Here is a 115343-nt window from a genome sequence, read left to right as displayed (position 1 = left end):
TGTGCGCATGGCTGAGATCGGCCATCTTCTGCGTGCTTATCTAAAATAACACCATCACCTTGCAATAATGGGAAGAGACAAATGAAATCACGTGCAGCAGTTGCATTTGGCCCCGGCCAACCGTTAAAAATTGTTGAAATCGACGTCGCACCACCAAAGAAAGGTGAAGTGCTGGTTAAAATTACCCACACCGGCGTGTGCCATACTGACGCTTTTACGCTCTCAGGCGACGATCCGGAAGGCGTGTTCCCGGCGGTACTGGGCCATGAAGGCGGCGGCATTGTGGTTGAAGTGGGGGAAGGCGTCACCAGCCTGAAACCGGGCGATCATGTGATCCCGCTGTACACCGCAGAGTGCGGCGAGTGCAAGTTCTGTAAATCGGGTAAAACTAACTTGTGCCAGGCCGTGCGGGCGACACAGGGCAAAGGTCTGATGCCTGATGGCACAACGCGCTTCTCGTATAACGGCGAGCCGATTTATCACTATATGGGCACCAGTACCTTCAGCGAATATACCGTTTGCGCAGAGATCTCGCTGGCGAAGGTTAACCCGCAGGCTCCGCTGGATAAAGTGTGTCTGCTGGGATGTGGCGTGACCACCGGTATCGGAGCGGTCCATAACACCGCGAAAGTGAAGGAAGGCGATACCGTAGCCGTATTTGGTCTGGGCGGTATTGGCCTGGCGGTGATTCAGGGCGCAGTGCAGGCAAAAGCCGGGCGTATTCTGGCTGTTGATACCAATCCGGAGAAATTCAAATTGGCTGGTGAAATGGGCGCGACCGATTTCATCAACCCAAACGATTACGATAAGCCGGTGCAGGACGTGATTGTTGAGCTCACCGACGGTGGCGTGGACTTTAGCTTTGAGTGTATCGGCAACGTTAACGTGATGCGTGCGGCGCTGGAGTGTTGCCATAAAGGGTGGGGCGAAAGCATCATCATTGGGGTGGCGGGTGCCGGTCAGGAGATCAAAACACGTCCGTTCCAGTTAGTAACCGGTCGCGTGTGGCGCGGTTCCGCGTTTGGCGGCGTAAAAGGGCGCACTCAGTTGCCGGGTATGGTCGAAGAAGCAATGAGCGGAAAAATTCAGTTAGATCCGTTTATTACGCATCGCCTGCCACTGGAGCAGATTAACGAAGCGTTCGATTTAATGCATCAGGGTAAATCCATCCGTACTGTTATCCATTTTGGTGATAACTGATTCATTGGCCAGCGGATTTCACCGCTGGCACTTTCCTGAATTTTTTAGAATTATGTTGTGAAAGTGTGACGAATCCGGCGCTTTTCACGGTAAGTAAACTTCCCGGATTGCCGATGACTATCTAACGGGCGTGTTTTCACGCATAAACCCTACAAGAGAGTCGACGGTCATGGACAACACTACATCGATGCAAGCCCTGCATAAACTGGGCTTTCTGCATCAAATCCGGCTGGTTCCGCTGTTTTCCTCCATTCTCGGTGGCATCCTTCTGCTATTCGCCTTAAGTTCCGGGCTGGCAGGTTATTTTCTTATGCAGGCCGATCGCGATCAGCGCGATGTAACCGATGAGATTCAGGTCCGGATGGGGTTATCTAACAGCTCTAACCACTTACGCACCGCGCGTATCAACATGATCCATGCTGGTGCGGCGAGCCGTATTGCTGAAATGGATGACATGAAGGCCAATATTGCCGAGGCAGAAAAACGTATTAAGCAATCGCAGGACGGTTTCAATACTTATATGGCTCGTGCGGTGAAAACTACTGCCGGAGAGGCGTTAGACGCTGAACTGAGCGCCAATTTCAAAGCCTATATCGATGGCTTACAGCCTATGCTCAAGTACGCTAAAAACGGCATGTTCGAGGCGATCATCAACCATGAAAATGAACAGGCCAGACCGCTGGACTCTGCTTACAACAAGGTATTGTTAAAGGCGATCGATATTCGTACCGCCAGGGCGAATCAGTTAAGCGAACAGGCGCACCAACGTACACAGCTTGGCATGGCCTTTATGCTGGGGGCATTCGTTCTTGCGCTGGCACTGACCGTGATGACGTTTATTGTTCTGCGCCGTACCGTTATTCATCCTCTGTTACGTGCGGCCCAGCGCATTGAGCAAATTTCAGAAGGGGACCTGACAATGCCAGAGGAACCAACCGGGCGCAGCGAAATTGGGCGCCTGAGCCGTCATCTGCAGACAATGCAACGGTCGCTGGCGAAAACAGTGGGCACGGTACGTCAGGGCGCGGAAGAAATCTACCGCGGTACCAGTGAGATTTCGGCGGGTAATACCGATCTGTCTTCACGTACCGAACAACAGGCCGCGGCGATTGAACAAACGGCGGCCAGCATGGAAGAGCTGACGGCTACGGTGAAGCAAAACGCCGACAACGCGCATCATGCGAGTACGCTGGCGGAAGATGCATCCGGCAAGGCCAGCCGGGGCGGTCAGATGGTCTCTGGTGTGGTGAAAACCATGGGCAATATCTCAACCAGCTCGAAGAAAATCTCCGAAATCACCGCCGTTATTAATAGCATTGCTTTCCAGACCAATATCCTGGCGCTGAACGCGGCGGTTGAGGCGGCGCGGGCAGGAGAGCAGGGGCGTGGGTTTGCAGTGGTGGCTAGTGAGGTCCGTACGCTGGCAAGCCGCAGCGCTCAGGCGGCAAAAGAGATTGAAGGATTGATCAGCGAATCTGTCCGACTGATTGACCAGGGTTCCGGAGAAGTCGTCGCAGCGGGCAATACGATGACGGATATTGTCGATGCGGTAAAACGCGTGACCGACATTATGTTGGAAATTGCGGCGGCCTCTGATGAACAAAGCCGGGGCATCGTCCAGGTAAGCCAGGCGATTTCAGAGATGGATAAGGTCACACAGCAAAACGCCTCATTGGTTGAAGAAGCATCGGCTGCTGCGGCCTCTCTTGAAGAGCAGGCCGCACGCTTAACGGAAGCCGTCGGCACATTCCGTTTAACCGGGACAAGCGCAATTAGACGCGTTACACCTGCCGTTCATCCATCGGTTTCACTGCCAAAATCAAACACGGTAAATACGGATAACTGGGAAACATTCTGACAGGCCAGCCATCCGGTAATACGATCCTTTGTATTACCGGATTTACTATCTATTTGTACGTGGCACTAATAGTTCCCGCTGCGGTGAACGCGCCAGGGGTGTAGTCATCGCAGGTACTGTTATTGCTGGCGGAGGTGCAGGTGAGTAACCCGGCCATGGTGATATCTTTCGCCGTTACGATGGAACCAAAGTCGATGGACACTGAAGAATTTGTGTCATTCGCCGACAGATATTGCCGGGACGATCCCTCGTAAGAAACCGCCACTCCCCGTCCGCCCGCTGCTGAGGTGCCAGTTGTGGTATTGGCGAGAATAGACAACCCGCTATTATCATAAGCCGCTTTGGTCGACGTCAGTTTAAGGGTAACCCCTGAAGCATTAACGCAGTTGCTATTTTTCAAGGTGAAGGTTTTTCGTGGTTTGTCATTACCCACATCGCCAAAGTCGATGGTGGTGGGGGATACGGATAAATTACAGGTTGGCGTGGCGAATTTTACGGTGAATGAAGATGCGTTTACTGTAGCGACAACCTGTTGACTACTTACATCTTCATTCCCTGCTTTAAACCTGCCTACTTCACCATTTATAACAGGATGCGCTTCACCATTACCTATTGAGGAAACCACCCCACGCTGCCAAACTTCGATGTATAATCCAACAGGAAAACCTCCTTCTGCGGCATTATCGATCTCACGTGTCCAACTCGTATTAGACGGAATGTAAGCTGTATAAGTAGCATTAATAGAATTAGCTATGTAAATGTTATAATATATTCCAGGTATGCTCGTTGGAAAAAAAACTCTGTTGTAGCTATATTTTGTACTACCACTGGTGCTGGTATAACTATCGTATTGCGTACCGCTTGTTGCTGTGGATCTTCCATAAAAATCAGAACCATCATTACCTGTATTACAAGTTATGTGACCATATTCTCCCGCACTGAGCGTCCCCAATAGCACGGGTGTTGTACTGGATGGGTTATAATTATTCACGACTAACGTTCCCGCGCTTACCGTGCTGGTATTAATTTTGTCAAAATAACACTCCTTAGCCTGCACCTGATATGAATAAATTCCGTTCAACAGCAATGCCACAAAAGAAATTGATCGTGAAATCATCGTGCTCATATTAACCTGCCGTTTATCCATTATTTGTAGCTCACGCTGATTTGCACCTGACTTAATACGCCACCTGGAGTGACCGTTTTTGCTGAATCCACTTTTTGAAAACGAGCCGAAAGGGTAATATCAGAATAGGTAGTGGTTGAACCTTTATAGTTAACAATATTGACGGCAGAGGTATTGTCTTTATTAAGCACATTAATAGCAACTGGACTTGTTCTCCCCTCAAAGACCACAACGCCCACGTTTCCCGCTGCAGTCATCGGACCGGTATATTCATTCGGGAATATCTGATTACCGGTGAGTTGCGCTTTTTGCGGCTTAAAGCTCAACACCAGCGTTTTGGCGAGAGAGCCTGAATCACAGCGGAAGCTAATCTTCAGGGGCTGTGTGGGGACGTTACCCTTCGTTGTTGCTGATAAATTCGCCCATGCGCCGCCAGCGGCGAACTCGCTCGCGTCTAAGTCGCCCAAATCAACATCGGAGGCGGTGATGTCACAGCTACCAGTAACCAACTCCGCCTTAACCGTTAATACATTTGTATTGGTACTGTTCGCGGCCCATAGCGGCGTGGATATCAGCAATAAGGCTATTGGTATAAATTTCATGGTGGCTCCTACTGATAGGTGGTGGTGAACGTCAACGAACCGTTGAAGGTGCCACTTGTCGCGGTGGTTGAGTAAGACGTTGGACGCAGAGATAAAACCAGGTTCAGGGCCTTATTGGTGCGCTCAGTTGAGGTCCAGTCAAACGGCGTACTGCTATTGAGAACTAACAGAGAATTTGGGGAGCCAGAACGATACAAAACTGCTGCGGCCCCGTTATTCCCACCATAGAGTTCGGTTGGATAGCCGTTGTACCACGAAGAGGCTTTAATACCCGTTTTCATCCAGGTAACCGTCTGGTTTGTACTGGATCCGATCGTGCAGTTGCTGTACTGCAACGAAAAATCTTTCAGCGTATTAGCGCCCTGAGCTTCCAGTTCTGCGCGGGTTAATACACCAAAATCAATGGTCTGGTTCACCGCTTTGCTTGAACCAACAACAATATTGACGGTGCAGGTCATAGCAAGCAAATTGGCTTTAAAGTTAACCACGACATCTGCCGCAAAGAGATGTGGGCTGCATAATAGAAAAGAAACAAGCATTACCTGGCGCATAAGCTATTTCCCGGCTCCTGGCATCTGGCAAATTAACGTCTCCAGACGAATTGATTTTCCGATCATCGCGGGCGCGTCAGGGATCTGGTAGCTCACATCGCAGTAGCTTGCGGCGTCGCTCCCCCAAATAACCTTCAGGCTGCCACGTTGTTCGATCCCGCGTAAAAAGGCGCGGCCCGCCTGACCCATTGCGCCAACGGATTCTCCCTGTTCATTGAGAATGTTCGCGCCCAATGGAATGAAACTGTTATCGCTACGTCTGAGCGTGACAAACACCGATTGACCTTGCTGGGTGGCGAAGGTGACTTTCACCACGGCGCCATCGCGCGGAACCACGGCGGCGGAGGTGTTTTTCACTTCGACGTCTGCCTTGATGGTGCTGAGATCCAGCCCGACGGTATTCTCGGCATAAGGCGAAAGACTGGTGGCAACTGCATATCCGGCACTGTCAATCTCACCATACCCATTGGTGGTGGTCGCGCCATCTGCACCTTGCGCTTCAATAAGGGCTATGGCGCTTTGTGCGTTGACATTACCCGGTAACAGCGTCAATCCACCGCTGTGTAACAGCACACCGCCGTTATTGTTTAGGGAATACTGCTGGTTATGATTTTTATCGACTGTAGCGGAAACGCTGGTCGCTCCATGCGCGCCGTTATAGGTGGAATATCCGCTGACGGAATAGGTGTCTTCTCCCTGGCTGGCCTGGTTAGCGGTAGTACTGAGGCTGTAGTTCCATTTATTGTTGCTACTGTTACCACTGGCCGTACTGGTGAAACCATTGTTGCCGCTAAAGTCGCTATTGGCGCTGAGGTTCAGACTGGAGAATGCTGGTTGATCGTTTTGAGCGTTGCTACCAAAAGGAATACTCAACCCAACGTACAGGCTGTCATCTTCATCACCCCATTCGTTATAACTACGCTGCAGCGAGATATTCCACGAGATGGTGCGGAAAGTATTGCTGTAGCCCAGCGAATACTGAGACGTTTTGTCTGAGCTACCCCAATAACTCGTCCAGGTGCCGCTGAGATAGAATGAGCCGTAATCCTCTCCGTTGAGGACAATAGGTTGATTGACGTTAGCCTGAAGCTCATTTTTGGAATGACTGTAGCTGTTGCGATACGCATCGTTACGGTTAGTATCGTGATCGTCGCTATAACTATCGATGCTATTTTGCAAAGAGATGACGTCATTAAGCGAGAGGTAATCTTTGGTGCTGTATCGATAGGCGCTAAAGCTGAAATTGGTCTGTGTTGCGTCCAGCACATTACTGTAGCTTACACGGTAACTCTGCCCCTGCAGAGCGCCAATATCTTCAAGTGAAGCACGAGAGTGGATAACATCGACTGCGATAGCACCAAGACGCGTATTCATCGCCAGACCCAGCATCCCCGCCAGATAGTCTTCTTCCATTGACTGTATGCCGCCATACAGCGTGAAAATATCGCTCAGTCCATAATTACCGTTCGTGGTGAGCACCCAGGGGGAGTCGCTGTTGTCATTGTTGTCTAATGTCCCAACGGCAAAATCCCAGTCAACTTCACCCTTGGTCATTAACTGAGCAACAGAGGCATACGGTACGGTGAATAACCGTTTTGACCCATCAGCTTCTTCCACGGTAACGTCGAGGTCAGCGCCGTTGATTGCCACATAATAATCCTTCAGAGCAAAAGGACCTGGGGGAACGGTGGTTTCATAGATGATGCGCGACTGCTGTCGTACGGTAATTTTGGCATTACTGTTGGCCACGCCGTTGATGACGGGAACGTAGCGACCATCATGCGGATCCATGCGTTTGTCGTTATACAGATGTATGCCTTTAATGCCGATACTATCCAGTACTTCGCTGCGAGAGGTGACCTGGCCCAGTTCCATTTGTGCCCGCATAGGGGGTAAATCCCGTGCTAAATAGAGATCGTAGTTGTCCCAGGTTGCACTATCGTCTTTTGTCCAGTTCAGCGCGCCGCTGGAGCGTAACCGCCATGCTCCAAGGTTGAGACCATAGCCGAGCCCCAGATAACCACTGTCAGAGGCGCTACCGTCATTTTCACTGTGATAACCGCTGAAGCTCCAGTTCAGTATTGCAGCAGGAATACCGGCATCCCAGCGTGCGGGGTTGACATAACCCGCAGGGTGGCTGACGAGAAACAGTTGCGGAATTGTGAGCATCAGGATCTGTGAATTAGGATCGTAACTCACGCTGGATGAGGGGTAATAATCCGCCAGGATATAGCATTGCGATTCACCTTCGTCCGCATCTGCCGTGGGGAGTTTGCTTACATCAACGTTTGCTTCATCGAGCACCTCACGAGTCAGGCAGGGAGACGCGTTCGGGGTGTGGTTGTCAATAAACTGGATCTTTGCAGTTTGCTGTTGCTCACCGTTAATCCAAACTGAGACGGTATATATACCGGGTTTCACCGGGTTGCCGCGTGCATATTGTGACACGTCGATTGCCGATTTTTTACCTGCATTGCTGAAGATAAAGTCATCGTTGAATTCAATGTAATTATCGTCAGCAAAACCTGTCTGACAAATAGCCAATAATACCCATACTGAGGTCGCTAACCGGTGTTTTGACATTGACATAGAGCAATCCTTGCACGCGTTTTTTTATTTATCCGTTACGTCAACGTTAGCCCCGTAATCATTGACTGCTGTCCATGAAACGGATTCTAGCCGGGGAGTGGTGAGCGTTTTCACTTCATAGCTGGCGCTGGAAAAAGGGGCGACCATGTCGGGCTCAATTTTGTATTTTTTCCCCCCGGAAGTGATGTTAGCGCCAACAAGCGAAACAAAATAAGGAGAGTCATTTTTCGCCGTCGCCCAAATTTGTTTACCTTGGTTTGCAAGGCTCCATTTCAGATGTTGGATTGCGTCATCCGCCGAACCAGGAAGGGATGCGGGGCGATAAAAAACCTTGATGCGGGTTTTCAGCGCGATCTGCAGCTGATTTGATTTAGCGGCATCTTTATTTTTTCCGGGGATTTCAAGTGCATTAAACCAATACACGCTTTCACGATCGGTGGGTAACGGTTGCCCGTCCCAGTTTAAGCGTACGGTCAGTCCCTGTTTAGGATCGACCCGACTGACTGGGGGGGAGGCGATAAAAGGAACGTTTAAGGTTTGCGGATCAACATCTTCATGACCATCGTCTAACCAGGACTGGACTAATAAAGGTTGTTGCCCCTGATTAACCATTTTTATTAGTGCCTCCTTCGCGTCGGAAGGGTAAATAACACGGGTAGCGTTAATCACTATGCTGGCGACTGACGAATAGCTAAAAGAGATAGCGGCAGAAAATATAATTAATCTGAATGTATTTTGTGGAATCATATCATTTGTGTCTTGGTTAAATAGCTGCAACCTTGAATTAAAGTTGCAGCAGAGTTATTAACTAATGTTGATCTTATACAGCTTGTTAGGGGTAGGTTGTTACAAAGGTGGTATTCGCTTTCACTACACCAACAGTCGGCGTACCAGAACCTGAGTAGATATAACCGACGGTATAATTAAATACTGCACCGTTGGTGGTATCGTAAGTGGCTTCAGATTGCGGTGTGGCTGATGTAAAATCGATAATGGTACTGGTTGCGGTATCTTCTACCTGGAAACCCGCATCTTTATCTCCTGCGGCAGCGTTTAACAATGCTTTGCTGGTGCTATTGTAATTACCGGTTGTTGAAAATTGCCCTTTTACTTTACCACCCGCTGGTTCAGTGGCGCAGTTTTTAACGGTGATCTGAAATTTGGTTTTCATCGCAGGACTACTGACAGCCGCTTGCATCGCAGGAACAGTGATATCTGGCAGTTTGACCTCTTTGGAAGCAGAAATACCATCAATACTGACATCACAGGTTGATGATGTAATATTTCCTGAAAAATCAATGTTTGCAGAATCAGAACCAGCCGCTTGGGCCTGAAAAGTAGCACCTGCGACCAGAAGCGCTACTGCGCTTAAACAATTAACAAATTTCACGTTATTTTCCTTAATAACAAATTAAATGGCGAAAACATTATATGTCGTGAGATTCTGACTGAATAGCGGGTGAAGCTGAGGTTAGTGTTTTTTAAGAATTTGTTTAGAGGTAATAGCTAATTATTTAATGTAATATGAAATTAACTTAATTGGATTGATTTTTTATTCTTCATTGAATTCCAAGAAGAAATTTTTAGATGTAAGTTTGTGTCGGGGATTTCGTCCGCCATTATTCGACAGAGATATCATCAATAATAAGTGTTGCTTAAATTGCTTTTAAGAAAAAATACGCTTTTAGCTGTGTTTTATGACGGTTTCACCGTCCATATATTGAACATTTACATGAATTGGGCCTGTAGGTACTAACAGGCCCAATCATCAATACGATTAAACAGGTACGGTTTTGCGTATTGCGGCGATAAGGATCTGCGCGGCCTGAGAGAGTTGCACATCGACACGAGTAAGAATCCCGATGGGTTCACCCGCCCCGTGGGTAGGTATCGGCAACGATACCAGCGTCGCCTGGCGTAAATCCTCTCTAACCGCACCTGAAGGGACAAACCATACATAGTCGTAATCAACCGTCAGTTGGCGGGAGAGCGATGCTGAAAGTGTTTCAATGCAGCCTGGCGGCATTTTACAACCCTGACTTTGCAACAATGCTTCTGCGTGCTGGCGAGGCGCGGTTCCTTTTGGCGAAACCACCACCGGCCACTCCATTACCCGACTTAATGTGATGGTTTCCTGCAACAACGGGTGGTTAGGGCGCACGACCAGTTTAAGTGATTCCAGAAACAACAATTCATAATTCAGACCGACCATCAATTCCGGATCGGCCATGCGACCAATGCCAAGGTCGATTTCCCCGGATTTTAAACCTGCCAGAATCATCGGATTGCTCATGGTGGCGACTTGTAGCGTGGTCTCCATTTGCTGTTTGTGGAAAGGACCAATTACCGCAGGCAGAATGCCCAGTGCCGCGGTGGGTAAGGCCCCAATCCGTACGACATCAGTCTGCGATTCTTCGCGCTGATTTAACGCTTGCCCGGCAGTGTTGAGCGCATCCAGCACTCTTACCGCGTGGGTAAGAAACTGCTCTCCTGGCAGCGTTAACTGCGCGCCAAGGCGGCCACGCTCAAAGAGCCGGGTCCCGGTCAGTTGCTCCAGTTCATTTAGCGTTTTGGAGAGAGCCGGTTGACTCAGGTTAAGGGTCTCAGCCGCGCGCCCCAACGTTCCCTGCTGTGCAACGGCGACAAAAGTATGAAGATGGCGCAAGCGAATGCGCTGATTGAACAGAACATTTTTTTCCATAAGCGATGTTAAAAACAGAGCCGTATCGGTGACAAGTAAAGTTGTTTGTTTTTGATAACCTGATAGCAAAATATTATTAACATTTATCATGTTTTACTTACAACTGATTTATTTTGCTTATGTTTTGTACAGCGTTGCTGGGTGGTGGGATCATGGAAGGGAGTATGTTCAGTCGTTATACTTTGGTTATTGTTTACTTTTGAACGATTTCTCTTCACAAGGCACTGATGAATGATACATGTAATAGGGCACCTTAATCCCGATAGCGATGCCATCTGCACCGCCGCAATGACGGCTCGTTGGCTTAGTTTACGTGGCCAGCAGGCGACGGCATGGCGTTTGGGCGAGCCTAACCGCGAAACGCAGTTTATCTTTGAGCATGCGGGGCTGACGATGCCTGAACGGTTGACGTTTGAACTGACCGATCGTGATGTCTGGCTGGTCGATTTCACCGAGCCTGCCCAGGGGCCGGAATCGTTGACAGAAAGTAACGTGGTGGGAATTATCGATCATCACCGACTTGGTGGGTTAGTCACCCGTCTGCCACCGGAAGTGTGGGTGAAGCCCGTCGGCAGTAGCGCAACCCTGCTGTGGCAACTGATGACGGAAGATGAACGCAACCAGTTATCTTCCGCTGAGGCTATTTTACTGCTCGGCGCCGTATTGAGTGACACTGTCACGCTTCGTTCACCAACGACCACCACTGACGATCGCCTGGCGGTTGATGCGCTGGCCCAAAAAACCGGAGTGGGTCTTGACGCTTTCAGTCGCGACCTGCTGTCAGCCAAAACAAGCGTGGAAGGGATGAGCGCCCGCGAACTTTTGCAGAAAGACATTAAAACCTTCACCATCCATGGACATTCAGTATGTGTAGCGCAGCTTGAACTGTATGCGCTGCAACAGGTGGATGCGGTGCTGGACGATCTCCGTCAGGAAATGGCGCGCTATGCAGAGGAAAAGAATGCTGCGTTGGTCGTGCTGATGCTTACCGACATCAATCTGGGTGACACCAGCCTGTGGTTTGCTGGAGCAGAACTTTCAGACATCCCGCAACCCTGCAAGGTAGAAGGTATGCTTAGCCGTAAAAAACAGATGCTCCCCTGGCTGGAAAGTCATTTGAAACCCCGTCAGTAGGTACTGTTCATCGTTTATATGGGTGGGAAGTTTACGCGGGGTCACACTTTGTAAATTCTTCCCACCGGAGTCAGCGGTGTTTTCTACACTCCAGGTAATATTCACTGGAGGCATGACATTATGGCGAACACCATCACGGCAGATGAGATTCGGGAACAATTTTCGCAGGCAATGTCAGCAATGTACCAGCAGGAAGTCCCGCAATACGGCACGTTGCTGGAACTTGTCGCTGATGTGAATCTGGCGGTACTGGAAAATAATCCGACGCTGCATGAAAAACTGGCGAATGCGGATGAACTGGCCCGGCTAAACGTTGAGCGCCATGGCGCTATTCGAGTGGGTACCGCGCAGGAGCTTTCTACGCTGCGCCGAATGTTTGCCGTTATGGGCATGTATCCGGTGAGTTATTACGATCTCTCCCAGGCAGGCGTCCCCGTACATTCCACAGCCTTTCGTCCCATCGACGATGCCTCGCTATCGCGCAACCCGTTTCGGGTATTCACCTCGTTATTACGGCTCGAACTAATCGAAAACGCCGCGCTGCGGCAAAAAGCCGCTGAGATCCTCGCGAAACGCGATATTTTCACTCGCCGTTGTCACGAGCTGCTGGATGAATTTGATGCGCAGGGCAGTTTTACATCTGAACAGGCGCAAGAGTTTGTGCATGAAGCGCTGGAAACATTCCGCTGGCATCAGCACGCCACGGTCGATGAAGAGACCTATCACGCATTGCATAACGAACACAGGCTGATTGCTGATGTAGTGTGTTTCCCCGGTTGCCATATCAACCACCTGACGCCGCGTACGCTGGATATCGACCGGGTGCAGTCGATGATGCCGGAATGCGGCATTGAACCGAAAATACTGATTGAAGGGCCGCCACGCCGCGAGGTGCCCATTTTATTACGTCAGACGAGTTTCAAAGCGCTGGAAGAACCGGTGTTGTTTGCCGGTGAAATGCGCGGCACTCACACGGCACGTTTCGGTGAAATCGAACAGCGCGGTGTGGCCCTGACGCCGAAAGGCAGAGCGTTATACGACGAATTGCTGAATAAAGCGGGAACGGGGAAAGACAATCTGACGCACCAGTTACATCTTCAGGAGGTGTTCAAGGCGTTCCCGGACAGTGAGTTTCTGCTGCGCCAGCAGGGACTCGCCTGGTTTCGTTATCGACTGACGCCATCAGGCGAAGCGCATCGCCAGGCAATCCGTCCGGATGACGATCCGCAACCGCTCATTGAGCGAGGGTGGCTGGTTGCGCAACCCATCACCTACGAAGATTTTTTACCGGTGAGCGCCGCAGGGATTTTCCAGTCCAATCTGGGGAATGAAACGCAGGCTCGCAGCCACGGGAATTCCAGCCGCGACGCGTTTGAACAGGCGCTGGGTTGCGCGGTTTATGATGAGTTTGCGCTGTATCAGGAGGCGCAAGAGCGAAGTAAACGTCGATGTGGTTTACTTTAATGGAATTTACATGGGATTCGGTCTGTTCCCATCGACATAAAATATTTTCGATTTTGTACAGATAATCGGCGACCAACAATTGGATTATTAATGAATTTTGTCTAGAGTGAGCGGTCAGAAATGTGCACTCTCTTGCCGCTGATTTTGACCGGCGCGGGACCATTTACACGACCAGAAGGACTCACTTTCAGGCATGAATCGCAGACGATTTATTAAAGGTTCAATGGCAATGGCCGCCGTGTGCGGAACCAGTGGTATTGCATCACTCTTTTCCCGCGCCGCCTTTGCGGCAGAGTCTGACATTGCAGACGGAAAAACCGTACGTTTTGATTTTTCCGTTCTGCAATCGATGGCCCATGACTTAGCACAGAAACCCTGGGGCGGCGCACCGCGCGCGTTACCGGACACGCTGGCGAAACTGACGCCGCAGGCCTACAACAGCATTCAATATGACGCAGAGCAGTCTCTGTGGAACAACGTTGAAAATCGTCAGCTTGATGCGCAGTTCTTCCACGTGGGAATGGGTTTTCGTCGCCGTGTACGCATGTTCTCGGTTGATGGCAGTACGCATATGGCGCGTGAAATTCACTTCCGTCCGGAACTGTTTAAATATAACGATGCGGGCGTGGATACCAAACAGTTGGAAGGGCAGACTGACCTCGGATTCGCCGGGTTCCGTGTTTTTAAAGCGCCAGAACTGGCCCGCCGCGATGTCGTTTCTTTCCTGGGGGCCAGCTATTTCCGCGCCGTGGATGACACCTATCAGTACGGTTTATCGGCCCGCGGTCTGGCGGTAGATACCTACACCGACAGCAAAGAAGAATTTCCTGATTTCACCTCTTTCTGGTTCGAGACGGTTAAACCGGGCGCAACCTCCTTTACCGTGTATGCACTTCTCGACAGCCCAAGCGTAACCGGTGCATTCAAGTTCGTGATCCACTGCGAGAAAACGCAGGTGATTATGGATGTACAAAACCACATCTATGCGCGCAAAGACATCAAACAGCTCGGCATTGCGCCGATGACCAGCATGTTCAGCTGCGGCAACAATGAGCGTCGGATGTGCGACACTATTCACCCGCAAATTCATGACTCCGATCGTCTGGCGATGTGGCGGGGCAATGGCGAGTGGATCTGCCGCCCGCTGAATAACCCGCAAAAGCTGCAGTTCAACGCCTATACCGATAACAACCCGAAAGGGTTTGGCTTGCTGCAACTCGATCGCGACTTCTCCCATTACCAGGACATCATGGGCTGGTATAACAAGCGTCCAAGCCTGTGGGTCGAACCGCGCAACCAGTGGGGCAAGGGGACCATCGGCCTGATGGAGATCCCGACGACCGGCGAAACGCTGGATAACGTTGTCTGCTTCTGGCAGCCTGAGAAGAAGATCAAAGCCGGCGATGAGCTGGAATTCAAATATCGCCTGTACTGGAGCGCTCAGCCACCGGTGCGTTCACCGCTGGCTCGTGTGATGGCGACCCGGACAGGCATGGGCGGTTTTCCGGAAGGATGGGCGCCGGGCGAGCACTACCCGGAAAAATGGGCGCGCCGTTTTGCCGTTGATTTTGTTGGTGGCGATCTAAAAGCTGCTGCGCCGAAAGGCATTGAACCGGTGATTACGCTCTCAAGCGGTGAAGCGAAACAGATTGAGATCCTCTACGTGGAGCCAATCGACGGTTATCGCATACAGTTTGACTGGTATCCGACCTCTGACTCAACCGATCCGGTAGATATGCGTATGTTCCTGCGTTGTCAGGGTGACGCCATCAGCGAAACCTGGCTGTATCAGTACTTCCCACCAGCGCCGGATAAACGTCAGTACGTTGACGACCGCGAGATGCGTTAATCACTCTCTTTACGGCTCTCCTGATGGGGAGCCGTATCTGCATTCATCCTCATAACGATTCTGTACACTATTTACTCGATCCTGTTCGCATTTTTCTGTATGGCAAATGGGTACTCTGTGAGTGTGTATTTCTTATACACGTTCTTGTCCACTAACAGGGAGAAAGTATGTTTCCAGAATATAGAGACCTTATTTCCCGACTGAAATCCGAGAACCCTCGCTTTCTGTCCTTATTCGAAAAACACAACAGCCTTGATCATGAGATCTCCAGACTGGAAGGTTCGGATGGTCGGGGGTATAGCTTGGACATTGTTCGTCTTAAGAAACAGAAACTCCACCTGAAGGAAGATTTGCTCAAAATTTTGCAAAGAGAGAGTGTCAGTGAGAGCTAAGTAGAATGGCGCTTGCTGTGTAAAAGGGCTTCCAGCGAGAAAAGGAAGCCCTTCCTGTTTTAGGTGTTAATCGACCATCACGCGTTTGTTCGTCGCCCCCCAGAGGATCGACATTTCAGTGAACAGCGCGCCGCTAATTTCTTCGACTTCTTCTGCGCTAACCTGCGCATTTCCCTGTTTACCGAACAGCACCACTTCATCGCCAGATGCAACCTGCGGTAAATCGGTCACATCGACGATCACGGTATTCATGGATGTTTTACCCAGTACCGGAACCCGCTGGCCGCGGATCAGCACGTGTCCCGCGTTACTGAATACACGGCGATAACCATCGGCATAACCTGTCGGGATATTGGCCAGAACGGAATCACGTTTAAGGGTATAGGTTCTGTCATATCCGACGGTGTTTCCTTTGGGGTAATGGTTTACCGACGCGATGGCGGATTTAAATGTCATGACGCGTTTGTATTCGGTGCTGGCGATGGTATCGCCATAAAAAATACCGCCAACACGGACCATGTCGAGCCAGGATTCAGGAACGGTCAGGGTGGCGAACGTATTCGCAACATGCAGGGTGACATCTTCGCGTTTAAGCCCGGTAATTTTCAGTACCTGGGCCGATTGTGTATTGAAACGGGCCAGATCGCGTCTAACCACCGCAGCATCTTCTTCCGGGAAATGCGACATGATGCCAACAATTTTCAGGCCGGGTAATGCGGAAATAGCGTGGGCTTCTTCCAGACCTGCGGCGGTACTGACTTCCAGACCGTTACGCGACATACCGCCGGAGTTCAGCGCCAGATGAATACGAATAGTTTTACCTTTCTCCTGAGCAATGGCACTCAGACGCTTAGCCATATCCAGATTACCGATCAGCTCTTCGGTATCGAAGTCCGCTGCCTGGCGCATCTCTTTTTCCGTCGCGTTGCGAACGCGCATGAGCTGTGATGTATAGCCTGACTGGCGAACGGTTCTAATCTCCTCATTGCTGGCGATGCCAATACATTGCACGCCGTTTTGCATCATCACCGGTGTTACCAGTGAGAGATCGTGGCCATACGCGTCTCCTTTAAGAATGGCGCACATCCGGGTTTTATCTGCCAGCAGTTGCTGAACTTTATGAATGTTATATTCCAGTGCGCTACGGGAAATTTCCAGCGTGGTATTATCCACGACCTGTTGCTGATTGACTGCAAAGGGAACGGGGCCTGCTTGAGTGGAGGAAACGGGTTGGTGACAGGCGGTAATCAGTAAAAGCGGAATAAGTGCTAAACGACCCAAAGGTGCTGCCATGCTTGCTCCTTAGCAATAAAGTGAAAGTGTTATTGTCATCATTACGGTCTATCCATGAAGGGATACCCGGATCACCAGAGTAACGGGTTCCACGCCAGAGATTCTTTCTAAGTGATTGCTGTTACAGCATAAAAATAAGACTTCCCCGACTCTAAACAGAGTAATATCGGCTACTGCCAGTCAGAAATGCCCCGTTTACGATTGCAAAGGAGATAAACATGTCAGAAATAATAATCGTTAGTGACGCGCTGGAACTGCGTGCCGTCGAAGAACAACACGTCACCCCTCTGCATCAATTGGTGCTTAAAAATAAAGTCTGGCTCCAGCAGTCGCTGAACTGGCCGCAGTTTGTGACTTCTGTGGAGGACACCCGCAAGAATGTGCAGGGCAATATGATGTTGCACCAGCGCGGCTACGCCAAAATGTTCCTTATTTTCGAACAAGGGGAGGTGGCTGGCGTTATCTCGTTTAACCAGATAGAACCGCTGAACAGAGCCGCTTATATTGGTTATTGGCTGGACGAAGATCACCAGGGCAAAGGTATTCTGTCTCAGGCGCTACAGGCATTGATTCAGCATTATGCGCAGCGCCAGGAGATTCGCCGCTTCGTGATTAAATGTCGTGTAGATAACGTCAAGAGCAACCAGGTGGCGTTGCGTAATGGCTTTCAACTGGAAGGATGCTTACGACAAGCGGAGTTCCTCAATGGCGATTACTATGATGTGAATCTCTATGCCCGCATCATTGATGACTCTTCAGAATAAACCGGCGATAGGGGTGCGCGTAATACGTTGTTCGCCGTTGATCACTTTTGGCCCGCGCAGATGGATCGCATCGCCATCAAAGGCTTCAACTTGGGCCTGACCGGTTATCTCAATATGATGCTCGATCAGCACTTCACCCAGAATACAGGCGTGGCCTTCAATCAGGATGTGCCCATCCAGCAGAATTGGGCCGCCGCGTAATTTTGCATGCCCCCCGACCAGCACATGGTGCTTCAGCACACAGTTACCTTCAACCTCCGCGTGTTCCGCCACCTGCGAGCTATAGCGCAGGGTAGGAATGGCGTCTTCATCAGTTCCGGCGATGACACGCGCATGTCCATAGACTTTAGCGCAATCGCAGATCCAGACATTATTCTCTTCGTTACCTTCTACCCGTGCAAAATCAAAAACTTCAGCCCGATGTTCTATAAAGGCATAGTTGATAATTGCATCACCATAGATCTGCACCTGATGCACCACGCGTGAATTGCTGACTGTCGCCCGATCGTAAATTTGCAGGAGCTGGTCGTTTTCACGAGTAAGTCCTTTGGCGGCGATAATTTCAGAGTCACACACAACGCGCGCATCACCGCAGAGAAGGCACTCACCGCGAACAACAGAATCCCGAATGGTGACGTTGTCACGTATTTGCGCGTTATGGCTGATTTCTGCTCGGTCAATCCAGGCGGCATCACCAATCTGCGCGCCATCTCTGACCACGCTTGCCTGTGTAATACGGGCATTTCCGGATATCGTCGCGCCGGAAAACGCGAGCGCATTCTCATCGTAAATCCAGCAATCGCCACTTTGCGAAAGCACGCTTTCATCATCAATCCAGCCACCGAGCGTACCGGCTTTAACATCATTAAAATCAATGAGCGCAATTATCTGGCGTAGTAATACGCTCTTTTTATTGCCATTATCCTGGTAACTAAAGGCGCGAGGTTCATCGCCCAGACGATATTTGGTCATAGCTCATTTCCATGTTGCGCACCTTAGTTAAACGTAGCAAAGTTTTCCGTACTGGCTAAATTCGTGGAAATTCCATAAAATGCATTTCAAATATACTTTAAAAAATAAACAAAATGAGTAAGAGCAAGCAAAGTGAGCGAGTCCTCAATCTTCCGGCCGGTTATTTTGGCATGGTACTGGGCATCATCGGGATGGGGTTCGCGTGGCGATATGCCAGCCAGGTATGGCCTGTAAGCCACTGGATTGGCGACGGTTTAGTGATCCTTGCGATGGTCATCTGGGGATTGTTGACGCTGGCCTTTATTAGTCGTTTACTGCGTTTTCCTCATAGCGTACTGGCGGAAATTCGTCATCCGGTGATGAGCAGTTTTGTCAGTCTGTTTCCGGCTACAACGATGCTGGTCGCGATTGGTTTTGTCCCGTGGTATCGACCGCTGGCGATTGTGTTGTTCAGCATCGGCGTGGTGATACAGCTGGCGTATGCGGCCTGGCAAACGGCTGGATTATGGCGTGGCGAGCACCCGGAAGAGGCCACCACACCGGGTCTGTATCTGCCAACCGTTGCCAATAACTTTATCAGCGCCATGGCCTGTGGTGCGCTTGGCTTCAACGATGCCGGATTGGTGTTTTTGGGCGCAGGGGTATTTTCCTGGCTCAGTCTCGAGCCGGTTATTCTGCAGCGTTTACGAAGCTGCGGCGAGCTGCCGACGGTTTTACGGACTTCACTTGGTATACAACTGGCGCCTGCGCTGGTCGCCTGTAGCGCGTGGCTTAGTGTGAACGGTGGCGAGGGAGATACGTTAGCCAAAATGCTGTTCGGCTATGGTCTGCTGCAACTTCTGTTTATGCTACGCCTGATGCCGTGGTATTTGTCACAGCCGTTTAATGCGTCTTTCTGGAGCTTCTCGTTCGGCGTGTCGGCACTGGCGACTACGGGGCTGCATTTAGGGCACGGCAGCGAGTCAGGCTTTTTTCATACGCTGGCGATCCCGCTGTTTATTTTTACCAATTTTATCATTGCGCTATTACTGATACGTACGTTTGCATTGCTGATGCAGGGAAAACTGCTTATTCGCACCGAACGTGCTGCATTACTGAAATCTGAGGATAAATAATGATCCGTTGTGACGAAAACTACTTTACTGAGAAATATGATTTGACCCGCACGCATTCCGATGTCGTCGACGCGGCGAAAATTGTTGCCCCGGGCAAAACGTTAGATCTGGGCTGCGGGAATGGCCGTAACAGTCTGTACCTGGCGGCCAACGGTTATGACGTTACCGCATGGGACAAGAATCCGATGAGCATCGCCAATCTGGAACGCATTAAAAACGCGGAAGGGCTGACTAATCTGCACGCTGAGGTGGCGGATCTCAATGCGCTAAACTTTGACGGTGAATATGATTTTATTCTTTCTACCGTGGTGATGATGTTCCTGGACGCGAAAACCATCCCGGGCCTGATTGAAAATATGCAGCGCTGCACCAATCCTGGTGGGTATAACCTGATCGTCGCGGCAATGGATACCGATGATTTTCCGTGCACCGTTGGGTTCCCGTTTGCGTTTAAAACAGGGGAGTTACGCCGTTACTACACAGGTTGGGATCTGCTGAAATATAACGAAGACGTAGGTGAGCTTCATCGTACGGATGAGCACGGCAACCGAATTAAACTACGCTTTGCAACAATGCTGGCGCGTAAAACGGTCTGACCTGCCCATTTGTGATAACTCTTTCTACGTACAGCATTTTTTTGTGCTGAATATTAAGAAAACGTTAAGATAAAATTGTGCGGGCCTTACCATTTTTAGTTCATCCAAAATGATTTCCTTTTGCTATTATTTCAGATGCATATCTGCAAATACTAAGGGATCGTTCCATGCGTGCTCAAACTTTATTTAAAGTTGCAGTGCTTACGGGTTTACTGGCGTTATCAGGCTGTGCTTCAAAAATAACGCAGCCTGATAAATATTCAGGTTTTTTAAAAGATTACTCCGGCCTGAAGGAAACAAAATCTGCAACCGGACAGCCGGTGCTGCGTTGGGTTGATCCCAACTTTAATGAGTCTAAATACGATAACATCGTTTATAACCCGATCACGTATTATCCGGTTCCTAAACCAACCACCCAGGTCGGTCAGCAGGTTCTTGATAAGCTGTTGAGCTATACCAATACCCAAATGAAAACTGCCCTGGCAAAACGTAAACCGCTGGTTACGACGCCAGGCTCGCGCAGTCTGATTTTCCGCGGGGCAATCACCGGTGTTGCTACCAGCAAAGAAGGGCTGCAGTTCTATGAAGTGGTCCCGGTTGCACTGCTCGTTGCGGGTACGCAAATGGCGACGGGGCACCGTACCATGGATACGCACCTCTTTTTCGAAGGTGAGTTGATTGATGCGGCAACCAATAAACCTGTCATTAAAGTTGTACGTCAGGGTGAAGGCAAAGACCTGAACAACGAAAGTACGCCGATGGCGTTCGAAACGTTGAAGAAAGTTGTTGATGACATGGCGACTGATGCTTCCATGTTTGACGTAAACAAAAAACAATAATAACGAAGAACGCACCATCCCTGGATGGTGCGTTTTTTTATGCCGCCCGGCGACGATATACGAGTTTACCCATCAGCGTTTCTGGTCGGGCAAACATCACCAGATTCCCCAGCAAAATCAATACTAATCCCACAATCGCATTAACCTGCCAGACATACCCTTCATACAACGTAGACAGCGTTAGCGCCACCAGTGGAAAAAGCAGTGTACTGTATGCCGCTTTACTGGGACCAATGCGTCCGACCAGCGTGAAATAGGCGCCGAAGGCGATTACCGAACCAAAAATAGCCAGATACAACAGCGCACTGAGATAACTGAAGGTCCACTGTGGCGTGAAGCTGTCGCCGCGCACCAGCGCAATGGTAGCAATCAACACGGTGCCGTACAGCATCGCCCAACTGTTGGTGGTCATCACCTCGAGACCTTTTTTCTGATGACGCAGACTTATCATATTGCCCAGTGAGAAACCAAAAGTGCCGAGGGCGCTTAAACCAATCCCCAGCAGCAGCGAGTGATTCAACCCGCTGTTGACCAAATCCTGCCAGAACAAGGTGACGATACCTGTCAGCCCCAGCCCGGCGGCAACATAAAAGCGTCCTGGTGGTTTTTGACCAAAAAACAGGTAGCTATTAACCGCATTGAACAGGACCGCCATCGAGAAAATGACGGATTCGAGACCGGTATTGATCCACGCAGCGGCAGTGTAAAAACACCAGAAGTTAAAGCAAAAAACGCATCCACCTTGTAACAGACAAAACAGATGGTCGCGTCCGGAAAGCTTACGCAATTTCCCGCTGATCAGCAGGATGGCTATCATCACGGTGCTGGCGATGGCAAAGCGCCAGAAGATGGAAACTGGCGCCGCAACCGGGCCTTGTTGCAGGTAAATCGCAATCCATGTCGTTCCCCAAATCACCACCACCAGGCAGTACAACAGTCCGTTCATACAACTCTCTCTTATTGGTCTTCAGGCGCACACTGTGCCACGTCGGGTAGCAGGGGGCTTTCATCGGCTTGCGCTGGACTTGCAAAATCTTGCGCTTTTTTTAGTGTAAAGGTGAAAAGGAAGCTGTTAACGATATGTAGCTGATATAGACTGAAAGCCTGCTAACTTATTTTGAATGTGATGGTATGTCTCAGCCCTATGGTGCCTTTGAAAACTTACGCAAACACAATGCCGTGCTGCACGAGTCGGTTGCGTTACATTCGGGGATCCAACTGGCTGCCTGGTCAAACAAGCGCGACACCATTACCCAGTATTGCGATCACCACACGCTCAGTTTATACATCGCGGATGGCTACGAGAGTTATCACAAAACGGCGGGAGGCTGGAAGAATGGCGGCGGACCGGATCGTTTTTGCCTGATGCCAAAAGAGAGTGAGTCCAGTTGGGATATTCGTGACGATCTTTCCTTTGTTCATCTCTATTGTACCGACGCTCACCTGCGCGAAGTGGGTGAAAAAGTCTGGGACAAAAGCCCTTATAGCTTCACGCTGGACGAGCATACTTTTGGTAGTGACCCGGGGATCACGGCGGTTTACCGTCAGTTTTTGCTTGGTAACGACTGGCTGCAACCCGCTAATCACCTCACGCTTAGCGCGGCATCTTCACTACTGTTAACGCATCTGATCCAGCATTACAGCAACGTTCAATGGCGGCTTCCCGTTGTCACCGGAGGGCTTGCACCTGCCACCTTGCGTAACGTGCTGGCCTATATTGAAGCACATCTGGCGTATCCCATAACGTTGAGCGATCTGGCTGGTGAAGCAGCGCTAAGCGAATTCCATTTTGCCAGAATGTTTCGCCAGTCGATGAATATGGCGCCGCATCAGTACGTCATGCAACGCCGTATGGCACTGGCGCAGCAACTGGTCTGTTATTCATCACGCAGCCTGTCGGATATTGCAATGGCCTGCGGATTTAGCTCGGCGAGTCATTTCAGTAACCGGTTTAAACAAGTGACAGGTAAAACACCAACGCAGCTACGCGCGGCGAAATAACGTCAACACTGCGTAGCAAATACCGCCGACAACCAGCCCCCAGAATGCAGACCCAATGCCAAATACCGTCAGACCACTGGCCGTAACCAGAAAAGTTACGATGGCCGCATCGCGTTCAGCTTCATTATGTAAGGCTTGATATAAACTACCGCTAATCGTGCCGAGTAATGCAAGACCAGCAAGCATCTGGATCCAGCTTACGGGCAGGGCTGCCATCAGTCCTGTAACCGAACCGCCAAACACCCCAGCCAGAAGATAGAAGACGCCTGCTGCCGCTGCGGCGAGCCAGCGCCGATTTGCATCCGGATGCGCTTCAGGACTTTGGCAAATTGCGGCGGTTATGGCGGCGATGCAGATGGAATAGACGCCAAAAGGTGAAAATAGCAGCGCCAGTAGACCCGTAAAAACAATCAGAGGGGAAACGGGTAACGAATATCCTGATGCTTTCATGGTCGCAATACCGGGGGCATTTTGCGAAGCCATAGTGACCAGAAATAACGGTAGTGCAATGCTGATACTGTGGGGTAATGAAAAGTGCGGGGTAATAAACGCTGGGATAACCGGTGACAGATTAACATCATTAGTGACAATGTCACCTTTCATCAAGGCGATGGCAATACCCACTAACATCGCAGCGATAACGGCATATCTTGGGGCAATAACTTTTAGCACCAGCCATGCCACCAGCATACTACCGCACAAAATAAGCTCACTGTTCAGGCTATCAAATGCCTGCAAACCAAAACGCAGTAAGATCCCAGCCAACATGGCTGATGCCAGCGAGTGGGGAATGATTTTCATCAGGCGGGCAAACAGTCCGGTTACGCCGCACAGCACAATCAGCGCGTTAGCCACGATAAAAACGCCGATGGCATCCTGAATAGATACCCCGTGCAGGCCCGTCACCAGCAGCGCGGCACCGGGCGTTGACCATGCGGTAAGTACAGGAGCGCGATACCACAATGTCAGCACCAGCGTACTGACCCCCATTGCTAACCCCAGTGCGGTCATCCAGCCTGCAATTTGCCCGGTAGTCGCACCTGCGGCGAGTGCCGCTTGCCAGATAATGGCCGCCGAACTGGCATAGCCAACCAGGACCGCCACAAAACCCGATAATACAGTGGGCAGGGGGATGGAGAATGCACGCATATTCACTCCGTGTGCGTTATAACGGTCAATCACTGTAGCACTGTGCGTTATAGCGTACAAGTGCTAAACTGTAGCCCCGAGTAAGGAGAGCGACGAAGGAGAAAATGGACAACTTAACCCACTATCTGGCCACAACGCTCAGGACATTACGTCACCAGCGGGAATGGAGTCTTTCGCGTCTGGCGGAGGAAACTGGCGTCTCAAAAGCGATGCTGGGGCAGATTGAACGTAATGAATCCAGTCCAACGGTGGCGACATTGTGGAAAATTGCCACTGGGCTGAACGTCCCGTTTTCAACGTTTATTTCACCACCAGAGTCAGACGGCACGCTAACATTCGATCCCCAGCAGCAGGCAATGGTCGTCACGCCGTTGTTCCCGTGGGATCCTCAACTGTGCTTCGATCATTTTTCGATACTATTGGCGCCCGGCGCGCTCAGTGAATCTACTCCGCATGAGACCGGCGTAATAGAGCACGTGGTGGTGATTAATGGTCTGCTGGATATGTGTATTGAGGGGCAGTGGCGCACCCTTAAATCTGGTGAGGGTGTCCGTTTCGCCGGAGATATGGCACACAGTTACCGTAACAGCAGCGAACAAACGGTGCACTTTCATTCGCTGATCCATTACCCGCGCAGTTAATCGGGAAAACTATTCCGAAAAGCTGCGCTTGTGACTACAATAGCCGCCATTTTTACCGCTTGTGGATGGTAACAACTGTATGCGCCAGCAGCCTCATCACCTTGAATTGTTAAGCCCGGCTCGGGATACCGCCATTGCGCGCGAAGCCATTTTGCACGGCGCAGACGCCGTTTACATTGGTGGACCGGGTTTTGGCGCGCGCCATAACGCCAGTAATAGCCTGAAAGATATCGCCGAACTGGTGCCTTTCGCCCATCGCTATGGGGCGAAAATCTTTGTGACGCTAAATACTATCTTGCACGATGATGAACTGGAACCCGCGCAGCGGTTAATTACCGATTTGTATCAGACCGGTGTTGATGCTCTGATCGTACAGGATATGGGGATTCTGGAACTGGATATTCCCCCGATTGAACTGCATGCCAGCACCCAATGTGATATTCGCAGCGTTGAGAAGGCGAAATTTCTTGCTGATGTCGGATTCACCCAGATTGTCCTTGCGCGCGAACTGAGCCTTGAGCAAATTAACGCCATCCATCAGGCTACCGATGCGACCATTGAGTTTTTCATTCACGGCGCGCTGTGTGTTGCCTATTCAGGTCAGTGTTATATTTCACATGCGCAAACCGGACGCAGTGCTAACCGTGGCGACTGTTCCCAGGCTTGCCGTCTGCCGTATACCCTGAAAGACGATCAGGGACGCGTGGTGTCCTATGAAAAACACCTGCTGTCGATGAAAGACAACGATCAGACCGCCAACCTCGGCGCATTGATTGACGCAGGTGTGCGTTCCTTCAAAATTGAAGGGCGCTATAAGGACATGAGTTATGTAAAGAATATTACCGCGCATTATCGCCAGATGCTCGATGCCATCATTGAAGAGCGCAGCGACCTGGCCCGTTCATCAGCGGGACGTACCGAACATTTCTTTACCCCATCCACGGAGAAAACCTTCCATCGTGGCAGCACCGATTATTTTGTGAATGCCCGTAAAGGGGATATCGGCGCATTCGACTCACCAAAGTTTATCGGTTTGCCGGTCGGCGAAGTCCTGAAGGTGGCGAAAGATCATCTCGATGTTGAGGTGACAGAACCGCTGGCTAACGGGGATGGCCTGAACGTGTTAATCAAACGTGAGGTTGTTGGATTCCGCGCCAACACCGTGGAAAAAACGGGGAACAATCGTTATCGGGTATGGCCGAATGAAATGCCTGCCGATCTGCACAAAGTGCGTCCGCATCATCCGCTGAATCGCAACCTCGATCATAACTGGCAGCAAGCGTTAACCAAAACCTCCAGCGAACGCCGTGTTGCGATCGATATTGAGCTCGGCGGCTGGCAGGAGCAGTTGATTCTGACGCTCACCAGTGAAGAGGGCGTGAGCATTACCCATACGCTGGATGGCCAGTTTGAGGAAGCGAACAATGCGGAAAAAGCGTTGAGTAACCTACAGGACGGACTGGCAAAACTTGGGCAGACGATGTACTACGCCCGCAATATTCAGGTGAATCTGCCGGGCGCGCTGTTCGTGCCAAACGGTCAACTAAATCAGTTACGACGTGAAGCCGTTGATATGCTGGATGCAGCGCGCCTGCAAAGCTATAAGCGCGGTAGCCGCAAACCAGTATCCCAGCCTGCGCCGGTTTATCCGCAAACGCACTTGAGTTTCCTGGCTAACGTCTACAACCAAAAAGCGCGTGAGTTTTATCACCGTTATGGCGTTCAGTTGATTGATGCAGCCTATGAAGCGCATGAAGAAAAGGGCGAAGTACCGGTGATGATCACCAAACATTGCCTGCGTTTCGCCTTTAACCTCTGTCCGAAACAGGCGAAAGGGAACATCAAGAGCTGGAAAGCGACACCGATGCAACTGGTTAACGGCGATGAAATCCTAACGCTGAAATTTGATTGCCGACCGTGCGAAATGCACGTGCTCGGCAAGATGAAACATCACATTCTGAAGATGCCGTTGCCGGGTAGCGTCGTGGCTTCGGTCAGTCCGGAAGAACTGATGAAGACACTGCCGAAGCGTAAGGTTAATCGTTAGCTCAGATGCGTATCGGGTTTGCGTGATTTTTGCCAGTGATGGTGTTCACGAAGATCGGCGGCGGATTCTTCCGCCGTCACTCGCAGCTCATCACTGTCGGCCGTGTGTCGTAGTAAATGATCGGCATCCTGCACCTGAAGATATTCATGTCCCTGATTAGTAGCGAAAAGTTGACCGGAAAAAAGCGCGCTGGCCAGCAATAACACTGTTAACCCTTTCTTAAACATCATGCACCCTCTGGTACGTTAGCTGCGGAATTGGCGATAATTTCGCCTGGTGACTATTCAATATTTTAATCGGGATAATGACAATCTCTGTTTTGTCATTTAGATGTTTTTTACATTTTTGTTTAGTCGATGTTGGGATTTGTAACACCCGGGCAGTGCAGCGCTGCCCGGGTGTTACCAGGGAGAGATTCAGGACTTAAATCCGGCGGCCGTCATCAGGAGACGAAAGAACATGCCAACAGCGGCGAGGGCCAGCACGCTGCCGCCCCAGAGGATCACCAGCCACATCAGGCGTTTCCAGATTGTTTGTTGCATCAATGATACCCCTCACCATGTTGAACTTTGCCGCGGAAAACGTAGTAGCTCCAGAAGGTGTACACCAGGATTATCGGGATAATCAGCAGTGCGCCAACCAACATAAAGCCCTGACTTTGCGCCGGAGCCGCCGCTTGCCAGAGCGTAATGGACGGCGGAATGATGTGTGGCCAGATACTGATCCCCAGCCCGCTAAACCCGAGGAAAATCAGCCCCAGTGTCAATACAAAAGGCAGCGTATGGCAGTTATGTTGCCCCAGCGAACGCCACAGCCAGATGCTGATAAGCGCAACCAGCAGCGGAACCGGCATCAGGAACCACAGGTTGGGCAGACTAAACCAACGCTCGGCAATCGCGCTATGCGCCAGTGGTGTCCACAGGCTGATAATGGCAATCACAATCAACATTGCCAGCAGCAGTTTTTTGACCACGCGACGCATTTTATCCTGCAACGGATTTTCACTTTTCATCACCAGCCATGTCGCCCCCAGCAGGGCATAGGCTACAACCAGACCAACGCCGCAGAACAACGTGAACGGAGTCAACCAGTCGAAAGGACCGCCGCTGTAGCTGCGTCCGGTAACGGAAAATCCGTTGAGTACGGCACCCACCACCACGCCCTGGGTGAATGTCGCCAGAATTGAACCGCTGAGAAAGGCTTTATCCCAGAATGGTCGATGCGCCGGCGTGGCCTTGAAGCGAAACTCAAACGCGACGCCGCGAAAAATCAGGCCGATTAGCATCAGGGTCAATGGGATCGTCAGCGCATCGACAATCACCGCATAGGCCAGCGGGAACGCGCCAAATAACCCGGCCCCGCCCAGCACCAGCCAGGTTTCATTCCCATCCCATACGGGAGCGACGCTGTTAACCATCACATCGCGGTCATCAGCGTCCTGAATCGCGGGGAATAAAATGCCAATCCCGAGATCAAAACCGTCCATCACGATATACATCAGCGTGGCGAATACGATAATCACAAACCAGCTAACTGATAAATCGATACCCATTAGCGATGAGCCTCCGGTTGAGAATCAAGGACGGCAGCCGAAAGCGGCCGGGCAGGCGTGCCGGTTGGCGGAATTGTTGAGTCATCTTCATGTGGCCCCTTGCGGATCAGGCGTATCATGTAGCTGTAACCCACACCAAACACTGAGCTGTACACCACAAAGAAGGACAGCAGGCTGATGCTCATATGTAAATCACCATGTGCGGAAACCGCATCCGCCGTACGTTGCAGACCGTAAACCACCCACGGTTGACGGCCAACTTCAGTGGTCACCCAACCGGCAAGGATGGCAATCAGACCTGAGGGGCCCATCCACAAGGCAAAGCGCAGGAAAGGGCGCGAGGTGTATAAACGCTGCTTATAGCGCAGCCACAGGGCAAAAGCGCCCAGCAGGATCATCAGCATGCCTAGCCCGGCCATTATGCGAAACGACCAGAACACCATCGTTGAGTTAGGCCTGTCTTCTTTAGGAAACTCTTTTAGTGCCGGGACCTGTTTGTCCAGGCTATGGGTCAGGATCAGACTGCCCAGGGCAGGAATTTCCAGCCCATAGCGGGTGCGTTCCTGCTCCATATCCGGCCAGCCGAAGAGTAGTAGCGGGGTTGGTTCGCCGGGCGGATTTTCCCAGTGCCCTTCAATCGCAGCAATTTTTGCCGGCTGATGCTTCAGCGTATTCAAACCGTGCATATCGCCAATCAAAGCCTGCAGCGGGGCGACGATTAACGTCATCCATAGCGCCATTGAGAACATCGCGCGAATAGCCGGGGTGTTATTCCCGCGCAATAAATGCCATGCACCTGACGCTGCAACAAACAACGCGCTGCTGAGGAAAGCGGCAACGGACATATGCAGTAAACGATAAGGGAATGAAGGATTGAAAATAACGGCGAACCAGTCAACGGGAACGACCTGGCCGTTAACTATTTCATAGCCTTGCGGTGTCTGCATCCAGCTGTTAGAGGCGAGGATCCAGAAGGTTGAAATAATGGTACCCAGTGCGACCATGCAAGTGGCAAAGAAGTGAAGCCCTGGGCCAACCCGGTTCCAGCCAAACAGCATTACCCCAAGGAAGCCCGCTTCGAGGAAGAAGGCGGTGAGCACTTCATAGGTCAGAAGCGGCCCGGTGATGCTACCGGCGAACTCGGAAAAACCACTCCAGTTGGTACCGAACTGATAAGCCATCACCAGCCCGGAAACTACACCCATACCAAAGTTTACGGCGAATATTTTCGACCAGAAATGGTATAGCGAACGCCAGGTGGGATTTTTCGTCTTTAGCCATAACCCCTCAAGTACTGCCAGATAACTGGCGAGGCCGATGGTAATGGCCGGAAAGATGATGTGAAAGGATACCGTAAACGCGAACTGGATCCTCGCCAGGTGAAACGCGTCAAGACCGAACATGCTTAACTCCGCAGACAAAATTGATTTGGCGCAATTCTAAGCCTGAGAAGCATTGCGGGGCAGAAACAGAACAGTTCTTTTTAACCATAACAGTTGCAGTGCTGTTATAGGTTGTACACGCTGATATGAAATCTGGAAGCTGGATTCCTGTTATTAAATAGCGTCCTCCCCACGTTAGTGATTTTGCGATATTAATAGCAAGGTAATTAAAAGGTAATCATAAATGTTTACTTTGTGTGTATAATAGACGACAGGGAGGCGCAGTGAAGCAAAGTAAGTTTAGACGCTGGCTTGAATCTCAGGGAGTTGCTGTTACAAACGGCTCAAATCATCTGAAACTGAGATATCAGGGAAGGCGTAGCGTTATGCCCAGACATCCAGGTGATGAAATAAAAGAAGCCTTGCGAAAAGCGATTATTAAGCAGCTTGACTTACAGTAATCATCATCACTACAAGGTTGATTATATGAGAGATTTTGAAAATCCTATGCGTTATCCTGTTACTCTAACACCGGCAGTGGAAGGTGGGTTTGTGGTTTCTTTCCCGGATATTCCGGAAGCATTAACTCAGGGAAATACTCGCCATGACGCTTTGCAGGCCGCGCAGGCGGCATTGATTACCGCTTTTGAATTCTATTTCGACGACAACGAGGCGATTCCACTCCCTTCAGCGGTTAGCGCTGAAGATGACTACGTAGAAATACCGCTGAGCGTTGCGTCTAAGGTTCTTCTGCTGAATGCCTTCCTTGAATCAAAAATCACCCAGCAGGAGCTGGCGAACAGGATCGGCAGACCTAAGCAGGAGATCACCCGTTTATTTGATTTAAAGCACACGACAAAAATTGATGCCGTGCAGATTGCTGCGCGCGCCTTAGGCAAAGAGCTGGCGTTAACGATGTTGTAAAATTGTTAACTATAACAGTTATAAAAAACACCCTGATTATGTAAACTGATATACACAGTGATTGTCACCGACACCGGTAATCAGGATCAAAAATGAAAAAGTACCAGCGACTGGCAGAGCAAATTCGCGATCAAATTGCGTCTGGCGTATGGCAGCCAGGCGATCGCTTGCCTTCCTTGCGTGAGCAAGTGGTCAGCAGCGGAATGAGTTTTATGACCGTCGGACACGCATACCAGTTGCTGGAAAGCCAGGGGCGGATTATCGCCCGGCCGCAGTCTGGTTATTATGTCGCCGCGCGCCCCGAACGTGAACTGGCAGCGCCGCAGGTGCAGGTCATGCGCGACGAAGCGGTGGATATCAATACCTATATTTTTGATATGTTGCAGGCCAGCCGGGATGCGTCAGTGATGCCCTTTGCCTCAGCATTCCCCGACCCGCGTCTGTTTCCACTTCAACAGTTGAACCGTTCGTTGGCGCAGGTGAGTAAAACCGCCACCGCCATGAGTGTGATTGAAAACCTGCCGCCGGGGAATGCTGAGCTGCGTCATGCCATTGCCCGTCGCTATGCTCAACAGGGGATGACCATTTCACCGGACGAAATCGTCATCACCACCGGCGCGCTGGAAGCCCTCAACCTGAGCCTGCAAGCTGTCACTGAACCGGGTGACTGGGTGATTGTCGAAAACCCCTGTTTTTACGGAGCGTTGCAGGCCCTGGAGCGATTACGTCTGAAGGCGCTGTCGGTAGCCACCGACGTTAACGAGGGGATCGATCTTGCCGCGTTGGAGCAGGCGTTACAGGAGTACCCGGTAAAAGCCTGCTGGCTAATGACCAGCAGCCAAAATCCGCTGGGTTTTACGCTCAGCGCAGAGAAAAAGGCGCATCTGGTTGCCTTGTTGGAAAAATACCACGTAATGCTGATTGAAGATGATGTTTACAGCGAGCTGTACTTTGGCCGCGAAAAACCGCTACCTGCCAAAGCCTGGGATCGCGCCGACAGCGTTCTGCATTGTTCGTCTTTCTCGAAGTGTCTGGTGCCAGGATTTCGTATTGGCTGGGTGGCAGCAGGGAAACATGCCCGGCGTATTCAGCGACTCCAGCTAATGAGTACTTTATCTACCAGTTCGCCCATGCAGCTTGCACTTGTTGATTATCTTTCAACCCGGCGCTATGACGCGCATTTGCGACGCTTGCGTCGGCAGTTGGCGGAACGTAAACAACAGGCCTGGCAAACGCTGCTGCGTCATCTTCCGGCGGAAGTCAAAATTCACCACAACGACAGCGGTTATTTTCTGTGGCTGGAGCTGCCGGAACCGCTTGATGCTGGTGTGCTCAGTACCCATGCGCTGGCACACCACATTAGCATTGCGCCGGGGAAAATGTTCTCGACCTCGGGAAGCTGGACACGTTTTTTTCGTTTTAATACTGCATGGCACTGGGGAGAGCGCGAAGAGCTGGCCGTAAAACAGCTTGGCAAATTAATTCGTGAAATGATGAAATAAACCATAACGCGCTATTCAATATAAATGAATAGCGCATTCTTATTTTCGAAATAGTGAATGCTGAACCACAGTATTATTTATATCGGGTGCGGCCATACAAAATATCAATAGTTAATACTATTGCCACCTCTGCGTCTAACTCATTGTCTATACTCCAGAAGATTACCCCCAGGTCAGAGTCTGTAGCGTAATGAGCGTTAGCTCACAACCTGATTAAATTTCCTTGCACCAGCAGGAACGCTTACAACACCCCGACTATTTTTAGAAAAGGACATATATTTACGGCAAGGCTGCCGCTCAATATTTTTTCGACAGGAGTAAGACGTTATGAGCAAGCAACTTGCCCTCAGTAGCCTGTGTGCCTTCAGCATGACGCTGATGACTGCGCAGGCAGCCGAACCCCCCACATCATTAGATAAACCGGAAGGCCGCCTGGATATTATTGCCTGGCCGGGTTATATCGAACGTGGGCAAACCGATAAACAATATGACTGGGTCTCGCAGTTTGAGAAAGATACCGGCTGTGCGGTCAATGTAAAAACGGCGGCCACCTCTGATGAGATGGTCAGCCTGATGGCTAAAGGCGGTTACGACCTGGTAACCGCTTCTGGTGATGCCTCACTGCGCCTGATAATGGGAAAACGCGTTCAGCCGATTAATACTGCGCTTATCCCTAACTGGAAAACCCTTGATCCGCGAGTGGTAAAAGGGGAGTGGTTTAACGTTGGCGGTAAAGTTTACGGTACGCCATACCAGTGGGGACCAAACCTGCTGATGTATAACACCAAAACCTTCCCAACGCCGCCGGACAGCTGGAACGTGGTATTCGTTGAACAAAATCTGCCTGACGGGAAAAGCAATAAAGGTCGCGTTCAGGCTTACGATGGCCCGATCTATATTGCCGACGCCGCATTATTCGTTAAAGCCACTCAGCCGCAGTTGGGTATTACCGACCCCTATCAGCTCACTGAAAAACAGTATCAGGCGGTGATCAAAGTCCTGAGCGATCAGCACGCGTTGATCCATCGCTATTGGCACGATACCACCGTGCAAATGAGCGATTTCAAAAACGAAGGCGTAGTGGCGTCAAGCGCCTGGCCTTATCAGGCTAACGCCTTGAAAGGCGAAGGTCAGCCAATTGCCACGGTCTTCCCAAAAGAGGGGGTTACCGGATGGGCTGATACCACCATGCTGCACAGTGAAGCGAAACACCCGGTTTGCGCTTACAAATGGATGAACTGGTCATTAACCCCGAAAGTACAGGGCGACGTAGCCGCCTGGTTTGGTTCTCTGCCAGTGGTGCCTGAAGGTTGTAAAGCCAGCCCGTTACTGGGTGAAAAAGGCTGTGAAACCAACGGCTATAGCTATTTTGACAAAATTGCCTTCTGGAAAACGCCAATTGCCGAAGGTGGAAAATTCGTTCCTTACAGTCGCTGGACGCAGGATTACATCGCCATTATGGGTGGTCGTTAATTCCGCTGGGGGTTTTATGACGTACGCAGTGGAGTTTCATAACGTCTCGCGTTTGTATGGGGATGTTCGTGCAGTGGATGGGGTGAGTATTGCGATTAACGACGGTGAGTTTTTCTCTATGCTGGGGCCATCCGGCTCCGGCAAGACCACCTGTCTGCGCCTGATTGCCGGGTTTGAGCAACTGTCAGGCGGCGCGATCACTATTTTTGGTAAACAGGCCAGCGAATTGCCGCCCTGGGAACGGGACGTCAATACGGTATTTCAGGATTACGCGTTATTCCCGCACATGTCGATCCTCGACAACGTCGCCTATGGGCTGATGGTTAAAGGCATTGATAAAAAACAACGCCACGCGAAAGCACGTGAAGCACTGGATAAGGTCGCACTCGGTTTTGTTTATGAACGTAAACCGTCGCAGCTTTCCGGTGGGCAACGTCAGCGTGTGGCTATTGCCCGGGCGCTGGTCAATGAACCGCGCGTCCTGCTGTTGGATGAACCGCTCGGGGCATTGGATCTCAAACTGCGTGAGCAGATGCAACTGGAGCTGAAAAAATTACAGCAATCCCTTGGCATCACCTTCATCTTTGTCACCCACGATCAGGGTGAAGCCCTGTCGATGTCCGATCGGGTGGCGGTGTTTAATAACGGTCGCATCGAACAGGTGGATTCTCCGCGTGAACTTTACATGCGTCCGCGGACGCCGTTTGTGGCAAGTTTCGTCGGAACGTCAAATGTCTTTGATGCGACGATGTCGGCGAACGTTTGTGGGCTACAGGGTATGTTCTCCCTACGTCCCGAACACATTCGCTTGAATGATGCCGGAGGAGAAGTCCAGGCCCGGGGTGTTATTCAGGCGGTGCAGTATCAGGGGGCGGCGACGCGGTTTGAGCTGAAACTTGCCGGAGGGGAAAAACTGCTGGTTAGCCAGGCGAACCTGACGGGAGAAATGCTACCGTCAACGTTGTCGCCGGGTCAGCAGGTGATGGCATCATGGTCCCGCGACGTGATGGTACCGCTGGTTGAGGAGAGGTGAATGGCTATGAACGTCTTACATTCGCCTCCACAGTCAACAAGCCTGAACCGGATCTCAGGTTACTTCTGGCGTAATCCGGGGATGGGGCTGTTTTTGCTGCTCCTTGGACCACTGATGTGGTTTGGCATTGTCTACTTCGGCTCATTACTGACGCTGTTGTGGCAAGGTTTTTATACCTTCGACGATTTCACTATGTCGGTCACGCCGGACCTGACGCTGGCGAATTTGCAGGCGCTGTTTAATCCTGCTAACTACGACATCATTTTGCGTACCCTGACGATGGCGGTGGCGGTCACCATTGCCAGCGCGATTCTGGCGTTTCCGATGGCGTGGTATATGGCGCGCTATACCAGCGGCAAAATGAAAGCCTTTTTTTACATTGCCGTAATGTTGCCAATGTGGGCCAGCTACATCGTTAAAGCCTATGCGTGGACGCTGCTGTTAGCTAAAGACGGTGTGGCGCAGTGGTTTTTAACCCATCTTGGGCTGGAGCCGCTACTGCTTTCGTTCCTGACGCTGCCTGCGGTAGGTGGCAATACGTTGTCAACTTCAGGCTTAGGGCGCTTTCTGGTGTTCGTCTACATCTGGCTGCCGTTTATGATCCTGCCGGTACAGGCCGCACTGGAGAGACTTCCGCCGTCACTGTTACAGGCCTCCGCTGATTTGGGCGCGCGTCCGCGTCAAACCTTCCGCTATGTGGTCCTTCCGCTGGCAATACCCGGTATCGCTGCAGGATCTATCTTTACCTTCTCTCTGACGTTGGGCGACTTTATCGTGCCACAGTTGGTGGGACCACCAGGCTATTTCATCGGCAACATGGTGTATTCGCAACAAGGGGCGATCGGCAATATGCCGATGGCGGCGGCATTTACTCTGGTGCCGATTGTGTTAATCGCACTGTATCTGGCGTTCGTGAAGCGTCTGGGAGCTTTCGATGCACTCTGAACGCGCGCCCTGGTTACTCAAACTGGCGGCATGGGGCGGGGTTATTTTCCTGCACTTTCCCATCCTCATCATCGCCACCTATGCTTTTAATACTGAGGAGGCTGCTTTTAGTTTTCCACCGCAGGGATTAACGCTGAAGTGGTTTAGCGTTGCGGCGCAGCGTAGCGATATCCTGGAATCTGTGACGTTGTCACTTAAGATCGCTGCGTTGTCGACCGCTATTGCCCTTGTTCTGGGGACGCTGGCCGCGGCCGCGCTGTGGCGTAGGGACTTTTTTGGCAAAAGTGCAATATCGCTGTTGCTACTGTTGCCGATCGCGCTGCCGGGCATTATTACCGGCCTTGCGCTGTTGACAGCGTTTAAAACCATCAACCTGGAACCGGGTTTTCTCACGATCGTAGTGGGCCATGCGACGTTTTGCGTGGTGGTGGTGTTTAACAACGTTGTGGCGCGTTTTCGCCGTACCTCATGGAGTCTGGTTGAAGCGTCTATGGATCTTGGCGCCAACGGCTGGCAAACCTTTCGTTACGTCGTGCTGCCCAATCTGGCATCGGCACTACTGGCGGGCGGGATGCTGGCGTTTGCCTTGTCGTTTGATGAAATCATCGTGACAACGTTCACCGCCGGACATGAAAGAACACTTCCTCTGTGGCTGCTCAATCAATTGGGCCGTCCACGGGATGTGCCGGTCACCAACGTTGTGGCATTGCTGGTAATGCTGGTGACAACACTGCCAATTTTAGGGGCCTGGTGGCTAACGCGTGAAGGCGACACTCTCGCCGGAAACGGTAAATAAACGACGATATGGGAAATTGCTATGCAACATCAATTACTGATTAATGGCGAGCTGGTCAACGGTGAAGGTGAAAAGCAGCCAGTCTATAACCCTGCCACTGGTGAACTCATTCTGGAGATTGCTGAGGCGTCAGCCATGCAGGTTGATGCCGCGGTGCATGCGGCAGACACCGCGTTTGCCACCTGGGGGCAAACCACGCCGAAAGTCCGCTCTGAACTGCTGCTGAAACTGGCGGACGCTATTGCCGATAACGCGCAAACCTTCGCTGAGCTGGAGTCACTTAACTGCGGTAAGCCACTGCACTGTGTCCTCAACGATGAAATTCCAGCTATTGTCGACGTTTTTCGCTTCTTTGCCGGGGCTGCACGAACTCTGCAAGGACAGGCGGCTGGAGAGTATCTGGAAGGACATACGTCGATGATTCGCCGTGATCCGCTCGGCGTGGTGGCCTCTATTGCACCGTGGAACTATCCGCTGATGATGGCGGCGTGGAAGCTGGCTCCGGCGTTGGCAGCGGGAAACTGTGTGGTAATTAAACCATCAGAAATTACCCCGCTGACGGCGCTTAAATTGGCCGAATTTGCCAAAGATATTTACCCGGCTGGCGTTATCAACGTCCTGTTTGGTCGCGGTAAAACGGTGGGCGATCCGCTGACCGGCCATGAAAAAGTCCGCATGGTTTCTCTGACTGGCTCCATTGCAACCGGTGAACACATTATTCAGCACACCGCGCCGTCAATTAAGCGCACACATATGGAACTGGGCGGCAAAGCTCCGGTGATCATTTTTGATGATGCCGATCTGGATGCGGTAGTGAGCGGCGTGCGGACCTTTGGTTATTACAATGCCGGGCAAGACTGTACCGCCGCTTGTCGAATCTATGCCCAAAAAGGCATTTATGACGCGTTGGTTGAGAAACTCGGCGCCGCGGTTGCCAGCCTGAAAATTGGTGCGCCGAACGACGAATCGACGGAACTGGGACCGGTAAGTTCGCAGGCACATCTTGATCGCGTGACTAAAGCTGTCGATGAGGCCAAAGCCCTGGGGCATATCAAAGTTATCACCGGCGGCAAGAAAGTGGATGGCGCAGGCTACTACTTTGCCCCAACGCTGCTGGCCGGGGCGAAGCAAGAAGATGCCATCGTGCAGCGGGAAGTTTTCGGCCCGGTGGTCAGCGTGACCGTATTTGATGATGAAGACCAGGTGCTGGCGTGGGCAAATGATTCGAAATACGGACTGGCATCTTCCGTCTGGACCCGGGATGTTGGGCGTGCGCATCGCTTTAGCGCTCGCCTGCAATATGGTTGCACTTGGGTCAACACCCATTTCACGCTGGTTAGCGAGATGCCGCACGGTGGGCAAAAACAGTCTGGGTATGGCAAGGATATGTCGGTTTATGGGCTGGAAGATTACACTATTGTTCGCCATGTCATGATCAAGCATGAGTAATCTTTTAAGCGCGAGCGGTAAATGGGGCACGGATAGCTAAATATCGGCAAACGTGTGTCTATACTATTCGCGCCACTGGCCTCGTCGCCATCGGACGGCGGTAAGTTGGAAATATCCGCGAGGTCAGGCTAATTGATAAAATAAAGCCCCAGCATATTGCCGGGGCTTTGTGCTTTCAGGAGCGCCATCGGGTTTATCTGCGGCCCAGGCTGCAAAGCCAGGCGAGTAGGGCACAGACGCTCAGAACTAGCCCCAGTTGTTGCACCATGCCTGCAAATCCCAGCATCATTCCCAGCAACAGGTAATAGCTTAATCCAAACAATGCCCCCGCGGCTCCGGCCTGTTCACGATAATGACGCAGCGCCTGACTCAGCACATTGGGAATGGCGATACCATAGGCAATCACCACGCCGAACACCGGAATCAGGATCCACGCAGAGTGCTGTAAGCACCACGCTACGAGACCTGACAACGCTGCCAGCGCACAGGCATAACGTACCAGTTGTTCCGGCGTCAGACCTGTCGTTAACAGTCTTTGGTTCAGCAGGCTACCCGACAGAGAAGCAAACGCAAGTAGCAACCCCGTCAAGCCAAAGGCTCTGGAGCTCCATCCCAATTGCCCAAAAAGAAACGGCGCCAGGCTGTAATAGCTAAACAGCATGGTGTTCAGTAGAGCAACCAGTATGGCGTTTTTCCACAGCTCATAGTCACGCGCCATGCGGGAGAGTAGCGCAGCAAGCCTTGGTCTGAGCGTATGTTCGGGCCGGGTTTCTGGCAGCATGGTCACGGTCAGCATCAGCAGTAGCAGCGCCAGCAGCACAAGGGCAATAAATACCCCGGTATGACCATACAAACTGACCAACCATCCTCCGCTTAGCAGACCGAAAACCGGACTCAATGCCAACGCGGCACCCATCACAGAAAAGACGCGGGATAGCGCAGTTGATTCATAGCTGTCCCTTAGCATGGTCTGTACCACTACAGATCCGGCAGCAGCTCCAATGGCCGAGACCATCCGTGCCAGCAGCAGAACGCTGAAATCAGTGGCAACAACGGCCATGAGGGAACCCGTGGCGTAGCACAGGAGTCCAGCCATCATCGCCCGGCGTCGCCCGATGCAGTCGCTCAGCCATCCCCACATCGCCACGCCGACGGCGAAGGCAACAAAATAAACGGAGAGTGTTTGAGCCGCGCGCTCACTGCTGACGTGATAAGACGTCGCAATACCTGGCAATGCCGGGCTGTAAATGGTTTCCACCAGTTGTGGAAACATAATCAGGAATGTGAGAAGCCACAGCGGCGGTCGATGAAATGTGTTCATAGCAATATCCAGAGAAACAGAAAACAGGTGGGCATTATTGCTGAAAGGAAAATGTCGCGTTACCATTATCAGGACTATAAATGTCAGATATCGGACAGAAGATGAAAATTGCCCCAGATGATGCTTTTGATGCGGACAGCTTTGATAAACCGGTAATCGGGATTGCTTCCGAGATGGGCGTACACGATTCAGGACGGCACAGCCATCTTCGTCATCAGCTACTTTATTCGGCAGCGGGAAGCATTACGATTGAGCTGGAACAGGCGTTGTGTCTGCTACCGCCACGTCGTGCGGTCTGGATCCCAGCCGGTACGGTACATCGCGCCATAATGCGCGGCGTGATGGCTTATCGTTCTTTGTACTTCTCAACCACGTTGCCGTTATCTGATTTACCGCTGCAGATAGTCGACGTTAACCCTCTCTTTTTTGAGGTGATAGAACGTATGTCTTTCTGGCCATGGGAGATGCCAGCCGCGAAGCAGGCCAGCCTCATCACCGTTTTTTGTGAGGAAATACGCGCCGCCCGCAGTGAAAACTGGACGTTGCAGTTTCCCTCAGATCCGCGGTTGAACGTGTGGCTAGAGGGATTACGTATGGGCGAACTCCCACCGCGACTGAATCAATTGTCCCGACGGGTTGGGGCATGTGAGAGAACAATCGGTCGAATATTTACCCGGGATACCGGGATGAATTATCAGAACTGGCAGCAGCAATTCAGGTTGCTAAAAGCCATGGAGATGCTGGCGGATGGATGCCCTATTAGCCAGGTGGCGCAATATCTGGAGTTTGTCAGCGACAGCGCTTTTATCGCGTTCTTCCATCAACATACCGGCACAACGCCGAGCCGTTATTCGGGCAATATAATGCCGCAGAAGGATTAGGGACATTACATACTAAGGATAATTTACCCGGCGGCGGGAGAGTGGGAAGATCGTGCACTAATGGCAGAGAGAAGTCCCTCTCTGCCAACGGACGCTGCAATTAATCAAACAAGAACCACATCAAGCAAACCAGCCGAACCTTGCGGAAATCAGACTGAAAAGTCCTACAGCAGCAAATATATTTATCAGCACCACCGTTTTACTGGAAACATTCATTTGTGCCACCTTTCGTTTTAACCCATATGGGTATAGTACGGGTTATAACTATCCGCAATAGTACGAATTCTGAACATAATGAAAATGGGTTGTTTTACAGCCGCTTTTCTTAAATTAATTAATAAAACTTGATGTGGGTCATGAAAAAGAGCATATTGCGCGCGATTTCACCTTTCGGCCCGGATGCCTTACATGTCTCTGTACCAAAAAATGTTGGTTTTTTATGCGGTGATGGCCGTTATCACGGCAATCATCACCTGGTTTCTTTCCCGCGATAAAAAGCGAATTCGCTTTCTCAGTGCGGTATTAGTCGGTGCGACCTGGCCGATGAGTTTTCCCGTCGCGTTAATGTTCTCTCTCTTCTGATGACGGCGTAAACGCCGCTTCAGGCGGAAAGCAGGGCATCTAATCGCTTTTTGTCGACTTCGCTGACATCCTGTGGATGCTGATACCCCACGTTCTCATTCGCACGGGTATACAAAGCGACCAGCCAGTCGTATACGTAGCGGCTTGCGCCGTGCGAAGGTTGTTCATCCAGCTTCGTCAGGCGTAACATCGGCTGTTGCTTCGGCGCGCTAAAAATAGCCGTTCCTTTCTGGATCCTGCTGGCAGGGCGTTGCTCCTCTGCAACGTCGGCAAATCCAAGCCAAGTAATAAAATCACCGATATCGGCGTATAGCTGCGCGGCACAGACGCTTTCGCGCTGCATAATGCGCTGTAAGCGTTGCGGCATCTCCAGGCGATAGCTGGTGGTGACGAGGATGTCAGCAACCTGCCTTAACGTACGGGGATCGAGTCGTAAACGGCGGGCATTATTTTCATCGCGACACCACTGGCGCACGTGGTTAATCCACATTTTGTGTGCCTGATATCCGGTCTCCTGGCTTTCCGGTGAGTGCATTGTGTCACGCACTTCGGCAAACAGGTCAATCTCTTCATTAAATAAACCACTTACCTGCTCCTCGCGCGGTTGCTGAATACGCAGCAGCGACTCAAAAATGCGCATCGGGGGGAGCAAACCATCCAGCAGTTCGCCATGCTTTGCCGCCTGAGCCTGTAGCTGGCGGATCACTGACTCATTGCTTGCTGATTCGGTCTCAACGGGATTAATCCAGCCGATTAGGGTTTCGCGTACGCGCTGTTGGTGCTGTTCACGCAGGGAGGTCAGCCTGGCCTGGCGCTGCTGTGGTGAGGTTGCCTGAGTCAACCATTCGACGAGGCGTTGTAAGCTGTGTTTATCCAGCGCCTGCAGCGTGCCCCAGTGCAGTCCGGGTTTGCCCATTAATTGCTGCACGGATTCGTCAAGATTTTGCTGGGTACTAAAACGCGCATCCTGCGGGGTAATGGCCCAGACCACGCCTGGCAATGCGGCGTCGTGGACGGGTTGAGTATCGTTAACCCAGCCCAATAGCTTGCGGGTGATGGCGGGCGTCTGGGCGCGGGTAGAGACAGCGTTGCAGATTAAGAGCACATCCGGTTGCAGGTGCTGGCGATAATGTTCCAGCATCCAGCCTAATTTTGCCTGCCACAGTGGATGCGGATGAGTATCCGGGGCGAGGGGAATATCGAGCAGATCGACATTCTCCAGCACTGCGTCTTCAACCGTCAGGATCAGTTCGCGCGTGAGCAGCGCCAGTGACGACAAAGAAAGGCTAACTGCATTGAGCAACTGATGATTTTCAATCGGATGAACCACCACATCGCTTTGCGCCTCATTATTGCCGGTCAATGCCACCTGGGTCAGGAAACTTTCGGCAGGTAAACCAAAATGATCAACCAGCAGACTCAGCGGGGCCGCTAATTCTTGCGCGTGTCCGGTTTGTTGCAACGTGTGCGCCAGCGTCAGCCACTGCTGCGTCAGCTCTGGTTGTTCTCCCCACAGTAGTGCCCAAGCGTTTGCCCGGGTAGTCAGATCCAGTGCGGGCAGCAACGTGGCAAACTGGTGCCATAGCGCATCGTCAATTTGCTGCTGGTTTGCCGGTACGCAGGAGCGCCAGAAACGACCGATTGCCGCAACATCATGTGCGGTAATGCCCGGCACAGGGTGACGCTGACGCAGCGTTTGCCATTTTTCCAGGCGCGCCTCAATAATCGATTTCTCGACCTGCCGGTTATCCGGGATCGCGCTGAACTGGGCGATAAATAGCTGTACCAGTTCCGCTTCACTGAGTAACCGCAGACGCAACGGCCATTCGCTATCATGCGGATTTTCATCGCGCGTAAAGCGGATCGCCATATTGGTTGGCGCATGGCCAGGATTAATATGCGAGAAATAATCAAAGCTGCGATCCGGGGTAACAATATTCACTTTGCCAGTGGCATTGCTGCACAATGCCGCAAGCAGATGTGCTTTTGCCGATTGTGAATGTCCGTATAACCCTATACATCCTTGCGATGAAAAGGTTGTCTCCAGCGCAGATTCACTCACTGCGGCTAGCGTAAGCTGTGCCAGCAGGGCATCCGCTTCATCATCAAGACGAGCCGCACGTTGACGGGTATCTACCACCCACTCGATGGCGGCCTGCGCGGTATTTAACATCTTACTCATTTCAGGTACACGCTCCCGCTATCGATCCAGTAATGGCTTCCGCTATGGCGACGGTCTGCCAGCGTATTCAGTTTTAACGTTAAGGCATTGGCGGCAACGGGGGTGCCATCCTGTAACCAGGCATCGCTCAGGACGAAGAATTCTGGGCCACTTTCTTTGCTGCCGCCGCGTAGCTGCAGCCGTACATTCAACACGCCATCTCCGGCGATGGTTTTTGCCAGTTCGGCAGAATTTATGCTGAGCGTATACAGCGGCGTGGCAGGCCAGCGGCTGTTTGCCAGTTGCCGGAATCCTAACGTCACGTTGCCACGTAACGGGAAGTGCAACCGGGCATCCAGCTTCGCACCGGGTTTATCCAGATCAATATCGTGATACCAGATGTTCTCATCGCGCAGGGTATTGACCGTGTTATCCAGTACGCCAAGATAACGTACGGTCGAGTAAGCGCCGATATCGGCAGCTTTAAAGTTAAAACGCGGCAAACGCAAATCCAGCGCCAGGCTACACAGCATGGCGCCGACTGCCGCGGTGGATTTGGGATTACCAATCCGCCCTTGTTGGCTGAACGGATACCACTCATGCACGCGGTAGTTATCCATCCAGATCATACGGTTAACCGGAACAGGTTGTAGATGGCGGATCAACGCCTGCACGCCCGGTAAACAGGCGGGCCTGCCGGTCACTAATAAAATATCGCAGCGATAATGTGAAATAGCCTCACAAACCGCGTGCAGCGGGGAAGTCAGGGTAAATTGCCCCGCTAACAGAGCTTCTTGTAACTGCCTGAACTGTACCTGCAACGGCACGCTCAGAATATCAAATGCTGGCGAACCTGCTGGCAACGCATGGTCGATAGCCTGCTGGATGTAGTTCATCACGTTGCGCGTTGGTCGTTGGCTCAGGAGTTCTCCGAATGTGGCATGCAGACCAGCGACCGGATCGTTAATATCGCTTTGTTCCCAGGCACTGAGTACCGCATGACCGAGTGGCATAAAGAGCTGCAATGCCGTTTGTTGACGCAAAATCGCTTGGGTATCGATACGACCGGAATCGCCAAACAGCGTGGCCAGCAATGCAGCGGCATCGGTCACGCCAGCTTGTTGTAAGCGGGTTTGCAGCGCAGGCAACACGCAACGCTGAATCACGTCCAGAAGCATGTCATCGCCTGCCACCTTAAAACCCTCACGGAACAGCAAATGCGGGGTAATTTTAACGTTCGCGCCGACGCCGTCATCAAGCTGATAATGGACGACGGCCATATCCGTTGTCCCGCCGCCAATGTCGATCGATGCCACGCGCAGCGCCCGGCCTTTAGTCTCACCGGGTTCCGGCAAACGGTCCGGGCGGGCAAGGGCGTTAAAGAATGATTCGGTGTGGCCATCGTAGTGAGAGATAGCCTCGTTATACAGCCACACCAGTTGCCCGCAGCTGGCTTCATCCCATTCCATCTGAATTTCAGGTACGGGAACCACACTCTTTTCCTGCTGTTTACGGGTAGTGAAGTCTTCATCCTGCGGGTGCCAGCCCATTGCTTTCCAGACCAGGGCAATAGCTTCAAACATGCGCAGGCGGAAAATCTCGCGCTCCTGTTTGGGCATCGCCGACGGTAGGGTCAGGATCAGCGTCCGTAACTGACGAGGAGATGCCGGGAATCCGAGGCGCAACCGCGTCGCTACGCTGTTAATTTGCCCCAGCGCTTGGGCCAGTATTTCGCATAACATATGCGTCATCAGCGTGCTGCGGCTGTATTGCGGTGAGAATACCGGCAGACGATCGTCCTGCGGCAGGCTGAACAGCGGTTGCCCGTCATCGTTCATCAGGTTCATCAGCGGGAAGGCGGTAGCCAGCGGCTCGCGCTGGGTTTTGCCATTCATCTGGCTAAAGCGCCAGTCATGTAACACCGGCGTTTCATCCCACAGATAACGGCGCGGGCTGGAGATCCCACTATTGCCCTCGGTGCCCATACGCTGCATCGCCAGCTTACGGGCTTCATCACCCACACGCACAATCGACGGCCAGATAAAGGCGTCATCACGTCCGCTCTCAACGGAAAAATGCTGCTTACCAAAGCGCGCTTCGGAAAACTCCAGCCGGCTGGTGAACAGCGGATCGTTGAGGAACTGCGGCTCGCTTAACGAACGGACCTGCAATTCAGCGGTCTGACGCAGCCCGTCATTGGCATCCCCGTGATCTTCAATCAGGACGCCACAGGTATGGGTATTACCGATATCTAAAATAAGATCGACGGGAATAGCGGGTGTGCTAAGGGTATGCGTAACCAGTTTCACTTCCGGGACAGAAAGCTGCTCGCCTAACAGAGTCAGCACATTCAGCCAGTGCGCCTGGTATTCAAAGTTACGCAGCGCCAGATGGATCTCTTGTTCTGAGCGATTCTCATGTTGGGTGACATGGTGCATAAAAGATTCGCGCAACCAGCCGTCAATCCAGGTCTGGTCAAGGAAATCAGCAATTTCATTGTCATGCCAGGCCAGCGCGAATCGTGTCCCGTTGAGCAGGTCGTTCTCATTAGGCGTTAACGCTGCAGGGGCATTTTCAGTGAGCTGGCTATCCAGCGCCACGGTAACGCGGTGGGTGTTGCCCGCGCTGTCGGGTTGCGCCAGTTTTCGTACCTGCACGCGCGCCCAGTTATCCGGGCCTTCAACAAACGTGCGCGGTGGGTTAAAGCGCAGAAACGGCAGCGGCAGCCAGACACCGTCGAGGACATCCAGCGAATAATGCAGCGTCTGGGTACTTTCCGGCTTCACCACTTCGGGCTGACCGCCAGTGCTGCCAGGCAAGGTATAGCGACCCGTTGCCAGATCGAAATCCAGCCGTAGCAGGGGACCGTTTGCCGTTTTGCGCACAAAGCGGCCATGGTGTGCAGATTCCTGCGGCGTCAGGCCAAAATCCAGGAATTGAACACCGCTATTGGCGATGAGCGTCACGCTCTGCTTGTAATCACACAGATTCACCAACATAGAATCAGGCACCTATCTTTTTGATTGTCAGAGGGATTTCCGCGTGATCGTCATAACGCGCGGTACAGGCGGCGACGTCGTTGGTTCCCGCTTTGCAGGTAATTTCAGGCATCGGATAACGTGACCCGTCTGTACAACGAGCATTGCCGCGACTCTTAATCATTAATTCACCCGACTGGTGCAAACCGGAGAAAATCTCGGCACGACAAACAATATTGTCACCATGAACCACGCGAGCAGTGCCTTTATTGGCCTGGATCTGATAGCGCAGCGACGGCGCTTTGCCGCTCACCGGATCTTTAACATCGACCAGGACGCGCCAGTTACCATTGAGGAAACGCGTCGTTCCTGCCTTCATCTGATTGGCATCCATCACCAGCGCATCTTTTGGAATCGCGGCGATCACCACCGGTCCTTCTACAGGTTTCTCTTTCTTCGCAGCTGGAGTCACTTCAGCACGATGCAAAGGCAGAGCAGATGCCAGTGCTGGCAGTGGTGCCATATCAATCTTAGCGACTTCAACAGCGGCGGCTTCGGGTACGGGCTGGGTGGTCTGTTGCTTCCACAGCAGCGGCCCAACGATGGCGGCAATGATGACTGCGGCAACGGGCAGGCTCCACAGCGGCAGGCGGCGCGCAGGTTTCTCTTGTGCCAGCGGCGGTGTAACCTCCGGTTCGTTAACTATAACCGGTGGCTGTGGCTCAGGTTCAGCCGGTTTAGCCAGCTCGACGACTGGCGTCAATAAAGGCGCATCAGCCTCGGCGAAGGTGATTTCCGGGGGGATTTCTTCTTCCTGTTCCGGCTCTGCTACGGTAACGACAGGAGGAATATCAGCAAGTCGCAGGCAATCGAGCACATCGTCGCGGGGATTTTCATTCAGATTGACGAAGCCCCAGAACGTAATAACGGGTTTGCCATCAACCAGAAACACGTGGTTTTCACCGGGAAACTGGATGGCTTTTTCGAGCAGAGAGCCAAACAGCTGTAGGGAGGTTTTTCCCGACTGCAGGCTTTTACGGCTCAGAGCCGCAGCATTTTCCAGCGTGCTTCCCAGATAGCGCAGCGCACGAAAACGTGCTTCTTCATCAGCGGCTTTCCACGCCACGGCTTTCCCTTCTATCGGGGAATACCAGTCAACCCGATCGCCGTTGTCGTTAATTTGTGGGATCGCCAAACAATCCACCATCGCCTGCTGTTTACGCAGACGAAGCGTTTCACGAATTTGCAATGCTGAATCAAACACGGCCTGACCACCGCCGCCCACGGCCTGATAGTCATCCAAATTGCCGCTGCGCAAGAGAGTTTTTGCCACGTTGTTACCCCTTAGACTTCTTCACGTATCTACTTTACGTTTTATAAAAACGAGCAAACGGAGAAAGAGAGGCAAAAAGGGGCTAATTTTCATGGCATAGAGTGCCGGGAAAAATCTTGACGTTTTGAAAAAGACTTAAGGGAAATTAATTCGCTTAGGGTGATGAATTATTCAGCGAAATACACCGGATTAGAATAACCTGATAGTGATTTGTTATTGGTCAGTTTTTGTCAGCTATGCTCTGATATCTCGGTTAATAATAAAATAAGAAGGCTTATAACCATGATTGCAAGGAAAACGTTACTCGCGCTGGCTCTCAGCACCGTCATACCGTCAGGCGTTGCGTTCGCGGCCAATACTGACACCATCATCTATTGCTCGGAAGCATCGCCGGAGTCATTTAACCCGCAAATTGCCAGTTCCGGTCCCTCATTTGTGGCCAGTTCACAAGTGCTCTACAACCGACTCATCAACTTTGATCCGGTAAAGAATACCCCGGTACCATCTCTGGCAACGGACTGGACGATTTCTCCCGACGGTAAGACTTACACCTTTACCCTGCGTCAAGGCGTGAAATTCAACAGTAATAAATTCTTTAAACCGACCCGCGACTTCAACGCTGACGACGTGATTTTCTCGGTATTACGGCAGAAGGATGCCGATCATCCGTATCACAAGGTTTCTCAGGGAAGCTATGAATACTTTAACGATGTCGGTCTGGATAAACTGATTAAAGAAGTTAAGAAGCTCGATGATTATCACGTTCAGTTTGTCCTGAATGAACCTAACGCTGCGTTTCTTGCCGACTGGGGAATGGATTTTGCCTCGATTCTCTCTGCGGAATATGCCGACGCGATGCTGAAAAAAGGTACACCGGAAAACGTCGACAACTGGCCTATTGGCACCGGGCCTTACGTGCTGCAGCAGTACAAGCAGGACTCGCAAATCCGCTATCTTGCCAACCCTAACTACTGGGATGGCGCCGTTCCAACGAAACACCTGATCTTCTCAATCACGCCAAACGTCCAGACGCGGCTGGCAAAACTGCAAACCAATGAATGCCAAATAATCCCAGCACCTGCGCCTGTACAGTTTGACGAGATTAAAAAGAATAAAGATTTGACGCTGTATTCGGTTGACGCGCTGAACGTTGGATATCTGGCGTTTAATACCGAGAAAAAACCGTTTGATAACGTACTGGTGCGTCAGGCTTTGAACTACGCAACGGACAAAAAGGCCATTATTAACGCTGTCTTTTTAGGTTCTGGTACGGTGGCAAAATCACCGATTCCGCCGAATATGCTGGGGTTCAATAAAGATCTGCAGGATTACGCTTACGACCCGCAAAAAGCGAAAGACCTTCTGAAGCAGGCAGGGCTGGAAAATGGCTTTGAAGCGACGTTGTGGTCAATGCCGGTCCAGCGCCCATACAACCCGAACTCCCGACGGATTGCCGAGATGATCCAGAGCGACTGGGCAAAGGTGGGCGTGAAGGCGAAAATTGTATCGTATGAGTGGGGTGAATATCTCTCCGGAATGCGTAAAGGTGAGCATGACACCGCGTTGTTTGGTTGGATGTCAGACAACGGCGATCCGGATAACTTCGCGGATGTGCTGCTGGGCTGCGACAGCATAAAAACCGGATCTAACGCCGCGCGCTGGTGCGATAAAGAGTATAATTCGCTGGTTGAAAAGGCGAAACTGGTGAGCAAACCGGAAGAGCGCGCCGCGCTTTACCAGCAGTCACAAGAGATTTTCTACCAGCAGGCTCCTTGGATAGCCCTGGCAAACGGTAAAACGTTCTACGCTACGCGTAGCAATGTCAGCGGATACAGCGTTAGCCTGATGGGCAGTGATTTTTCAAAAGCAAAATTAAATTAATGAGTTAAGGAGAGGTTATGTCGCATCTGGATGAGGTCAGCGCACGTGTTGATGCCGCCATTGAGGAGAGCGTCATTACGCATATGAATGAATTGCTGATTGAGCTCAGCGATGATGTCGCGTTGAGCCGGGAAGACCGCTATACCCAGCAACAGCGTTTGCGTACGGCTATCGCCCATCATGGCCGTCAGCATAAAGAAGATATGGAAGCCCGTCGCGAACAGTTGACCAAAGGCGGCACTATTCTTTGATATTTCCTCGCCGGATCTTATCCGGCCTACAGGCGCGTTCTGTAGGTCGGATAAGCGCAATTAAAACGAACGTCTCGCCACCAGCCATGCCCCGATCACCAACATTACCGCGCCACAGATTGGGCCCATCAGCGCCCGTAGAGGCACGCCGTGACTACGTAGAATATCCAGTATCAGTCCCCCGATAAGCTGGCTGGCAACCAGTACCGCAATCGTCGTGGCAGCGCCTACATTTTGATATCCACTAATGCTGGCGAAAACAAAGAACGATCCCAACAAGCCGGGGATGAGTGTCCACCAGCGTATGCTGGAAACCAATTCACCAAACCCTGCTAAACCTTGCTTAAACCACAATATGCTGACAAACAGCACGATCCCGACCAGCGAGTTAAGTAACATGGCGATAAGGATCGTCGAGGACGTCTGCGTGATGCGTACCATCAAGGTATTTTGCACCACCAGACCAATACCAGCGGCAATCAGAAAGGAGAGGGTCAGCGTCTGGTTCATCTAAGGTCATCCGGTTCACGACGATCGTCTAACTGCAACTGCATGAAAGTCAGATCCAGCCACCGCCCAAATTTGGTTCCAACCTGTGGCATTTGCGCGGTGGTTTTAAAGCCCAGCAAGCTGTGCAGATGCAGTGATGCCTGATTCTGAGACTCAATCCCTGCCACCATTACATGCTTGCCGCATGCGCGGGCTTCGTCTATCAGTCTGCTGAGTAGTGCTCGTCCGAGTCCTTTTCCCTGATGTTCTGGATGGACATACACCGAATGTTCAACGGTATGACGGAAGCCATCAAAGTTACGCCAGTCGCCAAAGGAGGCGTATCCCGTAACCACGCCATTCTCTTCACTCACCAGCACCGGATACCCCATCAATTGTCGGGCTTCATACCAGGAAATACGGTTTTCGGCATCGACCGTTTGATCATTCCAGATAGCCGCCGTATGCAGTACCGCATGGTTGTAGATTTCTGCAATGGCGGCGCAGTCTTCTTTGCTGGCAAATCGAATTGACATGTTGAACCTCAGGGCTTGTTCACTATAGTATTACAATATGAATACTATTGAAGACAGCATAAATCAACGGATCAGTGCAAGAATTCGCATTGAGCGGGAATCTCGCGGTTGGTCGCTCACGGAACTTGCCGAGAGAGCGGGCGTGTCACGGGCCATGATCCATAAAATAGAACGCGGCGAGAGTAGTCCAACGGCGACGCTGCTGGGTAGACTTTCCGGTGCGTTTGGCATCAGCATGTCTACCCTGATTGCGCGGGCTGAAATGCAGGAGGGCAAGCTGCTGCGCTTCGCTGACCAGCCCGTCTGGCACGACCCGCAAAGCCACTATCTGCGCCGCCATGTTTCACCGCGCAGCGATCTACCTATCGATCTGGTGCAGATTGAATTACCCGCTGGAAGTGATATCCCGATGCCAGCTTCTTCCTATGTGCAGGCCAGACAACTTATCTGGTTACAGCAGGGGGAATTAGTTTTTGTGGAAGGGGACATACGCCATGAAATGCAGGCAGGTGATTGCCTGGAACTTGGCCCGCCGAATGACTGTCGGTTTATCAATGAAACCGCGAAACCCTGCGTTTACCTGGTTGTGCGGTTAAACCACGTCGTCAGCTAAATAGCAGGCGCAGACTGCTACTATTGATGGATTCATGCCAAAAGCAGAGGAGCACATCATGGGTCAACAGACTAATCGTAACCGTCGCTGGGTACTGGCTTCCCGTCCACATGGCGCGCCAGTCCCAGAGAACTTCCGTCTTGAAGAAGATGAGGTGGCATCCCCGGGCGAAGGCCAGGTTTTGCTGCGCACTGTTTATCTTTCCCTCGATCCCTACATGCGTGGCCGCATGAGCGATGAGCCATCTTACTCACCACCAGTAGAGATTGGTGGTGTTATGGTGGGTGGTACCGTAAGTCGCGTGGTGTCATCCCGCCATCCGGACTACCAGCCAGGCGAATGGGTATTGAGCTACAGCGGTTGGCAGGACTATGACATCTCCGACGGTAACGGACTGGTGAAGCTTGGCGCTCATCCCGAACATCCCTCCTGGGCGCTGGGTGTTATGGGTATGCCGGGGTTTACCGCTTATATGGGCCTGCTGGATATCGGTCAGCCGAAAGCGGGAGAAACGCTGGTGGTAGCCGCCGCAACCGGGCCGGTTGGCGCAACGGTTGGACAGATCGGTAAGCTTAAAGGCTGTCGGGTAATAGGTGTGGCTGGTGGGGCAGAGAAATGCCGACATGCCACAGAGGTGCTGGGCTTTGATGTTTGCCTCGATCACCACGCACAAGATTTTGCGCAACAACTGGCAAAAGCCTGCCCGCAAGGAATTGATATTTATTATGAAAACGTCGGCGGAAAAGTATTTGATGCCGTTCTGCCATTGCTCAATACTTCTGCGCGGATTCCGCTTTGTGGCCTGGTCAGTGGTTATAACGCAACGTCGCTTCCGACCGGACCTGACAGATTACCGCTGTTAATGGCAACCCTGCTGAAAAAGCGTATCCGGATGCAGGGTTTTATCATTGGTCAGGATTATGGTCACCGCATTCAGGAGTTTCAGCGGGAGATGGGGCGCTGGCTTAAAGAGGACAAAATCCACTACCGCGAGCAGGTGACCGACGGTCTGGAAAATGCGCCACAAACCTTTATCGGTCTGCTGACCGGCAAAAACTTCGGCAAGGTAGTTATTCGTCTTGCTGAGGATTGATGCGTAAGGGTGGAAGACGGTGAATGTCTGTAACCAGGCCTGCTTCGTACGAAATGTAGGTCTGGTAAAATGCCAATGACGTTATCTGGATGAAAAGCGATTATTCATGGAGAAAATGAGAAGGTTACAACCCGAAAGCAAATAAATACTCCACATTGAGATAAATAATGATTACTATTCTCATTCTTAAAAGGGCAAAACCATGATTTTGCTCATTGAAGCTATGTGAAGCAGTAACAAACGAATTTATCAAAGGGAGTCGTCATGTCTTTACGTCATCTGTTTTCACCGCGTCTGCGTGGTTCTTTACTGTTAGGTTCACTGCTCGTTGCATCATCTTTTACTACGCAGGCTGCAGAAGAACTGCTGCGCAAAGCCGTCGGTAAAGGCGCTTATGAAATGGCGTACAGCCAACAAGAGAACGCGCTGTGGCTGGCGACCTCACAGAGCCGCAAACTGGATACCGGCGGGGTGGTTTACCGCCTTGACCCGGTCACCCTCGAAGTGACTCAGGTGATTCATAACGATCTCAAACCGTTTGGTGCCACCATCAATAACGCCACGCAAACGCTGTGGTTCGGCAACACGGTAAATAGCGCGGTAACGGCGATGGATGCTAAAACGGGCGCGGTGAAAGGACGTCTGGTGCTGGATGCGCGTAAGCGTTCTGAAGATGTTCGCCCGCTGCAGCCGCGTGAGCTGGCCGCAGATGACGCCACTAACACGGTATACATTAGCGGTATTGGTAAAGAGAGCGTGATTTGGGTGGTGGACGGCGACGCCATTAAACTGAAGGACACCATCCAAAATACCGGCAAAATGAGCACCGCTCTGGCTGTCGACAGCAAGGCTAAGCGCCTGTACACCGCCAATGCGGACGGTGAATTCATTACCATCGATACCACCACCAACAAAATTATCAGCCGCAAAAAACTGCTGGATGATGGGAAAGAGCATTTCTTTATCAACCTGAGCCTGGACACAGCGGGCAACCGTGCATTTGTCACCGACTCTAAAGCGGCGGAAGTGTTGGTAATCGACACCCGTAACGGCAACGTACTGGCAAAAGTCGCCGCGCCGGAATCCCTTGCCGTGCTGTTCAACCCGACGCGTAATGAAGCCTACGTGACTCATCGCCAGGCCGGTAAAGTGAGTGTGATCGACGCGAAAAGCTATAAAGTCGTCAAAACATTCGAGACCCCAACATTCCCGAATAGCCTGGCGCTCTCTGCCGATGGTAAAACCCTGTACGTCAGTGTGAAACAGAAATCTACCCGCGAGCAGGAAGCTACCCAGCCGGACGATGTTATTCGTATTGCGTTGTAAAAAATCAGGAGGGGGAAACCCCTCCTGTCATTTCTCTAAACCCCACGATACGCCTCGTTACACCCCGCCAGTAGCCCGACCCACTTCAGGGACTTACACTACGCCTTCAACGGCTAACTGAATAACACGGGAATACCATGAAAAAGCCATTTATCTGTCTTTGTGCAGGCGTAATGCTGTTTGCCCTGGCAGGATGCACCACTGATTACGTCATGACAACCAAAAGCGGGCAAACCATTACCACCCAGGGTAAGCCAAAACTGGATAAAGATACGGGAATGACCAGCTATACCGATCAGGATGGGAACGCGCGGGAAATTAACAGCAACGATGTAGCGCAGTTGATTGAAGCGAACTAAAAAAGAAGGCCTGAAGGGTTAACCTGTCAGGCCTTCAGCCATTACGGCGCGGTGCGGTGGATTTCCGCGACGCGCTTACGCACGCCGAACCAGCCTGCAACCAGCAGGATGGCAATCAACGGTAATGACGCGATAGTGTAGGTGCCGTTTGGATAGTCAAACGCCATCAACACCAGCACGCTCAACAGGAACACCAGGGTTAGCCACGAGGTAAACGGAGCGCCCGGCAGTTTAAAGCTAACGTCTGCCGTTTTACCTTCTTTTATGGCCCGGCGCAGACGCATCTGACAGACCATGATAAAGCCCCACGACGCAATAATGCCCAACGACGCGAAGTTCAACACGATCTCAAACACCTGCGACGGCACCAGATAGTTCAGAAATACCCCGACGACATAGACGACCAGCGTGGCGAGGATCCCAGCCCAGGGTACCTGTTGGCGGCTCATTTTAGCCATGAATTTCGGCGCCGATCCGCCCATCGACATTGAACGTAAAATACGTCCGGTGCAGTACAGCCCAGAGTTAAGGCTGGAAAGTGCCGCGGTGAGCACCACAATATTCATGATACTGCCGATGTACGGCACGCCCAGTTTGGAGAAGAAGGTAACAAACGGGCTTTGCCCTGCCTGATAGGCATTCCACGGCAGTAACAGAACCAGCAGCACGACAGAACCCACATAGAACAGACCAATACGCCAGATAACGCTATTGATCGCTTTCGGCACCATGGTTTGTGGATCTTTGCATTCTCCAGCAGCGGTGCCCACCAGTTCAATGGAGGCAAACGCGAAAACCACCCCCTGAACCAGTACCAGCGCTGGCAGCAGGCCATGTGGGAAGAATCCACCGTTGTCGGTGATCAGGTGAAAACCCGTGGCGTTACCATCCAATGGTTTTCCAGTGCCTAAAAAGACGGTACCCACCACCAGGAAAATCACAATCGCCAACACTTTGACCAGTGCAAACCAAAACTCCATCTCCGCGAACCACTTCACGCCGATCATGTTCATGGTGCCGACAATGGCCAGCGCACCGAGGGCGAATACCCACTGCGGTACATCACCAAATGCGCCCCAGTAATGCATATACAACGCCACCGCGGTGATATCGACAATGCCGGTCATCGCCCAGTTGATAAAGTACATCCAGCCAGCCACATAGGCGGCTTTCTCACCTAAAAATTCACGGGCATAGGAGACAAAGCTGCCGCTGGAAGGGCGATGTAAAACCAGTTCGCCAAGCGCGCGCAGTATAAAGAACGAAAAAATACCGCACACCAGATAAACCAGCGCCAAAGCAGGACCAGCCATCTGCAAGCGCGCGCCAGCCCCTAAAAACAACCCGGTACCAATTGCGCCGCCAATGGCGATCATCTGTACCTGTCGATTTCCCATCGCTTTGTGATACCCCTCTTCGTGGGCATTCAACCAGCGTCGTTTCGCCGCATGTTGTTCCGCGGCTTGCGTGTTGTTTGTGTTCATTACTTTTCCTGTTGACCTGACAAAAATACAAATCCTTTTTGCCGCACCTGCTGCGGCGAAAACAGCCTTACCCTTCATTGTGTTACGGGGGAAAACTGCCGGCCGAGCATCCTACATTCAATTGTTCTGTTCCGCAAAGCCTCGATAACAAGAATTCAGCATTTTTGTACAGCCTGCACTGGCGCGGTGTGGCCTCGATTCAGCCAATAAAAGAGAAGGGCGTAAATACCTGGAGAGGAGTGCGCTTATCGAGACAATCACCCGATAAGCGCCGTAAGGTTATGCTGATACGCCAAAGACCTGAACGGCCTGCTGTAAGCGCGATGAACGTTGAGTCAGATCGGCGGTAGCATCGGTGACACGCTCTACCATCTCGGCATTATTGTGTGTCATGGTGCCTACGCGTGAAATCGAATCGTTAATCAGATCCAGCGCCAGGGTTTGCTCACGTGTCGCCAGACTAATATCTTTGATCATCATCGACATCTGCAGGACATCGCCAATCATCCCGGTAAGATGCGTCTCCGTTTGTTCTACCATTTTGACGCCGCTATTCACGTTGGCGACGTTCTTCTCAATCAACTGTTTGATCTCTTTTGCTGCAGACGCTGAGTGCTGTGCCAGATTACGGACCTCTGCCGCCACAACGGCGAAACCGCGTCCTGACTCTCCGGCTCGCGCGGCCTCGACCGCGGCATTGAGCGCCAGAATATTGGTCTGAAAGGCGATACTATCAATGACGCCGATGATGTCGACGATCTGCCCGTTGTCACGCGATATCGCCTGCATCATGGCGATAGTTTGTTTCATGATATCGCCGCCTTCTGCCGCATTGGCGCTGGTTTTATCGGCCATGGTCATAGTATGTGCCGCAGTCTCAGCAGTTTGCTGTACCGCGCTACCAATTTCTTCAATGGCGGCAGCGGTTTGTTGCAGGTCGGCGGAAGTTTCTTCGGAACGCTTATGCAGCGCCGTACCTTCTTTTGATACTCGCTGACTGATAGCGCGAATACCGGATATTTGCGTACTGACATCATCGACCAGTGAATTCAGATTAAGCCCGGACTGATTAACCAGACGCATCAGCATTCCGATCTCATCCACCCGATTTAAATGACAGTTATCAGGTTTTCTCCCGGATACCACTTTCTTCATTTGCGTCAGTAGCGTATTAACTGGCTGACAAATTTGATACTTAAGGTAAATAGCAAACATCAGAAATAAGAACAGCAACCCTCCCGCCTGAATAAATGGATTAACAGGAGCAAAAAGAAATAGCACAGCGAGCAGGGCGATTACCCCTAAAGAATAATTGACGCGCTGGCTAATGCTCAGCCATTTAAACATTGATGCCCATGACAATATGCCGCGGCGAATGATAATGCCTTTAAAAAGTCGAAACCCTTTAAACTGCTGGTTATTAATTTTTTGATATAAACTTTCGCTTTGAGTTATTTCATCGCGCGAAGGAACGGTACGCACTGAAATGTAGCCAGTGAGCTTTTCATTGTGCCAGACCGGTGTAACGTTGGCGCGAACCCAGTAATGGTCGCCATTCTGCCGACGGTTTTTCACCATTCCCGTCCAGCTGTCTCCCTGCTGTAGCGTGTACCACATATCGGCGAACGCCGCGGGAGGCATATCAGGATGGCGAATAATATTATGCGGTTCGCCCATTAATTGCTGTTCGTTAAATCCGCTGGCATCAATAAATGCGGAGTTGGCGTAGGTAATATGACTTTCTTTATCCGTCGTAGAAAGCAGCGTCGCTTTATCGTTAAGTGCGTGCTCAATTTGTGTAACGGGCATGTTACTTTTCATAGAGGTCCCATGATGCTATGTATAATCCATACAAAAATCCCCGCAATAAAATCGGGGGATATTAGAAATCTGTTTTCAAACGTTTTAATAAGAAACGTTGCATTCTCTACTAATCATCATTTCTGTGGAAGTAGTTAAAATAAAAATTTCCATGTAAATCATTCATCCCGCGTCATAAAAGTGAAACAATTAATACAAGCGCATAACGTTACAAGTCGTTTAAACTGACTTAACGTAAATTGCGCTAAAAAACCATTTCGAAAAAAGAAAACTGGCATGAAAAGATTTTGATGTTATTACCGTGATATCAACGACCCTATTATATTTTGTAGGCTATTAATTGCGGGTGTTTTTCAGTTTAGCGGTACAGGGCGATCCAAATTTTAACCCTGGCTGCTGCAGGGTTTGTTATCTACTTTTTAGCTGAGTAAATGTGAATTAAATGTTTCAGTATGGCTATTTGATAAATTAATAATAAAGACATGTTAACAAACATAGGCTCGTAACATGTCATATCGCCTGAGTATTCTGGATAAAAGCCCCATCGGGGAAGGTGAAACTGCCGCGACTGCGCTTTCCCGGACGTTGCGCCTGGCGCAACTGGCGGAAGAGTGGGGGTACCATCGTTTCTGGATCGCGGAACACCATAATACGCCACAGCTGGCCAGTCCATCGCCGGAGCTGGTGATCGCCTGGATCCTCGGGCAAACCCAGCGTATCCGCGTTGGTTCCGGCGGCGTGATGCTGCAACATTACAGCCCGTACAAAGTGGCGGAAAACTTCAATCTTCTGGCATCACTGGCTCCTGGACGTGTCGATCTCGGCGTAGGGAAGGCCCCTGGCGGGTTACCGTTGTCGACTCAGGCGTTACAGCATGGACTGCATCAGGAAGAAAAAGGCAGTTTTGCCGATCAGCTTTCTCAGCTTAACGGCTGGCTGGCGCTGAACGGAACGGAAAGCGGGGAAACGGTATTCCCGACGCCAATCCCACCAATACCGCCAGAAGGATTTGTACTCGGAGCCAGTGTGCAAAGCGCACAGTTAGCAGCGCAATCCGACTGGAATTTTATCTTCGCTGCGCACCTCAACGGTGACAAAGCGTTATTACGTGAGGTTTTGTCCTTCTGGCAGACCCACAGCGACCGCCCGACGATAGTCGCCGTTCAGGTTATTGTGGCTGACAGTCACGATGCCGCTGCGCAACTGGCGGAAAACGTGCAAATCTGGGGCGTTGAGCTGGAAAATGGTCAGCGCGTTACAGTCGCCAGCGAAGAGCAAGCCCTGGCATTCGCCCTACAGGCGGGTAGTTCGCCACGCAAAATCGCGCGTCGTGAACTGGCGTTGTTACACGGCACCGCTCAAGAGGTGATGGTAAAGCTGAATGCTTTGCATAGGCAATTTGGTATTGATGAGTTTATTATCGACACGCCAGTGGCGGAGGGCCACGCGCGTCTGACATCGCTGCGTTTGTTGGCACAAGTCCATAATGCCGTGGAGGTGCTCTGATGACCCTCAGCTCAACGCTTATCAACTGGCGTCGTGAATTACATCAGCACCCGGAGCTTTCCCTGCAGGAGGAAGCAACCACCGGGCGCATTCAGGCCTGGTTGCACGCTGCGGATGTCGACATTCTGCCGTTCGAGCTGAAAACCGGTCTGGTCGCGGAAATCGGCAAGGGAGAAGATGTCATCGCGCTACGAGCGGATATCGATGCGCTACCGATAGAAGAAAGTGCCGACGTTCCGTTTCGTTCCCTCACACCGGGCGTGATGCATGCCTGCGGGCATGACGTCCATACCAGCGTGATGCTTGGTGCAGCACTGCTGCTTAAACAACAGGAAACAACCTTACCGGGGCGAGTACGTATTTTGTTTCAACCAGCTGAAGAGAGTTTCGGCGGCGCAAAAACGTTGATCCGCGCCGGTGCGCTGCAAAACGTAGCGGCTATTTTTGGTATGCACAATGAGCCCGGTTTGCCGGTGGGCGAATTTGCCACACGCGGCGGTGCGTTCTATGCCAATGTCGATCGCTTCGTGCTGCGCATAAATGGCAAGGGCGCACATGCGGCGCGTCCGCATGAAGGCAAAGATGCCATCCTGCTTGCCAGCCAGTTGGTAACCGTGTTGCAAAGCGTTGCCAGTCGCGACGTTAACACGTTGGATTCGGTGGTACTCAGCGTGACCCGTATTCAGGGAGGAAATACATGGAACGTACTGCCAGAGTCCGTTGAGCTGGAAGGGACGCTCAGAACGCACCGGACTCAGGTACAGCAGCAGGTTAAAGCACGGGTTAATGACATCGCTGCCGGATTTGCCCATGCCTTTGGCGCACAAATAGACGTTATCTGGCATGCAGGGCCGACCGCGTTGGTGAACGATGCGCGTTGGGCCGATATCGCCACCACGGTGGCGAAACAGTCAGGCTACACAACTCACCATGCTGACCTGCATATGGGCGGGGAGGATTTTGCCGTCTACCTGCAAAATACGCCAGGCGCATTTGTCAGTATTGGCAGCGCCAGTGAATACGGATTACATCACCCGGGATTTAATCCAGACGAACGTTTAATTGAACCTGCCGCACATTACTTTGCGCAGTTAGCAAAAACGGCATTCGCACACCTTTAAGTTTACCTGTTGGGTAGGGGTTATTATGGCTGAAAATCGGCAACTACGGCTCGGAACTATTCTGCATGGCGCATCGGGAAATATGTCCGCATGGCGCCACCCGGCGGCTCAGGCCGATGCCAGTATTAATTTTGAGTTTGTCAAAGAGACGGCGCTTATTGCGGAAAAAGGGAAGCTGGATTTTATTTTTGTCGCCGATGGTCTGTATATTAATGAAAAATCAATCCCGCACTTTTTAAATCGTTTTGAGCCGCTAACAGTATTATCCGCTTTGGCCAGCATCACCCAGAATCTGGGACTGGTTGGCACAGTGTCCACATCATACAGCGAGCCGTTTACGACCGCACGACAGTTCGCCAGCCTGGACCATCTCAGCAACGGGCGTGCGGGCTGGAACGTGGTTACGTCGCCTCTGGAAGGATCGGCAAAAAACTATTCTCGCGCTCAGCATCCGGAGCATGCCCAGCGTTATCGTATTGCCGATGAATATTTACAGGTAGTGAAAGGACTGTGGGATTCCTGGGAAGACGATGCTTTTACCCGTAATAAAACAAGCGGGGAATTTTTTAATCCGCATAAACTGCACACGCTAAACCATCATGGAGATTATTTCCAGGTCGCCGGGCCGTTAAATATTGGGCGTACGCCACAAGGTCGTCCGATTATATTTCAGGCGGGAGCTTCAGCAGATGGCAAGAAATTAGCGGCGCAGCATGCTGATGCCATTTTTACCCATCAGGAGTCGCTGGCAGAGGCTAAGGCGTTCTATCAGGATGTAAAAAGTCAGCTGGAAATCGCCGGACGACATCCCGATCAACTGCATATATTCCAGGGCGTCAGCGTTATTGTTGGCGACAGCGAAGAGGACGTTGAGCAGCAGTATCAGACTACCGCTGCGCTGGTCTCCGTTACCGACGCGCTGAACTATCTTGGCCGCTACTTTGAACATCATGATTTTGCCCAATATCCGCTGGACGCACCGTTCCCGGATCTTGGCTCTCTCGGACAAAACAGCTTTCGCAGTACGACTGATGAGATCAAACGCAACGCGCGCGAGCGTGGCTTAACACTCCGTCAGGTTGCTCTGGAAGCGGCCAGCCCACGTCCGCGTTTCAGCGGCACGCCGGAACAGGTCGCCGACGGCCTGCAGCAGTGGTTCGACGAGAAAGCCGCAGATGGTTTTATTATCCAGGGCGGAACGCCGGATACCTTCCCGCGTTTTGTCGAACAGGTTGTCCCTGTGCTTCAGGCGCGGGGCCTGTTCCGCCATGAATATCCCGGTACGACCCTGCGCGCAAGCCTGGGATTAACGACACCTGCAAATCAATTCGCACAATAAGAGAAAAACGCTATGCAGAAAAAATCAGTATTCCTCGCGCTGTCGCTGGCTTTCAGCGCGACTGTCTGGGCAAATGATGTGACGATTAACGGCACGGGCGTAAGTCTGGAAGCCAATAAAACGCCGATCAATACGGCAAAGAATCCGCAGGCGATTGCGCAATTGCCTGCAAATCTGCACCTGGCCGTACCGGGCAAATTCACCGTGGCGATTGCCGGGCTCAGTCAACCGCCGCTGACCGTCTTTGCCGATGACAATAAGACGCTGATCGGCAGCGAGGCGGACATCGCGCGTCTGGTGGCTGACAGTTTGGGGCTGGAACTCAACGTCGTACCTACGTCATGGGAAGACTGGCCGCTGGGCGTCACTTCCGGCAAATACGATGCCGCGATCAGCAATATTACCGTCACCAAAGCACGCAAAGAAAAATTCGATTTCGCGACGTATCGGAAGGACTCTCTTGGCTTTTATGTCAAAACCGGTAGCAAGCTGAAGAAAATCGAGCAGGCGGAAGATATCGCTGGACTGCGCATTATCGTCGGTTCAGGGACGAACCAGGAAGCCATCCTGCTGGCCTGGAACGATGAGAACGTGAAGAAAGGGTTACAGCCGTTTACGCCGGTGTATACCAAAGATGATGCCGCGCAAACCCTGGCCCTACAGTCAGGCCGCGCCGATGCCTACTTCGGTCCTAATGTAATCGGCGCATGGAAAGCTGCACTCAACGGTAAAACGCAATTGGTGGGTAGTGTTGATGGCGGTTGGCCAAAAGCGGCACACATTGCTGTGACGCTGAAAAAGGACAGCGGTCTGGTTCTGCCGGTACAAACCGCCCTCAACGGCGTGATTGGCAACGGCGATTATGACAAGGTGCTGAATCGCTGGGGAGAAGGGGTGGAACGCATTCCGCAATCTGAAATCAACCCGGCCGGTTTAGGCGATTAAGGAGGTCATCGTGAGCGATCAATTTCGCGTGGTCTCACCTGAAGCCAGCGAGCTACAGCCCATTTTGAACGGTCTGTTCGGTGAGTATGCTGCCCGCTATGGCGATTATTTTTCTCGTGACGCTGAAGTGGAACTGACCGAATGGTATCTGGCACCGCAGGGACTTTTTGTGATCCTGGAGCGTGGCGGCGAAATTATCGCCACCGGGGCTTACAAACCTTACGACAAGGACACTGCCGAGATTAAGCGTATCTGGACAAAAAGCAGCCTGCGTCAGCAGGGACTGGCGGCGCGTGTAGTGCAGGAACTGGAACGTCGGGCGCTACTCGCGGGCTACAGCCGGATATATCTGACCACAGGATTTCGCCAGCCGGAGGCCGTCAGACTTTATTTAAGCCAGGGCTACGATCCGCAATTTGATACGACGCGCAATCCCGAAGAGTACAGCCAGCCACCGTTTGATGGACGGCTGCGCTTTACCAAACTGCTGACTATTGCCGGTCAGGCCAGAATCGCCTGAGGAGAGAAGATGAAAACGACAGATAGCATTAAAGTCGTACCGGCGCGTTACCCCATGCGCACCGTTGGCGCGATCATTGCTTTGTTTGCCCTGGCGGTGATTCTCCAGTCTGTGGCGTTTAATCCGCGCTGGGAATGGAGTGTGTTTGCCCGCTGGTTCTTCGATCCGGTGATTTTGTCTGGTCTTGGACAAACGCTGTTACTGACACTTATCGGGACGCTGTTGAGTATTCTCATCGGCGGTCTGCTGGCGCTGGCGCGGCTTTCATCTTCCTGGCTGTTGAACTGTCTGGCCTGGGGGTACATCTGGCTGTTTCGTTCGTTACCACTGATTGTGGTGCTAATCGTTCTGTACAACTTCTCCTATCTATACGACACGCTGACGATTGGTATTCCGTTTACTCCCATTCAGTGGGGAAGTTTTGAGACCATCAATGTACTCGGTCAGTTTTCCACTGCGGTGGTTGGCCTGACGCTGGTGCAAAGCGCCTATACCGCTGAGATTATACGTGGTGGATTTTTGGGGGTTGATCACGGTCAGTACGAGGCAGCGGCAGCACTGGGCTTACCGGCAGGGCGACGTACGCTGCGGATTATTCTGCCGCAGGCGCTGCGCACCATTTTGCCTGCTGGCTTCAATGAAATCATCAGCCTGGCGAAAGGGACGGCGATGGTATACGTGCTGGCAATGCCGGAGCTGTTCTACACCATCCAGATGATATACAACCGCACGCAGGAAGTGATCCCGCTGCTGATGGTGGGTGCGGTGTGGTATCTGGTGATCACCAGCATCCTGTCGCTTATTCAGCATCTGGTCGAACGTGCGCTGGCACGCAGCGAACGACGTTCAGCGATCAACACCGTCCGGGTGAGCCGTGCAGAAAAACGCAGTCGTCAACGTCCACAGCAGGAGGCCGTCCATGTCCCACTCGCCTGAAGGTCATATTTCTATTACCGGCGTCAGCAAATACTTTGGTCGCCACAAAGCATTGGATAATGTGTCGCTGGAGATCCCTCCCGGAACGGTTACGGTCATTCTCGGGCCGTCCGGTTCAGGGAAATCCACACTCCTGCGTACCATCAACCATCTGGAACGCGTCGATGAGGGTTTTATTCAAATCGATGGCGATTACATTGGCTATCGTCGGCAGGGAGACAAGCTGTATGAGCTGAAAGAGGCGGAAATTTTGCGCCAGCGGGTTAACGTCGGCTATGTGTTCCAGAACTTTAATCTGTTCCCGCACTTAACGGTGCTGGAGAACCTTATTGAAGCACCCATTGCGCACGGACTGGCATCGCGTAAAGCCGCCACCGAGCGGGCATTAACGCTGCTTGATGCGGTAGGGTTGCGCAATAAAGCCGATGCCTGGTCGCGTCACTTATCTGGCGGTCAGCAGCAGCGTATCGCTATTGCCCGTGCACTGGCGCTAAATCCGCGCGTCATGCTGTTTGATGAGCCTACATCTGCACTGGATCCTGAACTGGTGGGCGAAGTCCTGGATGTCATCAAAGCGCTGGCGAAGTCGGGAACCACGCTGGTGGTGGTGACACACGAGATTGGCTTCGCTCGGGAAGTGGCGGATCAGGTGGTGTTTATGGTCGATGGCAAAATCGTCGAGCAGGGCAGCAGCGAGCAGGTGTTGAATCATCCACGCCACACACGCACCCAGCAGTTTTTGTCGAAAGTGCTTTGAGACCGCGTCCAAAGAGTGAAATTAACAAGAAAATATGAATGTCCGTTAATCCTAAATTAGTCTTCCTTTTGAGCAAGGTTCTTCAGTGACTAATTATCGAAAAATCACTTTATTATCAGGTGACTAATGACTGGGGTCTGGAATATACCACCCTTAGTGAAGTTGTGAGAAAGCATAGTAAAACTTTGCTTAAATCATGTGTTATGTATCATGCCATTGAGTATTACCACTTTTTAACTAAGGAATTGAAAATGGTAAGAGCACTGGCTTGTCTCGGCGATAAAACAAGTTATGGAGAAATTATTACTGCTTCTGGACTGGACTGGACTGGACTGGATGGAAAATGGTAAAGCATATGTAGCTACTGGCGACAGGGTGTTGTGTGGCTGCCCTAATCACTATGTTTTTGGTACAGCCACACAATATACCAGCAGTGGAGCGGGCACTTTAACCACCCTCGACACCAGTCAATTATCGATAATGATGCAGAGCTCACAGGATGTCAGCAGCAGAAAGTGTATTCGTTTTAAGTGTGCAGATGATGACGGCAGACTGATGGTGGATTGCCGGTATGTTCTCATACTCCCGGACGGCCATACAGAAACGAGGAATACAGATAGCCAAGGAATGACAGAGTGGCATTATGCTGAATCCGCTGAAAATATTAACCTGCACATATTAATGGATTAATTATGGCTGTTTACCCGCTTAGCACCAGCATTCGCTCTAATGTTCCTGCAGACTCCTTATTATATGATCTATGTGTTTATCGTATGGATGCCGACAGAAATAAATATTATTTGATAGATGTGAGACAGCAGAAATTTAAGGATAACCACCAAACTCAGATACATATGTCTGAAGATATAATCGAGCCTCTATCAACTATCTACATTATGGAAATGACACTTTATCGTAAGACGATGCTGCATACCCACAGTGTTACTCCAAAACCTTTCACAAAGATGTATACGCTTGCAGAATTTAGTACAGGTAAGGCGTGTTCTGAGGCTAAACGTGAAAATCTCTGTTATTTTGAATCGACAGGTACACCTAAACCTGAAAGTCAGGGGGGCAAAACGAAACTAGTTACTATAACCCGCGAGGAGCGGCCATTTATAGCGAAAGAATATCCTATTGGTAATTCCAGGGATCCTTTTGATAAAAAATTAGTAGAACGTCAAATAGAAGAAAGATTTAACGGATTTTATTTCCCTAATCAAATAGCTGCAAGTGTATGTGGACCTGCTGCATTTTTTTACTGCCTGCAAAAGGATCGCCCTGATGTGTATGCGCAAGCTGCCCGTGAACTCTGGCGATACGGAAAAACTAAAATAGGTAATTTAATAATTTCGCCAGGTAAAGGCTGTCGGCATCCTACAGGTGTATTTTACTATGATGACGGCAGACCGAAGATAGTCGGTACAGACTGGATGACGCTTGCTGGACTCAGGGATTCAGAGAATACAATGCTGAGCTTTGATACTCTTGATTCTCCAGTTGCTGGTATCACAATTTGGCAAATTTTGGCAGAATGGTTTGAAAAGGTCGGCTATAAAATGGTCTTTAGTAATGTCGGTATTACTCAGGCGGGTGTTCAGGGAATCAGAGATTTAAATAAATATATTGAGCAAGATTATAAAGTCGTAACATTGATAAATGATGGACTTCTTGTAAATAGTACAAATAAAACAACATTACCTACACACTGGGTTGTTTGGAATGGTTCAGTCATGCAAGATCCTAATGGATATATTAGTTTGGAATTGTTTTCTTGGGGAAAGGAAAAAAACTGGATAAAACCAAAAAAAGATTTGCAATTTTTTATCAACAGGTTTTTTGGAGGAATGGCTTTCAAGTCATTGAAATAAAATGGGAAAATTTTTTTTGGTTCTGCCTTTATTATTACTATCTGCCTGTTCGTTGCAGGCAGAATTCACTCCAGAAAGGGAGGTACTTAATGATGCAACTGTTGGCATTCCCTATTATAACCAAATTAATATATTTGGTGGGGTAGTTCTTTCTTATGATCTTTATGGTAAACAAGCTATTGCTGGAGATATTCATCCAGATAATTTAGGGCTTCACCTACAGTATTGTGATGATAATGAATTCAATAATTGTATCCAGATTAGAGGGACACCAACAAAAGCAGGCATAGCTAAAGTGCGAGTACATGGGGGCTTAGGTGGCGGAATGTTTTCAAAATCAGGAGAGTTCGATAAAACCTATACTATTACGGTCAAAGATTCAGAAGGATCTTCTTAAGATCGTTTGAGAGGCGCTCTCAGCATCGCCCATCAAGATACGAGAACCCGCTCAGAGAGCGGTTTTCTCACATCTGAGTGGTTAAAAAACAACCTTAACAATAATTTCCGATATCCAAACTGACCCCGTATAGATGCGATAGGGTGCAACCCCTTCCAGATATGCCGCATTCAGACACTTTACCGGCAATCAGAAACGGTAATTTTACTCATTTCTTGATGGTCATAAAATAGCATTAACGTACAATATTAGGTGCTGAATCATCCACATCACACGCGCACCCGAAAGTGCTTTGAGTTACATTGCGGCACAAGACTGTGCCGCACAGGGGTTACAGGGTGACGACGATTTTGCCCACCTGACCGTTGGCTTCCATGTATTGATGTGCTTCAACGATATCATCAAAGGCAAAGGTTTTATCAATCAGCGGTTTGAGCTTGCCGGATTGCAGTCCTTCAAAGATAAACCGTTTTGCACGTGACAGTTTTTCCGGGTTCGTGGTGATTTCGAAAATCTCATAGCCGCGGAAGGTCAGATGGCGACCGAGTATCTCAATTACCGGAATCGACAAATCACGCGCATCAAGAGAGCCATACTGGAAAAAGAGTCCACCGGCTGGCATCACCTGGGCAATTTTTGCCACGCCAGGGCCACCGACCGGATCGAACACCACGCGGGTGCCTTTGCCGTCAGTGATACGGTTAATCTCCGCCACCAGATCCTGCTCCTGGCTGGCGATAACCTCTGCCGCACCAAGTTGCAGAAGCTGGGCACGTTTCTCACTGGTGCGCGTCATCGCAATCGGTTTTGCTCCCCGCATGTTAGCAATCTGAATTGCCGCCAGTCCGACGCTGCTGGAAGCAGCATTGATCAGTACGTTATCACCAGGCTTAATATCCGCATATTCAACCAGCGCACCGAAAGCGGTCACATACATCATCCAGCTCGCCGCGGCTTCCTCGAAGCTAAGATTCTCAGGATGTTTGACGACAGCATGGGCTGGAGCATTGACGACTTCACCGTACATACCATACTCATGGAAGCTGAAAGCCGGGATGACGCTGACGCTATCGCCGGGCGCAAACTCACGCACGTTGTCTCCCACGGATTCAACAACGCCAGAAGCCTCATAGCCCAGACGTGCCGGGAATTTGGGTTGGTAAATATACTGGCCGGTACGATACATAATTTCCGCACGGTTAATGCCGATTGCGCGTACGCGTATCTGAACTTCATCCGCACGTGGAGCCGAAACTGGCATATCCTGGATTGTCAGGACGTCAGCGTCGCCTGGTTGATTAAAAACCACGACCTTAGACATAGCAAACCTCTGTAAATTGTTCTGTATTGGGTCTGCACAATTTAACGGCTCAGATGAGGGTGAAAAACCGCCGTTGCGGAACTTCACTATTACTCAGATTATAATAATCCCTGTAGGCGCGATTTTTGCTCGGTAAAAAGCGCATACAGCCAGTCAATAAACACCCGAACACGGGGGGCAAGATGACGCCTGTCCGGGTAGAGTACGGAAACGGGTTTTGATTCCCCGGCATAATCGGCCAGCACCTCTACGAGCTGGCCCGACTGGATCCAGGGGGCCAGTACCGCGTGCACACCGTGGATGATACCGAGTCCGGATAAACAGCCTGTCAAAAGAATGTCGGAGTTATCAACGCAGATGTGACCTGTAGGGATAAACGACACGGTTTCACCCTCACGGACGAAGGACCATTCCAGTGCTTCACGATGACGTTCACTGAAAAAGTTAATTGCCTGATGTCGGGATAAATCCTCTGGCGTCTGCGGTACGCCGTGTTTTTGCAAATAATCCGGGGACGCGCATGTCACCATTTTTACCTCACCAAGCCGCCGTGAAATCAGAGAAGAGTCTTGTAACTCGCCAATGCGAATCATGCAGTCGATACCTTCGGCAAGCAGATCGATTCTTCGGTCGGTGGAGGTGAGGACAATCTCAATATCCGGGTAGCGCGACTGGAAATCGTTCAGGGCCGGGACTAATACCGAGTGAGCCAGCGACAGGGGGGCATTCACCCTGAGTTTTCCGCGCGGAGGGCGAGTGGGTGAGAAAGAAGCCATGATGTCATCAACGTCACTGAGCAGGATTTTTGTGCGTTGGTAAAAAGCGTCACCTTCTTCTGTCAGACTCACTTTACGAGTCGTGCGGTTAAGCAACTTTGCTCCCAGATCGTCTTCAAGATGTTGGATAGCTTTGGTCACTGCAGGGCGGTGCAGGTGTAGCACGTCTGCTGCTCTGGCAAATCCACCTTGCTCAACAACCTGTACAAAAATATTCATATATTCAAACATACTGGAACGCATGGCTTATTCTCCCCCGGTATTCGACCATTGTTATTATGAAAGTAATAATCATGCCTGCATAGGTTGCCGAATGCTGCTCTACACTTAGGGTTTTAACTTTGGGGATTGCAGCATGATTAAGGTCTATGGGGTACCGGGCTGGGGATCGGCCATCAGTGAAGTGATGCTCACACTGGCGGAGATCCCTTATCATTTTATTAATGTCGACGGTTTTGACAGTGACGGCCCCCAGCGGGAGTTGCTTAAGACGATGAATCCACTATGCCAGGTGCCCACGCTGGTACTGGAAAATGGCAGTGTGATGACAGAAACGGCGGCGATCGCGCTGATGATTCTCGATCGTCGCCCTGAACTTTCACCACCCGTTGGACACGCCGAACGCCAGCAGTTTCAGCGTCTGTTGATATGGCTGGTAGCAAATGTCTATCCCACGTTTACCTATGCCGACTATCCAGAACGCTGGGTACCGGACGCCCCGGCGCAGTTGAAAAAGAACTGCATTGAGTACCGTAAATCCCTCTATATGTGGCTGAACGATCAGCTAAACGCCGAGCCGTACGCATTCGGGGATCAGCTAACACTACTGGACGTATATATTGCCGTTATGCGCAGCTGGGGACCTGGGCATGACTGGTTTCAGGACAACACGCCGAATATTAGCGCTATCGCTGATGCAGTTTGTCAGCATCCGAGGCTACGTACTGTACTGAAAAACAATAAGATTATTTGAATAAAAAAACGCTGTTCCGCAGATGTGCAAATCCCGGAACAGCGGGCGAACTATCGCCATAAGGTTAAATTACGCGACAGAAGGGGTCTGCGTAATACGATCCAATGGACTCACGATAAACAGATAAGAAATCAGGCCAATCAGCCTCATCGAACCGACGTACAGAATGGCGAAATCAAAAGACTGGGGATTGTCACCCATGAGGGTGAGCAGGGCGCTAAATAGCCCGCAGTTGGTGCGCCCGAAGACCGCGGAAAAAGTGATGCAGGCGGTGGCAGACTATTTGCTGAAAAAAGGTTATCGTCGTCATGGTATTGCGGCTGACGCACATCACCACAGTTAGCGTCGACCGACGGGCCATTGGACAACGCGTCGCCTCGATAGTATCGAACAAATTCCACGTGAAGACGATATTATTGATGTCGGATTTCACCTGGTTGAAGAGAGTCCGCATAAGTTACCTGCATCCCAAAACAATAAGGAACCTGTCATGCCGCACGTTGATATCAAATGTTTTCCTCGCGATTTGAACGAAGAAGAGAAGGCCGCACTGGCGACGGATATTACCGAAGTCATTATTCGTCATTTACAAAGCAAAGAGAGTTCAGTGAGCGTGGCGCTGAATGAAATTGAGCCAGGGGAGTGGCAGAGCGTGTGGGATGCGGAAATTGCGCCACAGATGACGAGGCTGATTAAAAAACCCGGCTACAGCATGTGAAAGAGAACGGGCGATTATTGCGCCCGTATTATTCAGCCGCTGTTATGCGTTTCCCGCTGGTGACAAACGTTCCGGCGCCAAGATGATGCAGGGTATTGAGTTGGCCATCATCAAACTGCCAGCGTCCTTCCACGAAAGCTCGTTCATCAGCGGCAGCCGAGACCACTTCCCCAAACAGGGTGTCATATTTTTCCTGTGCCGCCGTTGCAGGCAACAGGCGACACTCCATCCAGGCCAGACATTTCGCTTCTATTAACGGTAATCCCAGCACCGGACCTTTTACCACCGGAATACCGTAGCAGTTAAATTTATCTTCCACGCGACCGGAAACGCTGCCCACCGCGTAAGTCCAGTTGGTGGCGGCCACGCCCGGAATAACAATACCGAACTTGCCGCTACGCTCAATCAGTTCACGCGACCAGGCGGTCTTATCAACAACAATTGCAATCCGCGGCGGTTCAAATTCCACCGGCATTGACCATGCCGCCGCCATCACATTGCGCCGCTCGGTATGCTCATCACGGCTGGTGATCAGTATCGTAGGGCCGTGGTTAAGCAGCCGACTGGCATGTTTTAATTCGATTGAACGGAAATGGCTCATGGATGCTCCTGGGCTGAGAGATAACACACCACAATAGATATAGATATTAACGGTATTAGCGATTTTGTCGCCTCGTCTGGAGGAACAACGCACAAAATCGACGGCGTAAAATTAAAAATGCGTTATAAGTACTGCATTAATCGAACAGGAACTCCCTATGACGCCTTTTTTAACCACTTATTTTGCCCGTATTGGCTGGTCAGATTCGGCCAGCGTCGACATTGAAACTTTAAAAGCGCTGCATTTACTGCACAACGGCGCGATTCCGTTTGAAAACCTGGATGTATTACTGCCAAGAGAGATGCAGCTTGACGATTTGTCGCTGGAAGAGAAGCTGGTGACGGCGCGTCGTGGCGGTTATTGCTTTGAACAGAATGGAGTGTTTGAGCGCGCGTTACGCGAAATCGGTTTTAACGTACGCAGCCTTCTCGGTCGTGTGGTACTGGCAAATCCGTCAAGTCTGCCGCCGCGCACGCATCGTCTGTTGCTGGTTGAATTACAGGGAGAGCAGTGGATCGCCGACGTTGGCTTCGGCGGGCAAACGCTGACGGCGCCGATTCGTCTGCAGGCCGACATTGAGCAGCAAACGCCACACGGCGAATATCGTCTGGTTCAGGAGGGGGACGATTGGATCCTGCAGTTCCGCCATCACGATCACTGGCAATCAATGTACCGTTTTGACCTGGTCGTGCAGCACCAGAGCGATTATCTGATGGGCAATTTCTGGTCGGCGCACTGGCCACAATCGCATTTTCGTCATCATTTGCTGATGTGTCGTCATCTTCCGGACGGCGGTAAGCTGACGTTGACCAATTTTCATTTCACCCGTTATCAGGATGGTCGGGCGATAGAGCAGATTAATCTGCCCGATGTCGCCAGCCTGTATGCCTTGCTGCAGGAACAGTTTGGACTGGGCGTGGATGACGCGAAGCATGGGTTTACCGAAGATGAGCTGGCGACGGTCATGGCGGCGTTTGATACGCATCCAGAGGCGGGGAAATAGGGGTATCGGAAGTCATGCCGGATGCGGCGTTATCGCCTTATCCGGCAGACCCTAAAGTAAATCCGAATGTATTTGTAAGCGGGTTACTACCTGTTGCTACATATGGCTGGATTGTTGATCAAATTTATGGGGCATTGAAATAAAAAATAACAAGCACTCCAATGGAGTCCCTTTGAATTATCATTCAAATAATGCGTGTAAAATAAATCCTATTAACATTGGTGGAATCGATATAATCCAAAGAAAACCCTCAATTCTAAATCCAATAGTTAATTTCATTGGTAAGGAATTAATGTAATTATATTGCTCTATTGTCATATCATGATTAGAGAACTTGTTATACGGCAATATTAATGAATCCATAATAAAACCAACTTTTGCATGGTATGACCCTGGTGTTAATATCAGGCTAGCTTCTTTTGCTAATCCTGCCATAATAGGCAATCTATTATACTTTTTAATATATAAATCAACAACCATAGCATAATATTTTTTATTTACCAATGAAATAATAACAATAAGTAACATTCCAATCATGGAGAATGTTATTAAATATAAAATAAAGTTTGGATTATTTTTTAAATAATTGCTCATAAATTATATGTTCTCCGAATAATTCACCATAATGTTCAGCACTATCCTCGACAACTTTTGCGGTTCCTATACTTACGCCAACCCCCGTTACAAAGCATAAACTAGCACCTACGGCGCCCACTTCCGTAGTTACTAGCCCAAGAACCCACATGCAGGCACCTCGCGCAGCTAAACCACTGGCCCAACCAACCCCCATACTCGTCCCCTGTTTAAAACCAAACTTACTATATTCAGTAATTGCAGTCTTTTTGCAAGCATCTTCACGGCCTCTGGAACAAGCGTCATATACATTTGCTGAATAACCAGCAAAATCTAAGCCAACACCAATGTATCCTACATTTTTTATTATTTTTATCAATTTGGAAGAATGTTCAATATAATTCGCATATCCTTCAATATTATCGACTCCAGATTGGTTCCACTTATGCATAACAGAAGATGTTGAGAGGCCCAGCGCTTTCTTTATACTGTTATATTCTTCTAAATTTAATTGTGATTTAGAGAACTTATTTAATACAATATCCAATCTTTTAAAAAGCCTCGATCTTTGTCCAAAAAACTCCTCTCCAGATATTTTTCCATTATTATGCGTGTAAGTTTTTTTGTATAGATCTTCAATTTCTTTTAATATGTCATTTATCTCTTCATAGTATCCTTTGCCTATTTCACTTATATATCCAAAACCATCCCCGGCCTTACCTAAATAATCTCCATAAAGCTGATATGAAAATGTATCTACGACGGCTCTGTTATCGTGTAAAAGTTTTGCTTCCTCTATAGTAAGAGGTTCAAGTGCTTTATCAATTTTATCTCGTGCTTTTTGCAGAGTCTGAATCTGCTTTTGATCTTGCTTTTCAGGATCAACAACAATCAATATAGAGTCTGGTTTTTTTTCCATTTCTGGATTTAGCTTGCGGTATAACTCTTTTACTCCTGATGGCGGATTGACTATTAACTCACACTCATATTTCTTAGGTGATGTTTGATCTGGTACTACACAAAAACCAGGTTCTACCGTTTGTCTTGCTTCTGGGGGGCGCTGCTGCCGTACAGGTGGTGTATCAGGTATTGAATTACTGGTACTATTTACTGACTGAAAACTGGACAAAAGGTATTCATCATATCTGTATGTTATATTAAAATGCGGTGTAAACCTGCAATGACATTTGCATGAACCTCTGCTGTGTGCGGAACCTGCAAGGAGACATATTATTTCGGTTTCATAATCTGATAAATCTCGCCCCATCCTTGAGTAAATATCAAATAAATGTTTGGGAATCCTTGTTCGAAAACCTGTGCTAAAATTTGAAGTTAAGAATTTATTTTTCTTTTCTCCAGTAATGATTTTTTTCCGTCCAAGTATTATCCTTCCAGCCGTACCAATAAAATCATCGTGTTCAAATCTTTCATCGAAGTCTCTAAGTGAATCATGCGAGCGTCTATGTAAACCGGTTTCCTCTTGCATTTGTCTGAATATTTCTGAAGAAGGTGTTATTTTTCGACCTTCATGATCAATGTCGTTATCAAATGCACTTTTGAAGGTGTCTCTATATAAAATCCTGCTTGCTTCTATATGTGAGCCATTTGGTACGCCACCCTCAATTTGGTATCGTTGACCATCAAAACCACATATATACTCATCCCCCTCACATGCTATTTTTACTCCTCTAATACGAGGAAGGTCGGAATTTTCTAAAATATAACCACCACAACTTGTTCCATCTCCCGGAGATAATAAAAATCCTTTCTTAGCATCCCAGAAACTCATATGGCAAATCCTTATTTTAAATATCAAGGCTAAAGAAAGTATGATATCAAACTATTTGTAATTTAATTATTGTGACTGCCATCGCAAATTATAAAAAAAGCCTGAATCTTTTTTAAAATAATTCAGGCCTTTTATAACCAGTTTAATTGAAATTCATTAGATAAATGCCTCGTAAACTCTTTTTCTTTTCTATGATGAGATTAATCTCATTAAGCCCGTCATTTGACAGTGGAACCTGTAATGCCTTCTCCCATTTTAACGTGGTTTCACGTTTCTCAATAATATAATCATATCTGTCATAATGTTTTTTCCGATGATTTTATTAGCATGTTGATTAACAATGTCTTTTTCATTCTCTGTGAAGTGGAGCGTTCCAGACAAGGTTTTAAATGTTCTCCTTATGTCGCGCATTGAGAATACAGATTCTAAATTCTTTTTCGCAAAAATATTTACTGGCTCTGCCCAATAAGAAGAACTTAAGCCTATGGTCGATTTTAAAGTTCGCTTTAGTTTGTCTGTTTTGATTGTAGGCCTTATCCGGCCTACGGGAACAATTAAAAATCTATCGCCCATTCGGCGTGAAACAGGATCACTGCCGAACCGGTAATGGTTACTTTTTCCGGCAGGTTTTCACAGATAGCCACCGTCACATCAACAATACCGTCACGCCCGAGCGCGCGGCCCTGATGTCCCTGAACACGTAGCGTTTTCCCGTCATGCGGCATCAACCCATGTTGAACCAGCCACGCGCCCATTGGACCGTTGGCATTGCCGGTAACCGGATCTTCCACAATACCAATAGCAGGCGAGAACATGCGGCCATCGGTGGCGTTTTCGCCCTTGCGAATTTGAAAAGGGAAGAAACCGTTACAGCCAATTTGCTTGCTGATAGCGGTCAGGGCAGGCAAATCCGGGGAAAGGGCGTCGAGGTCCACCTCAGGCTTCAGCGCAATCATTACTTTAGAGTGTCCGGTAGTGGCTACCTGAATGGGTAATCCGGGCAGCATATCGTCTTCGCTCAGGTGCAGTGCATCGATTATCGCGGCACGTACAGCACCTTCCAGCGGAGCTTCGAATCCAGGTACGCCTTGTTCAAGGCTGATGCGATAGTCATTGTCACTTGCTTCAATATCGACCCGATGACGACCGGCGAGCGAGGTTTGCCAGACGGTGCTGTTGCCCAGACCCAGCACCTTGGCGCGCACATAATGTGCGGCGACGGTAGCGTGTCCACAGATAGGAACTTCGACCGTCGGCGTGAAATAACGAATGCGAACATCGCTGTCGTCACTGGTCAGCAGGAATGCGGTTTCCGAATGACGCAGCTCGCGAGCAATAAGTTGCATCTGTGCTTCGCTCAATCCGTCAGCATGCAACACCACTCCCGCTGAATTGCCGCGAAAGGGTACTGAAGTAAAGGCATCGACGTGATAAACCTGTGGTTTCATTAGCGTTCTCCCTGGGATGGAGAAGCATCATAACGTACAAAAAGCGGGATAGCGATCCAGGCCCGGTAAGCGCTAGCGCTACCGGGCAGCAGAGGAAATTAGCGGCGCGAACGCACTATCTGATAACGGCGGGTAAAGTACTCAAATGGCGCACTCCACACGTGGACCAGTCGGGTGAACGGGAACAGCAGGAAAATGGTCATCCCCAGAACCAGATGCACACGGAAAATCCACGCCACGCCATCCAGATGCGCAGACGCACCGCCCTGGAAGGTCACCACCGACTGCGCCCAACCGACCAGTTTTAGCATTTCACTGCCGTCAGGATGCTGTGCAGAGAACGGGATAGTGGTTAAACCGAGAATACATTGAATCAGCAGAACGCAGAGGATCAGAATATCGGCGGTCGAGGAGGTTGCGCGAATGCGCGGGTTAGTCAACCGGCGCACCAGCAGGCCAGCGCCACCCACCAGTGTGAGCACACCACAAAGTCCGCCGGCAATCATCGCCATCTGCTGCTTTACCGCAATCGGCAGGAACCAGGCATACATCCAGTGCGGCGTTAACATGCCAAACAGGTGCCCGAAAAAGATCCCCAGAATACCGATGTGGAACAGGTTTGACCACAACACCATGCCGCGTTTGTCCAGCATCTGGCTGGAAGACGCGCGCCAGGTGTATTGCCCGTAGTCGTAGCGGAGCCAACTGCCGAGGATAAACACCGTACCGCACAGGTACGGATAGATATCGTAAAAAAAGACGTTCAGGTACTGTATCATTTCGGGCCTCCCGCGCTGACGTCGACATACTGAGGTGCCACGTCCTGGCTAAAGCGTCGTTGATAGTTTTGTAACGGTGAACTGTCACAGGCGGTGGCATTATCTTCGATAAACTTCACCTGTTCCTCTTCCCAGACTGCATCCAGCGCCTGTCGGGTATCGTCGCGCGTTTCCGCGCCAACCTGCTTAGTGACACTGTCACTCGATAGAGGACTTCCGGCAAGCTGCAACAGGGCATCAAACAGTTGATACCACGGCGTATCGCGCTGTTTTAAGCGCCCGCCAAGCAACGCCAGAATCGGTGCGACGTTCTGCAGTCCTTCTTTGGCCTCCGCTTCCGGTAACACGCTTAAGTACTCAAGATATAAAGGCAGGTGATCCGGCAGTTCGCGACAGTTTAGCTGCAGCCCGACCTTTTCATACTGCGCTAACAGATCGACCATTGCCTGACCACGGTCACGGGACTCGGCGTGCACATGCTCAAACAGCAGCAGAGAGGTGGCCCGACCCCGGTCAAAGATTTCGCACCATTCGGCTTGTTTATCCAGTAACGGCGCATTGAGCAGCTCCTGGCTAAAATCACTAAGCATGGGGGCATCGCTGGCCACAAGCGCCAGCGCGTCGTCTTTACACTCCCATAGCAGCTCGTCGGGGTACTCCATCAGCAGGCCGATAACCTTCAGGATTTGCATTATTCACCCTCCGCTTTATCGCGCACTTCGGTGATGTCGATGGCATCAATACGGCTGCTGTTGAACAGGTTGAATTTGGTGTCGGAACCATGACAACCGTCGCCGAAGGTAAATCCGCAGCCGTTTTTCTCCGGGAAGGCATCACGCGCCATTTCGCGGTGACTGGTCGGGATCACAAAGCGGTCTTCATAGTTGGCGATGGCCAGATAACGATACATCTCCTCGACCTGCTCAACGCTCAGACCCACTTCCTCAATCGCGCGGGTGTCCGTGACGCCTTCTACGGTTTGCGCACGCATATAGTGGCGCATGGCCATCATCCGTTTGAGCGCCCTCAGCACCGGACCGGTATCACCCGCACTGAGCATATTGGCGAGGTACTGAACCGGAATTCGCAGCGACTCAACCGCAGGCAAAATGTTGCCATTGTGCGGCAGTCCGCCCGCGTCGGCGACCGACTGAATCGGTGACAATGGCGGCACATACCAGACCATCGGCAGGGTGCGATACTCCGGGTGCAGCGGTAGCGCCAGCTTCCAGTCCATCGCCATTTTGTAAACCGGCGAGCGCTGGGCTGCTTCAATGACGTTGTGTGGAATACCTTGTTTTAGCGCCTCTTCAATCACCGCCGGATCGTTCGGGTTGAGGAACACATCGCACTGACGCTCGTAGAGATCGGTTTCATGCTCAGTGCTCGCTGCTTCCTCGATACGGTCGGCGTCGTACAGCAATACCCCGAGATAACGGATACGCCCAACGCAGGTTTCTGAACACACCGTCGGCTGGCCGGACTCAATACGCGGGTAGCAGAAAATGCACTTCTCTGACTTACCGCTCTTCCAGTTAAAGTAGATTTTTTTGTACGGACAGCCGCTGATGCACAAGCGCCAACCGCGACATTTGTCCTGGTCGATCAGCACAATGCCGTCTTCTTCACGCTTATAGATAGCACCGCTCGGGCAGGTGGCGACACAGCTTGGATTCAGACAGTGCTCGCACAGGCGCGGTAAATACATCATAAAGGTGTTTTCGAACTGACCGTACATCTCCTTTTGCATCTTCTCGAAGTTACGGTCGCGGGCACGTTTTGAAAATTCGCCGCCAAGCAGTTCTTCCCAGTTTGGACCCCAGATAATCTTGTCCATCCGTTTACCATCTATCAGCGAACGCGGACGCGCGGTGGGCTGATTCTTGCTCTCCGGCGCGCTATGCAGATGCTGATAATCGTAGGTAAACGGTTCATAGTAATCATCGATTTGCGGGATCACCGGGTTGGCGAAAATTTTGGTGATCACGCCCATCTTACCGCCCAGACGCGGTCTTATCTTGCCGTTGACATCGCGAACCCAGCCGCCTTGCCACTCTTCCTGATCTTCCCAGTTTTTCGGATAACCAATCCCCGGTTTAGTCTCGACGTTGTTAAACCACGCATATTCCATCCCTTCACGCCCGGTCCAGACGTTTTTACAGGTGACGGAGCAGGTGTGGCAGCCGATGCACTTATCCAGATTAAGAACCATGCCTACCTGTGAGCGTATTTTCATTTTTTCGCCTCCTGTACCTGATCGCGACCTTCATCATCCAGCCAGTTAATGTTTTTCATTTTTCTAATCATGATGAACTCATCGCGGTTAGAGCCGACCGTCCCGTAATAGTTGAAGCTGTATGCCAGTTGCGCATAGCCGCCAATCATGTGCGTGGGTTTCGGGCAGACGCGGGTGACCGAGTTATGGATCCCGCCACGCATCCCGGTGACTTCCGAGCCAGGGATATTCATGATTCGCTCCTGAGCGTGATACATCATGGTCATTCCCGGCGGCACGCGTTGACTCACCACTGCACGCGCGGTGAGCGCACCGTTGGCGTTGAAGGCTTCAATCCAGTCGTTATCCTCAATGCCCAGCTCTTTGGCATCGGTCTCGCTGATCCAGACAATGGGGCCGCCGCGCGAAAGCGTCAGCATCAGTAGGTTTTCGCTGTAGGTAGAGTGGATCCCCCATTTCTGGTGCGGCGTCAGGAAGTTGAGGGCTTTTTCCGGGAAGCCGTTAGGCGGAACTTCGCGCATTTCACTGACGCTGCGGGTATCGATAGGCGGACGATACGCCACCAGACTTTCACCGAACGCTCGCATCCACGCGTGATCCTGGTACAGCTGCTGGCGACCGGACAGGGTACGCCATGGGATCAACTCGTGGACGTTGGTATAGCCTGCGTTATAGGAGACATGTTCGCTTTCAAGGCCGGACCAGGTAGGACTGGAGATGATTTTGCGCGGCTGCGCCTGGATATCGCGAAAACGAATCTTTTCGTCTTCTTTGTTCAACGCCAGATGCGTATGGTCGCGTCCGGTCATCGCCCCCAGCGCTTCCCAGGCTTTCACCGCCACCTGACCGTTGGTTTCCGGCGCCAGGGCGAGGATCACCTCAGAGGCATCCAGTGCGGTGTCAATCAGCGGTCGGCCTTTTGCCGGGCCTTCGCGTTTGGTGTAGTTCAGCTTGCCGAGGAAATCGACTTCCGCCTGGGTATTCCACGCAATGCCTTTCCCTCCATTTCCAAGCTTGTCCATAAGCGGACCGAGTGAAGTAAAGCGTTCGTAGGTAGCGGGGTAGTCACGTTCCACAACGGCGATATTTGGTGCCGTTTTCCCCGGAAGGAGATCGCATTCGCCTTTGCGCCAGTCCAGAATGTCAAACGGCTGCGCCAGCTCTGCCGGAGAGTCGTGTTGCAGTGGTTGCAACACCACATCCGTTTCTTGTCCAAGGTGTCCCACACATACCTCGGAGAACACTTTGGCGATGCCTTTATAAATTTCCCAGTCACTCTTCGATTCCCATGCCGGGTCGACCGCCGCGGACAACGGGTGAATAAACGGATGCATATCCGAAGTGTTCATATCGTCTTTTTCATACCAGGTAGCGGTTGGCAAAACGATATCGGAGAACAAACAGGTGCTGGACATACGGAAATCGAGCGTGACCAGCAGATCGAGCTTGCCCTCTATCGCCGCGGACTGCCATTCAACCTCTTCAGGTTTAATACCCTCACTTGAACCGAGCGCTTCCCCCTGGATCCCGCTTTCGGTACCCAGTAAATACTTGAGCATGTATTCATGCCCTTTACCGGAGGAACCGAGCAGGTTAGAGCGCCAGACGAAGAGGTTGCGTGGGTGGTTTTTGCCGCTATCCGGCTGCTCACAGGCAAAACGAATATCACCCGACTTCAGCGCTTGAGCAGTGTATTGCGCAGGAGATAACCCAGCTTGTTCTGCCTTCGCTTTGACGGTCAATGGGTTAAGGTTAAGCTGCGGCGCAGAGGGCAGCCAGCCCATTCGTTCAGCACGTACGTTAAAGTCAATCAAATGTCCGCTAAACTTCGACGCATCGGCCAGCGGAGAGAGGAGTTCTTGCGCGGTGAGTTTTTCATAACGCCACTGACTGGAATGATTGTAGAAAAACGAAGTGCTGTTCATCTGACGAGGTGGGCGGTTCCAGTCCAGGGCAAAGGCCAGCGGCAACCAACCGGTTTGCGGACGCAGTTTCTCCTGACCCACATAGTGCGCCCAGCCGCCGCCGCTTTGTCCCACGCAACCACAGAACACCAGGATGTTAATCATCCCGCGGTAGTTCATGTCCATGTGATACCAGTGGTTAACGCCAGCCCCGAGGATGATCATCGAACGGCCATGCGTTTTGTGCGCGGTATCGGCAAACTCACGGGCGATTTGTTCGATATGACGGCGTGGCACGCCGGTAATTTGCTCACCCCAGGCCGGGGTGTAGGCTTTTACTTCGCTGTAATCTTGTGCGCTATGAACATCATCCAGACCACGGTCGAGGCCGTAATTCGCCAGCACCAGATCATAGACGCTCACCACCGGGCAACGTCTACCGTCAGCGAGGGTAAGATGTTTTACCGGTAGTTGACGAACCAACACAGGTTCTTGTTTTACACTGCGAAAATGTGGGTTTTCGTTGCCGCCAAAATAGGGGAATGCCACGCCGGTCACGTCATCATGCTGACCAAGCAGCGAGAGGGAAAGTTCAGTTTCAGCGCCAGCCGCCAGGGGTTCCAGGTTCCATTTGCCTTTCTCGCCCCAGCGAAAACCGATGGATCCATTCGGGACAACCAGTTCACCTTCGCGGTTGAAAGCCACCGTTTTCCACTCTGGATTGTTGCTTTCGCCGAGACCATCAACAAGGTCTGAGGCGCGCATCATGCGTCCAGGCACGTAGCTACCATCTTCGCGGGCATCCAGCAACACCAGCATCGGCATATCGGTATAGCGACGACAGTAATTGAGGAAATAATCGCTGGGATTGTCGAGATGGAACTCTTTCAGGATGACGTGGCCCATCGCCATTGCCAGCGCGCTGTCTGTCCCTTGTTTCGGTGCCAGCCACTGGTCGCACAGTTTGGCGACTTCCGAGTAGTCTGGCGTAATGGCAATTGTCTTGGTGCCTTTGTAGCGAACTTCAGTAAAAAAGTGCGCGTCCGGGGTACGGGTCTGCGGCACGTTAGAGCCCCAGGCGATGATATAGCTGGAGTTATACCAGTCGGCGGATTCAGGAACGTCGGTCTGCTCGCCCCAGGTCATCGGTGACGCGGGCGGTAAGTCGCAGTACCAGTCATAGAAGCTCAGACAGGTTCCACCCAGTAGCGAGAGATAGCGCGTACCTGCGGCATAGGAGACCATCGACATTGCGGGGATGGGAGAGAATCCGGCCACACGATCCGGGCCGTAGGTTTTCACCGTCCAGACGTTGGCAGCAGCAATCAGTTGATTAAGTTCTTTCCAGTTGGAACGGATAAACCCACCGCGCCCGCGTACCTGCTTGTAGCTCTGGCATTTTTGCGGGTCGTTCATAATGGATTCCCAGGCCAGCACCGGATCGGGCTGGCGGGACAGGGCGTCGCGCCACAATTCGATTAAGCGTTTACGCACCAGTGGATATTTCAGGCGGTTAGCGCTGTAGAGATACCACGAGTAACTTGCGCCGCGTGGGCAGCCACGGGGCTCATGATTTGGCAGGTCAGGGCGGGTACGCGGGTAGTCGGTTTGCTGAGTTTCCCAGGTTACCAGCCCGTTTTTGACGTAGATTTTCCAGCTGCATGAGCCGGTACAGTTAACGCCGTGGGTAGAACGCACAATTTTATCGAACTGCCAGCGCTGACGATAGCTGTCTTCCCAGTCCCGGTTGGTGTGCATTACTTGCCCATGCCCCTCGGCAAACGTATCGCCCTTTTGTTTAAAGTAGCGAAAGCGGTCTAACAGTTTACTCATGACATAACTCCTGCTTCGAATAACGTTGCCTACACAGGCCAAAAGATGACTATTTTTTTTGTGATTTACGGCCGTAAACCAGCCAGGTCACCAGCACGCAGACGATGTAGAACACAAGGAATATTTTCATGGCACCTACCGGAGATCCGGTCAGCGCCAGCGATGAACCAAACGCTTTCGGGATAAAGAAGCCCCCGACAGCACCAATTGCGGAGATAAATCCCAGGGCGGCGGCGGTATCGGTTACCGCCTCACGCTGGGCCTGTTCTTCAGTACCACCGTGCAGCTTCACCCGGTAAATGGTGATTTTGCGAAAGATCACCGCAATCATCTGGAAGGTCGAACCGCTGCCCAGACCCGCGGTCAGGAACAAGCCCATAAACACCAGGTAAAACGCGATAAAGCTTCCTTCGCCCGAGCCGGGCAAAGTGAGAAACAGCAGGGCGCTGAACAGTGCCATAAAGATGAAGTTAATTAAGGTGACCCGCACACCACCAAACTTGTCAGAGATAACACCGCCCGCCGATCGCGCCAGCGCACCGATGAAGGGCCCGAAGAACGCCAGTTGCAGAATATTCACGTCAGGGAACTGTGTTTTCGCCAGCATGGCAAAGCCTGCTGAAAAACCGATAAATGAACCGAAGGTGGCGAGATACAGCAGACTTAATAACCACAAATGAAAACGCTTGAGGACCGGTAGCTGGGAGGCAATTGAGGCCTTCGAACTGGCAATGTCGTTCATTCCTATGCCCGCTGCCACGGTCGCTATCAGCAGTAGCGGCACCCAAATCCATGCGGCATTGGCCAGTGACAGTAACGATCCGTCAGCTTGTGGTACGCCCTGCACGCCCAGGAAGGTAAAAATGGGGAGAAAGATCACCAGCGGCGCGATCAACTGCATCACGCTGACACCGAGGTTGCCGAGGCCACCGTTAATGCCTAGTGCGCTGCCTTGCTTCGCTTTGGGGAAGAAAAAACTGATATTGCCCATGCTGGAGGCAAAGTTAGCGCCAGCAAACCCACACATTAGCGCAATGATAATAAATACGCCAAACGGAGTAGCGGTATTTTGCACGGCAAAACCGAGCCAGACGCAGGGAATAACCAGAATGACGGTGCTAAAAATGGTCCAACGGCGCCCCCCAAATATAGGTACCATAAAGGAGTAGGGAACGCGCAATATTGCACCAGAAAGAGAAGGTAATGCCGTTAATAAAAACAGTTGATCGGTGGTAAAATTAAAACCAATTTTATTCAGATTGACAGCAACAGCGCTGAACAACATCCAGACGCAAAACGCAAGCAGCAAGCAACTCACTGATATCCAGAGGTTTCTTCGGGCAATGTGCTTACCTTTGTTTCCCCAAAAGGCAGGATTTTCGGGTTTCCAGTCAGTTAAAAGATAACGATTATTTTTCTCATTTGATGCTGACATATTATTCTCCATGCACATGCCGTTCATGAAAAAGAAATAAACGCATACAGCGCCGCGCGAGTTCTTTTAGAAACTATTGAAAAGTTTTGGGAATATTGACTGAAAGAATAGATAAAAAAGCGCAATAACGCGGCGTGATGAGGGAATTACACGTTGCTTAAGTGTTACCAATTGTAAATATAAAAGATGTATTATTAATTCATCTATAACATCAATTAACTAACTCTAACGTAATCATACGATCCAGGTGGCGTTCGAATGCAGGATCGGCCATTTCTTCAATGCCTAATACATAGATGCCATCCAGACCGCATACCAACGCAATTAAACGCCACGCCACATCGGCAGCATCCGGGCCTGGAGAAAACTCACCGGCATTCTGTCCCTGAGAGATGATAGCGGCGGTTTCTTCGTGCCACATCCGCATGGTCAGCAGGTAAGCGCTTTTGATTTCCGGATCTTTATCCGCCAGAACCTGCGCTTCACGCCATAGTTTTATATAGGGTTCGAACCCGCCATCTTCGCTGCCCAGCATGGCATGCAGCCGTTCACGGAAGCTGGCGTTTGCGCTGACCAGTTCGGCATCCAGAAGAGTACGGATCAGTTGCACAAAAGCGAGGGATTTTAACTCGCCGGCAGACGTAAAGTGATGATGCACCTGGCCGGTTGACACCTGAGCTTCCGTGGCAATACGCCGCACCGTCATGGCGGCAAATCCTTCCTCAAGCGCGACGCGCATTGCCGCCTGCAGAATCAATTCCCGACGTTCATCCCGATTTAGATAGCTCATCGTTACTCCCATACCCGTTTAGCACGCAGTCTAACAAAAAGTTGGACATACGTTCAAATTTCCGTAGGATCGCCGAACCTGGACGTGTGTCCAGTTTCAGTTTTGAAGGGAGTTTTATGTTTCGTCAGTGGTTAACGTTAGTGATTATTGTGCTGGTCTACATCCCTGTTGCGATTGATGCAACGGTGCTGCACGTTGCCGCGCCCACGCTGAGTATGACGCTGGGTGCCAGTGGTAACGAGCTGCTGTGGATCATTGATATTTATTCTCTGGTAATGGCCGGTATGGTGTTGCCCATGGGGGCGCTGGGCGATCGCATTGGCTTTAAACGCTTGCTGCTGTTAGGTGGAGGCTTGTTTGGTCTGGCATCGCTGGCGGCCGCTTTTGCTCATAGCGCCAGTTGGCTGATTGTCACCCGGGCCGTGTTGGCGATTGGCGCGGCGATGATTGTGCCGGCAACGCTTGCGGGGATTCGCGCCACTTTCGCTGAGCAACGGCATCGTAATATGGCGCTCGGCGTCTGGGCCGCGGTTGGTTCCGGCGGTGCGGCGTTTGGCCCACTGGTTGGCGGGATGCTACTGGAGCACTTCTACTGGGGATCAGTATTCTTAATTAATGTACCGATTGTCCTGGTGGTAATGGCCTTAACCGCACGCTTAGTGCCGCGCCAGGCTGGACGTCGCGATCAATCGTTAAATTTTGGTCATGCGATAATGCTGATTGTCGCCATTCTGCTGCTGGTATACAGCGCCAAAACCGCGCTGAAAGGGCATACGGCGACCGTTGCTATCGCTCTGACGCTGTTAACCGGCGCTTTGCTGTTGTGGCAGTTTGTCCGCATCCAGCTTGCGGCAGCCCGCCCGATGATTGATATGCGGTTGTTCACGCATCGCATCATTTTAAGTGGTGTCGTGATGGCGATGACCGCGATGATAACGCTGGTGGGTTTCGAGTTACTGATGGCTCAGGAGCTACAGTTTGTCCACGGCTTAACACCGTATCAGGCAGGGTTGTTCATGCTGCCGGTGATGCTGGCAAGTGGTTTCAGCGGACCGATTGCCGGTATGTTGGTTTCACGTCTGGGGTTACGTTGTGTGGCAACGGCGGGCATGGCGCTGAGCGCTGTTAGCTTTTACGGCCTTGCGATGACGGATTTCAGTAGTCAACAGGTACAAGCCTGGATTTTGATGGCTTTGCTCGGCTTCAGCGCCGCCAGTGCGCTTCTGGCTTCAACAGCGGCTATCATGGCAGCAGCACCTGCGGAAAAAGCCGCGGCCGCGGGTGCCATCGAGACAATGGCTTATGAACTGGGAGCCGGACTTGGGATCGCTATCTTTGGTTTGCTGTTGAGCCGTAGCTTTTCTGCATCGATTCTGCCGCCAGCCGGACTTAATCCGCAGGAAATGGAACGTGCCTCATCGTCAATGGGGGAGGCGGTACAACTGGCGCACTCGCTCCCGTCGTCACTGAGTGAGGCATTGCTGACGGCTGCCAGAGAAGCGTTCACCTGGTCACATAGCGTGGCCTTAAGCAGCGCCGGCAGCATGCTTATCGTATTAGCGATAGGAATGTGGTTCAGTCTGGCAAAGGTACAACGTTAATAACTAGTGAGCTAAATGACAGGGGTAATCCATCTCTTCGACTTCTTTCCCACTCAGTCGAGCGTATTGCCCCGTCAATCTCCAGAACGCAGGCTGTGTTTCCGTATAGATTTCTGCTGCTAATATCAGGCGGCGGCGATCTACCTCATTAAGCTCCAGAAGTGTCCACGGAATAAAGTAGCGATCGCTGTCCGTCAACGTAAACCACAGTGGGCATCCGCAGCCGGAACAGAAGAACCGTTCACCACGATTTGAGGAAGGAAAGTGCGAAGGTTCTACCGATTCTGGTGACATCAGCGGGTGAGCGCTGGCTTCCAGATACATGGCGATGCCGCCAGACCATTTCTGACACAGCGTACAATGGCAGGCATAGACATCCAGCATTTCGACGTCGACGGTAAAATGACTCTGTCCGCAAAGACAACGACCAGTGAATGTCTGCACGGCATACTCCTTATGACCGAGTCTACATCAAGAGAAAAAGCCAGCCCTTGAAGGACTGGCTTTGTATTCTGACTACAACAAAATTAGAACTGGTAGTTCAGACCAACAGCCACGATGTTGTCAGTTGACACTTTCGCTGCATTGGTGAAGTTGTTGTCATCCAGCAGGTTGATTTTGTAATCAACGAAGGTGGACATGTTTTTGTTGAAGTAGTAAGTAGCACCCAGGTCTACGTATTCAACCAGATCCTGGTCGCCGTAACCGTTGATGTCTTTACCTTTGGATTTCAGGTAAGCAACGGACGGACGCAGACCGAAGTCGAACTGGTACTGAGCAACTACTTCAAAGTTTTGTGCTTTATCTGCAATACCAGTAACACCGGAGCCACCATAGGTGGTCATGTTGCGGGTTTCAGAGTAGGTGGTTGCCAGGTAGATGTTGTTCGCATCATATTTCAGACCAGCGGCCCATACTTCAGCGTTTTTACCGGAAGCCATGAAATCGCCGTTACCGACAGACTGTTTGTCGGTACGGTCAGATTTCGCATAGGTAGCACCTACGCCAAAGCCTTCATACTCATAAGTGGTAGACAGACCGAAGCCGTCACCGTTAGCTTCTTTCAGGTTGTCACGGTCATTTTTGCCCTGGTACTGAGCAGCAAAGTTCAGACCTTCAACCAGACCGAAGAAGTCGGTGTTACGGTAGGTTGCAACGCCAGTAGTACGGCCAGTCATGAATACGTCAGTCTGGGTCCAGGTATCACCACCGAACTCAGGCAGGACGTCGGTCCATGCGCCGATGTCGTAGGCCACGCCGTAGTTACGACCGTAGTCGAAAGAACCGTATTCAGCGAATTTCAGACCAGCGAATGCCAGACGAGTTTTGTCTGCTTCAGAGCCCTGGGATTCAGAACGGTTGCCTTTGAATTCATATTCCCACTGACCAAAACCAACCAGCTGGTCATTGATCTGAGTTTCACCTTTGAAGCCCAGACGCGCGTAGGTTTTGTCGCCATCGCTGCCGTTGTCGTCAGAGAAGTAGTGCTGAGCGTGAACTTTTCCGTAGATATCCAGTTTGTTTGCGTCTTTGTTATATACCTCAGCTGCGTTTACCGCACCTGCCGCCAACAGGCTAGTCACTGCCACTGCAACTAATTTAAGTTTCATTCTAAATAATCCTTATAATTTTTTCTTGGTGTGTTTCCTAAACCATTGCTAAACGAAGGGGTTCGTCAATGGCAAACTATTTTTAAATGACGCAGTGGTATAAGTTCAATAATAAGTTTCATAATATTGCGAAATATTTGAAGTTGTGTGATCCAGATCTACATAATATGGTTGATTGTATTAATCTTTATATGTGACAAATCTGAATGGGTATATTTACGTAGGGGACTATTGTCAGGGCTATGATTTAAATGGCGTTAGTTCCGCATGTGTAATATATGCATATGAATGGATATAGATAACCGCATAATATTTTCGTGTGTTAACTAATTACCATATATTTAACATTTAATTAAACAAATGAAAACATAAATCGCAAGTGGAATGAACAATTATTATTCATCAATTTGTCTAAAGTATAGCCGGGTTTTATTTGTTTGTGATAAAACCCGGTTTTTTTTTCAGGCGCGGCGCGTTGCCAGCCAACAAAGTAGTGAACCCGCGCAGACCATCAGTGCGCCCTGCCAGAAAGATAGCGAAAGCGGTGCACTGAGTAACACAGCAGCCAGTGCAGAAGAGAGCACAGGGGTAAAATAGGATCCTACGGCCATGATGGTCACGTTGCCATGCAAAATGCCAATATTCCACGCCGCATAGGCAAATCCTAACGTTAATGCCGCTGAGAACATTTTAATAGTCACCGAAGTGCTGAAAATCATTTCTGGTTGCGGAGTCATAAAATAGTAAATCCACAAACTTGCGGCTGTTAGTAAAACGAACACGGTGATGCCGTTAAAGCCTTTTGCATATTTATTGGTCACCGTGCAATACGTTGCCCAGATAAAAGCGCCGAGAAAGGCGAGAAAATAGCTCAGCGGACTGCTGGCAACATTGCTGATAATTTCATCAAGGTTAAGACCGTTTTCACCACCCAATACCCAACAAACCCCGGTCAATGCGATACTTAATCCAGGGATTACCAACCAGGTTGTTTTTTGACCATTAAATAAAATAGCAAACAATATTGTCAAACTTGGCCAGAGATAATTGACCATACCGACTTCAATAGCCTGGTGACGAGTAGCCGCATAACCGAGAGCCAGCGCTAAACATATTTCATAGGTAACAAAAAGCACGCTACCAGCGATTAAATAACGCACAGGAATTTTTCTGATATTCGGAAAGCCGACGGTAAATATCAGCAACAGACCACTTAAGGAAAAAATCATTGCTGCGCCGCCCGCAGGACCCAGTCCTTCACTTACCCCACGCATGAGTCCGACCATCGTGCTCCAGAGCACGATGGCAATGAGCCCAATTAACGTTGCCTTTTGTTTTGTCATTCTGATTGTCTGTCCATGGTACTGGCAAAAATTTAAGCTGAAATTTATAGCACTTTTATACCGTAGCGCGCTAATTAATTGCCTTTCCCATACTCCCTTATGGGTACAAGAGTTAAACAAAGTGCACTATTTAGTAGCGGAACCGTTTCGTTATTGATTTGACGCAAAAAAAATATGGATATAGCTGATAGTTTCGTCGCGAAGTTGTACATGGCATCTTTCAGACTGCCGCGCTGGCGCAATTTGAGAGATTTCCTGTACGAACCCCTGCAAAAAAGAGGAAAGCAATGGACGTCAGCCGCAGACAATTTTTTAAAATCTGCGCGGGCGGTATGGCGGGAACTACAGTGGCCGCTTTGGGTTTTGCACCCAAAATGGCACTGGCTCAGGCGCGAAACTATAAGCTGTTACGCGCCAAAGAGATCCGAAACACCTGCACATACTGTTCCGTAGGTTGCGGGCTATTAATGTATAGCCTGGGAGATGGAGCAAAAAACGCCAAAGAGTCGATTTACCATATTGAAGGGGATCCGGATCATCCGGTGAGCCGCGGGGCATTATGTCCTAAGGGCGCAGGATTACTGGATTACGTGCACAGTGAAAACCGTCTGCGTTACCCGGAATATCGCGCCCCTGGTTCCGACAAATGGCAGCGTATCAGCTGGGATGAAGCATTCACCCGTATCGCGAAGCTGATGAAAACTGACCGTGACGCCAACTTTATCGAGAAGAATGAGCAGGGCGTAACGGTAAACCGCTGGCTTTCAACCGGGATGCTGTGTGCATCTGCGGCAAGTAATGAAACCGGTATGCTGACGCAAAAATTTGTGCGCTCACTCGGCATGCTGGCAGTAGACAACCAGGCGCGCGTCTGACACGGACCAACGGTAGCAAGTCTTGCTCCAACATTTGGTCGCGGTGCGATGACCAACCACTGGGTTGATATTAAAAATGCTAACGTCGTGATGGTGATGGGCGGTAACGCCGCTGAAGCACATCCGGTGGGATTCCGCTGGGCGATGGAAGCAAAAAACAACAATGATGCCACGCTGATTGTTGTTGACCCTCGTTTTACACGTACAGCTTCGGTGGCGGATATCTATGCGCCAATTCGTTCCGGCACGGACATTACGTTCCTGTCCGGCGTCTTGCTGTACCTGATTGAAAACAACAAAATCAACGCTGAATACGTTAAGCATTACACCAACGCCAGCCTGCTGGTGCGGGATGACTTTGCTTTTGAAGACGGTCTGTTCAGCGGTTATGACGCAAACAAACGCCAATATGATAAATCGTCCTGGAACTACCAGTTCGATGAAAACGGCTACGCTAAACGCGATGAAACGTTAAGCCATCCTCGCTGTGTCTGGAACCTGCTAAAACAGCACGTTTCCCGCTACACGCCGGATGTGGTGGAAAACATTTGTGGTACGCCGAAAGAAGACTTCCTGAAAGTCTGCGAAGTGCTGGCTTCCACCAGCGCAGCCGATCGCACCACCACGTTCCTGTATGCGTTGGGTTGGACTCAGCATACCGTCGGGGCACAGAACATCCGCACCATGGCGATGATCCAGTTGCTGCTCGGCAACATGGGGATGGCAGGTGGCGGTGTCAACGCCTTGCGCGGTCACTCCAACATTCAAGGGTTAACCGACTTAGGTCTGCTCTCTACCAGCCTGCCGGGCTACCTGACGCTGCCGTCAGAGAAACAGACAGATCTGCAAACCTATCTGGCCGCGAACACGCCAAAAGCGACATTGGCCGATCAGGTTAACTACTGGGGCAACTATCCGAAGTTCTTCGTCAGCTTGATGAAATCTTTCTACGGCAATGCTGCACAGAAAGAAAACGACTGGGGCTTTGAGTGGCTGCCGAAGTGGGATCAGTCCTACGACGTCATCAAATACTTCAACATGATGGATAGCGGAAAAGTCACCGGCTACATCTGTCAGGGCTTTAACCCTGTTGCGTCCTTCCCAGACAAAAACAAAGTGGTGCAGAGCCTCAGCAAACTGAAGTATCTGGTGGTTATCGATCCGCTGGTGACCGAAACCTCAACGTTCTGGCAGAACCACGGCGAGTCAAACGACGTTGATCCTGCGTCGATTCAGACCGAAGTCTTCCGTTTGCCTTCTACCTGCTTTGCGGAAGAGGACGGCTCCATCTCCAACTCCGGCCGTTGGCTGCAGTGGCACTGGAAAGGTCAGGACGCACCGGGCGAAGCTCGCAACGACGGCGAAATTCTGGCCGGTATTTACCACCGCCTGCGAGAAATGTATCGCACTGAAGGCGGTAAAGCTGTAGAACCCGTTCTGAAAATGAGCTGGAACTATAAGCAGCCGGACGAACCGCACTCAGAGGAAGTGGCGAAAGAGAACAACGGCTATGCGCTGGAAGATCTCTATGATGCCAACGGTGTACTGATTGCGAAGAAAGGTCAGTTGCTCAACAGCTTTGCGTTGCTGCGCGATGATGGTTCTACGTCATCATCCTGCTGGATTTATACCGGTAGCTGGACCGAGCAGGGCAACCAGATGGCCAATCGCGATAACGCCGATCCGTCAGGTCTGGGTAATACGCTGGGCTGGGCCTGGGCATGGCCGCTGAACCGTCGCGTGCTGTATAACCGCGCTTCGGCGGATCCACAGGGTAAACCGTGGGATCCAAAACGCATGCTTATCCAGTGGAACGGTACGAAGTGGACGGGTAACGATATCCCGGACTTCAATACCGCGGCACCGGGCAGTGGCACCAATCCATTTATCATGCAGCCGGAAGGGCTGGGGCGTCTGTTTGCTATCGATAAGATGGCGGAAGGTCCGTTCCCGGAACACTACGAGCCGATGGAAACGCCGCTGGGTACTAACCCGCTGCACCCGAATGTGATCTCCAACCCGGCAGCGCGTCTGTACGAGGCGGATAAACTCCGTATGGGCACGAAACAGGACTTCCCGTACGTCGGGACGACCTATCGTCTGACCGAACATTTCCATACCTGGACCAAGCACGCATTGCTGAATGCGATTGCCCAGCCAGAGCAGTTTGTGGAAATCAGCGAAACGCTGGCGGCAGCGAAAGGGATCAACAACGGCGATCACGTGAAAGTTAGCAGTAAACGTGGATTTATTCGCGCAGTTGCCGTGGTGACCCGTCGTCTGCGTACCCTGAACGTCAACGGTCAGCAGGTTGAAACGGTTGGGATCCCAATCCACTGGGGCTTTGAAGGAGTCGCGCGTAAAGGCTTTATCGCCAACACCCTGACGCCGAATGTCGGTGATGCAAACTCGCAAACGCCGGAATACAAAGCGTTTTTAGTTAACATCGAGAAGGCGTAAGGGAGGCGAACATATGTCTATGGAAACGCAGGACATCATCAAACGGTCCGCAACAAACTCCATCACGCCGCCACCTCAGGCCCGTGATTACAAAGCCGAGGTCGCGAAGCTGATCGACGTTTCCACCTGTATAGGCTGTAAGGCCTGTCAGGTGGCATGCTCAGAGTGGAACGATATCCGTGATGAAGTTGGCCACTGCGTCGGGGTGTATGACAACCCCGCCGATCTCAGCGCCAAGTCCTGGACGGTGATGCGGTTTACCGAAACCGAACAGAACGGCAAGCTGGAATGGCTGATTCGTAAAGACGGCTGTATGCACTGTGAAGATCCGGGCTGCCTGAAGGCATGCCCGTCTGCCGGGGCAATCATCCAGTACGCCAACGGGATTGTCGATTTCCAGTCAGAACACTGTATTGGCTGCGGCTACTGTATTGCCGGGTGTCCATTTAATATTCCGCGCCTCAATAAAGAGGATAACCGCGTGTATAAATGTACGCTGTGTGTCGACCGGGTCAGCGTCGGGCAGGAACCTGCCTGCGTGAAGACCTGTCCGACCGGGGCAATACATTTCGGCACCAAGCAGGAAATGCTGGAAATGGGCGAACAGCGTGTGGCAAAACTGAAAGCACGCGGTTTCGAACACGCCGGTCTCTACAACCCGGAAGGTGTGGGTGGTACGCACGTTATGTACGTTCTGCATCATGCCAACCAGCCGGAGCTGTATCACGGCCTGCCGAAAGATCCGCAGATCGATACCTCTATCAATCTGTGGAAAGGGGCGCTGAAACCGCTGGCCGCTGCCGGATTTATCGCCACCTTCGCCGGGCTGATTTACCACTACATTGGTATCGGTCCGAATAAGGAAGTGGACGACGACGAGGAGGAACATCATGAGTAAGTCGAAAATGATTGTGCGCACGAAGTTTATCGACCGCGCCTGTCACTGGACGGTGGTGATCTGCTTCTTCCTGGTGGCGCTGTCGGGGATTTCGTTCTTCTTCCCGACTCTGCAATGGCTGACGCAAACCTTCGGTACGCCGCAGATGGGACGCATTTTGCACCCGTTCTTCGGCATACTGATCTTCGTCGCGCTAATGTTCATGTTTGTGCGCTTTGTGCACCACAACATCCCGGATAAAAAAGATATTCCGTGGCTGAAAAACATTGTGGAAGTGCTGAAAGGCAATGAACACAAAGTAGCGGATGTGGGCAAGTACAACGCCGGGCAGAAAATGATGTTCTGGTCGATCATGAGCATGATTTTCGTGCTGCTGATTACCGGTATTATTATCTGGCGTCCATACTTTGCGCAGTTCTTCCCGATGCAGGTTGTGCGCTATAGCCTGCTGATCCATGCGGCGGCGGGGATTATCCTGATGCACGCCATCCTCATTCATATGTATATGGCATTCTGGGTGAAAGGATCGATTAAAGGCATGGTCGAAGGGAAAGTGAGCCGTCGCTGGGCGAAGAAACATCACCCACGTTGGTATCGCGAAGTTGAAAGACAAGAGGCGAAAAAAGAGAGCGAGGAAGGGGTTAACTAATCCCTGATGTTCCCTCTACGCAATGGCGCTACATCGGTAGCGCCATTTTTTTGCCAAAAAAACGTCATGTTTCTGTCATCTGCTGAACGTAAGGTGTTGTCTTTCCGATAATAGAAGAGTTAAAAGACAATGCATCTGGTGAAAAAACTACTCGCAGTCAGCGTGTTTCTTTGTGCTTCAGCTCAGGCGCAGAACATCCTCGAATTTCCTCAGCCGGAGAATAACCCGGAAGAGTTTTATGCCGTAACCGAAATCCCGGCAGGTGGAATGATTAAATATGAAACCGACGCCAAAACCGGGTTTATCGTTGCCGATCGCTTCCAGTCAATGCCTGTTGCCTATCCCGCCAACTACGGTTCACTAACCCAGTCTTTAGCCGGTGACGGCGACCCGCTGGATGTTATCTTTTATACTCGTGCGCCGCTGGCTCCAGGGACGTTAATTAAGCTGCGCGCAATAGGCGTCCTGAAGATGATCGACGGCGGTGAAAAGGACGACAAAATTGTCGCCGTGCCGGCCAGTAAAATTGACCCCACTTATGACAACATCAAAGAATTGAGCGATCTGCCCAAGATTGAAGTTCAACGTCTGGAATCTTTCTTCCGCGTGTACAAAGATCTGCCGGAAGGGCGCAAGAAGGTCGAATTAAACGGTTTCAACGACGCCGCTACGGCAAAGCAAGAGATCAAACAGGCCTGGGATGCCTGGAAAGAGAAAAAATCACAGCAATAAATGGTATGCCGGATGGCAGGCCTACACGCGCATTTTGCTGGTGTAGGCCGGATAAGCTTGCGCCATCCGGCAATAAAGATTACTTCAGTTGTGAGTTCAGACGCTCAATCTCTTTACGCCATTGCGCCTGTAACAGCGGTTTTTGATGTTTCGGCTTGCGGGCGAGATCGTCGGCCAGACGCTGTTCCAGATCGAGGAGTTGTTCCAGCAATCCATCGCTGTCACAGCTTATTTCAACTTTCGCTTCGACCACCGTTTTGGGAACGGTTATCTCCGCGGACGTTTCCCTAATACGCGCATTGACCGCCTCCAGATCGTGCCATTCACTGAGTTCGCCATTGTCGATTAACCAGAACCGGTTACAGCTTTGGCTGATAAGCTGCCGGTCGTGACTGACCAGCAACACGCCGCCGTTATAGCTTTGTAGCGTTTCTGCCAGCGCCTCTTTACCTTCCATATCCAGATGGTTGGTCGGTTCATCGAGCATCAGCAGACTGTAACGTGCAAGCGTCAGCCCCACAAACAGCAGCCGGGAGCGCTCACCACCGCTTAATGTACTGACCCTCTGCGTATGACGAATCCACGGAAAACCCGCGCTAATCAGCGCCATCTTGCGAATCTCTGGCTGCGGGGCAAACGCTTCCAGCGCGTCAAACAATGAATCGTTATCGGCAAGCTGATGCAGCGTCTGATCGTAATAGCCCAGCGTAACGCGCGGGTGCAACACCAGTGAAGTCGATGCCAGCGGTGACTGAAACTGTTGCCAGATAAGCCTTAACAGCGATGATTTACCGCAACCATTACGCCCGACAATTGCCACGCGATCGCCGCTTTTTAACCGGATACCGGCAATGGAAAACAGTGTATCTGCGTCGGGAGCAGGGGCTACAGACAGATTGGTCATCTCCAGCAAACGATCTGCACGCAGGGAATCACCCCGCAATGTTAGTGTCCACTGACTTCCTGCCGTCACTTCTGTCTGCACCTCTTTCAGGCGCTGCACCTGTTTTTCCATCTGCTTGGCCTTGCGGGAGAGATCTTCGTTGTCGTAGACCCGCCCCCAGGTTGCCAGCCGTTTGCTGCTGGCGGTAACCCGGTCTATCTCTTTTTGCTCAGCCTTGTGGCGCAGAGCATCGCTGACGTCTCTTTCTGCCAGCGCCTGACGTGCCGCGCTACAGGGCAGATCAAAGGCATGGAGAGTGCGATCGCGCAGGATCCACGTTCCGTGAGTCACCGCGTCCAGCAACTGCGGGTCGTGGGAAACCACCACAAAACTGCCAGACCAGTTCTGTAAGAACTGCTCCAGCCACAGTAATGTTGGCAAATCCAAATGGTTACCCGGTTCATCCAGCAGCAGCAGGTCAGGATTACGCATCAATGCCCGCGCTAATAGCAAGCGTGTGTGCTGGCCACCGCTCAACGTTTGCGCTGTCAGAGATAAATTCTCTGGCGTGAAACCCATTTCGGCAAGCAGCGCTTCAACTCGCCATTGTTGAGCCGCACGCTCATGCTCAGGAAGTTGAGCGAGAACGGCTTCCTGCAGCGTAAGAGGCAATATATCGTCAGGTAGATGTTGTTCTACACGCGCGAGATGGCAGTGATTCGCTTGCGCGATTGCTCCACTGGTGGGCGAAATCGTGCCATCGAGCAGTTTTAACAGCGTGCTTTTTCCGCAGCCGTTGTAACCGATAAGCCCGATGCGGTCGCCTTTTTTCAGGGTAAAGGAAAGATCGTCGAATAGCGTGCCGAATGCCGTATCAACGTGTAAGGATTGTGCGGTTAGTAATGTGCTCATTGTTGCTTACTCAAGAGTTACAGGCGTGAAAACGCCTCGTCAAACATCGCTGACGATAACCCGGTAAGCCCGAGAGAAGGGGATTTAGAAGTTAGCTTCGCTCAAGCAAAGTTATCGCAGCACGATACCGATAACGCTTGAGCACTGGCGATCGCCAAAAGCATGTGAAACGATAAAACGTTCACAGTACAGCATAAGTATCCTCCTTTTGTTTTTCAGAGTGTTGATCGGTAGCGAAAGTGTAATCGCAAATTACGCTTTCGCGCAAACTTTGCACGCCCGGCAGCAATGTGCCGCCGGGCAAACCGTCAGATAGAAGTACGACGGTAGTCGCGATATTCCGCCTGCCAGAAATTATCGTCAATAGCCTGTTGCAGCGCTTCGGCGGAGGTTTTCACCGCCACACCTTGCTGCTGGGCCATTTTACCCACGGCAAAGGCAATCGCGCGGGAAACGATCTGAATATCTTTCAGTTCTGGTAACACCAGTCCTTCGCCGTTCAACACCAGCGGAGAATACTGCGCCAGTGTTTCACTGGCTGACATCAGCATTTCATCGGTAATGCGCGATGCGCCAGAAGCAATAACACCCAGCCCGATACCCGGGAAAATATAGGCGTTGTTACACTGGGCAATCGGGAAGACTTTTTCCTTCCACACTACCGGCGCGAACGGACTACCGGTCGCAACCAGTGCGTTACCTTCGGTCCAGGCGATAATATCCTGTGGCGTAGCTTCCACGCGTGAAGTCGGGTTAGACAGCGGCATGACGATCGGACGCGGACAATGCTTGTGCATTTCGCGGATGATCTCTTCGGTAAACAGACCAACCTGTCCGGAAACCCCGATCAGGATGTCAGGTTTAACGTTGCGGACCACATCGAGCAACGACAGGACATCTTCTTGTGTATCCCAGTGCTGCAGATTTTCGCGTTTTTGCACCAGTTTGGTCTGGAAGGAGAGCAGGTTCGGCATTTTGTCGGTTAAGAGGCCGAAGCGATCGACCATGAATACGCGTTGACGCGCCGCTTCTTCGCTTAAACCTTCTCGCTGGATTTGCGCAATGATCTGCTCGGCGATCCCGCATCCGGCGGAACCCGCGCCGAGGAAGACGATGTTTTGTTCGCTCAGCTGGCTTCCGGCCGCGCGGCTAGCCGCAATCAGCGTACCGACGGTAACCGCCGCGGTGCCCTGAATATCGTCGTTAAATGAGCAAATTTCATCGCGATAACGGGTCAGCAGTGGCATAGCGTTTTTCTGGGCGAAATCTTCAAACTGCAACAGCACGTCCGGCCAGCGATGCTTCACGGCCTGGATGAATTCATCAACGAATTCGTAGTATTCATCATCAGTGATACGCGGATTGCGCCAGCCCATATACAGCGGATCGTTCAGCAGTTGCTGGTTGTTGGTCCCCACGTCCAGTACCACCGGAAGTGTATAGGCCGGGCTAATTCCGCCACATGCGGTATACAGCGACAGTTTACCGATTGGAATGCCCATCCCGCCGATCCCCTGATCGCCAAGACCTAAAATACGTTCGCCATCGGTGACAACGATGACCTTGATATTGTGGTTAGGCACGTTTTGCAGGATATCGTCCATATTGTGGCGGTTCTGATAAGAGATAAACACGCCGCGCGCACGACGATAAATCTCAGAGAAACGCTCACAGGCTGCGCCGACCGTTGGGGTATAGATAACTGGCATCATCTCATCCAGGTGATTATGCACCAATCGGTAAAACAGGGTTTCGTTGGTGTCCTGGATGTTGCGCAGGTAAATATGCTTGTCGATTTCGGTTTTGAAGCCCTGATATTGGATCCAGGCGCGTTCAGCCTGTTCTTCAATCGTTTCGACGACTTCCGGCAGTAACCCCAGCAGGTTGAAGTTACGGCGTTCTTCCACACTGAAGGCGCTCCCTTTATTCAGTAAAGGGAATTCCAGCAGTACCGGGCCAGCGTAAGGGATGTAAAGGGAACGCAGTTTTTTAGTTTCGTTTTCCATGTCACTCACTCTTTTTTGAATAACCGTCCCTGGCGCTCTTTATGATCGTATGTGGCCTGTCCGCCAGGGAAACGGGCGAAGTATAAAGCATTGTGAATGGGTTAAGGGGTTTTATAAGCAAAAACACCACTGCGGTTGCAATGGTGTTTATCTCGTTACTCAGTCAGACGTGCGAAAGGCTACTTGCCGTCAGCGCGGCGCTTTCTTCCAGTAGGATTGTTGACCACGTTGGTTTTGTCACCTTCGGTCACGATTTTACGTTGATTTGAGATTTTGTGGTCCAGTCCGAGAATATGACGGGCCTGACGGTTCGATTTCATTCTAACTCCTTAATCCTGTTACTGGTTTCAAGGGCGAGCCCGTATGAGAACGGACGAAATACAACCTGATATAAAGCCGATGTTCAACATAACGGCTTTCTGGATGGTCGGTCATTTTATCTGAAAGGTCAATGCTTAAGCGGCAAATGAGAACTATCCCGTATGTAACATGCTTTTTCCCGGGCGTCCTATACTAGTAACTCCGACGACAACACAGGAGAGCGGTAATGACTATCCATAAGAAAGGTCAGGCACACTGGGAAGGCGACATTAAGCGCGGCAAAGGCACTGTGTCGACCGAAAGTGGCGTGTTGAATCAGCAACCGTATGGGTTTAATACACGATTTGAAGGTGAGAAAGGTACCAATCCTGAAGAGTTGATTGGCGCGGCCCATGCAGCCTGCTTCTCGATGGCGCTTTCACTGATGCTGGGTGAAGCAGGGTTTACCCCAGATGCCATTGATACCACTGCCGATGTTTCTCTGGATAAGGTAGATGCCGGGTTTGCGATCACTAAAGTCGCGTTGCATAGCCAGGTGAGCGTGCCGGGGATAGACGCCGCCACGTTTGACGGCATCATCCAGAAAGCAAAAGCCGGATGCCCGGTATCTCAGGTTCTGAAAGCGGAAATAACGCTGGATTACAAACTGAAGTCTTAATAAAGTCGTGCCGGATGTGACCAGTTCTTATCCGGCACCTGATGATGTTATTGCGCTACCCAACCGCCATCCATATTCCACGCTACGCCACGCACTTGCGCCGCACCGTCTGAACATAAGAATAACGCGAGATTCCCTAACTGCTCTGGGGTAACGAATTCGCGCGACGGCTGCTTTTCAGCCAGCAAGGCGTCACGGGCTGCCTCAGGCTCTGCGCCTTCGGCAATACGTTTATCGATCTGCTGCTGGACCAGCGGCGTTAGCACCCAGCCGGGACACAGCGCATTGCAGGTGATTTCCGTCTGCGCGGTTTCCAGCGCGATGGTCTTGGTTAATCCCACCACACCGTGCTTCGCTGCTACGTAGGCAGATTTCTCTTTTGAAGCCACCAGGCCGTGAACAGAAGCGATATTAATGATGCGCCCCCAGTTTCGCGCGCGCATACCGGGAAGCGCCAGACGCGTGGTGTGAAAAACGGAGGAGAGGTTAATCGCGATAATCGCGTTCCATTTATCAACCGGGAAGGTTTCTATCGGTGAAACATGCTGGATCCCGGCGTTATTGATAAGAATATCCACACCGCCGAATTCGCTCTCTGCATAGCGCATCATGTCGGCAATTTGCGCTTCATCGCTCAGATCCGCGCCATGATAGCCTGGCGTTTTGCCATACTGCGCAACAGCGTCTTTGGCAGCATCAACATCACCAAACCCGTTGAGGATCAGAGTGGCGCCAGCTTGCGCCAGCACCTGTGCGATACCTAATCCGATACCACTGGTCGAGCCGGTAACCAGGGCGGTTTTTCCCGTTAAGTTCATGATGATTCTCCTTAAACAATTCCGGTGGTGTAGAAGACGCCGATGACAAACAGTACGGCCAGACTTTTAATGATGGTAATAGCGAAAATTCCGCCATACGCCTGACGATGACTAAGGCCGGTGATAGCCAATAAGGTAATGACCGCGCCGTTATGCGGTAGGGTGTCCATACCGCCGCTGGCCATAGATGCCACGCGGTGGAATACTTCAAGTGGGATATTGGCGGCATGTGCGGCAGCGATGAAAGTGTCAGACATGGCGGCAAGGGCAATACTCATCCCGCCAGACGCCGAACCGGTGATCCCGGCAAGCGTGGTAATGCTGATAGCCTCATTGAGCAGCGGGTCAGGAATAGCCGCCAGCGCTTTTGACAGCACGAGGAAGCCCGGCAGGGCGGCGATCACTGCGCCAAAACCGTACTCTGACGCGGTGTTCATCGCCGCGAGGATCGCGCCACCAACTGCCGTTCTGCTGCCTTCAGCCAGGCGACCTTTAATGTTGCGGTAGCCGAAGAGCACCACCAGCAGAATCCCAGAAATCAGCGCCGCTTCCACTGCCCAGATAGCGGTGATTTTACCGACTTCGGTGGTAATTGGTTTGGCAAGACCCGGAAGTTCAAGTTGATGCGTGGCGCCATACCACTGTGGGATCCAGCGGGTAAACAGCAGGTTAAATACCCCAACTAGGATCAGCGGAGAGATCGCGATGATCGGGTTCGGCAGATTAATGTTATCCGGCGTTTCCGGCTCGTTTAACAGTTCAGTGCCATAGCCTTCATTCTTTGCCTGCGCTTTACGACGCTGACGTTCGAGATAAACCAGACCGACGAAAATAATAAACAGCGAGCCTATCAGCCCCAGCCACGGCGCAGCCCAGGCGTTAGTCCCAAAGAAGCTGGTCGGAATAATGTTCTGGATCTGCGGCGTGCCTGGCAGAGCATCCATAGTGAAAGAGAATGCGCCCAGCGCAACGGTGGCCGGGATCAGGCGCTTAGGAATATTACTCTGGCGGAACAGCTCCGCCGCAAATGGATACACCGCAAACGCCACGACGAACAGCGAAACCCCGCCGTAGGTTAACAGCGCGCACACCAGCACGATCACCGGGATGGCGTGACGACGACCGAGGATGTTGATAGCGGCGGCAACAATGGAACGTGAAAATCCAGATAACTCGATTAACTTGCCAAACACTGCACCCAGCAAGAACACCGGGAAGTAAAGCTTCACAAAACCGACCATTTTTTCCATAAACAGGCCGGTGAAAGCGGGGCCGACGGCGCTGGGTTCAGTGAGTAATACAGCACCTAATGCCGCGATGGGGGCAAACAGAATGACGCTGTATCCGCGATAGGCTGCAAGCATCAGCAGGCCCAGCGCTGCCAGGGCGATTAATACACTCATCATGACTCCTTATTATTATATTGGGGTACAGAAAGAGACGTTATGGTTTCAGGGCAAAACGCAGTTGATGCTCTCTGCGTTGCTGGATGTACTCCTTGCGCGAATCATCCCAGCGATAAAATCCCTGACCGCTGCGTAAACCGGTATCACCGTTGGCTACCTTGTCAGCGACCAACGACATCATCTCGCTGCCGGTTGCCAGTTCCGGGAGCAGATGCCGACAAATATCCTGCACCGTAGAGAGTCCGGTCATATCTGCCGCTTCCAGCGGACCAACCATCGCATAGCGACGTCCGAGCGAGGCACGCATGACCTGATCCACCACCTCTGCGCTGGCGATGCCGCTTTTAACGATATGAAGCGCTTCACGAAGCAAAGCAAACTGCAGTCGATTGCCGACAAACCCTGGTGCGGCGCGATCGAGCACGACGGCTTCCAGTTGCATCGAGAGCAGCCACTGTTGCAGCTCACGCAGGTATTCCGCTTTGGTGGCGGTGCCGGGGACAATTTCGACCAGCGGAATAAAATGTGGCGGGTGCCAGAAATGGGCGATGAGCAGCCGCTCAGGATGGACGAGCTTTTCTGCCAGCGCATCCGGCGGCAGGCCGCTGGTATTACTGGCAATGACGGCCTCAGGCGCGATCATATCTTCTAGTTGCGCATACAACGCGTGCTTGAGCTCGAGCCGCTCCGGGATCGCTTCAATCAGTAACCCGCACGCAGCAATCTCCGGTAGCGAAGTCGTACCGTGCAGACGACTCACAACCTGGTCTTTTTCGTCTACGGCAAACTGTTCGGCGGTAATCAGCTCATCCAGAATACCGCTGGCAACGGCGCTAATTTCTGCAATTCGGCTGCTATCGGTGTCATACAGCCAGACATCGTGACCATAACGGGCGAAGTGGGTGGCAATACCGACCCCCATTAACCCCGCCCCCAGAACGCAGACAGGCTTACTTTGCATGAGAGACCTCCTGCAAACGCTCTACCGCCAGCGCTACGCCCTGACCGCCGCCTACGCACAGCGTAGCCAGCCCTTTGGTCGCGTTACTGCGGACCATTTCGTGCAACAGTGTCACCAGGATTCGGCAACCAGATGCACCGATGGGATGGCCCAGCGCAATCGCGCCGCCATTTACGTTCACCCGGTCGCTGTCCCAGTTCAGGGATTCGCCAACCGCCAGCGCTTGTGCGGCAAAGGCTTCGTTGGCCTCAATGAGATCGACATCATTCAACGTCCAGCCCGCTCGCTTCAGGCACTGGAGTGACGCTTCTACCGGCCCAAGGCCCATAATGGCGGGATCGACACCAGAAACCGCGTAGCCTGTTACCCGGGCAAGCACTGGCAAATTGAGTTCTGCGGCTTTGCCGGCGCTCATCAACATCACCGCGGCGGCACCATCATTGATGGATGATGCATTTCCGGCGGTCACCGTGCCGTTTCCTGGCCGAAATGCTGGTTTAAGTTGCGCCAGCTTGTCGGCCTGAGTATCCGGGCGAGGCTGTTCGTCACGGTCCACCACACGTGGCGGCTTTTTGCCTTGTGGAACGCTAACCGGCGTGATTTCCGCGCTAAAACGACCCGCTTCAATGGCGGCAGCGGCTTTTTGCTGGGAGCGCAGGGCAAAGAAGTCCTGCTGCTCACGACTGATTACGAACTTATCCGCCAGATTTTCGGCAGTAATACCCATGTGATAGTCGTTGAACGCATCCCACAGGCCGTCATGGACCACGCTGTCTTTCATACTGGCATGACCCAGCCGCAGGCCGGCCCGCGCGCCGTCGAGAAAATAGGGCGCATTGCTCATGCTCTCCTGACCTCCGGCAATCACGATTTGCGCATCGCCACAGCGAATTGCCTGTACCGCCTGATGCACCGCCTTCAGGCCAGAACCGCACACCAGATTAATAGTTAACGCCGGTGTGGTTGACGGCAGTCCTGCGCGTAACGCCGTTTGTCTGGCCGGATTCTGGCCGCAGCCTGTCGTGAGCACCTGACCTAAAATCACTTCATCAATTTGTTCAGGCGCCACAGCCGTTTTTTCCAGCAGCGAACGAACAACCGCTGTACCTAACTCCACGGCGGAAAGTGGTGCCAGCGCACCATGAAAACTGCCAATCGGGGTGCGCGTTGCCGCGACAATTACAACATCCTGCATGGTCAGCTCCTCAGTTAAATTGCATTTCGGGGACAGTTTCGGGCACGATCAGCTTGCCGGCGGTTCTGGCGACGATTTCATCCACACTGATACCCGGGGCGCGTTCACGCAGAATGAACGCCCCGTCGGCAATTTCCAGCAGAGCCAGGTCGGTCAGCACGCGTTTGATGCAGGCCACGCCGGTCAACGGCAGGGTGCAGGCGGGAAGCAGTTTGGACTCACCGCTTTTGGAAGCATGGGTCATTACCACGATGATGTTGTCGGCTCCGGCAACCAGGTCCATCGCGCCGCCCATGCCTTTCACCATTTTCCCGGGGATCATCCATGAGGCGATATTGCCGTTAACATCGACTTCAAACGCACCGAGCACCGTCAGATCAACGTGGCCGCCGCGGATCATGGCGAAGGATTGCGCAGAGTCGAAAATCGCCGCGCCTTTGCGCGCCGTCACGGTCTGTTTCCCGGCGTTAATCATGTCGGCATCAATTTCGTCTTCTGTGGGAAACGGCCCCATACCCAGCAAACCGTTCTCTGATTGCAGCATCACGTCCATGCCATCAGGGATATAATTTGCCACCAGAGTGGGAATGCCGATCCCAAGGTTGACGTAATAACCGTCGCGCAGCTCGCGGGCGACGCGCATCGCCATTTGTTCACGCGTTAACATGGTCAGGCTCCTTTCTGGCGCAGGGTGCGTTGTTCAATACGTTTTTCAAACTGCCCCTGAATAATGCGGTTAACGAAAATTCCGGGAGTGTGAATCGCTGCAGGGTCCAGTTCTCCGGGAGGGACAATCTCTTCGACTTCCACGACGGTAATGCGCCCGGCGGCGGCCATCAGCGGATTAAAGTTCTGTGCGGTGTGGCGATAGATGACGTTGCCGTACCAGTCGGCTTTCCAGCCTTTAACCAATGCAAAATCACCGGTTATCGCCCGTTCAAGGATGTAAGGGCGTCCGGCAAACTCGCGAACCTCTTTCCCTTCCGCTACGGGGGTTCCATATCCAGTCGCGGTAAAAAATGCCGGGATCCCCGCGCCGCCCGCGCGCAACTGCTCTGCCAGCGTACCCTGTGGCGTCAGGATGGCTTCCAGTTCGCCGCTAAGCACCTGCTTCTCAAACAGGGCGTTTTCCCCTACATAGGACGCGACCACTTTGCGCACCTGGCGCGTTTCCAGCAGTACGCCAAGGCCAAAGCCATCCACGCCACAGTTGTTTGATACAACGGTAAGTCCCTGTACTTCTCGACGGCGTACTTCGGTAATCAGGTTTTCAGGGATCCCACATAAACCAAAACCGCCCGCCAGCAGCGTCATGTTGTCGGTCAGTCCTTCCAGCGCCTCTTGATAAGTGGCAACACGTTTATCCAGTCCAGCCATACACTTGCCTCCCCAGTTGTCCTTGCCGACATCATTGGGGGTGAAAAATGATTTGTTAATTTTAAATTTGTGACTCACTCATTGGGTTTTTTTATCAATTTAATGTTAATTAAAGGTATTCAACAAGTTAAAGGAATGCGAAATGGGAATGAGCATCAAACAGTTACGCGCGTTTTTAGCGGTAGCTCACACTCTGAATTTTGCTCATGCCAGTGAAAGACTGAACATGTCGCAACCCGCATTAAGCCTGGCGATTAAAGGACTGGAAGATTCGCTGGGCGGGGCGTTACTGTTGAGAACCACCCGCAAAGTGACTCTGACGCAGGAGGGAGAAACGCTGCTGAATATGGGGCGACAGCTGCTGGCGGACTGGGAGAATACGGAAGAAGCCATGCGCCAACGCTTTACGCTACAGCGCGGTAAAATCTCGATCGCCGCCATGCCCTCATTTGCCGCTAACGTCCTGCCATCGGTACTGAAAACGTTTCGTGATTCTTATTCCGGTATCAACGTAACGGTTCATGATGTGATCAATGAACACGTGATTGAAATGGTCAGTGAAGGGCGGGTCGAGATGGGCATAGCCTTCGAGCCGGACTATTCGGGACATCTGCATTTCACGCCGCTCGGCGTGGATCGTTTTATCGCGATTGTGCCGCCAACCTGTCGGCTGGCAGACAGGGATCGTATTGCATGGCGCGAACTGCTGACGCTGGATTTCATCACCTTGCAACGTCCGTCAGCCGTGCGGCTGATGCTGGAAGAACAACTGGTGCAAAGCGGACATACGCTGGAAGTAGCGCTGGAGAGCCATCAATTAGTAACCGTTGGCCGTCTGGTGGCTAACGGTCTGGGCGGTAGCGCCGTACCTGCACTATGCCGCACGCAAATGACAGAGTTAGGCGCAACCTGTATCGATCTGGATACGCCGGTGATCCAGCGTCGGATCGGGGTTTTGCGTTCAGCACATCATAAATTATCTACTGCTTCCGAGGTGCTGGTGGATTCACTGAAAAAGGCGTATCGCACCTGACTTTCTCAACGGCTCAGGTCATGTAACCGCCCGCCAGCATCGAACATCACATCCGGTATCACTTTTCAGTAATGCCTGTTTTTTCTCACAACCGTGGGTTGCCAATGGACATCTGTCACGGAAAAAGCATCCCTGGGGCAACGTTCGGTTTCCCGGTAGCTCGGTTTTACGTAACACCAAATCTTCCGTCAGTGGCGCGCCCGTTTTAGGGACAGAGTCCAGCAATAACCGTGTGTACGGATGGGCGGGGTGAGTGAGAACGTGTTGAGCATCGCCCAGCTCAACAATTTGCCCGAGGTACATCACCGCCACACGGTCGCTCATATGGCGGACCACCGACACGTTATGCGATATCAATACGTAGGTCAGATTTCTGCGCGCCTGAAGTGACACCAGAAGATTGAGAATTTGCGCCTGCACAGAGATATCCAGTGCTGAAGTGGGCTCATCGAGGACGATAACATCCGGTTCTGACGATAGCGCCCGGGCGATGGCAATACGCTGGCGTTGTCCACCTGAAAACGCATGCGGCAGACGGTCGAGATATTCCGCGCGGATGCCTACCTGTTGGGCTAAATCTTCAGCAAGCATGCGGCGCTCACGTTCCGGACTTCGTTTTTGGATCCATACCGGCTCAGTGATCGTGCGCCACACCGGTAAGCGAGGATCCAGCGATGAAAGAGGGTCCTGAAAGACCATTTGCATACCGTTATGCTGTTTATCACCACGGCGAGAATAGCTTCCCTGGTTGGGTTTCAGCATGCCCATCAGCAGTTGCGCCAGCGTACTTTTTCCACAACCGGATTCGCCAACAATCCCCAGCGTTTCCCCCTGGCGAATCTGTAAATCCAGACCGTTGAGCGCATGCACCCGTTCTGTAACCTTGCCAAGCCAGTTTTTACGCGCAGGAAAGTTGACATGAACATCCTGCAGCGCCAGTAAAAAATCAGACATGTGTTGTCTCCAGTTGTGGATACCAGCAGGCAGATTGTTGATCTACGCCTCCCTGACTACTTAACGCAGGCGTTTCTTCACAACGAGGACCAGCGGCAAAGCAGCGCTCACGAAATGCGCATCCGGCAGGTAAGCAGGTTAGGTTCGGCACGGTGCCGGGGATCGCAGGTAACAATGCGCGCGGCTCGCCGTGTTCCGGCGCGCATTTCAGCAAGCCGATGGAATAGGGATGCGTCGGACGTTGAATAACGGTTTGCGTCGGGCCACTCTCAATCACGCTCCCGGCATACATGACGTACAACCGGTCGCATAACTGTGAAACCACCGCCATATCATGACTGATAAATAACACGGCTGTTCCGCTGGCCCGTGCTTTTAACTTCAGCAAACGCAGCACCTGCAGTTGCACCGTGACGTCCAGCGCGGTGGTCGGTTCATCGGCAATAATAAGCTCTGGTTCGCACGAAAAGGCCAGCGCAATCATCACGCGTTGGCGCATCCCGCCGGAAAGCTCAAACGGAAATCGTTTCATAACCTCCGGCGCGTCCGGGATTTGCATCTCTTCGAGTAGAGCGACGGCTTTATGACGGGCATCCGTGCGGCTTAACGCCTGGTGATGGCGGATTACCTCCACCATTTGCTGGCCGATACGCCGGGTCGGATTCAGTGCCGTCATGGGCTCCTGAAAGATCATCGCGACGCGTGCGCCGCGCCATTGGCGCATTTGTTTCTCACTGGCGTTAAGCACATCTTCACCCAGCAGTGAAACGCGTCCCTGGTGAATACGATAGCTTCCCTCCGGAAGCAGGCGCATGGTGAGCATTGCGGTCACGGACTTACCGGAACCGGATTCACCCACCACACCAACGATTTCTCCACGGTTGATGTGCAGTGATACATGGTTCAGCGCATGCACATCAGCTTTATAGCCGGGGAAACTCAGATGTAAATCTTCGATTTCCAGTACGGGTTGTGTCATGACTGTTTTCCTCCGGCTTTCGGATCCAGCAGATCGCGAATACCATCGCCAAAGAGATTGAAGCCCACGGCGGTAATCAGAATGGCGGCGCCGGGAAAAGCACAATACCACCACTGATCAAGCACGTAATTGCGGCCAATTGCGACCATCGCGCCCCACTCAGCGCTGGGTTGCTGCGCGCCCAGACCGATAAACCCGAGCGTGGCAGCCATCAGGATCGCACTGCCGATATCCAGCGATGCCTGCACAATGAGTGGCGGCAGAGAATTGCGTAAAATGTGCCAGCTAATCAGATGCCAGCGTGAAGCGCCGTAGGTCCGGGCAGCCTGTACATAGCTAAACTGGCGCACCACTAACGTCTGACCGCGGGCGAGGCGTACATAGAAAGGGATACGGACGATGGCAATCGCCAGCATGGCGTTAAACAGGCTGGGGCCCAGCGCGGCGGCCAACGCCATCGTCAGCACCAGCGAAGGAATGGACAGCATAATGTCCATCATCCGCATAATTATCGCGTCGGCGCGCCCGCCCATGACACCCGACAAGCAGCCCAGCAGTGATCCCAATCCCCCGGCGATACCCACCACCACCAGACCCGCAACGACCGACTGCTGACTTCCTACCAGAACGCGACTGAACAGATCGCGACCGACTTCATCGGTACCAAACCAGTGAGCGGCTGACGGGGGCAGCAGGCGCGCACTCAAATTGATGGCATTAGGATCGTGTGGCGTTATCCACGGCGACAGCACCATCAGCAGCAGTATCAATACGATGATGACCCCGCCAACCAGCGTCAGCGGGCTACTTTTCATCATCCAGAACAGTTTGGCCCAGTCCGTGCGGCGGCGTTCTGTCTGAGGGGCGGTCGGCGTTTCTTGTGTGAGCATCATTCAGCACCTCCACGTCCAATTCGAGGATCTACCCACAAATAGAGCAAATCCACCACCAGGTTGACCAGCACATAGGCGAACGAGACCACCACGGCAAATCCCATTACCGCCGGGAAGTCGAGCGCCTGAATTGAGGTCACTACCCAAGCGCCCATACCTGGCCAGGCAAAGACCGTTTCGGTCAATACCGCACCGTAGAGCAGATCGCCCAGCGCCAGGCCGAGGACGGTGATTGATGGGATGAGAGCGTTAGGCAATGCATAGCACAGCACGATGTACCAGCCCGGTAACCCGCTGGCGCGGGCGGTACGTATGTAATCTTCACTCAGTTGCTCCAGCATGGCGGAACGAATCTGGCGGGCAACGATCCCAAGATGTACAAAAGCCAGTGTCAGCGACGGCAAAATCAGGTGCTGAAGCGCATTGAAAAAGACTTCGCCGTTGCCTTCCAGCAGTGCATCAATCAGGTAGAACCCGGTGACGTGAGCAGGTGGATCCAGCCAGTCGTCTAAACGTCCACCGCCGGGTAAAATTTGCAGATGACCGTAAAACAGCACGATAACCCCCAGCCCCAGCCAGAATGCTGGCGTGGAGATACCGGTAATTGCCATTAGCCGAACAAGGTGATCAAGCCAGCGGTTACGCCAGACCGCAGATAAAATACCCAGCGGGATACCTATCACCAGCGCCAGCAACAAAGAGCAGAAAGCCAGCTCAAGGGTAGCGGGGAAGAAAATGCGCAGTTCATCCAGTACCGGACGCCCGGTGCGAATGGAGGTGCCTAAATCGCCGTGAAAAATGTCGCTGACATAGCGAAAAAACTGGACATACAGCGGTTGATTCAGCCCCAGCTGTTGGCGAATATTTTCAACAATTTCATCGCTGGCGCGGTCGCCCGCCAGCAGCCGTGCGGGGTCGCCAGGTATCAGATGTGAAATAATAAAGGTGATTACGCAAACACCGATAACCACCAGAATAAGTCCCCAGCATCGCTGGCGCAAAATACTCCAGAACGTCATTAGCTTCCCCTTGCGGAGCCAGAGCGGCTCCGCGTAAACGTGGCTTATTTACTCATGGTGGAGATATTGAAGACCTGTTCCAGCATGGGGTTGAATACAAATCCTTTGACGTCTTTGTTCATCGCCAACTGATAGTTTTTCTGGAATAAATAGACGTAGGCCGCTTCATCAATCACGATGGTTTGCGCCTGCTGGTAGTCATTGGTTCTGGCCACCTGATCGGTCGTAGCCAGCGCGCTACGCAGCAGCTTATCGACCTCACTGTTTTCATAGAACGAACGGTTACCCGGCAAGCCTTTCTTATCTGACTCAAACCAGTAGTTCATAAACATGTACGGGTCGGCAAAATCCGGACTCCAGTTGCCAATGGCAATGTCGTAATCGCCTTTGCCCACGCGGTCACGCATGGTGGCGTTCGCCAGTTTTTCCAGCCTCACCTTAATGCCCAGTTTGCCAAGGCTTGCCTGGGTAGCAAGCGCGATAGGTTCCCAGTTTGGATCATTATCTGAGTACAGGAAGCTCAGGCTTTCAGGTTTGGTGGCAACTTTGTCCCACGCTGCTTTGGCTTTGGCTTCATCGAAGCTGTACTGCATGGCCTTATCGTCAAAACCCCACATGCCTTCGGGGATTGGGCCACGCATTTGCTTTCCATTGCCGCTCAGGATCCCGTTGACCATGCCTTTATAATCGGTGGCCCACGAGATAGCGCGGCGTAAATCCACCTGATTGAGCGGGGCCTTACTGTTGTTGAGATACAGATAAGTCACGCGCAATGAGGGATAATCCGCCACGTTCACTTTGCCTTCCTGTTTTAAAGCAGCAAGCTGGTCAACAGGAAGCGCATCGGCAATGTCGATATCGCCACGGGACAGTTGCAGGCGACGGGAGGCGCTTTCGCCAATGATTTTGACTGAGACGCGCTTAAACGTCGGTTTTGTACCGGCATAATGCGGGTTAGGCACCAGCACCAGTTGTTGTCCCTTTTGCCAACTCTTCAGCATGAAGGGACCAGAGCCTGCCGTGTTCTGTGCCAGGAATCCGCGGGCATCGTCTGCGGCATGCTCTTTTAAGATGGCCGGGTTAATGATTGAGGCTCCGTCATTTGCCAGCGTATACAGAAACGGAGCAAACGGCTGGCTGAGGGTAAACTTCACCGTGGTGTTATCAATGGCCTCAACCTTCAGATCTCTCGGGAAAGCCTCCGCAGGTCCCTGACCAATCTTGAGCAAACGTTCGAAGGATTGCTTTACCGCATCAGCCGTCACCGGTGTTCCGTCGGCGAATTTGGCATCGTTTTTCAGGGTAAACGTCCACTCTTTCTGGTCGTCCGAGGCTTTCCAGCCGCTGGCTAAATCGCCTTCAACTTCCGTGGAACCTTTACCACCATCTGTTTTGTACTGAACCAACCGCTGGTAAGAGGGATAGGTGACCGTCCAGTCATTGTTATCTATGGTCACAGCGGGATCGAGCGTCTGCGGATCGGCGGCTTTACCAATCACTAACATATCTTTGGGAACAGCAGCCTGCGCGGCGGGCAGGGCTACCGCTAACGCAACGGCTATCAGAGCGGGGCGGAAAAAAGCGTTTAACGCAGGTGTAGTCTTCATAACCAGGCTCCAGAATTAAAGGGGATGTTGTGTTGTTATAGACGTGACAGTGTAACAATCTATTTGATCGTCAAGCAGCGGGTAACGGGCGGCATCAGGTAATTCAAAATGCCACCATTCGCTGTTAATACCGACAAAACCACCACCAAACATAATGGCATTGAGCAGCAGGCGGTTACGCTGCGCTGCCGGAGGAACAGACGGATGCCAGGCATGGGAACGGTCGTGCATTTCATCAAAACCGGCCCCCATATCTAGGAGATGGCCGCGATCGTCCATCAACGTGACGTCAATTGCCGTACCCCGACTGTGATTGGAACCAATCGCAACATCGACAACATATTGCGGGTCGGGACAGGCATTCCACAGTATCGCCTGCGCCTGCTGGGGGCGATACGCGTCGTACACCACCAGCGACAAGCCCGCCAGTTGCGCAATGCTGATGCATTTTGCCAGCGCGGTTACCGCCTCGGTGTGCAACAGGCAACGCGCTTCCCTGTAGATAGGTGCGCCGGTAATGTTGTCGGCAGTAGCGTATTTAAGATCGATATGCAGCGACGGAAATATCACCGACAAATCGACCAGTTCTGGGAGTTCTGACATAGCACGTTTCCTGTTTATTGTTCGAATTGACCAAATTGTTGTTGTAACTGGCGATTAGTTTGCAGGCGTCCTGCGAGGGCGTCACCCAGTTGCGCAACCACCGCAGAAAGTAATAAGTTGAACAGACAGCTCACCGGTGCCAGTGAGTCCCAGAAATGTCCGGTGTCGGTTTTTACCTGAAGCAAATCAATGGAATAATCCCTGGCCCATGGGCACCACACATCGGTAATTAGCGCCAGCGGAATGCAGCGTTCAGTGGCGACACGGCAATATTGTCGCGAAATAGCGGAGTAGGCGCGCATATCGGTAATAACCACGTAAGGCTGGCTGAATCCCGAGTTCAGCGACTCTACCCAACTGCCGGAAAGGCCTTCGGAGTAGCTGACTTTAGGTCGCAGATATTCCAGGTGACTAAAAAAGGCGTTAGCGATCCCGCGTGTGGACTGGATCCCGAGGATGTACACGGCTTCCGCATGGGCCAACTGCTGTGCAATGCGTAGAAACGTCTCACCCTGAGCAAGTTGGTAGACGTGGGTAATGGCGTCGATTTCCAGTAACAGCGACTGGTGCGCCCGATCTGGCAGGCTTTGTTGCTGGTGCCAGGAATCCAGTCGTTCATTCATTCCCCAGGGCTGATACGGAACTACAGGCAGCTCGCGCAGACTGGCTTTTGCATCCTCCAGGTTACGAAAGCCCAGTTTACGCAGATAACGTCCGACGGTAATGCCGCTGGTTCCGGTTGCTTTAGCGATGCCATCCGCGGTTTCAAATGGGATCTGCACAGCATGGGCTAACAGCCACCCAGCCACGCGCTTTTCACTGGGCGTCAGCTGGCTAAAGGTTTGCTCTATGCGGGTAAATAACTCTGGTTTGGCTGTCATTACCTTCTCGCTGTTAGTTGTCTGTCAGATTCCGTATCTCTGTTAGCGAATTAACAATGCAGGACGCGTGCCAAGCTGCTAACAGCGGCATGCTGGCTGTTTTTGTTAAAATTCAGCTCATATTCGTTAACTAATGATCAACATTTGTGCAGCGTAGTTCAGTTTTGGTGCAACGGCAGAGGAAGCGGGGTATGAATCTGCTGATTTCGTCGGAACGATCACATTGTGGGCAACATTTATCCCTAAGACATAAGAATCAGTAATTGAAAATATAAATTTCAGCCATATCAATAACACCAATCTTTATTCTTATGACTATAAGGGTATTATTTTTCACGAGCTACATTAACGGTGTTAAGCGCAAGTGTAGATATTATTTATATTATACATGGAGTACTACAATGAATAAATTCTCCCTTTCTACAGCAGGTATTCTGGTCGCAGCGCTGTTAACCAGTGTCAGCGTCAATGCAGCAACAGATAACGCTAAAACTGAAGTGACTCCGAAAGGCATGAACTGTCAGGAGTTTATTGATTTGAACCCACAAACTATGGCTCCGGTGGCCTTCTGGGTGCTCAATGAAGACGAAGACTTCAAAGGTGGCGATTACGTAGACTATAACGAAACCGTTACGACTGCAGTTCCTCTGACCGTTGAACTTTGTAAGAAACATCCGCAGAGCGAATTAAGTAAAATAAAAGACGAAATCAAAAAAGAATTATCTAAATAAAATTAAGCCGTTATTAAAACCCAGCCAAAGTGCTGGGTTTTGTTATTTGTGACATTGTCACTTTTTTCTTTTGCAATACTTAAGAAATCTTTATAAAGATATAAACGCCTGTGCCGATACTGGATAAAAGTTAGCCTTTTGCAGAAGGAGTTTGTATGGCCTGGTATCCTACTCGTATTTCAACGCGTTTAACCATCGGCGGCATTCTGCTGCTTGCAGTAACGACTATTGTTATCGTGGTGATTATGCTCTGGCGTGGTCAGCCGCGCGTCGTTGAAATCAACACCGCCCTGATCGAAGAAACAGGGCAAGGTTTAACCCGTCAATTGAGTACCGTATTGTCCCGAATTGAAGGTGAGACAGTCAGCCTGTCGCGACTGGCTGAAGTGTTGCCTAACGATGAATCTCTGTATCAAAGCGTCGTTCCGCATCTGATTGGTGAAGGTAAAGATTCGATTATTACCGGCGGCGGCATCTGGCCAGAACCAGGCGCCTTCACCGCAGGTGTGGAGAAAAGAAGCTTTTTCTGGGCGCGTAATGCCGAAGGAAAGCTTGTCTATTCCAACGATTATAACGTCGAAGGATCAAGCGGATACCACAATGAAAGCTGGTATCAGCACGCCAAAGGGCAATCACAAAACAACTGCCTATGGTCTGATGTTTACCAGGATGCCAGTTCAGGCGTCAACATGGTGACATGCAGCGTGCCTTATCAGCAGGCGGGCAAGTTTGCCGGTGTCGCTACCACCGATATCCGTCTGGATAACGTCGCAACTTTCATGCAGCAGCAGGGCAACAGTACTGGCGGTTACGCGTTTGTGGTAGACAAGCAGGGACAAATTCTCTATTTCCCGCAGGCCGACCTGGCCAAACATAAAACCATTAACGATCTGGCGCAAAGCGCGCAGTGGCTTATCCCGGTGCAAAACGGTCTGAAATCTTTGCGCCCGACAGATGGGGTGAAGACCATAACGCTGGAAAATGATCTCGTCCTGAATACAGCGTCACAGGTCATGCTGTTCCCGATGCCAGATACCGGCTGGGTCGTAGGGCTTGTGACACCAGAATCACGTATTGTCGGTCTTGCCAAAGTGATGATGCAGGACGTTCTGGAGGTATTGATCCCTATCATGACGCTGTTGCTGGTGGGATCATGGCTGGTGGTTCGTCGACTAATTTCACGTCTCGATGATACCCGTCAGGCTCTTGATGACATCGCGCAGGGAGAAGGCGATCTTACCCGTCGTCTGGATGTTCGCGGCAAAGATGAGATTTCGGCTATCGCCGAGGCGTTTAACCTGTTCGTCGATAAAATCTCG

107 protein-coding genes and 3 pseudogenes (2 of these 110 only partly in view) are annotated in these 115343 nt (G+C 51.4%); 54 read left to right on the top strand and 56 right to left on the bottom strand.

What is annotated here, in order from left to right; genetic code table 11:
- The 3 genes from OGV57_RS06510 to OGV57_RS06500 form a co-directional block, all read left to right on the top strand.
- On the top strand, positions 1 to 49 hold the end of the coding sequence (locus OGV57_RS06510) for a metal/formaldehyde-sensitive transcriptional repressor (protein ID WP_003020296.1). The gene continues 227 nt to the left of window position 1, outside the view; only the last 49 of its 276 coding nucleotides appear in the window; its start codon lies off the left edge, out of view; it ends in the stop codon at positions 47 to 49.
- 32 nt (positions 50 to 81) lie between these two features.
- The gene (locus OGV57_RS06505) at positions 82 to 1200 is read left to right on the top strand and encodes an S-(hydroxymethyl)glutathione dehydrogenase/class III alcohol dehydrogenase (protein WP_003020293.1); all 1119 of its coding nucleotides are present in this window, start codon (positions 82 to 84) and stop codon (positions 1198 to 1200) included.
- A 169-nt stretch (positions 1201 to 1369) separates the two neighbouring features.
- Positions 1370 to 3058: a methyl-accepting chemotaxis protein gene (locus OGV57_RS06500; protein WP_003836088.1), complete on the top strand. Its 1689-nt coding sequence runs from the start codon at positions 1370 to 1372 to the stop codon at positions 3056 to 3058.
- Between the two features lie 49 nt (positions 3059 to 3107).
- Here OGV57_RS06500 and OGV57_RS06495 read toward each other — a convergent pair whose 3' ends face one another.
- From OGV57_RS06495 to pcaQ, 7 genes are all read right to left on the bottom strand, one after another.
- Positions 3108 to 4184: a fimbrial protein gene (locus OGV57_RS06495; protein ID WP_016150292.1), complete on the bottom strand. Its 1077-nt coding sequence runs from the start codon at positions 4182 to 4184 to the stop codon at positions 3108 to 3110.
- A gap of 20 nt (positions 4185 to 4204) precedes the next feature.
- Entirely contained in the window at positions 4205 to 4786 is a 582-nt protein-coding gene (locus OGV57_RS06490) for a fimbrial protein (RefSeq protein ID WP_003836094.1), read from the bottom strand.
- An 8-nt stretch (positions 4787 to 4794) separates the two neighbouring features.
- A complete protein-coding gene (locus OGV57_RS06485; RefSeq protein ID WP_003843747.1) occupies positions 4795 to 5337 on the bottom strand; it encodes a fimbrial protein in 543 nt (180 codons plus the stop codon).
- A 3-nt stretch (positions 5338 to 5340) separates the two neighbouring features.
- Positions 5341 to 7926 (bottom strand): outer membrane usher protein, encoded by a 2586-nt coding sequence (locus OGV57_RS06480; protein ID WP_054528412.1) that lies wholly within the window; start codon positions 7924 to 7926, stop codon positions 5341 to 5343.
- Between the two features lie 24 nt (positions 7927 to 7950).
- Positions 7951 to 8673 (bottom strand): fimbria/pilus periplasmic chaperone, encoded by a 723-nt coding sequence (locus tag OGV57_RS06475; RefSeq protein ID WP_032935666.1) that lies wholly within the window; start codon positions 8671 to 8673, stop codon positions 7951 to 7953.
- 85 nt (positions 8674 to 8758) lie between these two features.
- A complete protein-coding gene (locus OGV57_RS06470; RefSeq protein WP_003836101.1) occupies positions 8759 to 9316 on the bottom strand; it encodes a fimbrial protein in 558 nt (185 codons plus the stop codon).
- Between the two features lie 387 nt (positions 9317 to 9703).
- Positions 9704 to 10627: a pca operon transcription factor PcaQ gene (pcaQ, locus tag OGV57_RS06465; RefSeq protein WP_003843743.1), complete on the bottom strand. Its 924-nt coding sequence runs from the start codon at positions 10625 to 10627 to the stop codon at positions 9704 to 9706.
- Positions 10628 to 10858: 231 nt separating this feature from the next.
- On the opposite strand from pcaQ, the gene OGV57_RS06460 reads away from it, so the two are divergent.
- The 4 genes from OGV57_RS06460 to OGV57_RS06445 all read left to right on the top strand — a co-directional run bounded on the left by OGV57_RS06460 (position 10859) and on the right by OGV57_RS06445 (position 15466).
- Positions 10859 to 11761, top strand: a complete 903-nt coding sequence (locus OGV57_RS06460) for a manganese-dependent inorganic pyrophosphatase (RefSeq protein ID WP_054528411.1) — start codon at positions 10859 to 10861, stop codon at positions 11759 to 11761.
- A 120-nt stretch (positions 11762 to 11881) separates the two neighbouring features.
- The gene (gene hglS / locus OGV57_RS06455) at positions 11882 to 13225 is read left to right on the top strand and encodes a 2-oxoadipate dioxygenase/decarboxylase HglS (protein WP_003020282.1); all 1344 of its coding nucleotides are present in this window, start codon (positions 11882 to 11884) and stop codon (positions 13223 to 13225) included.
- Positions 13226 to 13418: 193 nt separating this feature from the next.
- Positions 13419 to 15074 (top strand): glucan biosynthesis protein D, encoded by a 1656-nt coding sequence (locus tag OGV57_RS06450; protein ID WP_003836107.1) that lies wholly within the window; start codon positions 13419 to 13421, stop codon positions 15072 to 15074.
- A 167-nt stretch (positions 15075 to 15241) separates the two neighbouring features.
- The gene (locus OGV57_RS06445) at positions 15242 to 15466 is read left to right on the top strand and encodes an HP1242/YdcH family protein (RefSeq protein ID WP_003020276.1); all 225 of its coding nucleotides are present in this window, start codon (positions 15242 to 15244) and stop codon (positions 15464 to 15466) included.
- 66 nt (positions 15467 to 15532) lie between these two features.
- Here the strand turns inward: OGV57_RS06445 and alr are convergent, their stop codons facing one another.
- Positions 15533 to 16759: an alanine racemase gene (alr, locus tag OGV57_RS06440; protein ID WP_049015548.1), complete on the bottom strand. Its 1227-nt coding sequence runs from the start codon at positions 16757 to 16759 to the stop codon at positions 15533 to 15535.
- Positions 16760 to 16977: 218 nt separating this feature from the next.
- Here alr and rimL point away from each other — a divergent pair, with 218 nt between their 5' ends.
- Positions 16978 to 17523 (top strand): 50S ribosomal protein L7/L12-serine acetyltransferase, encoded by a 546-nt coding sequence (gene rimL / locus OGV57_RS06435; RefSeq protein ID WP_003836113.1) that lies wholly within the window; start codon positions 16978 to 16980, stop codon positions 17521 to 17523.
- On the opposite strand, the gene ydcK is transcribed toward rimL, so the two are convergent.
- Positions 17515 to 18495, bottom strand: a complete 981-nt coding sequence (gene ydcK, locus OGV57_RS06430; protein WP_032935675.1) for a YdcK family protein — start codon at positions 18493 to 18495, stop codon at positions 17515 to 17517. The genes rimL and ydcK overlap by 9 nt on opposite strands.
- Positions 18496 to 18608: 113 nt before the next feature.
- Here ydcK and tehA point away from each other — a divergent pair, with 113 nt between their 5' ends.
- The 3 genes from tehA to OGV57_RS06415 all read left to right on the top strand — a co-directional run bounded on the left by tehA (position 18609) and on the right by OGV57_RS06415 (position 21045).
- Positions 18609 to 19610, top strand: coding sequence for a dicarboxylate transporter/tellurite-resistance protein TehA (tehA, locus tag OGV57_RS06425; RefSeq protein ID WP_003020259.1), 1002 nt, complete (start codon positions 18609 to 18611; stop codon positions 19608 to 19610).
- The gene (tehB, locus tag OGV57_RS06420) at positions 19610 to 20206 is read left to right on the top strand and encodes a tellurite resistance methyltransferase TehB (RefSeq protein ID WP_003836119.1); all 597 of its coding nucleotides are present in this window, start codon (positions 19610 to 19612) and stop codon (positions 20204 to 20206) included. Before tehA ends, tehB begins: the two co-directional genes overlap by 1 nt.
- Before the next feature lie 167 nt (positions 20207 to 20373).
- Positions 20374 to 21045 carry a DUF3313 domain-containing protein gene (locus tag OGV57_RS06415; RefSeq protein ID WP_003020253.1) on the top strand — a complete coding sequence of 224 codons (672 nt, stop codon included), beginning with the start codon at positions 20374 to 20376 and terminating at the stop codon, positions 21043 to 21045.
- A 37-nt stretch (positions 21046 to 21082) separates the two neighbouring features.
- Here the strand turns inward: OGV57_RS06415 and OGV57_RS06410 are convergent, their stop codons facing one another.
- On the bottom strand, positions 21083 to 21991 hold the full coding sequence (locus OGV57_RS06410) for a DMT family transporter (RefSeq protein WP_003020250.1): 909 nt from the start codon (positions 21989 to 21991) through the stop codon (positions 21083 to 21085).
- Positions 21992 to 22176: 185 nt separating this feature from the next.
- Here OGV57_RS06410 and OGV57_RS06405 point away from each other — a divergent pair, with 185 nt between their 5' ends.
- Complete coding sequence (locus tag OGV57_RS06405) at positions 22177 to 23046, top strand: AraC family transcriptional regulator (protein WP_003836123.1); 870 nt, start codon at positions 22177 to 22179, stop codon at positions 23044 to 23046.
- On the opposite strand, the gene OGV57_RS06400 is transcribed toward OGV57_RS06405, so the two are convergent.
- Complete coding sequence (locus OGV57_RS06400) at positions 23029 to 24195, bottom strand: benzoate/H(+) symporter BenE family transporter (protein WP_046670720.1); 1167 nt, start codon at positions 24193 to 24195, stop codon at positions 23029 to 23031. The genes OGV57_RS06405 and OGV57_RS06400 overlap by 18 nt on opposite strands.
- Before the next feature lie 104 nt (positions 24196 to 24299).
- On the opposite strand from OGV57_RS06400, the gene OGV57_RS06395 reads away from it, so the two are divergent.
- Positions 24300 to 24836, top strand: a complete 537-nt coding sequence (locus tag OGV57_RS06395; protein ID WP_003836127.1) for a helix-turn-helix domain-containing protein — start codon at positions 24300 to 24302, stop codon at positions 24834 to 24836.
- A gap of 79 nt (positions 24837 to 24915) precedes the next feature.
- Positions 24916 to 26883, top strand: a complete 1968-nt coding sequence (locus OGV57_RS06390; protein WP_286530866.1) for a peptidase U32 family protein — start codon at positions 24916 to 24918, stop codon at positions 26881 to 26883.
- Here OGV57_RS06390 and OGV57_RS06385 read toward each other — a convergent pair.
- The 4 genes from OGV57_RS06385 to OGV57_RS06370 form a co-directional block, all read right to left on the bottom strand.
- On the bottom strand, positions 26880 to 27110 hold the full coding sequence (locus OGV57_RS06385; RefSeq protein ID WP_003020233.1) for a DUF2554 family protein: 231 nt from the start codon (positions 27108 to 27110) through the stop codon (positions 26880 to 26882). The genes OGV57_RS06390 and OGV57_RS06385 overlap by 4 nt on opposite strands.
- 189 nt (positions 27111 to 27299) lie before the next feature.
- The gene (locus tag OGV57_RS06380) at positions 27300 to 27425 is read right to left on the bottom strand and encodes a DUF2474 domain-containing protein (protein ID WP_003020230.1); all 126 of its coding nucleotides are present in this window, start codon (positions 27423 to 27425) and stop codon (positions 27300 to 27302) included.
- Entirely contained in the window at positions 27425 to 28435 is a 1011-nt protein-coding gene (cydB, locus tag OGV57_RS06375; protein ID WP_286530862.1) for a cytochrome d ubiquinol oxidase subunit II, read from the bottom strand. Before cydB ends, OGV57_RS06380 begins: the two co-directional genes overlap by 1 nt.
- A complete protein-coding gene (locus OGV57_RS06370; RefSeq protein ID WP_003843730.1) occupies positions 28435 to 29838 on the bottom strand; it encodes a cytochrome ubiquinol oxidase subunit I in 1404 nt (467 codons plus the stop codon). The genes cydB and OGV57_RS06370 overlap by 1 nt, the downstream gene beginning before the upstream one ends.
- A 263-nt stretch (positions 29839 to 30101) precedes the next feature.
- Here OGV57_RS06370 and OGV57_RS06365 point away from each other — a divergent pair, with 263 nt between their 5' ends.
- The 8 genes from OGV57_RS06365 to patD all read left to right on the top strand — a co-directional run bounded on the left by OGV57_RS06365 (position 30102) and on the right by patD (position 37939).
- A complete protein-coding gene (locus OGV57_RS06365; protein WP_071684398.1) occupies positions 30102 to 30278 on the top strand; it encodes a type II toxin-antitoxin system HicA family toxin in 177 nt (58 codons plus the stop codon).
- Between the two features lie 46 nt (positions 30279 to 30324).
- A complete protein-coding gene (locus tag OGV57_RS06360) occupies positions 30325 to 30741 on the top strand; it encodes a type II toxin-antitoxin system HicB family antitoxin (RefSeq protein ID WP_123924900.1) in 417 nt (138 codons plus the stop codon).
- Between the two features lie 92 nt (positions 30742 to 30833).
- A complete protein-coding gene (locus tag OGV57_RS06355) occupies positions 30834 to 32243 on the top strand; it encodes an aminotransferase-like domain-containing protein (RefSeq protein WP_054528407.1) in 1410 nt (469 codons plus the stop codon).
- A 327-nt stretch (positions 32244 to 32570) separates the two neighbouring features.
- Positions 32571 to 33716: a putative ABC transporter substrate-binding protein YdcS gene (gene ydcS, locus OGV57_RS06350; RefSeq protein WP_003020212.1), complete on the top strand. Its 1146-nt coding sequence runs from the start codon at positions 32571 to 32573 to the stop codon at positions 33714 to 33716.
- 16 nt (positions 33717 to 33732) lie between these two features.
- The gene (locus OGV57_RS06345; RefSeq protein ID WP_003020210.1) at positions 33733 to 34749 is read left to right on the top strand and encodes an ABC transporter ATP-binding protein; all 1017 of its coding nucleotides are present in this window, start codon (positions 33733 to 33735) and stop codon (positions 34747 to 34749) included.
- Positions 34750 to 35694, top strand: coding sequence for an ABC transporter permease (locus tag OGV57_RS06340; protein WP_003843727.1), 945 nt, complete (start codon positions 34750 to 34752; stop codon positions 35692 to 35694).
- On the top strand, positions 35684 to 36490 hold the full coding sequence (locus OGV57_RS06335; RefSeq protein WP_003020204.1) for an ABC transporter permease: 807 nt from the start codon (positions 35684 to 35686) through the stop codon (positions 36488 to 36490). The genes OGV57_RS06340 and OGV57_RS06335 overlap by 11 nt, the downstream gene beginning before the upstream one ends.
- Before the next feature lie 21 nt (positions 36491 to 36511).
- Complete coding sequence (patD, locus tag OGV57_RS06330) at positions 36512 to 37939, top strand: aminobutyraldehyde dehydrogenase (protein ID WP_003843726.1); 1428 nt, start codon at positions 36512 to 36514, stop codon at positions 37937 to 37939.
- A gap of 193 nt (positions 37940 to 38132) precedes the next feature.
- Here patD and OGV57_RS06325 read toward each other — a convergent pair whose 3' ends face one another.
- Positions 38133 to 39260, bottom strand: a complete 1128-nt coding sequence (locus OGV57_RS06325) for a multidrug effflux MFS transporter (RefSeq protein ID WP_016150278.1) — start codon at positions 39258 to 39260, stop codon at positions 38133 to 38135.
- Between the two features lie 101 nt (positions 39261 to 39361).
- On the opposite strand from OGV57_RS06325, the gene OGV57_RS06320 reads away from it, so the two are divergent.
- Positions 39362 to 40141, top strand: a complete 780-nt coding sequence (locus OGV57_RS06320) for an AraC family transcriptional regulator (protein ID WP_353622405.1) — start codon at positions 39362 to 39364, stop codon at positions 40139 to 40141.
- 120 nt (positions 40142 to 40261) lie between these two features.
- Here OGV57_RS06320 and yncL read toward each other — a convergent pair whose 3' ends face one another.
- The gene (gene yncL, locus OGV57_RS06315) at positions 40262 to 40357 is read right to left on the bottom strand and encodes a stress response membrane protein YncL (RefSeq protein WP_071524268.1); all 96 of its coding nucleotides are present in this window, start codon (positions 40355 to 40357) and stop codon (positions 40262 to 40264) included.
- A 192-nt stretch (positions 40358 to 40549) separates the two neighbouring features.
- Here yncL and OGV57_RS06310 point away from each other — a divergent pair, with 192 nt between their 5' ends.
- On the top strand, positions 40550 to 40723 hold the full coding sequence (locus tag OGV57_RS06310) for a GhoT/OrtT family toxin (RefSeq protein WP_003020198.1): 174 nt from the start codon (positions 40550 to 40552) through the stop codon (positions 40721 to 40723).
- 19 nt (positions 40724 to 40742) lie between these two features.
- On the opposite strand, the gene OGV57_RS06305 is transcribed toward OGV57_RS06310, so the two are convergent.
- From OGV57_RS06305 to OGV57_RS06295, 3 genes are read right to left on the bottom strand one after another with little or no spacing between them, the layout of a single operon-like run.
- The gene (locus OGV57_RS06305) at positions 40743 to 42905 is read right to left on the bottom strand and encodes a virulence factor SrfC family protein (RefSeq protein WP_054528406.1); all 2163 of its coding nucleotides are present in this window, start codon (positions 42903 to 42905) and stop codon (positions 40743 to 40745) included.
- Entirely contained in the window at positions 42902 to 45883 is a 2982-nt protein-coding gene (locus OGV57_RS06300; RefSeq protein WP_054528405.1) for a virulence factor SrfB, read from the bottom strand. The genes OGV57_RS06305 and OGV57_RS06300 overlap by 4 nt, the downstream gene beginning before the upstream one ends.
- A 4-nt stretch (positions 45884 to 45887) precedes the next feature.
- Positions 45888 to 47195 carry an SrfA family protein gene (locus OGV57_RS06295; RefSeq protein ID WP_003843722.1) on the bottom strand — a complete coding sequence of 436 codons (1308 nt, stop codon included), beginning with the start codon at positions 47193 to 47195 and terminating at the stop codon, positions 45888 to 45890.
- Positions 47196 to 47477: 282 nt separating this feature from the next.
- Between OGV57_RS06295 and OGV57_RS06290 the strand changes: the two genes are divergently transcribed.
- Together OGV57_RS06290 and OGV57_RS06285 are read left to right on the top strand one after the other, a co-directional pair.
- Positions 47478 to 49076 (top strand): ABC transporter substrate-binding protein, encoded by a 1599-nt coding sequence (locus OGV57_RS06290; protein WP_054528404.1) that lies wholly within the window; start codon positions 47478 to 47480, stop codon positions 49074 to 49076.
- Positions 49077 to 49093: 17 nt separating this feature from the next.
- Positions 49094 to 49327, top strand: a complete 234-nt coding sequence (locus OGV57_RS06285) for a YdcY family protein (RefSeq protein ID WP_003020183.1) — start codon at positions 49094 to 49096, stop codon at positions 49325 to 49327.
- A gap of 60 nt (positions 49328 to 49387) precedes the next feature.
- Here OGV57_RS06285 and OGV57_RS06280 read toward each other — a convergent pair whose 3' ends face one another.
- Together OGV57_RS06280 and OGV57_RS06275 are read right to left on the bottom strand one after the other, a co-directional pair.
- On the bottom strand, positions 49388 to 49837 hold the full coding sequence (locus tag OGV57_RS06280) for a DMT family transporter (protein WP_044710806.1): 450 nt from the start codon (positions 49835 to 49837) through the stop codon (positions 49388 to 49390).
- Entirely contained in the window at positions 49834 to 50352 is a 519-nt protein-coding gene (locus OGV57_RS06275) for a GNAT family N-acetyltransferase (protein ID WP_054528403.1), read from the bottom strand. The genes OGV57_RS06280 and OGV57_RS06275 overlap by 4 nt, the downstream gene beginning before the upstream one ends.
- A 37-nt stretch (positions 50353 to 50389) precedes the next feature.
- Between OGV57_RS06275 and OGV57_RS06270 the strand changes: the two genes are divergently transcribed.
- From OGV57_RS06270 to OGV57_RS06255, 4 genes are all read left to right on the top strand, one after another.
- Positions 50390 to 50965 (top strand): helix-turn-helix domain-containing protein, encoded by a 576-nt coding sequence (locus tag OGV57_RS06270; protein ID WP_003020168.1) that lies wholly within the window; start codon positions 50390 to 50392, stop codon positions 50963 to 50965.
- 58 nt (positions 50966 to 51023) lie between these two features.
- Positions 51024 to 52058, top strand: coding sequence for an NADPH-dependent curcumin/dihydrocurcumin reductase (gene curA / locus OGV57_RS06265; RefSeq protein WP_016150272.1), 1035 nt, complete (start codon positions 51024 to 51026; stop codon positions 52056 to 52058).
- Positions 52059 to 52322: 264 nt separating this feature from the next.
- Positions 52323 to 53384, top strand: a complete 1062-nt coding sequence (gene yncE / locus OGV57_RS06260) for a 7-bladed beta-propeller protein YncE (RefSeq protein ID WP_003843717.1) — start codon at positions 52323 to 52325, stop codon at positions 53382 to 53384.
- A 137-nt stretch (positions 53385 to 53521) separates the two neighbouring features.
- Positions 53522 to 53743, top strand: coding sequence for a YgdI/YgdR family lipoprotein (locus tag OGV57_RS06255; RefSeq protein ID WP_003843716.1), 222 nt, complete (start codon positions 53522 to 53524; stop codon positions 53741 to 53743).
- A 41-nt stretch (positions 53744 to 53784) separates the two neighbouring features.
- On the opposite strand, the gene ansP is transcribed toward OGV57_RS06255, so the two are convergent.
- Together ansP and OGV57_RS06245 are read right to left on the bottom strand one after the other, a co-directional pair.
- Positions 53785 to 55227 (bottom strand): L-asparagine permease, encoded by a 1443-nt coding sequence (gene ansP, locus OGV57_RS06250; protein WP_003843715.1) that lies wholly within the window; start codon positions 55225 to 55227, stop codon positions 53785 to 53787.
- Positions 55228 to 55506: 279 nt separating this feature from the next.
- The gene (locus tag OGV57_RS06245; RefSeq protein WP_048217551.1) at positions 55507 to 57048 is read right to left on the bottom strand and encodes a methyl-accepting chemotaxis protein; all 1542 of its coding nucleotides are present in this window, start codon (positions 57046 to 57048) and stop codon (positions 55507 to 55509) included.
- Positions 57049 to 57555: 507 nt separating this feature from the next.
- Here OGV57_RS06245 and OGV57_RS06240 point away from each other — a divergent pair.
- From OGV57_RS06240 to OGV57_RS06200, 10 genes are all read left to right on the top strand, one after another.
- On the top strand, positions 57556 to 58554 hold the full coding sequence (locus OGV57_RS06240) for an MsnO8 family LLM class oxidoreductase (RefSeq protein WP_054528402.1): 999 nt from the start codon (positions 57556 to 57558) through the stop codon (positions 58552 to 58554).
- A complete protein-coding gene (locus OGV57_RS06235) occupies positions 58554 to 59675 on the top strand; it encodes an amidohydrolase (RefSeq protein WP_048232077.1) in 1122 nt (373 codons plus the stop codon). Before OGV57_RS06240 ends, OGV57_RS06235 begins: the two co-directional genes overlap by 1 nt.
- A 25-nt stretch (positions 59676 to 59700) precedes the next feature.
- Positions 59701 to 61014, top strand: coding sequence for an LLM class flavin-dependent oxidoreductase (locus OGV57_RS23800; protein ID WP_003836176.1), 1314 nt, complete (start codon positions 59701 to 59703; stop codon positions 61012 to 61014).
- A gap of 12 nt (positions 61015 to 61026) precedes the next feature.
- Positions 61027 to 61959 (top strand): ABC transporter substrate-binding protein, encoded by a 933-nt coding sequence (locus OGV57_RS23795; protein ID WP_006684496.1) that lies wholly within the window; start codon positions 61027 to 61029, stop codon positions 61957 to 61959.
- A 10-nt stretch (positions 61960 to 61969) separates the two neighbouring features.
- A complete protein-coding gene (locus OGV57_RS06225) occupies positions 61970 to 62479 on the top strand; it encodes a GNAT family N-acetyltransferase (RefSeq protein WP_003843710.1) in 510 nt (169 codons plus the stop codon).
- Positions 62480 to 62488: 9 nt separating this feature from the next.
- Complete coding sequence (locus tag OGV57_RS06220) at positions 62489 to 63415, top strand: amino acid ABC transporter permease (protein ID WP_003836182.1); 927 nt, start codon at positions 62489 to 62491, stop codon at positions 63413 to 63415.
- The gene (locus tag OGV57_RS06215; protein ID WP_003836184.1) at positions 63399 to 64172 is read left to right on the top strand and encodes an amino acid ABC transporter ATP-binding protein; all 774 of its coding nucleotides are present in this window, start codon (positions 63399 to 63401) and stop codon (positions 64170 to 64172) included. Before OGV57_RS06220 ends, OGV57_RS06215 begins: the two co-directional genes overlap by 17 nt.
- A gap of 291 nt (positions 64173 to 64463) precedes the next feature.
- Positions 64464 to 64862 (top strand): PAAR domain-containing protein, encoded by a 399-nt coding sequence (locus tag OGV57_RS06210; RefSeq protein WP_226791610.1) that lies wholly within the window; start codon positions 64464 to 64466, stop codon positions 64860 to 64862.
- A 2-nt stretch (positions 64863 to 64864) separates the two neighbouring features.
- On the top strand, positions 64865 to 66043 hold the full coding sequence (locus OGV57_RS06205) for a hypothetical protein (protein WP_054528401.1): 1179 nt from the start codon (positions 64865 to 64867) through the stop codon (positions 66041 to 66043).
- Between the two features lies 1 nt (position 66044).
- Entirely contained in the window at positions 66045 to 66440 is a 396-nt protein-coding gene (locus OGV57_RS06200) for a hypothetical protein (protein ID WP_054528400.1), read from the top strand.
- Positions 66441 to 66771: 331 nt separating this feature from the next.
- Here the strand turns inward: OGV57_RS06200 and OGV57_RS06195 are convergent, their stop codons facing one another.
- Positions 66772 to 67761, bottom strand: coding sequence for a zinc-dependent alcohol dehydrogenase family protein (locus tag OGV57_RS06195; protein WP_044702319.1), 990 nt, complete (start codon positions 67759 to 67761; stop codon positions 66772 to 66774).
- Between the two features lie 98 nt (positions 67762 to 67859).
- Positions 67860 to 68780: a LysR family transcriptional regulator gene (locus OGV57_RS06190; RefSeq protein WP_048232069.1), complete on the bottom strand. Its 921-nt coding sequence runs from the start codon at positions 68778 to 68780 to the stop codon at positions 67860 to 67862.
- 112 nt (positions 68781 to 68892) lie between these two features.
- Here OGV57_RS06190 and OGV57_RS06185 point away from each other — a divergent pair, with 112 nt between their 5' ends.
- Positions 68893 to 69510 (top strand): glutathione S-transferase family protein, encoded by a 618-nt coding sequence (locus OGV57_RS06185; protein WP_049015994.1) that lies wholly within the window; start codon positions 68893 to 68895, stop codon positions 69508 to 69510.
- A 69-nt stretch (positions 69511 to 69579) separates the two neighbouring features.
- On the opposite strand, the pseudogene OGV57_RS06180 reads toward OGV57_RS06185, so the two are convergent.
- Positions 69580 to 69702, bottom strand: a pseudogene (locus OGV57_RS06180) (glucarate transporter); the annotation flags it as partial.
- Here OGV57_RS06180 and OGV57_RS06175 point away from each other — a divergent pair.
- A pseudogene (locus OGV57_RS06175) lies at positions 69677 to 69784 on the top strand (hypothetical protein); the annotation flags it as partial. The pseudogenes OGV57_RS06180 and OGV57_RS06175 sit on opposite strands and share 26 nt — an antisense overlap.
- Positions 69785 to 70000: 216 nt before the next feature.
- Positions 70001 to 70228: a tautomerase PptA gene (pptA, locus tag OGV57_RS06170; protein WP_048233744.1), complete on the top strand. Its 228-nt coding sequence runs from the start codon at positions 70001 to 70003 to the stop codon at positions 70226 to 70228.
- A 28-nt stretch (positions 70229 to 70256) separates the two neighbouring features.
- Here the strand turns inward: pptA and OGV57_RS06165 are convergent, their stop codons facing one another.
- Positions 70257 to 70829 carry a flavin reductase family protein gene (locus tag OGV57_RS06165; RefSeq protein WP_032935711.1) on the bottom strand — a complete coding sequence of 191 codons (573 nt, stop codon included), beginning with the start codon at positions 70827 to 70829 and terminating at the stop codon, positions 70257 to 70259.
- A gap of 157 nt (positions 70830 to 70986) precedes the next feature.
- Between OGV57_RS06165 and nhoA the strand changes: the two genes are divergently transcribed.
- Both nhoA and OGV57_RS06155 read left to right on the top strand, forming a co-directional pair.
- Complete coding sequence (nhoA, locus tag OGV57_RS06160) at positions 70987 to 71832, top strand: N-hydroxyarylamine O-acetyltransferase (RefSeq protein ID WP_054528398.1); 846 nt, start codon at positions 70987 to 70989, stop codon at positions 71830 to 71832.
- Positions 71833 to 71876: 44 nt separating this feature from the next.
- Positions 71877 to 71975 (top strand): annotated as a pseudogene (locus OGV57_RS06155) (hypothetical protein); the annotation flags it as partial.
- Positions 71976 to 72012: 37 nt separating this feature from the next.
- Here OGV57_RS06155 and OGV57_RS06150 read toward each other — a convergent pair.
- The 9 genes from OGV57_RS06150 to OGV57_RS06110 all read right to left on the bottom strand — a co-directional run bounded on the left by OGV57_RS06150 (position 72013) and on the right by OGV57_RS06110 (position 84619).
- Positions 72013 to 72426, bottom strand: coding sequence for a hypothetical protein (locus OGV57_RS06150; protein ID WP_016150261.1), 414 nt, complete (start codon positions 72424 to 72426; stop codon positions 72013 to 72015).
- On the bottom strand, positions 72404 to 74194 hold the full coding sequence (locus tag OGV57_RS06145) for a PAAR domain-containing protein (RefSeq protein WP_081011296.1): 1791 nt from the start codon (positions 74192 to 74194) through the stop codon (positions 72404 to 72406). Before OGV57_RS06145 ends, OGV57_RS06150 begins: the two co-directional genes overlap by 23 nt.
- Before the next feature lie 554 nt (positions 74195 to 74748).
- Positions 74749 to 75642: a PhzF family isomerase gene (locus OGV57_RS06140; protein ID WP_054528396.1), complete on the bottom strand. Its 894-nt coding sequence runs from the start codon at positions 75640 to 75642 to the stop codon at positions 74749 to 74751.
- Positions 75643 to 75740: 98 nt separating this feature from the next.
- The gene (gene narI / locus OGV57_RS06135) at positions 75741 to 76421 is read right to left on the bottom strand and encodes a respiratory nitrate reductase subunit gamma (RefSeq protein ID WP_003020109.1); all 681 of its coding nucleotides are present in this window, start codon (positions 76419 to 76421) and stop codon (positions 75741 to 75743) included.
- On the bottom strand, positions 76418 to 77113 hold the full coding sequence (gene narW / locus OGV57_RS06130; protein WP_003836210.1) for a nitrate reductase molybdenum cofactor assembly chaperone: 696 nt from the start codon (positions 77111 to 77113) through the stop codon (positions 76418 to 76420). The genes narI and narW overlap by 4 nt, the downstream gene beginning before the upstream one ends.
- On the bottom strand, positions 77113 to 78657 hold the full coding sequence (gene narH, locus OGV57_RS06125) for a nitrate reductase subunit beta (RefSeq protein WP_003020103.1): 1545 nt from the start codon (positions 78655 to 78657) through the stop codon (positions 77113 to 77115). The genes narW and narH overlap by 1 nt, the downstream gene beginning before the upstream one ends.
- A complete protein-coding gene (locus tag OGV57_RS06120) occupies positions 78654 to 82394 on the bottom strand; it encodes a nitrate reductase subunit alpha (protein WP_054528395.1) in 3741 nt (1246 codons plus the stop codon). The genes narH and OGV57_RS06120 overlap by 4 nt, the downstream gene beginning before the upstream one ends.
- Positions 82395 to 82443: 49 nt before the next feature.
- A complete protein-coding gene (locus OGV57_RS06115; RefSeq protein WP_054528394.1) occupies positions 82444 to 83829 on the bottom strand; it encodes a NarK family nitrate/nitrite MFS transporter in 1386 nt (461 codons plus the stop codon).
- A 211-nt stretch (positions 83830 to 84040) separates the two neighbouring features.
- Entirely contained in the window at positions 84041 to 84619 is a 579-nt protein-coding gene (locus OGV57_RS06110; RefSeq protein WP_046670695.1) for a TetR family transcriptional regulator, read from the bottom strand.
- A 116-nt stretch (positions 84620 to 84735) separates the two neighbouring features.
- On the opposite strand from OGV57_RS06110, the gene OGV57_RS06105 reads away from it, so the two are divergent.
- Complete coding sequence (locus OGV57_RS06105) at positions 84736 to 86220, top strand: MFS transporter (protein ID WP_003836218.1); 1485 nt, start codon at positions 84736 to 84738, stop codon at positions 86218 to 86220.
- Positions 86221 to 86223: 3 nt separating this feature from the next.
- On the opposite strand, the gene OGV57_RS06100 is transcribed toward OGV57_RS06105, so the two are convergent.
- The 3 genes from OGV57_RS06100 to yddG all read right to left on the bottom strand — a co-directional run bounded on the left by OGV57_RS06100 (position 86224) and on the right by yddG (position 89173).
- Positions 86224 to 86664: a GFA family protein gene (locus OGV57_RS06100; RefSeq protein WP_003836219.1), complete on the bottom strand. Its 441-nt coding sequence runs from the start codon at positions 86662 to 86664 to the stop codon at positions 86224 to 86226.
- A gap of 83 nt (positions 86665 to 86747) precedes the next feature.
- The gene (gene ompD, locus OGV57_RS06095) at positions 86748 to 87830 is read right to left on the bottom strand and encodes a porin OmpD (RefSeq protein ID WP_054528393.1); all 1083 of its coding nucleotides are present in this window, start codon (positions 87828 to 87830) and stop codon (positions 86748 to 86750) included.
- Positions 87831 to 88291: 461 nt separating this feature from the next.
- Positions 88292 to 89173, bottom strand: coding sequence for an aromatic amino acid efflux DMT transporter YddG (gene yddG / locus OGV57_RS06090; protein ID WP_054528392.1), 882 nt, complete (start codon positions 89171 to 89173; stop codon positions 88292 to 88294).
- A 287-nt stretch (positions 89174 to 89460) separates the two neighbouring features.
- Here yddG and fdnG point away from each other — a divergent pair, with 287 nt between their 5' ends.
- The 4 genes from fdnG (at position 89461) to OGV57_RS06070 (ending at position 94787) form a co-directional block, all read left to right on the top strand.
- Complete coding sequence (gene fdnG, locus OGV57_RS06085) at positions 89461 to 92508, top strand: formate dehydrogenase-N subunit alpha (protein ID WP_114070822.1); 3048 nt, start codon at positions 89461 to 89463, stop codon at positions 92506 to 92508.
- A 13-nt stretch (positions 92509 to 92521) separates the two neighbouring features.
- Positions 92522 to 93406 (top strand): formate dehydrogenase N subunit beta, encoded by an 885-nt coding sequence (gene fdnH, locus OGV57_RS06080; RefSeq protein WP_003836226.1) that lies wholly within the window; start codon positions 92522 to 92524, stop codon positions 93404 to 93406.
- Entirely contained in the window at positions 93399 to 94055 is a 657-nt protein-coding gene (fdnI, locus tag OGV57_RS06075) for a formate dehydrogenase-N subunit gamma (protein ID WP_003020054.1), read from the top strand. Before fdnH ends, fdnI begins: the two co-directional genes overlap by 8 nt.
- A gap of 129 nt (positions 94056 to 94184) precedes the next feature.
- The gene (locus OGV57_RS06070) at positions 94185 to 94787 is read left to right on the top strand and encodes an inorganic diphosphatase (protein WP_054528391.1); all 603 of its coding nucleotides are present in this window, start codon (positions 94185 to 94187) and stop codon (positions 94785 to 94787) included.
- Positions 94788 to 94866: 79 nt separating this feature from the next.
- Here OGV57_RS06070 and OGV57_RS06065 read toward each other — a convergent pair whose 3' ends face one another.
- The 3 genes from OGV57_RS06065 to sra all read right to left on the bottom strand — a co-directional run bounded on the left by OGV57_RS06065 (position 94867) and on the right by sra (position 98908).
- Positions 94867 to 96582 (bottom strand): ABC-F family ATP-binding cassette domain-containing protein, encoded by a 1716-nt coding sequence (locus OGV57_RS06065; RefSeq protein ID WP_054528390.1) that lies wholly within the window; start codon positions 96580 to 96582, stop codon positions 94867 to 94869.
- A gap of 308 nt (positions 96583 to 96890) precedes the next feature.
- Entirely contained in the window at positions 96891 to 98588 is a 1698-nt protein-coding gene (gene maeA, locus OGV57_RS06060; RefSeq protein WP_054528389.1) for a malate dehydrogenase, read from the bottom strand.
- Between the two features lie 179 nt (positions 98589 to 98767).
- Complete coding sequence (sra, locus tag OGV57_RS06055; protein WP_003020039.1) at positions 98768 to 98908, bottom strand: stationary-phase-induced ribosome-associated protein; 141 nt, start codon at positions 98906 to 98908, stop codon at positions 98768 to 98770.
- 227 nt (positions 98909 to 99135) lie between these two features.
- On the opposite strand from sra, the gene osmC reads away from it, so the two are divergent.
- Positions 99136 to 99567 carry a peroxiredoxin OsmC gene (gene osmC / locus OGV57_RS06050; protein WP_003020036.1) on the top strand — a complete coding sequence of 144 codons (432 nt, stop codon included), beginning with the start codon at positions 99136 to 99138 and terminating at the stop codon, positions 99565 to 99567.
- Positions 99568 to 99614: 47 nt separating this feature from the next.
- Here osmC and OGV57_RS06045 read toward each other — a convergent pair whose 3' ends face one another.
- From OGV57_RS06045 to OGV57_RS06020, 6 genes are read right to left on the bottom strand one after another with little or no spacing between them, the layout of a single operon-like run.
- Positions 99615 to 100385 carry a 3-hydroxybutyrate dehydrogenase gene (locus OGV57_RS06045; protein WP_003843689.1) on the bottom strand — a complete coding sequence of 257 codons (771 nt, stop codon included), beginning with the start codon at positions 100383 to 100385 and terminating at the stop codon, positions 99615 to 99617.
- 11 nt (positions 100386 to 100396) lie between these two features.
- Positions 100397 to 101791 (bottom strand): GntP family permease, encoded by a 1395-nt coding sequence (locus tag OGV57_RS06040; RefSeq protein ID WP_196491835.1) that lies wholly within the window; start codon positions 101789 to 101791, stop codon positions 100397 to 100399.
- Between the two features lie 37 nt (positions 101792 to 101828).
- The gene (locus tag OGV57_RS06035) at positions 101829 to 102752 is read right to left on the bottom strand and encodes a 3-hydroxyacyl-CoA dehydrogenase family protein (RefSeq protein ID WP_054528388.1); all 924 of its coding nucleotides are present in this window, start codon (positions 102750 to 102752) and stop codon (positions 101829 to 101831) included.
- Complete coding sequence (locus OGV57_RS06030) at positions 102742 to 103947, bottom strand: acetyl-CoA C-acetyltransferase (RefSeq protein WP_054528387.1); 1206 nt, start codon at positions 103945 to 103947, stop codon at positions 102742 to 102744. Before OGV57_RS06030 ends, OGV57_RS06035 begins: the two co-directional genes overlap by 11 nt.
- A gap of 10 nt (positions 103948 to 103957) precedes the next feature.
- A complete protein-coding gene (locus OGV57_RS06025) occupies positions 103958 to 104614 on the bottom strand; it encodes a CoA transferase subunit B (protein WP_003020022.1) in 657 nt (218 codons plus the stop codon).
- Positions 104615 to 104616: 2 nt separating this feature from the next.
- Positions 104617 to 105324: a CoA transferase subunit A gene (locus OGV57_RS06020; protein ID WP_054528386.1), complete on the bottom strand. Its 708-nt coding sequence runs from the start codon at positions 105322 to 105324 to the stop codon at positions 104617 to 104619.
- Positions 105325 to 105466: 142 nt separating this feature from the next.
- Between OGV57_RS06020 and OGV57_RS06015 the strand changes: the two genes are divergently transcribed.
- Entirely contained in the window at positions 105467 to 106357 is an 891-nt protein-coding gene (locus OGV57_RS06015) for a LysR family transcriptional regulator (RefSeq protein ID WP_003020016.1), read from the top strand.
- A gap of 18 nt (positions 106358 to 106375) precedes the next feature.
- On the opposite strand, the gene OGV57_RS06010 is transcribed toward OGV57_RS06015, so the two are convergent.
- The 7 genes from OGV57_RS06010 to OGV57_RS05980 are packed head-to-tail and all read right to left on the bottom strand — an operon-like array spanning position 106376 to position 113293.
- Positions 106376 to 107311, bottom strand: a complete 936-nt coding sequence (locus OGV57_RS06010) for an ABC transporter ATP-binding protein (protein WP_054528385.1) — start codon at positions 107309 to 107311, stop codon at positions 106376 to 106378.
- Complete coding sequence (locus OGV57_RS06005) at positions 107304 to 108290, bottom strand: ABC transporter ATP-binding protein (RefSeq protein ID WP_003020012.1); 987 nt, start codon at positions 108288 to 108290, stop codon at positions 107304 to 107306. Before OGV57_RS06005 ends, OGV57_RS06010 begins: the two co-directional genes overlap by 8 nt.
- On the bottom strand, positions 108287 to 109183 hold the full coding sequence (gene ddpC, locus OGV57_RS06000; protein ID WP_054528384.1) for a D,D-dipeptide ABC transporter permease: 897 nt from the start codon (positions 109181 to 109183) through the stop codon (positions 108287 to 108289). Before ddpC ends, OGV57_RS06005 begins: the two co-directional genes overlap by 4 nt.
- A complete protein-coding gene (locus tag OGV57_RS05995; protein WP_003020008.1) occupies positions 109180 to 110202 on the bottom strand; it encodes an ABC transporter permease in 1023 nt (340 codons plus the stop codon). Before OGV57_RS05995 ends, ddpC begins: the two co-directional genes overlap by 4 nt.
- Before the next feature lie 44 nt (positions 110203 to 110246).
- Positions 110247 to 111809, bottom strand: a complete 1563-nt coding sequence (locus OGV57_RS05990) for an ABC transporter substrate-binding protein (RefSeq protein WP_054528383.1) — start codon at positions 111807 to 111809, stop codon at positions 110247 to 110249.
- Between the two features lie 15 nt (positions 111810 to 111824).
- Complete coding sequence (ddpX, locus tag OGV57_RS05985) at positions 111825 to 112412, bottom strand: D-alanyl-D-alanine dipeptidase (RefSeq protein ID WP_032935741.1); 588 nt, start codon at positions 112410 to 112412, stop codon at positions 111825 to 111827.
- A gap of 14 nt (positions 112413 to 112426) precedes the next feature.
- Positions 112427 to 113293 carry a MurR/RpiR family transcriptional regulator gene (locus OGV57_RS05980; RefSeq protein WP_003020002.1) on the bottom strand — a complete coding sequence of 289 codons (867 nt, stop codon included), beginning with the start codon at positions 113291 to 113293 and terminating at the stop codon, positions 112427 to 112429.
- Positions 113294 to 113694: 401 nt separating this feature from the next.
- On the opposite strand from OGV57_RS05980, the gene hdeB reads away from it, so the two are divergent.
- Both hdeB and OGV57_RS05970 read left to right on the top strand, forming a co-directional pair.
- A complete protein-coding gene (hdeB, locus tag OGV57_RS05975; RefSeq protein WP_003019999.1) occupies positions 113695 to 114024 on the top strand; it encodes an acid-activated periplasmic chaperone HdeB in 330 nt (109 codons plus the stop codon).
- A gap of 155 nt (positions 114025 to 114179) precedes the next feature.
- A protein-coding gene (locus OGV57_RS05970) for a methyl-accepting chemotaxis protein (RefSeq protein ID WP_054528382.1) crosses the window boundary here: on the top strand, positions 114180 to 115343 show its 5' portion. Its footprint extends 780 nt past the window's final position; 1164 of the gene's 1944 nt are visible here — the first part of the coding sequence; it begins with the start codon at positions 114180 to 114182; its stop codon lies off the right edge, out of view.

The organism is Citrobacter sp. Cf087, assembly GCF_030334285.1.
Classification (GTDB): Bacteria; Pseudomonadota; Gammaproteobacteria; order Enterobacterales; family Enterobacteriaceae; genus Citrobacter; species Citrobacter freundii.
Note: the sequence above shows the minus strand (reverse complement) of the source record. Positions and strands in the feature narration are given on the sequence as shown.

Coding starts and splice junctions, on each gene's coding strand:
- OGV57_RS06505 (WP_003020293.1), top strand. CDS start 82: ATGAAATCACGTGCAGCAGTTGCATTTGGCCCCGGCCAACCGTTAAAA.
- OGV57_RS06500 (WP_003836088.1), top strand. CDS start 1,370: ATGGACAACACTACATCGATGCAAGCCCTGCATAAACTGGGCTTTCTG.
- OGV57_RS06495 (WP_016150292.1), bottom strand. CDS start 4,184: ATGAGCACGATGATTTCACGATCAATTTCTTTTGTGGCATTGCTGTTG.
- OGV57_RS06490 (WP_003836094.1), bottom strand. CDS start 4,786: ATGAAATTTATACCAATAGCCTTATTGCTGATATCCACGCCGCTATGG.
- OGV57_RS06485 (WP_003843747.1), bottom strand. CDS start 5,337: ATGCGCCAGGTAATGCTTGTTTCTTTTCTATTATGCAGCCCACATCTC.
- OGV57_RS06480 (WP_054528412.1), bottom strand. CDS start 7,926: ATGTCAATGTCAAAACACCGGTTAGCGACCTCAGTATGGGTATTATTG.
- OGV57_RS06475 (WP_032935666.1), bottom strand. CDS start 8,673: ATGATTCCACAAAATACATTCAGATTAATTATATTTTCTGCCGCTATC.
- pcaQ (WP_003843743.1), bottom strand. CDS start 10,627: ATGGAAAAAAATGTTCTGTTCAATCAGCGCATTCGCTTGCGCCATCTT.
- OGV57_RS06460 (WP_054528411.1), top strand. CDS start 10,859: ATGATACATGTAATAGGGCACCTTAATCCCGATAGCGATGCCATCTGC.
- hglS (WP_003020282.1), top strand. CDS start 11,882: ATGGCGAACACCATCACGGCAGATGAGATTCGGGAACAATTTTCGCAG.
- OGV57_RS06450 (WP_003836107.1), top strand. CDS start 13,419: ATGAATCGCAGACGATTTATTAAAGGTTCAATGGCAATGGCCGCCGTG.
- OGV57_RS06445 (WP_003020276.1), top strand. CDS start 15,242: ATGTTTCCAGAATATAGAGACCTTATTTCCCGACTGAAATCCGAGAAC.
- alr (WP_049015548.1), bottom strand. CDS start 16,759: ATGGCAGCACCTTTGGGTCGTTTAGCACTTATTCCGCTTTTACTGATT.
- rimL (WP_003836113.1), top strand. CDS start 16,978: ATGTCAGAAATAATAATCGTTAGTGACGCGCTGGAACTGCGTGCCGTC.
- ydcK (WP_032935675.1), bottom strand. CDS start 18,495: ATGACCAAATATCGTCTGGGCGATGAACCTCGCGCCTTTAGTTACCAG.
- tehA (WP_003020259.1), top strand. CDS start 18,609: ATGAGTAAGAGCAAGCAAAGTGAGCGAGTCCTCAATCTTCCGGCCGGT.
- tehB (WP_003836119.1), top strand. CDS start 19,610: ATGATCCGTTGTGACGAAAACTACTTTACTGAGAAATATGATTTGACC.
- OGV57_RS06415 (WP_003020253.1), top strand. CDS start 20,374: ATGCGTGCTCAAACTTTATTTAAAGTTGCAGTGCTTACGGGTTTACTG.
- OGV57_RS06410 (WP_003020250.1), bottom strand. CDS start 21,991: ATGAACGGACTGTTGTACTGCCTGGTGGTGGTGATTTGGGGAACGACA.
- OGV57_RS06405 (WP_003836123.1), top strand. CDS start 22,177: ATGTCTCAGCCCTATGGTGCCTTTGAAAACTTACGCAAACACAATGCC.
- OGV57_RS06400 (WP_046670720.1), bottom strand. CDS start 24,195: ATGCGTGCATTCTCCATCCCCCTGCCCACTGTATTATCGGGTTTTGTG.
- OGV57_RS06395 (WP_003836127.1), top strand. CDS start 24,300: ATGGACAACTTAACCCACTATCTGGCCACAACGCTCAGGACATTACGT.
- OGV57_RS06390 (WP_286530866.1), top strand. CDS start 24,916: ATGCGCCAGCAGCCTCATCACCTTGAATTGTTAAGCCCGGCTCGGGAT.
- OGV57_RS06385 (WP_003020233.1), bottom strand. CDS start 27,110: ATGTTTAAGAAAGGGTTAACAGTGTTATTGCTGGCCAGCGCGCTTTTT.
- OGV57_RS06380 (WP_003020230.1), bottom strand. CDS start 27,425: ATGCAACAAACAATCTGGAAACGCCTGATGTGGCTGGTGATCCTCTGG.
- cydB (WP_286530862.1), bottom strand. CDS start 28,435: ATGGGTATCGATTTATCAGTTAGCTGGTTTGTGATTATCGTATTCGCC.
- OGV57_RS06370 (WP_003843730.1), bottom strand. CDS start 29,838: ATGTTCGGTCTTGACGCGTTTCACCTGGCGAGGATCCAGTTCGCGTTT.
- OGV57_RS06360 (WP_123924900.1), top strand. CDS start 30,325: ATGCGTTATCCTGTTACTCTAACACCGGCAGTGGAAGGTGGGTTTGTG.
- OGV57_RS06355 (WP_054528407.1), top strand. CDS start 30,834: ATGAAAAAGTACCAGCGACTGGCAGAGCAAATTCGCGATCAAATTGCG.
- ydcS (WP_003020212.1), top strand. CDS start 32,571: ATGAGCAAGCAACTTGCCCTCAGTAGCCTGTGTGCCTTCAGCATGACG.
- OGV57_RS06345 (WP_003020210.1), top strand. CDS start 33,733: ATGACGTACGCAGTGGAGTTTCATAACGTCTCGCGTTTGTATGGGGAT.
- OGV57_RS06340 (WP_003843727.1), top strand. CDS start 34,750: ATGGCTATGAACGTCTTACATTCGCCTCCACAGTCAACAAGCCTGAAC.
- OGV57_RS06335 (WP_003020204.1), top strand. CDS start 35,684: ATGCACTCTGAACGCGCGCCCTGGTTACTCAAACTGGCGGCATGGGGC.
- patD (WP_003843726.1), top strand. CDS start 36,512: ATGCAACATCAATTACTGATTAATGGCGAGCTGGTCAACGGTGAAGGT.
- OGV57_RS06325 (WP_016150278.1), bottom strand. CDS start 39,260: ATGAACACATTTCATCGACCGCCGCTGTGGCTTCTCACATTCCTGATT.
- OGV57_RS06320 (WP_353622405.1), top strand. CDS start 39,362: ATGAAAATTGCCCCAGATGATGCTTTTGATGCGGACAGCTTTGATAAA.
- yncL (WP_071524268.1), bottom strand. CDS start 40,357: ATGAATGTTTCCAGTAAAACGGTGGTGCTGATAAATATATTTGCTGCT.
- OGV57_RS06310 (WP_003020198.1), top strand. CDS start 40,550: ATGTCTCTGTACCAAAAAATGTTGGTTTTTTATGCGGTGATGGCCGTT.
- OGV57_RS06305 (WP_054528406.1), bottom strand. CDS start 42,905: ATGAGTAAGATGTTAAATACCGCGCAGGCCGCCATCGAGTGGGTGGTA.
- OGV57_RS06300 (WP_054528405.1), bottom strand. CDS start 45,883: ATGTTGGTGAATCTGTGTGATTACAAGCAGAGCGTGACGCTCATCGCC.
- OGV57_RS06290 (WP_054528404.1), top strand. CDS start 47,478: ATGATTGCAAGGAAAACGTTACTCGCGCTGGCTCTCAGCACCGTCATA.
- OGV57_RS06285 (WP_003020183.1), top strand. CDS start 49,094: ATGTCGCATCTGGATGAGGTCAGCGCACGTGTTGATGCCGCCATTGAG.
- OGV57_RS06280 (WP_044710806.1), bottom strand. CDS start 49,837: ATGAACCAGACGCTGACCCTCTCCTTTCTGATTGCCGCTGGTATTGGT.
- OGV57_RS06275 (WP_054528403.1), bottom strand. CDS start 50,352: ATGTCAATTCGATTTGCCAGCAAAGAAGACTGCGCCGCCATTGCAGAA.
- OGV57_RS06270 (WP_003020168.1), top strand. CDS start 50,390: ATGAATACTATTGAAGACAGCATAAATCAACGGATCAGTGCAAGAATT.
- curA (WP_016150272.1), top strand. CDS start 51,024: ATGGGTCAACAGACTAATCGTAACCGTCGCTGGGTACTGGCTTCCCGT.
- yncE (WP_003843717.1), top strand. CDS start 52,323: ATGTCTTTACGTCATCTGTTTTCACCGCGTCTGCGTGGTTCTTTACTG.
- OGV57_RS06255 (WP_003843716.1), top strand. CDS start 53,522: ATGAAAAAGCCATTTATCTGTCTTTGTGCAGGCGTAATGCTGTTTGCC.
- ansP (WP_003843715.1), bottom strand. CDS start 55,227: ATGAACACAAACAACACGCAAGCCGCGGAACAACATGCGGCGAAACGA.
- OGV57_RS06245 (WP_048217551.1), bottom strand. CDS start 57,048: ATGAAAAGTAACATGCCCGTTACACAAATTGAGCACGCACTTAACGAT.
- OGV57_RS06240 (WP_054528402.1), top strand. CDS start 57,556: ATGTCATATCGCCTGAGTATTCTGGATAAAAGCCCCATCGGGGAAGGT.
- OGV57_RS06235 (WP_048232077.1), top strand. CDS start 58,554: ATGACCCTCAGCTCAACGCTTATCAACTGGCGTCGTGAATTACATCAG.
- OGV57_RS23800 (WP_003836176.1), top strand. CDS start 59,701: ATGGCTGAAAATCGGCAACTACGGCTCGGAACTATTCTGCATGGCGCA.
- OGV57_RS23795 (WP_006684496.1), top strand. CDS start 61,027: ATGCAGAAAAAATCAGTATTCCTCGCGCTGTCGCTGGCTTTCAGCGCG.
- OGV57_RS06220 (WP_003836182.1), top strand. CDS start 62,489: ATGAAAACGACAGATAGCATTAAAGTCGTACCGGCGCGTTACCCCATG.
- OGV57_RS06215 (WP_003836184.1), top strand. CDS start 63,399: ATGTCCCACTCGCCTGAAGGTCATATTTCTATTACCGGCGTCAGCAAA.
- OGV57_RS06210 (WP_226791610.1), top strand. CDS start 64,464: ATGGAGAAATTATTACTGCTTCTGGACTGGACTGGACTGGACTGGATG.
- OGV57_RS06205 (WP_054528401.1), top strand. CDS start 64,865: ATGGCTGTTTACCCGCTTAGCACCAGCATTCGCTCTAATGTTCCTGCA.
- OGV57_RS06200 (WP_054528400.1), top strand. CDS start 66,045: ATGGGAAAATTTTTTTTGGTTCTGCCTTTATTATTACTATCTGCCTGT.
- OGV57_RS06195 (WP_044702319.1), bottom strand. CDS start 67,761: ATGTCTAAGGTCGTGGTTTTTAATCAACCAGGCGACGCTGACGTCCTG.
- OGV57_RS06190 (WP_048232069.1), bottom strand. CDS start 68,780: ATGCGTTCCAGTATGTTTGAATATATGAATATTTTTGTACAGGTTGTT.
- OGV57_RS06185 (WP_049015994.1), top strand. CDS start 68,893: ATGATTAAGGTCTATGGGGTACCGGGCTGGGGATCGGCCATCAGTGAA.
- pptA (WP_048233744.1), top strand. CDS start 70,001: ATGCCGCACGTTGATATCAAATGTTTTCCTCGCGATTTGAACGAAGAA.
- OGV57_RS06165 (WP_032935711.1), bottom strand. CDS start 70,829: ATGAGCCATTTCCGTTCAATCGAATTAAAACATGCCAGTCGGCTGCTT.
- nhoA (WP_054528398.1), top strand. CDS start 70,987: ATGACGCCTTTTTTAACCACTTATTTTGCCCGTATTGGCTGGTCAGAT.
- OGV57_RS06150 (WP_016150261.1), bottom strand. CDS start 72,426: ATGAGCAATTATTTAAAAAATAATCCAAACTTTATTTTATATTTAATA.
- OGV57_RS06145 (WP_081011296.1), bottom strand. CDS start 74,194: ATGAGTTTCTGGGATGCTAAGAAAGGATTTTTATTATCTCCGGGAGAT.
- OGV57_RS06140 (WP_054528396.1), bottom strand. CDS start 75,642: ATGAAACCACAGGTTTATCACGTCGATGCCTTTACTTCAGTACCCTTT.
- narI (WP_003020109.1), bottom strand. CDS start 76,421: ATGATACAGTACCTGAACGTCTTTTTTTACGATATCTATCCGTACCTG.
- narW (WP_003836210.1), bottom strand. CDS start 77,113: ATGCAAATCCTGAAGGTTATCGGCCTGCTGATGGAGTACCCCGACGAG.
- narH (WP_003020103.1), bottom strand. CDS start 78,657: ATGAAAATACGCTCACAGGTAGGCATGGTTCTTAATCTGGATAAGTGC.
- OGV57_RS06120 (WP_054528395.1), bottom strand. CDS start 82,394: ATGAGTAAACTGTTAGACCGCTTTCGCTACTTTAAACAAAAGGGCGAT.
- OGV57_RS06115 (WP_054528394.1), bottom strand. CDS start 83,829: ATGTCAGCATCAAATGAGAAAAATAATCGTTATCTTTTAACTGACTGG.
- OGV57_RS06110 (WP_046670695.1), bottom strand. CDS start 84,619: ATGAGCTATCTAAATCGGGATGAACGTCGGGAATTGATTCTGCAGGCG.
- OGV57_RS06105 (WP_003836218.1), top strand. CDS start 84,736: ATGTTTCGTCAGTGGTTAACGTTAGTGATTATTGTGCTGGTCTACATC.
- ompD (WP_054528393.1), bottom strand. CDS start 87,830: ATGAAACTTAAATTAGTTGCAGTGGCAGTGACTAGCCTGTTGGCGGCA.
- yddG (WP_054528392.1), bottom strand. CDS start 89,173: ATGACAAAACAAAAGGCAACGTTAATTGGGCTCATTGCCATCGTGCTC.
- fdnH (WP_003836226.1), top strand. CDS start 92,522: ATGTCTATGGAAACGCAGGACATCATCAAACGGTCCGCAACAAACTCC.
- fdnI (WP_003020054.1), top strand. CDS start 93,399: ATGAGTAAGTCGAAAATGATTGTGCGCACGAAGTTTATCGACCGCGCC.
- OGV57_RS06070 (WP_054528391.1), top strand. CDS start 94,185: ATGCATCTGGTGAAAAAACTACTCGCAGTCAGCGTGTTTCTTTGTGCT.
- OGV57_RS06065 (WP_054528390.1), bottom strand. CDS start 96,582: ATGAGCACATTACTAACCGCACAATCCTTACACGTTGATACGGCATTC.
- maeA (WP_054528389.1), bottom strand. CDS start 98,588: ATGGAAAACGAAACTAAAAAACTGCGTTCCCTTTACATCCCTTACGCT.
- sra (WP_003020039.1), bottom strand. CDS start 98,908: ATGAAATCGAACCGTCAGGCCCGTCATATTCTCGGACTGGACCACAAA.
- osmC (WP_003020036.1), top strand. CDS start 99,136: ATGACTATCCATAAGAAAGGTCAGGCACACTGGGAAGGCGACATTAAG.
- OGV57_RS06045 (WP_003843689.1), bottom strand. CDS start 100,385: ATGAACTTAACGGGAAAAACCGCCCTGGTTACCGGCTCGACCAGTGGT.
- OGV57_RS06040 (WP_196491835.1), bottom strand. CDS start 101,791: ATGATGAGTGTATTAATCGCCCTGGCAGCGCTGGGCCTGCTGATGCTT.
- OGV57_RS06035 (WP_054528388.1), bottom strand. CDS start 102,752: ATGCAAAGTAAGCCTGTCTGCGTTCTGGGGGCGGGGTTAATGGGGGTC.
- OGV57_RS06030 (WP_054528387.1), bottom strand. CDS start 103,947: ATGCAGGATGTTGTAATTGTCGCGGCAACGCGCACCCCGATTGGCAGT.
- OGV57_RS06025 (WP_003020022.1), bottom strand. CDS start 104,614: ATGTTAACGCGTGAACAAATGGCGATGCGCGTCGCCCGCGAGCTGCGC.
- OGV57_RS06020 (WP_054528386.1), bottom strand. CDS start 105,324: ATGGCTGGACTGGATAAACGTGTTGCCACTTATCAAGAGGCGCTGGAA.
- OGV57_RS06015 (WP_003020016.1), top strand. CDS start 105,467: ATGGGAATGAGCATCAAACAGTTACGCGCGTTTTTAGCGGTAGCTCAC.
- OGV57_RS06010 (WP_054528385.1), bottom strand. CDS start 107,311: ATGTCTGATTTTTTACTGGCGCTGCAGGATGTTCATGTCAACTTTCCT.
- OGV57_RS06005 (WP_003020012.1), bottom strand. CDS start 108,290: ATGACACAACCCGTACTGGAAATCGAAGATTTACATCTGAGTTTCCCC.
- ddpC (WP_054528384.1), bottom strand. CDS start 109,183: ATGATGCTCACACAAGAAACGCCGACCGCCCCTCAGACAGAACGCCGC.
- OGV57_RS05995 (WP_003020008.1), bottom strand. CDS start 110,202: ATGACGTTCTGGAGTATTTTGCGCCAGCGATGCTGGGGACTTATTCTG.
- OGV57_RS05990 (WP_054528383.1), bottom strand. CDS start 111,809: ATGAAGACTACACCTGCGTTAAACGCTTTTTTCCGCCCCGCTCTGATA.
- ddpX (WP_032935741.1), bottom strand. CDS start 112,412: ATGTCAGAACTCCCAGAACTGGTCGATTTGTCGGTGATATTTCCGTCG.
- OGV57_RS05980 (WP_003020002.1), bottom strand. CDS start 113,293: ATGACAGCCAAACCAGAGTTATTTACCCGCATAGAGCAAACCTTTAGC.
- hdeB (WP_003019999.1), top strand. CDS start 113,695: ATGAATAAATTCTCCCTTTCTACAGCAGGTATTCTGGTCGCAGCGCTG.